This is a genomic window from Parasutterella secunda (assembly GCF_024733725.1).
Taxonomy (GTDB): Bacteria; Pseudomonadota; Gammaproteobacteria; order Burkholderiales; family Burkholderiaceae_F; genus Aphodousia; species Aphodousia faecalis.
The window spans coordinates 1-98588 of record NZ_JANRHP010000007.1; the positions used below are offsets into that span (position 1 = coordinate 1).

At 48.0% G+C, this 98588-nt stretch carries 85 protein-coding genes and 3 tRNA genes; 48 read left to right on the forward strand and 40 right to left on the reverse strand.

What is annotated here, in order from left to right; translation table 11 throughout:
- Positions 1-44: 44 nt before the first annotated feature.
- Positions 45-488, reverse strand: coding sequence for a GNAT family N-acetyltransferase (locus NW199_RS07210; protein WP_258334109.1), 444 nt, complete (start codon positions 486-488; stop codon positions 45-47).
- Between the two features lie 158 nt (positions 489-646).
- Between NW199_RS07210 and NW199_RS07215 the strand changes: the two genes are divergently transcribed.
- A complete protein-coding gene (locus NW199_RS07215) occupies positions 647-1960 on the forward strand; it encodes a replication-associated recombination protein A (RefSeq protein WP_258334175.1) in 1314 nt (437 codons plus the stop codon).
- Between the two features lie 98 nt (positions 1961-2058).
- Complete coding sequence (serS, locus tag NW199_RS07220; RefSeq protein WP_022472377.1) at positions 2059-3378, forward strand: serine--tRNA ligase; 1320 nt, start codon at positions 2059-2061, stop codon at positions 3376-3378.
- A gap of 104 nt (positions 3379-3482) precedes the next feature.
- On the opposite strand, the gene NW199_RS07225 is transcribed toward serS, so the two are convergent.
- Complete coding sequence (locus NW199_RS07225; protein ID WP_258334110.1) at positions 3483-4031, reverse strand: hypothetical protein; 549 nt, start codon at positions 4029-4031, stop codon at positions 3483-3485.
- Between the two features lie 283 nt (positions 4032-4314).
- On the opposite strand from NW199_RS07225, the gene NW199_RS07230 reads away from it, so the two are divergent.
- The 11 genes from NW199_RS07230 to msbA all read left to right on the forward strand — a co-directional run bounded on the left by NW199_RS07230 (position 4315) and on the right by msbA (position 16973).
- Positions 4315-4405 (forward strand) — tRNA-Ser (locus NW199_RS07230).
- Positions 4406-4744: 339 nt separating this feature from the next.
- The gene (gene rimP / locus NW199_RS07235) at positions 4745-5317 is read left to right on the forward strand and encodes a ribosome maturation factor RimP (protein WP_258334111.1); all 573 of its coding nucleotides are present in this window, start codon (positions 4745-4747) and stop codon (positions 5315-5317) included.
- Between the two features lie 2 nt (positions 5318-5319).
- Complete coding sequence (gene nusA / locus NW199_RS07240) at positions 5320-6807, forward strand: transcription termination factor NusA (protein ID WP_258334112.1); 1488 nt, start codon at positions 5320-5322, stop codon at positions 6805-6807.
- A gap of 36 nt (positions 6808-6843) precedes the next feature.
- Positions 6844-9759, forward strand: coding sequence for a translation initiation factor IF-2 (gene infB, locus NW199_RS07245; RefSeq protein ID WP_258334113.1), 2916 nt, complete (start codon positions 6844-6846; stop codon positions 9757-9759).
- Between the two features lie 71 nt (positions 9760-9830).
- Positions 9831-10193 (forward strand): 30S ribosome-binding factor RbfA, encoded by a 363-nt coding sequence (rbfA, locus tag NW199_RS07250; RefSeq protein ID WP_022473027.1) that lies wholly within the window; start codon positions 9831-9833, stop codon positions 10191-10193.
- Entirely contained in the window at positions 10190-11110 is a 921-nt protein-coding gene (gene truB / locus NW199_RS07255; RefSeq protein ID WP_258334114.1) for a tRNA pseudouridine(55) synthase TruB, read from the forward strand. Before rbfA ends, truB begins: the two co-directional genes overlap by 4 nt.
- Positions 11100-12956 (forward strand): translational GTPase TypA, encoded by a 1857-nt coding sequence (gene typA, locus NW199_RS07260; protein ID WP_258334115.1) that lies wholly within the window; start codon positions 11100-11102, stop codon positions 12954-12956. The genes truB and typA overlap by 11 nt, the downstream gene beginning before the upstream one ends.
- 9 nt (positions 12957-12965) lie before the next feature.
- A complete protein-coding gene (locus tag NW199_RS07265) occupies positions 12966-13361 on the forward strand; it encodes a YchJ family protein (RefSeq protein WP_258334116.1) in 396 nt (131 codons plus the stop codon).
- On the forward strand, positions 13348-14049 hold the full coding sequence (gene scpB / locus NW199_RS07270; protein ID WP_258334117.1) for an SMC-Scp complex subunit ScpB: 702 nt from the start codon (positions 13348-13350) through the stop codon (positions 14047-14049). Before NW199_RS07265 ends, scpB begins: the two co-directional genes overlap by 14 nt.
- Positions 14021-15154 (forward strand): 23S rRNA pseudouridine(2605) synthase RluB, encoded by a 1134-nt coding sequence (rluB, locus tag NW199_RS08820; RefSeq protein WP_373691816.1) that lies wholly within the window; start codon positions 14021-14023, stop codon positions 15152-15154. Before scpB ends, rluB begins: the two co-directional genes overlap by 29 nt.
- 31 nt (positions 15155-15185) lie before the next feature.
- Positions 15186-16973: a lipid A export permease/ATP-binding protein MsbA gene (gene msbA, locus NW199_RS07280; protein WP_258334118.1), complete on the forward strand. Its 1788-nt coding sequence runs from the start codon at positions 15186-15188 to the stop codon at positions 16971-16973.
- A 59-nt stretch (positions 16974-17032) separates the two neighbouring features.
- Here msbA and NW199_RS07285 read toward each other — a convergent pair whose 3' ends face one another.
- The 3 genes from NW199_RS07285 to NW199_RS07295 form a co-directional block, all read right to left on the reverse strand.
- The gene (locus NW199_RS07285) at positions 17033-17980 is read right to left on the reverse strand and encodes an AEC family transporter (RefSeq protein WP_258334119.1); all 948 of its coding nucleotides are present in this window, start codon (positions 17978-17980) and stop codon (positions 17033-17035) included.
- Between the two features lie 7 nt (positions 17981-17987).
- The gene (locus NW199_RS07290) at positions 17988-19502 is read right to left on the reverse strand and encodes an RluA family pseudouridine synthase (RefSeq protein ID WP_258334120.1); all 1515 of its coding nucleotides are present in this window, start codon (positions 19500-19502) and stop codon (positions 17988-17990) included.
- Between the two features lie 91 nt (positions 19503-19593).
- Positions 19594-21240 (reverse strand): formate--tetrahydrofolate ligase, encoded by a 1647-nt coding sequence (locus NW199_RS07295; RefSeq protein WP_258334122.1) that lies wholly within the window; start codon positions 21238-21240, stop codon positions 19594-19596.
- Positions 21241-21547: 307 nt separating this feature from the next.
- Between NW199_RS07295 and NW199_RS07300 the strand changes: the two genes are divergently transcribed.
- A complete protein-coding gene (locus NW199_RS07300; RefSeq protein WP_258334123.1) occupies positions 21548-22957 on the forward strand; it encodes a dihydroorotase in 1410 nt (469 codons plus the stop codon).
- A 65-nt stretch (positions 22958-23022) separates the two neighbouring features.
- Here NW199_RS07300 and NW199_RS07305 read toward each other — a convergent pair whose 3' ends face one another.
- The gene (locus NW199_RS07305) at positions 23023-23856 is read right to left on the reverse strand and encodes an SGNH/GDSL hydrolase family protein (protein ID WP_258334124.1); all 834 of its coding nucleotides are present in this window, start codon (positions 23854-23856) and stop codon (positions 23023-23025) included.
- Positions 23857-23893: 37 nt separating this feature from the next.
- A complete protein-coding gene (locus tag NW199_RS07310; protein WP_258334125.1) occupies positions 23894-24763 on the reverse strand; it encodes an alpha/beta hydrolase in 870 nt (289 codons plus the stop codon).
- A gap of 123 nt (positions 24764-24886) precedes the next feature.
- Between NW199_RS07310 and NW199_RS07315 the strand changes: the two genes are divergently transcribed.
- The 4 genes from NW199_RS07315 (at position 24887) to NW199_RS07330 (ending at position 27462) form a co-directional block, all read left to right on the forward strand.
- A complete protein-coding gene (locus NW199_RS07315; RefSeq protein ID WP_258334126.1) occupies positions 24887-25819 on the forward strand; it encodes a LysR family transcriptional regulator in 933 nt (310 codons plus the stop codon).
- Positions 25820-25990: 171 nt separating this feature from the next.
- Complete coding sequence (locus tag NW199_RS07320) at positions 25991-27238, forward strand: sodium/glutamate symporter (RefSeq protein WP_258334127.1); 1248 nt, start codon at positions 25991-25993, stop codon at positions 27236-27238.
- Positions 27239-27298: 60 nt separating this feature from the next.
- Positions 27299-27374: transfer RNA gene (locus NW199_RS07325), tRNA-Ala, on the forward strand.
- 12 nt (positions 27375-27386) lie between these two features.
- A tRNA-Glu gene (locus NW199_RS07330) sits at positions 27387-27462 on the forward strand.
- A gap of 40 nt (positions 27463-27502) precedes the next feature.
- Here NW199_RS07330 and NW199_RS07335 read toward each other — a convergent pair.
- Entirely contained in the window at positions 27503-28450 is a 948-nt protein-coding gene (locus tag NW199_RS07335) for a LysR family transcriptional regulator (protein ID WP_258334128.1), read from the reverse strand.
- A gap of 110 nt (positions 28451-28560) precedes the next feature.
- Here NW199_RS07335 and NW199_RS07340 point away from each other — a divergent pair, with 110 nt between their 5' ends.
- Both NW199_RS07340 and NW199_RS07345 read left to right on the forward strand, forming a co-directional pair.
- Entirely contained in the window at positions 28561-29835 is a 1275-nt protein-coding gene (locus NW199_RS07340) for a pyridoxal phosphate-dependent aminotransferase (protein WP_258334129.1), read from the forward strand.
- A 62-nt stretch (positions 29836-29897) separates the two neighbouring features.
- Positions 29898-31175, forward strand: a complete 1278-nt coding sequence (locus NW199_RS07345) for an amidohydrolase (RefSeq protein ID WP_258334130.1) — start codon at positions 29898-29900, stop codon at positions 31173-31175.
- Here the strand turns inward: NW199_RS07345 and NW199_RS07350 are convergent.
- Positions 31172-32062, reverse strand: a complete 891-nt coding sequence (locus NW199_RS07350; RefSeq protein ID WP_258334131.1) for a DMT family transporter — start codon at positions 32060-32062, stop codon at positions 31172-31174. The two genes, NW199_RS07345 and NW199_RS07350, sit on opposite strands and share 4 nt — an antisense overlap.
- A gap of 145 nt (positions 32063-32207) precedes the next feature.
- Here NW199_RS07350 and tamA point away from each other — a divergent pair, with 145 nt between their 5' ends.
- The 8 genes from tamA to NW199_RS07390 all read left to right on the forward strand — a co-directional run bounded on the left by tamA (position 32208) and on the right by NW199_RS07390 (position 42508).
- Positions 32208-33947, forward strand: coding sequence for an autotransporter assembly complex protein TamA (gene tamA / locus NW199_RS07355; RefSeq protein ID WP_258334132.1), 1740 nt, complete (start codon positions 32208-32210; stop codon positions 33945-33947).
- A complete protein-coding gene (tamB, locus tag NW199_RS07360; protein ID WP_258334133.1) occupies positions 33944-36820 on the forward strand; it encodes an autotransporter assembly complex protein TamB in 2877 nt (958 codons plus the stop codon). The genes tamA and tamB overlap by 4 nt, the downstream gene beginning before the upstream one ends.
- An 89-nt stretch (positions 36821-36909) precedes the next feature.
- A complete protein-coding gene (locus tag NW199_RS07365) occupies positions 36910-37503 on the forward strand; it encodes a flavin reductase family protein (RefSeq protein ID WP_258334134.1) in 594 nt (197 codons plus the stop codon).
- Positions 37503-37916 carry a YqaA family protein gene (locus tag NW199_RS07370; RefSeq protein WP_258334135.1) on the forward strand — a complete coding sequence of 138 codons (414 nt, stop codon included), beginning with the start codon at positions 37503-37505 and terminating at the stop codon, positions 37914-37916. The genes NW199_RS07365 and NW199_RS07370 overlap by 1 nt, the downstream gene beginning before the upstream one ends.
- A gap of 100 nt (positions 37917-38016) precedes the next feature.
- A complete protein-coding gene (gene surE / locus NW199_RS07375; RefSeq protein WP_249092515.1) occupies positions 38017-38772 on the forward strand; it encodes a 5'/3'-nucleotidase SurE in 756 nt (251 codons plus the stop codon).
- A 43-nt stretch (positions 38773-38815) separates the two neighbouring features.
- The gene (locus NW199_RS07380) at positions 38816-39625 is read left to right on the forward strand and encodes a peptidoglycan DD-metalloendopeptidase family protein (RefSeq protein WP_258334136.1); all 810 of its coding nucleotides are present in this window, start codon (positions 38816-38818) and stop codon (positions 39623-39625) included.
- Between the two features lie 109 nt (positions 39626-39734).
- The gene (rlmD, locus tag NW199_RS07385) at positions 39735-41156 is read left to right on the forward strand and encodes a 23S rRNA (uracil(1939)-C(5))-methyltransferase RlmD (RefSeq protein ID WP_258334137.1); all 1422 of its coding nucleotides are present in this window, start codon (positions 39735-39737) and stop codon (positions 41154-41156) included.
- Positions 41157-41254: 98 nt separating this feature from the next.
- Positions 41255-42508: a YihY family inner membrane protein gene (locus NW199_RS07390; protein ID WP_258334138.1), complete on the forward strand. Its 1254-nt coding sequence runs from the start codon at positions 41255-41257 to the stop codon at positions 42506-42508.
- 70 nt (positions 42509-42578) lie between these two features.
- On the opposite strand, the gene adk is transcribed toward NW199_RS07390, so the two are convergent.
- The 11 genes from adk to NW199_RS07445 all read right to left on the reverse strand — a co-directional run bounded on the left by adk (position 42579) and on the right by NW199_RS07445 (position 56743).
- Complete coding sequence (gene adk, locus NW199_RS07395; protein ID WP_249092519.1) at positions 42579-43232, reverse strand: adenylate kinase; 654 nt, start codon at positions 43230-43232, stop codon at positions 42579-42581.
- Positions 43233-43336: 104 nt separating this feature from the next.
- Positions 43337-44107 (reverse strand): 3-deoxy-manno-octulosonate cytidylyltransferase, encoded by a 771-nt coding sequence (gene kdsB, locus NW199_RS07400; protein WP_258334139.1) that lies wholly within the window; start codon positions 44105-44107, stop codon positions 43337-43339.
- Between the two features lies 1 nt (position 44108).
- Positions 44109-44330: a Trm112 family protein gene (locus NW199_RS07405; protein WP_249092521.1), complete on the reverse strand. Its 222-nt coding sequence runs from the start codon at positions 44328-44330 to the stop codon at positions 44109-44111.
- Between the two features lies 1 nt (position 44331).
- Complete coding sequence (gene lpxK, locus NW199_RS07410) at positions 44332-45342, reverse strand: tetraacyldisaccharide 4'-kinase (protein ID WP_258334140.1); 1011 nt, start codon at positions 45340-45342, stop codon at positions 44332-44334.
- Between the two features lie 325 nt (positions 45343-45667).
- Entirely contained in the window at positions 45668-46462 is a 795-nt protein-coding gene (locus NW199_RS07415) for a hypothetical protein (RefSeq protein WP_258334141.1), read from the reverse strand.
- Positions 46463-46994: 532 nt separating this feature from the next.
- Positions 46995-48035, reverse strand: coding sequence for an OmpA family protein (locus NW199_RS07420; protein ID WP_258334142.1), 1041 nt, complete (start codon positions 48033-48035; stop codon positions 46995-46997).
- 15 nt (positions 48036-48050) lie between these two features.
- Positions 48051-51125, reverse strand: coding sequence for an autotransporter outer membrane beta-barrel domain-containing protein (locus NW199_RS07425; RefSeq protein WP_258334143.1), 3075 nt, complete (start codon positions 51123-51125; stop codon positions 48051-48053).
- Entirely contained in the window at positions 51122-51553 is a 432-nt protein-coding gene (locus NW199_RS07430; protein ID WP_022472374.1) for a helix-turn-helix domain-containing protein, read from the reverse strand. Before NW199_RS07430 ends, NW199_RS07425 begins: the two co-directional genes overlap by 4 nt.
- Before the next feature lie 96 nt (positions 51554-51649).
- The gene (locus tag NW199_RS07435; protein ID WP_258334144.1) at positions 51650-54784 is read right to left on the reverse strand and encodes an autotransporter outer membrane beta-barrel domain-containing protein; all 3135 of its coding nucleotides are present in this window, start codon (positions 54782-54784) and stop codon (positions 51650-51652) included.
- 412 nt (positions 54785-55196) lie between these two features.
- A complete protein-coding gene (locus NW199_RS07440; protein ID WP_258334145.1) occupies positions 55197-55784 on the reverse strand; it encodes a thioredoxin domain-containing protein in 588 nt (195 codons plus the stop codon).
- A 62-nt stretch (positions 55785-55846) separates the two neighbouring features.
- Positions 55847-56743 (reverse strand): DUF2156 domain-containing protein, encoded by an 897-nt coding sequence (locus tag NW199_RS07445; RefSeq protein WP_258334146.1) that lies wholly within the window; start codon positions 56741-56743, stop codon positions 55847-55849.
- Between the two features lie 102 nt (positions 56744-56845).
- Between NW199_RS07445 and xseA the strand changes: the two genes are divergently transcribed.
- Complete coding sequence (gene xseA, locus NW199_RS07450; RefSeq protein WP_258334147.1) at positions 56846-58180, forward strand: exodeoxyribonuclease VII large subunit; 1335 nt, start codon at positions 56846-56848, stop codon at positions 58178-58180.
- A gap of 86 nt (positions 58181-58266) precedes the next feature.
- Positions 58267-58866, forward strand: a complete 600-nt coding sequence (locus NW199_RS07455) for a superoxide dismutase (RefSeq protein WP_022472369.1) — start codon at positions 58267-58269, stop codon at positions 58864-58866.
- 42 nt (positions 58867-58908) lie between these two features.
- Here the strand turns inward: NW199_RS07455 and NW199_RS07460 are convergent, their stop codons facing one another.
- Positions 58909-59364: a DUF192 domain-containing protein gene (locus tag NW199_RS07460; RefSeq protein ID WP_258334148.1), complete on the reverse strand. Its 456-nt coding sequence runs from the start codon at positions 59362-59364 to the stop codon at positions 58909-58911.
- 15 nt (positions 59365-59379) lie between these two features.
- Positions 59380-59610 carry a cold-shock protein gene (locus NW199_RS07465; RefSeq protein WP_258334149.1) on the reverse strand — a complete coding sequence of 77 codons (231 nt, stop codon included), beginning with the start codon at positions 59608-59610 and terminating at the stop codon, positions 59380-59382.
- 256 nt (positions 59611-59866) lie between these two features.
- Here NW199_RS07465 and NW199_RS07470 point away from each other — a divergent pair, with 256 nt between their 5' ends.
- Genes NW199_RS07470 through NW199_RS07485 form a run of 4 tightly spaced genes read left to right on the forward strand, consistent with a single transcriptional unit; the run spans position 59867 to position 62805 of the window.
- Entirely contained in the window at positions 59867-60550 is a 684-nt protein-coding gene (locus tag NW199_RS07470; RefSeq protein WP_258334150.1) for an ABC transporter permease, read from the forward strand.
- 8 nt (positions 60551-60558) lie between these two features.
- Positions 60559-61302 (forward strand): ABC transporter ATP-binding protein, encoded by a 744-nt coding sequence (locus tag NW199_RS07475; protein ID WP_258334151.1) that lies wholly within the window; start codon positions 60559-60561, stop codon positions 61300-61302.
- Positions 61299-62240 carry an ABC transporter substrate-binding protein gene (locus tag NW199_RS07480; protein ID WP_258334152.1) on the forward strand — a complete coding sequence of 314 codons (942 nt, stop codon included), beginning with the start codon at positions 61299-61301 and terminating at the stop codon, positions 62238-62240. Before NW199_RS07475 ends, NW199_RS07480 begins: the two co-directional genes overlap by 4 nt.
- A gap of 10 nt (positions 62241-62250) precedes the next feature.
- The gene (locus tag NW199_RS07485) at positions 62251-62805 is read left to right on the forward strand and encodes a hypothetical protein (RefSeq protein WP_258334153.1); all 555 of its coding nucleotides are present in this window, start codon (positions 62251-62253) and stop codon (positions 62803-62805) included.
- Positions 62806-62840: 35 nt separating this feature from the next.
- On the opposite strand, the gene dut is transcribed toward NW199_RS07485, so the two are convergent.
- The 9 genes from dut to bioB all read right to left on the reverse strand — a co-directional run bounded on the left by dut (position 62841) and on the right by bioB (position 72220).
- Positions 62841-63287, reverse strand: coding sequence for a dUTP diphosphatase (dut, locus tag NW199_RS07490; RefSeq protein ID WP_258334154.1), 447 nt, complete (start codon positions 63285-63287; stop codon positions 62841-62843).
- 4 nt (positions 63288-63291) lie between these two features.
- Entirely contained in the window at positions 63292-63756 is a 465-nt protein-coding gene (locus tag NW199_RS07495) for a hypothetical protein (protein ID WP_258334155.1), read from the reverse strand.
- Entirely contained in the window at positions 63756-64934 is a 1179-nt protein-coding gene (gene coaBC / locus NW199_RS07500) for a bifunctional phosphopantothenoylcysteine decarboxylase/phosphopantothenate--cysteine ligase CoaBC (RefSeq protein ID WP_258334156.1), read from the reverse strand. The genes NW199_RS07495 and coaBC overlap by 1 nt, the downstream gene beginning before the upstream one ends.
- Before the next feature lie 11 nt (positions 64935-64945).
- The gene (gene lspA, locus NW199_RS07505; RefSeq protein ID WP_258334157.1) at positions 64946-65437 is read right to left on the reverse strand and encodes a signal peptidase II; all 492 of its coding nucleotides are present in this window, start codon (positions 65435-65437) and stop codon (positions 64946-64948) included.
- 9 nt (positions 65438-65446) lie between these two features.
- On the reverse strand, positions 65447-68296 hold the full coding sequence (gene ileS / locus NW199_RS07510; RefSeq protein ID WP_258334158.1) for an isoleucine--tRNA ligase: 2850 nt from the start codon (positions 68294-68296) through the stop codon (positions 65447-65449).
- Between the two features lie 75 nt (positions 68297-68371).
- Positions 68372-69355, reverse strand: coding sequence for a bifunctional riboflavin kinase/FAD synthetase (locus NW199_RS07515; RefSeq protein WP_258334159.1), 984 nt, complete (start codon positions 69353-69355; stop codon positions 68372-68374).
- Positions 69356-69472: 117 nt separating this feature from the next.
- Positions 69473-70108 carry a formate dehydrogenase subunit gamma gene (locus tag NW199_RS07520; RefSeq protein WP_258334160.1) on the reverse strand — a complete coding sequence of 212 codons (636 nt, stop codon included), beginning with the start codon at positions 70106-70108 and terminating at the stop codon, positions 69473-69475.
- The gene (locus NW199_RS07525; RefSeq protein WP_353477858.1) at positions 70108-70800 is read right to left on the reverse strand and encodes a 4Fe-4S dicluster domain-containing protein; all 693 of its coding nucleotides are present in this window, start codon (positions 70798-70800) and stop codon (positions 70108-70110) included. The genes NW199_RS07520 and NW199_RS07525 overlap by 1 nt, the downstream gene beginning before the upstream one ends.
- A 436-nt stretch (positions 70801-71236) precedes the next feature.
- Entirely contained in the window at positions 71237-72220 is a 984-nt protein-coding gene (bioB, locus tag NW199_RS07530) for a biotin synthase BioB (RefSeq protein WP_258334161.1), read from the reverse strand.
- A gap of 148 nt (positions 72221-72368) precedes the next feature.
- Here bioB and purN point away from each other — a divergent pair, with 148 nt between their 5' ends.
- From purN to NW199_RS07545, 3 genes are all read left to right on the forward strand, one after another.
- Positions 72369-73022 (forward strand): phosphoribosylglycinamide formyltransferase, encoded by a 654-nt coding sequence (gene purN / locus NW199_RS07535; protein ID WP_249092537.1) that lies wholly within the window; start codon positions 72369-72371, stop codon positions 73020-73022.
- 3 nt (positions 73023-73025) lie between these two features.
- Positions 73026-74495 (forward strand): RsmB/NOP family class I SAM-dependent RNA methyltransferase, encoded by a 1470-nt coding sequence (locus NW199_RS07540; protein ID WP_258334162.1) that lies wholly within the window; start codon positions 73026-73028, stop codon positions 74493-74495.
- Positions 74496-74570: 75 nt separating this feature from the next.
- Positions 74571-75791: a multidrug effflux MFS transporter gene (locus NW199_RS07545; RefSeq protein ID WP_249092539.1), complete on the forward strand. Its 1221-nt coding sequence runs from the start codon at positions 74571-74573 to the stop codon at positions 75789-75791.
- Here the strand turns inward: NW199_RS07545 and NW199_RS07550 are convergent.
- The 8 genes from NW199_RS07550 to NW199_RS07585 form a co-directional block, all read right to left on the reverse strand.
- On the reverse strand, positions 75777-76673 hold the full coding sequence (locus NW199_RS07550) for an AEC family transporter (RefSeq protein ID WP_258334163.1): 897 nt from the start codon (positions 76671-76673) through the stop codon (positions 75777-75779). The two genes, NW199_RS07545 and NW199_RS07550, sit on opposite strands and share 15 nt — an antisense overlap.
- Before the next feature lie 53 nt (positions 76674-76726).
- Entirely contained in the window at positions 76727-78391 is a 1665-nt protein-coding gene (locus NW199_RS07555; protein WP_258334164.1) for an ABC transporter ATP-binding protein, read from the reverse strand.
- On the reverse strand, positions 78381-79247 hold the full coding sequence (locus NW199_RS07560; RefSeq protein WP_258334165.1) for an ABC transporter permease: 867 nt from the start codon (positions 79245-79247) through the stop codon (positions 78381-78383). The genes NW199_RS07555 and NW199_RS07560 overlap by 11 nt, the downstream gene beginning before the upstream one ends.
- Positions 79244-80185: a nickel/cobalt ABC transporter permease gene (gene opp1B, locus NW199_RS07565; RefSeq protein WP_258334166.1), complete on the reverse strand. Its 942-nt coding sequence runs from the start codon at positions 80183-80185 to the stop codon at positions 79244-79246. The genes NW199_RS07560 and opp1B overlap by 4 nt, the downstream gene beginning before the upstream one ends.
- A 30-nt stretch (positions 80186-80215) precedes the next feature.
- Entirely contained in the window at positions 80216-81829 is a 1614-nt protein-coding gene (nikA, locus tag NW199_RS07570) for a nickel ABC transporter substrate-binding protein (RefSeq protein WP_258334167.1), read from the reverse strand.
- Between the two features lie 169 nt (positions 81830-81998).
- Positions 81999-82166, reverse strand: coding sequence for a 50S ribosomal protein L33 (gene rpmG, locus NW199_RS07575; RefSeq protein ID WP_022472349.1), 168 nt, complete (start codon positions 82164-82166; stop codon positions 81999-82001).
- A gap of 12 nt (positions 82167-82178) precedes the next feature.
- The gene (rpmB, locus tag NW199_RS07580) at positions 82179-82412 is read right to left on the reverse strand and encodes a 50S ribosomal protein L28 (RefSeq protein ID WP_022472348.1); all 234 of its coding nucleotides are present in this window, start codon (positions 82410-82412) and stop codon (positions 82179-82181) included.
- A gap of 142 nt (positions 82413-82554) precedes the next feature.
- Positions 82555-83922, reverse strand: coding sequence for an MATE family efflux transporter (locus NW199_RS07585; RefSeq protein WP_258334168.1), 1368 nt, complete (start codon positions 83920-83922; stop codon positions 82555-82557).
- A gap of 188 nt (positions 83923-84110) precedes the next feature.
- Here NW199_RS07585 and ispH point away from each other — a divergent pair, with 188 nt between their 5' ends.
- The 3 genes from ispH to NW199_RS07600 all read left to right on the forward strand — a co-directional run bounded on the left by ispH (position 84111) and on the right by NW199_RS07600 (position 86848).
- The gene (ispH, locus tag NW199_RS07590; protein WP_022472346.1) at positions 84111-85028 is read left to right on the forward strand and encodes a 4-hydroxy-3-methylbut-2-enyl diphosphate reductase; all 918 of its coding nucleotides are present in this window, start codon (positions 84111-84113) and stop codon (positions 85026-85028) included.
- Positions 85029-85050: 22 nt separating this feature from the next.
- Entirely contained in the window at positions 85051-85542 is a 492-nt protein-coding gene (ybaK, locus tag NW199_RS07595) for a Cys-tRNA(Pro) deacylase (protein ID WP_022472345.1), read from the forward strand.
- 73 nt (positions 85543-85615) lie between these two features.
- The gene (locus tag NW199_RS07600; RefSeq protein ID WP_258334169.1) at positions 85616-86848 is read left to right on the forward strand and encodes a Zn-dependent hydrolase; all 1233 of its coding nucleotides are present in this window, start codon (positions 85616-85618) and stop codon (positions 86846-86848) included.
- On the opposite strand, the gene tsaD is transcribed toward NW199_RS07600, so the two are convergent.
- Complete coding sequence (gene tsaD / locus NW199_RS07605; protein ID WP_258334170.1) at positions 86845-87894, reverse strand: tRNA (adenosine(37)-N6)-threonylcarbamoyltransferase complex transferase subunit TsaD; 1050 nt, start codon at positions 87892-87894, stop codon at positions 86845-86847. The genes NW199_RS07600 and tsaD overlap by 4 nt on opposite strands.
- 205 nt (positions 87895-88099) lie before the next feature.
- Between tsaD and rpsU the strand changes: the two genes are divergently transcribed.
- The 8 genes from rpsU (at position 88100) to NW199_RS07645 (ending at position 98563) form a co-directional block, all read left to right on the forward strand.
- Positions 88100-88312 (forward strand): 30S ribosomal protein S21, encoded by a 213-nt coding sequence (gene rpsU, locus NW199_RS07610; protein ID WP_022472342.1) that lies wholly within the window; start codon positions 88100-88102, stop codon positions 88310-88312.
- A gap of 141 nt (positions 88313-88453) precedes the next feature.
- Positions 88454-88900, forward strand: a complete 447-nt coding sequence (locus NW199_RS07615) for a GatB/YqeY domain-containing protein (RefSeq protein WP_258334171.1) — start codon at positions 88454-88456, stop codon at positions 88898-88900.
- Positions 88901-88925: 25 nt separating this feature from the next.
- Positions 88926-90830, forward strand: a complete 1905-nt coding sequence (gene dnaG, locus NW199_RS07620) for a DNA primase (RefSeq protein WP_258334172.1) — start codon at positions 88926-88928, stop codon at positions 90828-90830.
- A 208-nt stretch (positions 90831-91038) separates the two neighbouring features.
- Positions 91039-93093, forward strand: coding sequence for an RNA polymerase sigma factor RpoD (gene rpoD, locus NW199_RS07625; protein ID WP_258334173.1), 2055 nt, complete (start codon positions 91039-91041; stop codon positions 93091-93093).
- A gap of 461 nt (positions 93094-93554) precedes the next feature.
- A complete protein-coding gene (gene rpoD / locus NW199_RS07630) occupies positions 93555-95711 on the forward strand; it encodes an RNA polymerase sigma factor RpoD (RefSeq protein WP_258334174.1) in 2157 nt (718 codons plus the stop codon).
- A 63-nt stretch (positions 95712-95774) separates the two neighbouring features.
- Positions 95775-96794 carry a tRNA dihydrouridine(20/20a) synthase DusA gene (dusA, locus tag NW199_RS07635; RefSeq protein WP_258334176.1) on the forward strand — a complete coding sequence of 340 codons (1020 nt, stop codon included), beginning with the start codon at positions 95775-95777 and terminating at the stop codon, positions 96792-96794.
- Between the two features lie 75 nt (positions 96795-96869).
- Positions 96870-97619 carry an electron transfer flavoprotein subunit beta/FixA family protein gene (locus tag NW199_RS07640; RefSeq protein ID WP_022472336.1) on the forward strand — a complete coding sequence of 250 codons (750 nt, stop codon included), beginning with the start codon at positions 96870-96872 and terminating at the stop codon, positions 97617-97619.
- Positions 97620-97633: 14 nt separating this feature from the next.
- A complete protein-coding gene (locus NW199_RS07645) occupies positions 97634-98563 on the forward strand; it encodes an electron transfer flavoprotein subunit alpha/FixB family protein (RefSeq protein ID WP_022472335.1) in 930 nt (309 codons plus the stop codon).
- The last annotated feature ends 25 nt before the right edge of the window (positions 98564-98588 follow it).

Below are 98588 nucleotides of genomic sequence, written 5' to 3' on the forward strand. Positions count from 1 at the left end.
CAGAAAAAGCCTCGAATCGTTTGATTCCGAGGCTTTTTGTTTATCTACTTTTGCATCACATAGTTTTTTAAATAGACTCCGTTACGTACAACTTTTTGTTCTTTAATTATTCTGTAGCCGCGTTTTTCAAAAAAGTTTTTTGCTGTAATAGAAGCATGAGTCAGAATAGGGCCATTAACTTGTTTTTCCAGCAGATTGCAAAGAGCAGTTCCCACACCTTTATTTTGAAAGTCTTTATGTACAAACAGTCTGTCAAGGTATCCTTCTAGTGTGATATCACCGAATCCAACGATGACTCCATTTTCTTCAGCGACAAAACTGTAATGTTCAGATAAAGACTGATCCCACTCAGAAAAGTCCGTCCTTGAGTACGTCCAGGCTTTAATCTCTTCGAGAGAATAATCTTTTGCGTTGACTGAGCGAACCGTTTCTTTAAAAAGAGTGATCAGTTCAGGGAGATCTTCATTTTTGTAGCGTCTTAAATACATTTTCAGATAAGCTTAACCGGTGGGACTATCTATAATGCCTCGTATCAATATACCGTATTTATTGCCTATTTATGAAAGAAGATTTATTTGCTGACCTTATCCCTGATGAGCCCCTTAAATCAGGCCGATCTCGTGATCGCCACTCAATTAATTTGCATATGCAGCCCTTAGCGGAGAGATTACGACCCAAGACACTGGATGAGGTTGTCGGTCAAGAACATCTATTGGGACCGGGTAAGCCTTTGCGAGTTGCTTTTGAGGAAGGACGCCCCCACTCTATGATCCTCTGGGGTCCCCCTGGTGTCGGCAAGACAACATTGGCCCGCTTGATGGCCAAAGCCTTTAATTTACCCTTTATTGCTATTTCGGCGGTTTTGAGCGGAGTAAAAGAGATTCGGGAAGCCGTTGATAAGGCTCAACATCATATGGATCAAACAGGTGAGCCGACATTAGTGTTTGTTGATGAAGTTCATCGTTTTTCTAAGTCTCAGCAAGATGCTTTTTTGCCTCATGTCGAAAGTGGGTTATTTGTTTTCATTGGAGCTACGACAGAAAATCCCAGTTTCGAAGTCAATAGTGCTCTACTGTCGCGTTCTGCAACCTATGTTCTGGAAAGTTTAAAAAAAGCAGATTTTGAAAAACTCTTACCCCGTGCGATAGCAGCAGAAGCGCCCGGATTAATTTTTTTAGACGAGGCAAAGGAAATCTTATTTAACTTAGCCGATGGTGATGCGAGACGTTTTCTTAATGCAGTTGAATTAGCTTGCCATCTTGCGACAGATAAAGGTATTCATAAAGTTGGTGCTGAATTATTAAGACAGAGCCTGCCTGCAACACTCAGGCGTTTTGATAAAGGGGGAGAAAATTTTTACGATCTGATATCTGCTTTGCATAAGTCAGTTCGCGGTAGTGATCCGGATGCCGCCTTATATTGGATGACACGAATGATTGTCGGCGGTTGTGATCCCCTTTATATTTGCCGCCGAGTTATCCGTATGGCAACGGAAGATATCGGATTGGCTGATCCTAGAGCTTTAGAAATTGCCTTAAATGCTGCCCAAGCTTATGAACGTTTAGGAAGCCCGGAAGGGGAATTGGCGATTGCCAACGCTGTGGTTTATTGTGCGATAGCTCCTAAGAGCAATTCAATTGAAGTGGCCTATAACGCAGTAAAGAGTTTTGTGAAAAAAGATGCCACTCGACCGGTTCCTCTTTATTTACGTAATGCGCCCACTAAATTAATGAGCGAATTGGGCTACTCTCACGGTTATCGTTATGCTCATGACGAGCCGGATGCGTTTGCTGCCGGGGAAATTTATTTGCCCGAAGGCTTGGAAAATATGAAGTGGTACTACCCGAGACCACGAGGACTGGAAATCAAAATTGCTGAAAAGTTGGAAAGATTAAAAGCTTTGAATCGTCAGGCTTGGGCAAAAGGAGAAGGACGAATCAGAACTAAAAAAGAAAAATAACAATCTAAGTCATATACCTCTTGCAATCGTAACCCAAACGGGTGAAAATTATTGGATGTGTTTTTTTCAGAGCTTGCTCTGTTCATTAGGAATTAATAATGCTTGATATCAATTTATTGCGTAAGCAACTCGACGATGTGGTTGCTCGCTTAGCAACCCGTCCGTTTGAATTCCCGGTCAAAGAATTCAATGCATTGGAAAATGACCGCAAAGCTGTCCAAAAGCAGACTGAAGAACTTCAGGCTTTGCGTAATAGCTTGTCCAAGCAGATCGGTGCAGCTCGCAAGGCCGGCGGCGATGCCGCTGATTTAATGGCTGAAGCTGCCGCTATTCCTGAAAAGCTTTCTCAATTGGAAGAACGTTTGTCTCAAATCAGAACGGATTTGAACGAACTTTTAATGAGTGTTCCGAATTTACCCCATGAATCCGTGCCCGTCGGCCGTGACGAACGCGACAATCCCGAAGTTCGCCGCTGGGGTACACCTCGCACGTTTGATTTCCCGATCAAGGATCATGTTGACGTTGGTGTTCCGCTTGGTATGGACTTTGAAACGGCTGCGAAAGAATCCGGTGCCCGTTTCTGTTTCATGCGCGGTCAGGTCGCACGCTTGCATCGTGCTTTAGCCCAATTCATGTTGGATACGCATACGCGTGAACACGGTTACGTTGAATGCTACACGCCTTATGTTGTGAGCGCAGAAACGATGCGTGGTACGGGTCAATTGCCGAAGTTTGAAGAAGACCTTTTTGCTGCTAAGAAGGGTGGTCAGGAAGGTGAAGGCGAACGCATGTACCTGATTCCGACGGCTGAAGTCTCTCTGACCAATATGGTCAGCGGCAAGTTGCTTCGCGCTGATCAATTGCCGATTAAGATCACAGCTCATACGCCTTGCTTCCGTTCTGAAGCCGGTTCTTATGGTCGTGATACACGCGGCATGATCCGTCAGCATCAATTTGACAAGGTTGAAATGGTGCGCATTGTCAACCCTGAAGATAGCTACAAGCACTTGGACGAAATGGTGCACAACGCTGAAACGATTCTTCAACGTTTGGGCTTACCCTACCGTGTGATTACGCTTTGCACGGGTGACATGGGCTTTGGTGCTGCCAAGACCTTTGACTTGGAAGTCTGGTTGCCGGCTCAAAATACCTATCGTGAAATTTCCTCTTGCTCCAACTGCGAAGCCTTCCAAGCTCGTCGCATGGGCGCTCGTGTTAAGGGTAAAGATGGCAAGATTCAATATGTGCATACCTTGAACGGCTCCGGTTTGGCTGTTGGCCGCACGTTAGTTGCAGTGTTGGAAAACTATCAAAATGCTGACGGCAGCGTAACGGTGCCGGAAGTGTTGCGTCCGTACATGGGCGGCGTTGAAGTGTTGCGTCCTGAAAATCAACCGCTCGGTGATTTCAAAGCGTAATTCACGTCACGATTGTAAATAAAAGAGCGGGAACTCAAAAATGGGTTCCCGCTTATGATTTGGGGAGGTTTGCAAACCTCCCCATTAGATTTTCCTAAGGGAAATTATTTCTTTGCAGCTTTCTTAGCCGTCGTCTTCTTAGCAGCCGGCTTAGCAGCTGTCTTCTTGGCGGCGGGTTTAGCGGCAGCCTTCTTGGCCGGAGCCTTCACTTCAGCCTTCTTAGCAGCCGGTTTGGCAGCAGCCTTTTTGGCGGAGGGCTTGGCAGCTTCTTTCTTAGCAGCAGCTTTCTTGGCAGGGGCCTTCACTTCAGCCTTCTTAGCGGCCGGTTTGGCGGCAGCCTTTTTAGCGGCGGGCTTAGCCGCAGCTTTCTTAGCCGGGGCCTTAGCAGCTACTTTCTTCGTGGCAGCCTTTTTGGCCGGAGCCTCCTTAGCCGGAGCTTCTTTGGCTTCGGGAGCTAATTCTTCATCCATATAGGAGTGCAACACATCAGACTCTTTCAACATTTCGAAAGAGGCATTCATCATTTCCATGACTTGGGAAGCACGAAGGCTGTTGTGGTGACCGTCAGCCAAGGTGTCGTGAAGTTCCTTGGTGATCATGCCGAGGCGATGATGTGCTTTTTTATTGCGTTCGAGAATTTCTTTAAGATCCATTTTGATATAACTCCTACAGAAATTAGTGTTCAGATAGGTTCAGGATAGCCCTTTACTCATAATGTTATTGCAAAAGTAAAAGAAAATTTGAGTAACCTCAAAAGAATTTCTCAACTTTTAGTATTAACCCTTGGAATAATGTGTTTTTGATCGCTAGATGTTGCGTTGTTACAACAAATGATTTAGTAGAGCAATCAATGTCATTTTTGACTTATCCACCGAAAAACGCAAAGTCAAAAAGCAAAATAGAGTTCATTCTGATAAAATCGCAAGCTCACTGTGCGGAGAGATGGCAGAGTGGTCGAATGCGCCGGACTCGAAATCCGGTATACGGCTCGTTCGTATCGAGGGTTCGAATCCCTCTCTCTCCGCCATTTTTTTTGCCTTAAAATATAACGTTAAGGATATTTTTGCATTCGATAATTCTTGATGATGATACCGTTTGGCGATGTTTTGAGAATTCTTTGAAAAAGATAAGCTAAGTGATTGATTTTTTATAATCAGTCTGTATAATCACTCGCGAAGATAAAAACAATAAAGGCACTTTTCAAAGTGCCTTTATTATTTATCGGTCGTCGTGTGCAAGTTGCGTTTATGAGAGTAATGCTTCTTTGCGCAAAACCTTGGTGTTGGTTTTCTCTGGCGCTAAGGGGATGGATGGGCCTTAGAGCCCATCTTTTTTTGAGAATTCTCCGCTAGGAGCCACAATAATAATGACAGAAACATCGACAGATTTGTTGACGTTGGTTGAGCAAACCGTTGAAGGGATGGGATTTGAGTTTGTTGATCTCGAGCATTTACCCCGCGGATTGCTTCGCGTCACGATGGATAGCCCCGAAGGAGTGGGGGTGGACGATTGCGAGCAGGTGAGCAACCAGTTGACGTATTTGTTCACGGTTGAAAATGTTGACTACGAACGCCTTGAAGTATCCTCTCCCGGTGTGGAACGGCCTTTAAAGCGTGTTCGGGATTGGGAACGTTACATCGGCAAATTGGTGCACGTGGAATTATTTGCCCCGCTGATGGCCGAAGGTTTTCCTGAAGCCGGTCGTCGTAAATTAGACGGTCGAATTCAGGCTGTTCGCACGCAAGACTCGCAAACGACGATTGATTTTTTGTTTACGGATGAAAAGCCGGCAAAGACTCCGGCGCAGGCCGCTCGGGAGCGGATTGCACAAAAGCGCGGTAAGAAGACCGTTGCCATTGAACCCGTTGCCGTTAGTTTTACGATCGATCAGGTCGATCGTGCCCATTTGATCGCAGAATTAAATTTCAAAGGAAAGTAAAAATGAACCGCGAAATGCTTGAAATGGTTGAAGTATTGGCACAGGAAAAAAGCGTGCCCCGTGAGGTCGTCTTCGGTGTGCTTGAAACGGCACTTGCCTCTGCTGTAAAAAAGGCAAATTTTGCCGGTGAAGATGCAGATATTGAAGTACATGTTGATCGTGACACGGGTGATTACCAAGCTTGGCGTCGTTGGCTCATTGTGGCTGACGATCAAGGCTTACAGGAACCGGATCGTCAGGAAATGTATTCCGACATTCATGACGAATATCCTGATCTTAACGTTGGTGACTATATCCGTCAGGAAGTGCGAAACATCAATAGTTCCGGTCGCCGTTTCGCTCAAGATGCAAAGCAAGTGATTTTGCAACGTTTGCGCGATGCCGAACGTGAACAAATGTTGGTGGAATTTTTGGCTCGCGATGAAAAAGTTGTTTCCGGTTTAGTCAAGCGCATGGACAAGGGCGATGCGATTGTCGAAATCGGCAAAGTTGAGGCCCGTTTGCCCCGTTCTGAAATGTTGCCCAAGGAATCGTTCCGTCCGGGTGACCGCGTGCGTGCTTATGTCGCTCGAATTGATCGTTCCTGCAAGGGACAACAAATTTTCTTGTCTCGCACTAGCCCAGATTTCATCAAAGAACTCTTTGCTTTGCAGGTGCCTGAAATTGAAGAAGGTCTTTTGGAAATCAAGAGTGCAGCCCGTGATCCCGGTAGCCGTGCGAAGATCGCTGTTCAAGCCAAAGACGCTCGCTTGGATCCGGTTGGCACCTGCATCGGTGTGCGCGGTACGCGCGTGAATGCCGTTTCCAACGAATTGGGCGGTGAACGTGTTGACATCGTTGTTTGGGATGATGAACCGGCTCAGTTTGTTGTGAGCGCTTTGGAACCGGCTAAGGTCTCCGGCGTGGTGATGCTCGAAGACACGCACACGATGGAAGTGGTGGTGGATGAAGAAAATCTTGCCATTGCTATCGGTCGTGCCGGCCAAAATGTCCGCTTGGCCTCTGAATTGACCGGCTGGAAGATTGACATCATGACCGATGAAGAAGCCAACGCCAAGCGTGACGAAGAAACAAGCAAGATTCGTGCTGAATTCGTTGAAAAGCTCGATGTGGGTGAAGATGTTGCTGATATCTTGATTGAAAACGGCTTCTCTTCTATCGAAGAAGTGGCCTATGTGCCTGAATCGGAATTGCTTGAAATTGAAGCGTTTGATGAAGACACGGTCAAGGTGTTGCGTGAACGCGCCCGCAATAAGTGCCTCATGCAAGATTTGGAACGTGAAGAAAACCTGCGTCAGGCTGAACCCGAAATGGTTTCACTTGAAGGTATGGATAATGATTTGGTTAACGTGCTGGTTGCCCACGGTGTGAAGACGCGTGATGAGCTGGCCGAATTAGCCGTAGACGAACTGGTGGAAATGAGCGGAATCGATCAAGAGCGTGCCTCGAAGTTGATTTTGGCTGCTCGCGCCCATTGGTTCAACAACTAAAGCGTGCTTTGAGTTAAAAGTACGAAAGGAGAGAATATGGCAAGTTCGACCGTTTTAGAGTTGGCCAAAGAAATGAAAGTGACTGCCGAAGAATTGCTTCGTCAGCTCAAAAGTGCCGGCATTGACAAGCACAGTGAAACGGACGCAGTGACCGCTGCCGATCAACGTCAGTTGGTGGACTTTTTGCGTCAGGATCGTCAGGCTAAAGCCCGCAAAATCACTTTAACCCGTAAAGAGACCACAACGGTTAAGCAGGCCGATGGTCAACATACGGTGAAGGTGGAAGTGCGCAGAAAACGCGTTCTCGTGAAAAACTCAGCGACAGCGACAAACGCTCGTGAGCAGGCTATGGCTGCGGAACGCGCCCGCGCTTTAGAAGAAGCCAAGGCAAAGATGCAGCAACAAAAGGCTGAAGAAGAAAAACGTCAAAAAGAGCTTGAAGCTCAGCGTCAGCAAGAAGAAAAATTGGCTCAGGAAAAAGCCGCTCAAGAACAAGCCCGCGCTAAGGCTCAGGCTGAAGCAGAGGCCGCAGCCGCTCGCGCAGCTCAACAGCCGAAGGCTGCTCCTGCTGCCGATAAGAAACCGTCTGCGCCTAAGGCGGAAGTGGTTGCAAAGCCTGAAGTTAAGAAAGAGGTTCAGCAGCCGCAAGTGCGTCATGAACAAAAACAGGCTAAACCCGCCGTCAAGCCCAATGATGCTCGCAAAAATGAAAAGGCTAAGTTCCAGCAGAATGCGAAAAAGCCGGTTCAACGTCCTGTAGAACAAAAGCCTCAGCCTGCCGCTTTATCTGAAGAAGAAATTAAGCGCCGTCAGGAAGCCAAGCGTAAGGCCGAAGAAGAAGCTCGTGCGATTCGAGAAATGATGAGTAAGCCCAAGCCCTCTGTCATGAAGGCCAAGAGCGATAAGCCTGCCGAAGGTAAAAAGAATCTGGATAAGAAAAAGGGCAAGAACAACGACCGTGATCGCGATGAAGACCAAGGCGGCAAGAAAAAGGGCGGCAAGCACGCCGGTGCCAACCATGGTGCAGCGAGCAAATGGGACGATAACATTAAACATCGTGGCGGCAACAAGGGCAATGCCCGTGTCATCGATGAGGATGATGACGGCAATGAACAATGGCGCGGTTCTCGTAAAAACCGCAATAACCGCCGTCATGAACAGCCCAAGCAACAGCAGGTTCAAAACACAGAACCCGTGGTGCGTGATGTGAGCGTGCCTGAAACGATCAGCGTGGCTGATCTTGCTCATAAGATGGCCGTTAAAGCCACCGAAGTGATTAAGACGCTCATGAAGATGGGGCAGATGGTGACGATTAACCAAATGCTCGATCAAGACACCGCGATGATCGTGGTTGAAGAAATGGGACATCATGCGATCGCTGCCAAGCCCGATGATCCGGAAGCGATTTTGGGTGACATGATGGAAGAAAATACGGCTGAGGCTCTTCCGCGTCCGCCGGTCGTGACCATCATGGGTCACGTTGACCACGGTAAGACAAGCTTGCTCGACTACATCCGTCGTGCCAAGGTGGCGGCCGGTGAAGCCGGTGGCATTACGCAGCATATCGGTGCCTACCACGTTAAGACGCCGCGTGGCATTGTGACGTTCTTGGATACCCCGGGGCACGAAGCTTTTACAGCTATGCGTGCGCGCGGTGCTCAGGCAACCGATATTGTGATTTTGGTGGTGGCAGCCGATGACGGCGTGATGCCTCAGACGAAGGAAGCTATTGCGCACTCCAAGGCCGCCGGCGTTCCGATGGTGGTGGCGATTAACAAGATCGATAAGCCGGAAGCCAATCCTGAACGCGTTAAACAAGAACTTGTTCAAAACGATGTGATGCCTGAGGACTGGGGCGGTGACGTACCGTTTATTCCGGTGTCTGCCAAAACCGGTCAGGGCGTAGATGAATTGCTGGAAAACGTGCTGCTTCAAGCCGAAATGCTTGATTTGAAAGCACCGAAGGAAGGCATGGCGAAGGGGCTTGTGATCGAATCCCGTTTGGATAAGGGTCGCGGTCCGGTGGCATCCATTCTTGTGCAGTCCGGTACCCTTCACCGCGGTGACATTGTTTTGGCCGGCGCTGAATTCGGTCGTGTCCGTGCCATGATTAATGAAACCGGTAAGGCCGTCAGTGAAGCCGGTCCTTCCATTCCGGTGGAGATTCAAGGTCTGTCGGGTGTGCCGCAGGCCGGCGACGAAATCATGGTTTTGCCCGATGAACGTAAAGCCCGTGAAATCGCTCTTTTCCGTCAAGGCAAGTACCGTGATGTGAAGTTGGCCAAGCAGCAAGCCGCCAAACTGGAAAACATTTTCTCGGATGCGGCCAATGGCGAAGTAAAGACCCTCGCCTTGATTGTGAAGGCAGACGTTCAGGGTTCTACCGAAGCTATTGTTCACGCCTTGACGAAGTTGTCCAACGATGAAGTGCGCGTTCAGGTGGTGCACTCTGCCGTGGGCGGCGTTTCGGAAACAGACGTCAACTTGGCCCTGGCTAGTAAAGCGGTCATCATCGGCTTTAACGTGCGTGCCGATGCGCCGGCTCGTAAACTCGCCGAGACCAACGGTGTGGATATCCGCTACTACAACATCATTTACGATGCCGTGGATGATGTGAAGGCTGCTATGAGCGGTATGCTCGCACCGGAAAAACGCGAAACCGTTTTGGGCTTTGTGGAAATTCGTCAATGTATCCGCGTGCCTAAGGTTGGCATGATTGCCGGCTGTAAGGTTTTGGAAGGTGTGGTTCGTCGTACGGCTTCGGCTCGACTGCTTCGCGACAATGTCGTGATTTGGACAGGAGAATTAAACTCCTTGCGCCACTTCAAGGACGATGTCAGAGAAGTGAAGGCCGGTTTGGAATGCGGTTTGTCGCTCAAAGGCTACGATGACATCAAAGAAGGCGATCAGCTGGAAATCTTTGAAGTCACGGAAGTGGCCCGTACGCTTTAATAGAAAACGGGCGGCTTGTTTGAAAGATAACTTTTACTGGCCGCCCTGAAGTATTAAGAAAGGATTGTGACATGAGAGCTGCGAAACCGGGACGCGCCCTGCGTGTGGCCGATCAGATTCAAAAGGATCTGGCTCGTTTGATTCCTCAGGAAGTGCGGGATCCGCGAGTGGGTCTGGTGACTTTGACGGGCTGTGAAATTACACCTGATTATGCTCATGCGAAGGTTTATTTCACGGTCATCGGAGCAGAGCCTGAACAGGCCAAGCAAGGCTTAAACGCGGCCGCCGGAATGCTTCGTAACCATCTTTTCAAACTGTTGTCGATTCATACGGTGCCGACGCTGCACTTTGAACATGACACCAGTGTGGCCAAGGGTTTTGAAATGGACCGCCTGATCGATGAGGCGATGAAGCAAACCAAGGGCGAGGAATGAAAAGAAAAGGCCGAGTTGTAGATGGGGTGCTTTTGCTTGATAAGCCCTATGAGATGACATCAAACGCGGCGCTGCAGACAGCCAGACGTTTGTTGAATGCGCAAAAAGCCGGTCATACGGGAACACTTGATCCGCTTGCAAGCGGCCTGTTGGCGCTCACCTTTGGTGAAGCGACTAAATTTTCTGCCGATCTTTTGCATGCCGATAAAACCTATATTGCCGGCATTAAGCTCGGTCAGAAGACGACAACGGGTGACTTGGAGGGAGACTTTTTGCAGACCCGCCCGGTCCGTGTCAATCGGGCTGACATTGAAAAGGCACTGGACGCTTTTAGAGGCGACATTTTGCAGGTGCCTCCGATGTTTTCAGCTTTAAAGCGTGACGGAAAAACGCTCTACGATTTGGCCCGTGAAGGTGTAAGCATTGAGCGTGAGGCCCGCTCGGTGCGGATTGAAAAATTAGAGATCCTTGAATTTGCCGATGAACTCTTAACGGTTGAAGTGACGTGTTCCAAGGGGACCTATATTCGAGTGCTCGCTGAAGATATTGGTGAGGCACTCGGGTGCGGTGCTCATTTGGCAAGTTTAAGAAGAACAAAGGTAGGAGCGCTTTCGCTTGAAGACGCTGTTACCTTACAGGCGCTTGAGACGATGTCGGTTGAGGAGCGTCTGGCAACTTTAAAACCGCTTGATGCGTTAATGCAGACGCTTCCTGCGGTGCATTTAAGCGAAAACGACCGCGTGCGCTTTTGCCATGGCCAGCGATTGGCCCTTGGTTTACCGAGCTGCTCGCGTGTCAGGGTCTACGGACCTGATGAACAAATGGTGGGAACGGCCCGCGTTAACGAACGCGGTGTGCTCGAACCTGAACGATTAATTGCCAACAAGAAAGATATTGAGGCAACAAATGACGACTAGTACTCGTGCTATTCGCAATATCGCGATTATTGCGCACGTCGACCACGGTAAGACAACCTTGGTGGATAAGCTTTTGCGCGCCGCCGGCACTTTCCGTGCCAATCAAGAAGTCCAAGAACGTGTAATGGACAGTGGTGATTTGGAACGTGAACGCGGTATTACGATTTTGGCTAAAAACTGCGCTGTGGAATATGAAGGCACCCACATCAACATCATTGATACCCCGGGGCACGCCGACTTCGGCGGTGAAGTCGAACGCGTGTTGTCCATGGTCGATGGTGTATTGCTTTTGGTCGACGCCGTGGAAGGTCCGATGCCGCAGACGCGCTTTGTGACCCGTAAAGCTTTGGCTTTGGGATTAAAGCCCATTGTTGTGATCAATAAGATTGACCGTCCGGGTGCCCGTCCGGATTGGGTTTTGAACCAAACGTTTGACTTATTTGATAAGTTGGGTGCCACTGAAGAACAGCTCGACTTCCCCGTGATTTACTGCTCGGCCTTGGAAGGCGTTGCCGGCTATAGCGACAACATTGAAGAGCTCAAGAAAGTGGGCAATATGCGTGCCATTTTTGACACCGTCATTGAAAAAGTGCCGGTTCGTGATGATGACCCGGATGGCCCGCTTCAGTTGCAGATTTGCTCGCTCGATTACTCGAGCTACGTCGGTAAGATCGGTATCGGTCGTGTGCACCGCGGTCGCATCCACGCCGGCGAAGACGTGTGCGTGATGAACGGACCGGACGATACACCCAAGAAGGTCAAAGTCAATCAGATCCTCATGTTTGAAGGTTTGGACCGCAAGCTTGTGGATTCGGCCGAGGCCGGTGACATTGTGCTTGTAAACGGCATTGAAGAATTGTCTATCGGTACGACCATTACGGATTTGGAACACCCCGAAGCGCTGCCGCTTTTGAAAGTGGACGAACCGACGCTTTCCATGAATTTCCAAGTAAACACGAGCCCCTTGGCAGGCCGTGAAGGCAAGTACGTGACAAGCCGTCAGCTTCGTGAACGTCTTGAACGTGAACTGAAGTCCAACGTGGCCATGCGTATGAAACTCACTGACGATGAAACCGTCTTTGAAGTCTGTGGCCGTGGTGAATTGCACCTGACGATTTTGATTGAAAATATGCGCCGCGAAGGCTACGAATTGGCCGTTTCGCGTCCCCGTGTGTTGCTCAAGGAAATTGACGGTCAAAAGATGGAACCGTATGAAGTGCTCACGGTTGATGTTGAAGAAGATCACCAAGGCGCTGTGATGGAGGAATTGGGACGCCGCAAGGGCGATTTGCAGGATATGCAGCCTGACGGCAAGGGCCGCGTGCGTTTGGAATACCGTATTCCGGCCCGCGGTTTGATCGGTTTCCAAAGTGAATTCATGACCATGTGTCGCGGTACCGGCATTATGAGTCACGTTTTTGATGACTACGGTCCGATCAAAGAAGGTGATGTCGGTGAACGCCGCAACGGTGTGTTGATTAGCCAGGATAACGGTGAAGCCGTTGCCTACGCTCTTTGGAAGCTGCAAGATCGCGGCCGTATGTTTGTCAAACCGGGCGATAAGCTCTACGAAGGCATGATTATCGGTATTCACTCTCGCGACAACGATATCGTTGTGAATCCGATTCGCGGCAAGCAGCTCACCAACATCCGTGCCTCGGGTACCGATGAAGCCATTCGTCTCGTGCCGCCTGTGCAGTTGACGCTTGAAAGCGCGGTTGAATTCATCAACGATGATGAATTGGTGGAAATCACCCCGCACACGATCCGTTTGAGAAAGCGTTATTTGACCGAAATTGATCGTCGCCGTCACGCCCGCGCCGAGCGTGAGCAAAACGCATCATAATTTTTCGGCATGAAGAAAAAGAAAGCGCCCGCATTGTGTCCTTGCGGTAGTCTTCTTGACTACAAGGACTGTTGCGGGCGTTTTCATGAAAGAGAGCCCGCACCAGACGCCTTAAGTCTGATGAAAAGCCGCTACAGTGCTTTTGTTAAAAAGGATGCGGATTATCTGCTAAGGACTTGGCATGAAAGCACACGACCGAGTGTTTTGGATTTAAGCGAACCGATTAAGTGGCTTGGTTTGGAAATTGTTTCCTATGAGTCTGAAGGCGATAGCGCAACGGTTTCTTTTATCGCACGTGGCAAGATTAATGGTCGGGCCTTTCGGCAGATTGAAAAAAGCCGTTTTGTCCGTGAAAACGGTCTGTGGTTTTATGTGGACGGAGATGTAGCCGATGAGCACGCTTAATGAAAATCCCAAATGGATTCTTGAAGGCGCGCTTTTAACAAGTGATGTGCCTTTGTCCGTATCGACGCTCAGGGAGTGTTTGGATAAGCGTTTTACAAAGGCGCAGGTCTTGCAGATGCTCGCCGAGCTTCAGGATGACTGGCAGGGGCGGGCGCTTGAATTGCGCGAAGTCGCCGAAGGTCTTTGGCGATTCCAGTCAGTTTCGGCGATGCGCGAGATACTGCGAAAGCTCCATCCGGAAGAAGCGCCGAAATACAGCCGTACTGTGATGGAAACATTGGCGGTGATTGCTTATCGTCAGCCCGTAACGCGCGGAGATATTGAAAAGATTCGCGGTGTGACGGTAAATCCTAATGCCATTAAAACTTTACTTGATCGCAATTGGATTGAAGTCATCGGCCGTCGGGAGACAATCGGTCACCCGGAATTATTTGCGACAACAAGACAATTTTTGGTGGATTTGGGATTGAATTCTTTACAGGATTTACCCAGTATCGGGCCCGATGAGGAACCCCAGGTTGAAGCCTTTGAATTGTTTGAGGGGCAATCCCAGAGTAAGCCGCCTTCCCGGTTAAGTGATCGGCAGGAGCTAAAGGCCATTGATGATGAACACGCAAGATTAGAAAGTCTGATCCAACCTTTGGATTTTGGAGATAGTGATGATGAAGAAAAAAATCAGTCCGAATAAAAAAGGGGTGGTTCAGAAAGCGCCGGCTAAACGAACACCCTTTCGAGCGCCTCAGGCTAAAAGGCTGCGAGCCGTAACGCCAAAAGTTGCGCCCGAGGAAAAGGTTGTGCCGACAGTCTCCCAAGAGGGGAATGTAACCGGAGAAAAACTTCAGAAAGTATTGGCTGATGCCGGTTTGGGTTCGCGCCGCGAAATGGAAGCACTTATTGCGACCGGTGTGGTGACGGTTAACGGCGATGTGGCTAAGGTGGGCGACCGCGTTCGTCTCAATGACATGATTCGGGTGCGAGGTCGCTTGGTCAAACGTGCGGCGGTCGTCAACGATGTGCCGAAAGTGTTGCTCTACCATAAGCCAGCCGGAGAAATTGTTTCAGCCGATGACCCCCAAGGCAGGCCCAGTGTGTTTGATCGTTTGCCGAAACTCAATGGTGAACGTTGGATTGCGGTTGGCCGCCTTGACTTTAACACCGAGGGGGTTTTGCTATTTACCACGAGTGGCGCCTTAGCCAATATGCTCATGCACCCGCGCTATCGAATTGAGCGCGAGTACGCGGTGCGTGTACAGGGTGAATTGAGCGAAGAAAACAAAGATAAGCTTTTGAAGGGTATTAAGCTCGACGATGGTCCGGCGTCTTTTTCACGTATCGAAGACATCGGCGGCGTTTCTTCCAATCATTGGTATCGGGTGACACTCGCAGAGGGGCGCAACCGTGAAGTGCGCCGTATTTTTGATGCGGTGGGATTGACGGTCTCGCGTTTGATTCGTGTTCGTTTCGGTGCCGTGTTGCTGCCCAAGGATCTGCCGCGCGGAGCAAAGATGCGCTTGAGCGATGAATGGGTCAAGGGTTGGATTGAAGACTTAAAAGCGGGCAGCACCCGAGCGGGGGTTGTTTCGGGAAGCACGAAGGATGGGGCTGGTAAGACTCGTGCGCGTTCAAAAGCCCAAGCCGGTGTCGGAGCCAATAAAGGGGGACGTAAGTTTGCCGCTAAAAAAGACGTCTATGACAAAGGCTATGAAGGAGTGGCAGAGTCCAAAAAGCGTCATGCCAAGCGTGTCATAAACGTTAACAAAACGAATAGGGCGGTTAAGCGCTCAAGTCGTTAAAATGACGACGACATATTTTTGATTGAAGCCAATGAATAAAAAAATTCTTGACCGGTTACCCATTTTCAACGATCCGTACGTCAGACGCCTTCTAGGATACTTGCCTGCGTACAAAAAGGAAATCGCTTTAGCTGTCGCTTGTATGATTTTGGGAGCAGCTAGCTCTTCCTTGATCGCGCTTTTATTGGGTAAGTTAACCGATTTAGGTTTTTACGAACACAATCCCTCCATTGTTTGGTGGACACCGGTCGGCTTGATCGGTATTTCGATTCTGCACGGCGGCACACAGTTTTTATCCAACTATCTGCTGCAGCGGGTGAGCCAACAGGTTCTTGTTCGTATTCGCCGCCTCATGTTTGGCCGACTCATTCAATGGTCTTCTCAAACTTACCAACACTATATGTCCGGTAAGGTCGTCTCCAAGTTCGTTAATGAAGCTTCAAGCGCTTTGGGGATGGCCGCTGAAATTTTGACGACATTGGTGCGTGACTCGCTTCAAATTATTTCTTTGGCCTGTATTTTGATCTACCACAATTGGCTTTTAACCGTGGTGACGCTCGTTGTGGCGCCGCTTTTGGCATTAGTGCTCAAGTGGGTGAGTAAGACGGTAAAGCGTTTGACGCTTGGTTCTCAAAACACCTTAGGTGAGATGAGCGTGGCCATTCAAGAAGCCTATGAAGGTCAGCGCGTTGTCAAAATTTACGATGGCTACGTCTACGAGAAAAAGCGTTTTGCAGCGATTAATGAACGCTTGAGATCTTATGCTGTTCGTATGCAAGCGGTGAAGTCTTTGGGAACGCCGCTTACTCAGCTTGTCACCATGATCGGTGTGTCGGTGGTGGTAGTTTTTGCTTTGACGCAAGCCCAAAACGGTCAGCTCTCAATGGGTGAATTCACGACGTACCTGTCGGCCATGCTTTTGATGATGCCGGCTATCCGTCACCTCTCCAGCCTTAATGGTTCCGTTGCGCGCATGTCAGCGGCGGCTGAAAGTGTGTTTAAGATGGTCGATGAACCCTCTGAAGAAGATAAAGGTTCCCGCACGATAGAAAGAGCATCCGGGGCGGTCAGTTTCCGTCACGTTACACATACGTATGAAGGCTCAAACACCCCTGCAGTGGAAGACTTTACGTTGGATGTGAAGCCCGGTGAAATGATTGCCTTGGTCGGGTCTTCCGGCTCGGGGAAAACAACGCTCATTAACCTGATTCCGCGTTTTTGGACAATGACCTCAGGTGATATCCTCTTTGACGGTATCAGCCAAAAAGATTTAACGCTTAAGAGCCTGCGCGCTCAAATATCGCTTGTGAGCCAAGATGTCGTGCTTTTTGACGATACGATTGCGGCCAATATTGCCTACGGTGTTCGTGATAAGGTGACGGACGAAGATATTCGTAAAGCGGCCGAAGCGGCGTATCTTTTGCCCTTTATTGAATCGCTGCCGGAAGGCTTCAATACGCGAGTGGGTGAAGGCGGCGCAAAACTCTCGGGCGGTCAGCGTCAACGCATTTCCATCGCTCGTGCGCTCTTAAAGAACGCGCCGATTCTCCTTTTGGATGAAGCAACGAGCGCGCTTGATACCGAAAGCGAAAAATACATTCAGGCTTCGCTTGATGAATTGATGGTGGGACGCACAAGCTTTGTTGTGGCTCACCGCCTCTCCACCATCGAGGGGGCTGATCGCATCGTTGTGATGAAGCACGGTCGGATTGTGGAAATCGGCACTCATAAGGAGTTGCTTGAGAAAAACGGCGTGTACGCCAACCTCTACAAAATTCAATTTTCCGACAGACCGGTGCATCCGCACGAAATGGTCTAATTTAAATAGTCCGATTAAAAACGGAGGCTTCAGATTTTTGAAGTCCTCCGTTTTTGCTTTTAAAGGCTCACGCCTAAGAGCGTAAGAGTGAGCGGAATTAAGAGAGCTGAAAGCATCGTGGAGACAAAAATAGCGTTGCTTGCAGAGCCCTCTTCACTCCTGAATTCGCTTGCCATCAGGTAGACGTTAATCGCAACCGGTAAGGAGGCCGTCAACACACAGGCGTTGGTTGTAATCTCATCGAGTCCGATTAATTTGGCTAGGCAAAACACGATGATGGGGTGGATGACGATTTTTAGTGTTGAGATGGTCAAACCACGGGGCAGAGCGGACGTAAAGCGGTGTTGAGCCAATCCCATGCCGACGACAATAAGGGCAATCGGCGTCGTAGCAGATGACACATACCCTAAGGTACGTTCAACAAAATCCGGCAACTGCCAGCCCGTCAACCCCCAGGCACTGCCCGCAATAATGGCTAATACCACAGGATTTTTAAATACTTTTAGCATCGGACGGCCGATTCTTTTCCAATCCAATTTTCCTTCGGCTTTCCCCAATTCAACACTGGCAATGGCGGTGGTCCATAAAAGAAGAACACTGAAAATAATGAGTAAGCTGATGGTCGGCATTGCTTCATCGCCAAGGCTGACCTTGAGAATCGGCACGCCCAATTGCACGTTGTTGCCGAAGATCGCTGCCATACCAAAAATGGTTTTACCGGTGTTGTCTAACCCGAAGAAGCGACCAGCGGTGCGTCCCAGGCAATAAATAATGACGCAGGACCCAAAGAAAGCGATCAGAACGCGCCAATCCACAGGTGGCATCTCCGAGAGCTTGCTCATTAGTGAAAATAAAAGGGCGGGCATTAAAAAACGGAACGTAAAGCCCGAGAGCACACGTGTGACGCTTTGATCAAAGAGTTTTCCAACGATGAGCCCCCAGCCCAAAATCACCAGAAGAAACAGGGGCAGGCAAAGTTGAAGGTGATAGAGAAAAAGTTCAAACATGATGACCCTAGAAGGGGCAAGGCGCCTCAATCGTTAAAAGTTGACCGGTTGACGGATGAATAAAACGAATGGCCTCAGCGTGCAGATAGAGCCTATCGGCCGGGTGTCCGTAAAGCTCATCGCCGATGATGGGGCTATTGAGCCCTTCAGCGTGAGCGGCATGTAGTCTGAGTTGATGAGTGCGGCCGGTTTGAGGGTAGAAAGCAACTCGCGTTGCTCCGTTTGGCATTTGGCCCAGGACTTTGTAAACAGTTAGAGCGGGTTTGCCGTAGGTGTACTCAACCATTTGTCGAGGACGCTCATAGGGATTGAGACACAAGGGCAGTTTGATCTCTCCGCTTGTGTTTGGGGGCATTTTTTCCAAAAGGGCAATGTAGCGCTTTCGCACCGAGCCTCTGGCAAAAGCGTTTTGGAGCGCTTGGTGTGTCTGCTTATTTTTGGCAAAAACCACGATGCCGGAGGTGGACATATCGAGTCTGTGTAAGAGCATCGGACCTGTGGCATCGGGGTAGCGTGATAGAGCAATAGAATACAAATCCGTCACGGGGAGTTTGCCGGGGACAGAAAGCATGCCGGACGGTTTATTAAAGGCTACGATGTCATTGTCTTCGTAAACAATGTCCGGTGTCCAATTTTTAAACTGATCAACAGCCAGTGTATTTTCTTCCAAGCGAAGTTCTTGCAGGAAGTAATTGAGCAGTTTTTCGTGGCGTTCTTTGGCAAAGGCAAAAAAGGTACCCTCAGCGCGAGCATCATAGGGGGCGACCGGCCCCCACCAGAATTGTCCCATGGCAATGGGGCTTGCGCCGAGCGCGAAGGCTTCGTTTAAAAGAGCCGGCAGAGCTGTTCTCAAAATGGCTCGAAGCAGATCTTCACGGTTCAGGTATGTTGATAAAAGTTCCAAAAGCGTTGTCTGATGCCCGGGTTTATTTTGTACATGAACGCTGCTTAAGCGACGTTTCCATTCATTTTCAACCGCCACATGAGTGCGGTGCTGGAAATCAGACCGTGCGGCTTCTTCAGCTTGCAAGGCCAAAATATATTTAAGTTTTAAACGCTCAAGTTCACCGGAATCAAACTGACTGGACGCAATCAGCGCTTCGCGGTTAAAGACGCCGCTGGCTCGTTGCTGTTGACGGTGTTCACGACGGGCTTGAGCAGCCTCTTTAAAGGAAATGTACTTTTCCTGCGCACGTACTTTTTCTTCGAAAGCCTTGTCAATGCGGTCAGTGTTGAGCGGTTTGATGGACTCGGGCGGCAATTGCTGCCAGAACGTTTTCTCGAAATAAGGATCTGCACAATCAAACTGATCACAGGCGGTTAAAAATCCCAACGATTGATCTGGAAGACGGCAGACTAAAATTGCGACAAGACGGCCCGCCTGACCGTGGGCACTCTCATCGAGGTGTTGACGGACGGCACGGGCAGCTTCCTTGACTAAAGGATGAACACAATAGTGATAAGGATAAGTCAGCGCACCACCCGTTACTGCTGGAGTGGCGGACGCTAAAGGTTTGAGCATTTTTCAATCAAAAAAAATCGTTGATTGAAAGTCTAGCAAAAAGCAAAGCGCCCGAAGGCGCTTTGCGAAAATTAAGGATTGAAATAATGGCTTAAGAGAGGCCGACGATCTTGCCGTTAACCACGTCAATATGCAAAGCAGCCGGTTGCTTGGGTAAACCGGGCATACGCATGATGGCTCCCGTTGTAGCGACGACAAAGCCGGCGCCAGCATTTAAAATCAGGCGTTGCACCGGCAAAGTAAAGCCCTTGGGAGCGCCCAGCCAAGTCGGTTCATGAGACAGCGAATAGGGAGTCTTGGCCACGCAAACCGGCAAGCGGTCAAAGCCCAGTTCCTGGATTTGCTTGAGATCTTTCTTGGCGGCAGCGGACAACTCGATATCTTTTGCTCCGTAAACATTAACAGCAAGCTTTTGCAGTTTTGTGACGACGTCATCATCGGCTTCGTACGTAAAGTGCAAGGGCTTGGTTTCACCGTTTGCAGCATCCATGACAGCTTTGGCCAACTCAATAGCGCCTTCTCCGCCCTTGATGAAGCCATCGCAGACAGCAAAACGAACGCCTTTTTCTGCGCAGCGGGCGCGAATGACTTCAATTTCTTCATCCGTATCCGTTGCGAAGTGATTGAGACTGACGACAATTTCAGGTCCGAAGTGTTTGAGATTGTCGATGTGGGCATCCAAATTGCACAAGCCTTTCTTTAAGGCTTCAACATTGGGTTTGCCAATTTCGGGAAGCGGGACCATTCCGTGCCACTTCAGTGCTTTAGTGGAAGTAACAAGCACGATTGCCGAAGGCGTGAGACCGGCGGCGCGGCATTTGATGTTCATGAATTTTTCAGCGCCCAAGTCACTGCCGAAACCGGCTTCCGTGACCGCCCAGTCGCCCAGTGTCATCGCGGCCTTAGTGGCTACGACAGAGTTGCATCCATGGGCGATATTGGCAAAGGGGCCGCCGTGAACAAAGGCGAGATTGCCTTCAAGCGTCTGTACGAGATTAGGCTTCATGGCTTCCAAAAGCAGAGCCATCAAAGCGCCGGTTGCACCCAAGTCTTTGCAGGTGTAGGCCGAACCGTCGCGCTTAATACCGACAACCAAACGGTCAATTCGGGCACGCAGATCATCAAGATCGTTGGCCAGACACAGCACAGCCATTAACTCACTGGCAACCGTGATATCAAAACCGGTCTCGGTCGGAATGCCGTTAGCCGGACCGCCTAAGCCTGTGACAATGTTACGCAGCATACGGTCATTGACATCCAATACGCGACGCCAAATTACGGTCTTAAGATCGACTTGACCTTGATGGCGGGCGTTGTCAATCATGGCAGCAAGCAGGTTGTTGGCGGCCGTGATCGCGTGGAAGTCACCGGTAAAGTGCAGGTTGATTGACTCCATCGGAAGCACTTGAGAGTAACCGCCGCCTGCGGCGCCTCCCTTCATGCCAAAGCAAGGTCCAAGGGACGGTTCACGCAGAGCTACCACGGCTTTTTCGCCCAGGCGTTTGAGACCTTGAGTGAGGGCGATGGACGTGGTGGTTTTGCCGGAGCCGGCAGGCATGCCGGAAGTCGCGGTCACGAGAATTAATTTGCCGTGAGGCTTGCGGTCTTTGTGAAAGGACACTTTGGCTTTGTCGCGGCCATAGGGTTCAAACTCATCGTCGCTTAAACCGGCACTGTGCGCCAATTCGTCAATACGGATCAATTTCGCCTCTTGGGCGATTTCGATATCAGACTTCATAACAAAACTCCAAAAAGAAAAAAGCAAAAACAAAACCTTCCGTTCGACTGAAATAAAGTTATTCAGCCGATGCATCGCCAACACCGATACGTGTTTCTGAAGTGGCGCAAGATGTTTGGTAATCAATGCGAAAAGTATGCCTGAAAAAAACAGTATGGCAACGAAAAAAGAGATATTTTTTCTCAATAAAAAGACAATTTTTTCTCATCCCTTGATTTTGCCCACAAAGAGAAGTCGAGAAAAAGAATAAACTTACTGAAACACGGCAGATATTTGCCGAAGAATCCATTTTGAAAGGAGAATTCTTATGTGGGATCTTTTACTAAAGGGCGCGACGGTCGTTGATCCGCTCAACCGTATTGAGGGTGTGCGGGATGTGGCCATTGAAAACGGCCAGATTGCTGAAGTCGGTGTCGACTTGCCCGGTGGCTGTGCCCGAGTGGTGGAAGACTATACGGGTATGGTGCTGCAGCCCGGTATTGTCGATAGCCACGTACACCTTGGCGAAATGTGGGGTTCTCCGTTTGGTTTCAAGATGCTCGCCATGGCCGGCGTGACTACTTGCTTGGATATGGCAGGTCCTTTGGATAACGTCTTAAAGAACATTCCGACCTACGGTGCCGGTATTAACTGCGCTATTTTACAGTTTGCTTCTCCTCCCTTTACCTTCAAGACCAATGAACCCAGCAAGGCTGAAATGGATGCGTTGATTGATGCTTCCATGAAGGAAGGGGCATTGGGTGTGAAGCTTTTGGGCGGACACTATCCGTTAAAGCCCGCAGTGTCTTCTTTGCTGATCAAGACAGCCTTGGAGCATGGTGCTTATATCGCCTGGCACGCCGGCACCAGTGAACATGGTTCCAACATCGAAGGTATGCGTGAAGCGGTTGAATTAAGTCAGGGCAACTTCTTGCACTTGGCTCACATCAATGCTTACTGCCGTGGTGCAATTCGCCCTGAATTGGAAGAAACCAAAGAAGCCATTGATTTGCTCTTAGCCAATGACCACATTCACTGTGAAAGCTACATTTCTCCCAGAAACGGTACGCGCCTGACTTGTTTTGAAAACGGTAAGGTGCAATCCAAAGTGACGGGTAACTGCCTGAAGCGCTTTGGCTTTAGTGATGACCGTGAAGGGATTGAAGCCGCCTTTAAGGCCAATAAAGTTTGGGCGGTCTACGATGCGGGCGGCTACTCGGATTTAGTAACCGGTGAAGAAGGTCTCAAGCTTTGGAAAGAACACAACACCGATGTGGGCGGTTCATTTAATGTGAACCCGCCGCTGCCTCGTGTGTGGCTTGCAGAAGCTAAACGTCCGGACGGCAGCTTTGTTGTTGACGGTATCTCTACGGACGGCGGCTGCATCCCGCGCAATGTGATTTTGGAACAAGGTTTGTCGTTGGTGAAGTTGGGTATCCTGACCTTGCCGGAATTTGCTGCCAAGACCTCTTTGAACCCCGCTCGCATGTTGCGTTTGGACAATAAGGGCCATTTGAGTGTCGGTGCAGATGCCGATATCACGATTTACAACTACGCCACACAAAAACCGGTAGCGACCTTTGTCAAAGGCAAGACCGTCTTTAAGAATGGCCATGTCTATGGCTCAAACGGTACCGTGATTTGCACACAATATGGCGAAAAGTACGTGAAGGATCTGGGGATTGATACGTTGGTGGTCGATCCCGGCAAACCGGTTGCTGACCGCTTTATTGTTTAATCACTGAAACTGAAAGCCGGATTTAGTCCGGCTTTCAGATGATGGGCGTTCTGAATCAGAGCGCACTATTTCCATTCATAAAATTCTTTAACTGTCTTCCAAGCAATCGTTTGCAGGAATTGAGCATCCTTTTTAGCTAAAGACTTTTCACAGCCTCCTAGGAATGGTGCGCCTTGCGGAGAAGTACGTGTTAAAGCTGCAAAAATGACTGCTCCTTCTAGGTAAGAGCCAGCTGCCGTTGGATGTCGATTGTCTTCAACTGTCAGCTTCAAGTCGGGGCGTTCCTTTAAAGCTTGAGCAAACGCAAGACCAACAGGAATAACCAGTGCTTTATTTTCGTTGGCAACACGGATGGTTGCATCAGCGAGTTGTTTGGTCATTTCCGGTTTGTCCGCATAAGCCCATGTCATCAAGAAAATAGGCTCAGCCCCGGTAGCGCGGATATCTTTACTATGGATGGCTCCATACTTTTCAAAGAATTTTTTAAGTTCCGGGTGAACGGGACCTTGGCTATTATCTTGAAGGATAACGGCTTCAAACACCTTTCCTCCGGGGTATTTGTGGAAAATCAGTTTATTGCTGCCGTCATCGGTTGTTGAATAACTGCGAAGACCATTGGGACGCAGGTAACTTTTAACATCATGCCAGTCAAGCCCGGCTCCACCGATTGTTGCCATCGTTAATGTGAGCTTCTTATTTTTATCTTTGGCTAAACCACTGATATAGCCTGTCACACCACAGTTGTAGTACATGAACGAATTCCCCACGAGGAGGACTCGTTCAGGGGATTTTTCCAATCCTTTAACAAGAGGGTTAACGGAATAGTTTTCAGCTGCGCAAACACTTGTAGCTAAGCAAGCGGATATAAGAGCAGACGTTAAAACTGCAATTTTTTTCATAGTGATGACCTCATTGAGTCATTATTGAGTGAGAGCATTATTTGATTGTCTTTAACCACATTTTGAGATCTTCTCTGAAGTGATCTCCATCAGGGAAAGATTCGCTTTTTTCAGCTCGCCATCCGTGGTTGCCGGTCGGATAGACATGTAAGGAAACTGGACGAGCATTCTCAACCATGGCGCGCGCATAAAGCATAGATCCGAGACTGCCGGCAAATTCGTCTTGCGCTGAAACGGCAAGGAAAGCCGGAGGAGTCGACAGACCGACATGCTTATAAGCAGAGTAAGTGGTGTCATATTGAACAGAACGATCCGGGCCGATCAGGTTATTTCGGCAGGAGCTCTTAGGTTGAGTTTCTTCCTGCATCATTGAAATATTGGGGTAGATGAGAACTGAAAAATCAGGGCAAGTATTGTCTTTGCAAGAAACACTGGACATGGCGGCCAAGTGACCACCGGCACTAGCTCCCATTACGCCGACAGTGTGAAGTTTGTATTTGTCAAAAAGACTGCGGACTGTAGCAACCGCTTTATTAGCGTCAGAAAGGGGAACTATAGGATTGCCTTTCGGAAGGCGGTATTTCAAAACAAACGTGGTAAAGCCTTCCGATTGAAAGAGGGGAACAAAACTTTCCTCAATGGTTGCCATTGACAAATTACTGTATCCGCCACCCGGCATCAAAATAACCGCTTTGCCATTCGGTTTTTGCGGTACGGAGACTTCTAGTCTGGCTTTCGTTACATTAAAAATATTTCCTTTAGCATCCGTTTTTTCTGCTTCCGTAATAGTACTTTTGTTAGGGGCTCCATTGGGCCACAATTCGATAATTTCTGCAGCCTGCGTAGAAACAGTTAATCCTGCACCCATGGCTAGAGTAAGAGCGAGAGCAAAAGTCTTAAGTTTCATTTTTATCTCCTATCGAGACATTGTTGGGATGAAGATTTTTTGATCAGTTTATTAGCAATTAAAATTACAATCTAATATTGAATTACTTCTATTTGATAAGTTTTTACTAATTAGAGGTTCGAGATGTCGGTTAATGTTTTAGAAATATTGTCTGCCATTGAAAACGAAGGAAATTTTCGAAAAGCCGCGGCTAGTCTTGGCGTTACTCAGCCATATTTATCTCAAGTTGTTCAGCGTCTTGAGAAAGAATGCAGAGGACTTATTGTCGATCGGCATCATAAGCCCTTCAGATTGACGGAATTGGGACAGTATTACTTGGACAGTCGTCGACGAATTCGAAACATTGAGCAGGAAACGGAGCAATTCTGTTCCGATCATGCCAATCTGAGGATCGGGAAGTTACGTATTGCAAGCAATGGCGAGCGAACAAATGCTATTCTTATTCCCGGAGTCAGTGCGTTTGCCAAGCAATACCCTGGTGTTTACATTGAGCTGACTCTTGAGCATCACCTTGAAGAAATTTCCAATCTCCTGCTATCAGGTATGGCAGAAGTCGGGGTACTTTTTCAATACTTGTTGAAAAAAGGATTAAATGCCTATCCGTTGTTTAAAGAACGTTATCTTTTTGCTGTACCCGATACACAATACTTCGCCGATGTCGGTGAACGATATAACTCTGAAGGATGTTATCCGCGTTTTCAGGACGCGAATTTTGACAAGCTATCAAAATTACCGCTTTTACAGACCGTTTTACACCATGAGAGAACCGCTCTTTTATCTAAAGTAGTTGGGCGAAATTTCCGCGAACTGAACATGGATGTCAGACAATTGGGAACTCGGTTGGAATTCGTAGCTTCTGGGATTTGCACGGCCGTTTGTCAAGAAACATTGGTTGGGCCCTATGAGGCAAGAAATAGATGCAGATTCTTGAGTATGGAAGGAGTTTTACCGATTCAAACAGTCGTCATTGCATGGAATGATCACGTCTACCAGAGTCATGCAAGTAAGATCTTTTGCAACATGGTCCGGGATAGCTTGAAGAATCAAAAAAGGTAATGGTCAGGGCGGTTTTGCTTAAGCAAAAGCTCTGAGGGTATCTAAAAATATTCAATTGGATTTCAAATAATCTAAGCATTTCCACGCAATACAGAGCTTCCCACGGCATTACAGGCGCGTTATTGTTATAAATCAAAAACCAACTTCCGCATTTACATTTGGGAGGTCAAGATGGACATTGCGTTTGAAAATGGTATATGGGTGCTAAACATCAACATGATTCAGAGTTTGGCTTTAGCAGTAGTGACCTATTACTTAGGTGTTTGGGTTAAAGCCAAGGTAGCGATTCTTGAGCGTTTGTCTATGCCCAGTCCGGTTGTGGGCGGCATGATTTTGGCCGTTATTCTTTCTGTTTTACAAGGCTGCGGCATTCTTCTAGTCCATTTTGATTCCACTTTGCAAACCCTATTGATGCTCGCTTTTTTCACAACAATTGGGATGATGGCCAGTGTCAAAGTGGTTAAACAAGGCGGAAAGCTTTTGGTGGGTTTCTTAATCGCCGTGTCTGTTTTGGCGGTTTTGCAAAACGTGCTGGGTATGTCACTTGCCAGCTTTATGGGGCTTGATAAACACTATGGGATTTTGACCGGTGCGGTTTCCATGATGGGTGGCTTGGGAACCTCGGCTGCTTTTGGCCCTTATTTTGAAGAAACGTACGGCATCACCGGTGGAACAGCCGTGGCTATCACATCGGCAACATTTGGTATGGCGGCCGCTTTGATTTTGGGCGGTCCCTTTGGTGAATGGCTGATCCGCAAATACAAAATCCACACGCCGCAACCTGTGGGTGAACCTGAACCGCCTTTACACCTGCCGTCCGATTTACAAGCTGATATTGTGGCTAAAGAAGCCGGTCAAAAACCGTCCTTTACCGATGAATTGATGAAAGCCGGCGGTATTGTGGCCATTTGCATGGCTCTGGGTGGAATCGTTTCAGACTTTTTAGGTCAGATTATTACGCTTCCCGCCTATATCGGTTCCATGATTGTGGCAGCGGTTGTTCGTAATGTGATCGATTGCACAAAGACGGTGCGAATTGACGGTGTTGGTCTTAATGCTGTCGCGGACATTAGTTTGGTGCTTTTTGTGACCATGGCAGTTAATAGCTTGAAATTAGCTGAATTGGTTAATTTGGCTATTCCGATGTTGGTGATTTTGCTCGCTCAAGCCGTCTTGGTGCTGGTTTTCTCATGGTTTTTCATCTTCTTACTTTTCGGCAAGAACTATGACACGGTGATGTTAAGTGTTGGCGGTGTCGGTTTTTCGATGGGTTCGACCGCAAACGGTTTGGCGGTTATGCAGGCCTTGTCTGAAAAATATGGTTCCAACGCCCGGGCTTGGCTCATAGTCAGTTTAGTCGGCGCGTTCTTGATTGACTTGATTAATGCGGTCATTATTACCTACATGGGAACACTCTAAAAAAATTTCGTAAGGGTCTTGATTTTTTGATAAGTGCTCTATACAATGCGTTTTCTCTTCGGGGGTATAGCTCAGTTGGTAGAGCACTTGCATGGCATGCAAGGGGTCAGCGGTTCGAATCCGCTTACCTCCACCACAGTTAGATAGCGTCTCCATCGTCTAGAGGCCTAGGACACGACCCTTTCACGGTCGGTACCGGGGTTCGAATCCCCGTGGGGACGCCACTTTTCCAATGAGCAACCTTCTGGGTTGCTTTTTTGTTGCCTAAAATTGCTTGGCAAACTGCCGCCACGGACTGGTGAGATCCGAGTTGCCGTTTTCAACAATCAATTTCAACACCTCTTGGTATAAAGGACTGTTTTTGTTTTCAGAGCGGCAGTACACATGGGCTCGTGCCACGGGGCGATGCCACTTTGGCATGACAGCAACAACCGATTGGTCTTGAAGTTGAGATCGCACCATGCCGAGGTTGAGATCAATGGCAATGCCAGCTCCCGCAAGGAGCATTTCTTTACAGGCCGTTGCATCACCGTAATTAATCTTTTGACAATGGCGTAATTTGAATTGTGTTTCCCCGTTTTCAATAAAGTCAGCGTAGTAGGGGCTGTAAGGGTAGCGCAGCAGAATAGGGCAATGAATTAAATCCTCTGGCGTCTCGGGCGAGCGATGTTTTTTCAAAAAAGAGCGGCTAGCCAATAAGAAGGTGTAAAAATCATCCACGAATGTCCCGTGCAATTCCGGTTGATCGGAAGAGTAAAAGCAAAAGGACAAATCGGTTTGTCGGTTTAAAAGAGCCTTTAGTCCGCGGTCAGCCAAAATTTCGAAATGAACCCCGGGATGCAACGATTCATAGTCAAGTAAGGCAGAAAGAATAGGCGTTCGGTCCATATTGACGGGCAGCGATATACGCAGCGTCCGACGAGCCTTGGGATCGTGATCTTTTCGTAGGTTTTGAGTTAAAGAAAGAAGCGCTTCATGGCTTTGTATTAATTGACTGACAGACGGCAGAATTTCTTTGGCTTCTTTTGTTAAAACAGCAGGGCGTGAGCGACGGTCAAGAAGAAAAATGCCGAGTTCGTCTTCCAGATTTGCCAACATTCGGGAAGCCAGAGGCGGATCAATCCAAAGCTTTTCTGCCGCCAGCTTAAGTGAGCCTAAATCAGCAATGCTGAGCAAAACCTTCCAGACTAAAAGGTTGTCAACTTTCATCATAATTTTCACATTAATTGTCTTTTTGACAATTATAATTTAAAGATCTGTCATTCTCTTTTGGCTTTCTTCTACCTACAATAATCGAAACGAAACTTACTAGGAGAAATGCGATGGAAGAATACGGCAGTGCAGATTTTCCGATGGTGCGATACGTACCGTATATGGGGGTGATTTGGACAGTTAACGAAGCCTCTAAATTAGGCTTTTATAATGGTCACCCTGACTGGTGCAACGTGGGGCAAGGTCAGCCGGAAGTGGGTACCATTGACGGTGCTCCTGATCGCATCGAAAGCTTAAAACTTCAGCCCAGCGATGCGGCCTATGGTCCTGTCGGTGGGACGCTTGAAGTCAGAGAAGCTATTGCCGATTGGGTTAACCGCACCTATCGCAAAGGCATGAGCCAATACACGGCTGAAAACGTGAGTTTTGCCTGCGGCGGCCGCCTGGCTTTAACGCGTCTTTACAGTATCTTCAAAGACGGCGCCCGAATTGCCTATAAAAATCCGGACTATACCGCTTATGAGGATTATCTTTATCCTCTTCGCCACAACTGTGAACTGATTGAGTTGCGTGCAGAAGAAAAAGATGGTTTTACCGTGCCGGTGGAGCGTTTTGAAAATTTTATGCATGACGTGCGTCCCAACGCTTTTGTTTTCTCCAATCCCTGCAACCCGACCGGGCAGGTGATTAAAGATGAAGCGATGGATCGCTATATCAACGCAGCCAGAAAAGAAAATTGTTTGTTGGGCGCAGACGAATTCTACGCGACCTTCTCTTATAACGAAGATGGGTCTCCCGCTGAAAAAGCTGTTTCTGCGTTACCCTATGTGAAGGACATTAATCGTGACCCGGTTATTGTTTTTGACGGTTTAACAAAAGGATTCCGTTATCCGGGTTGGCGCGCAGGCTGGGCAATTGGTCCGAAGTACTTGATCGAAATGATTAATCGCGCCGCTAGCGCTGTTGACGGTGGGCCGTCCACGATGGTTCAACGCGGGGTCATTGAAGAGTTGGCTGAGGGTCACGCTGAGGCAGAACTATTAGCCACGCGTAAGGAATTTGCAGTTAAGCGCAAGATGATGATGGAAGGCTTGGCGGAGTTGGGTATTCATACGCCTGCCAATCAGCCATTAGGCACTTTCTATCTGTGGGCAAGTATTGAAAATCTGCCGGGGAAATTATCTGACGCAGATTACTTCTTCCATGCTTGTTTGCAAAAGAAAGTCATCACAGTTCCGGGTCACTTCTTTGATGTAAGACCCTTCCGTGTACGTCCGACCAATGAACCCTATCGTCATTGGGTTCGCTTCTCCTACGGTCCTAATCGTCAGACGATTAAGACAGCGTTGGGAAGAATAGCGCAAGTCATTAAGGAACATCGATAAATAACAGGGCAGAGCGGGCAACAAGTTTGCCCGTTCTTTTTAAGTACGAAAATGGAGGCTCTATGGAACAGTCTTATCATGAACAACTCATTGAGCAAAGACGACATTTGCATCAGTATCCGGAAGTAGGATGGACGGAGTTTGAGACGACTTGGTTTATCACACAGCGGCTCCAAAAGTGGGGATATAAGGTTTATTTGGGACATCAAGTTATCGACAAAGACTCTATTCGAGGTCGAAATGAAAATTGGGTAAAGGAAGCTATAGACCGTGCGAAAGCCCATCAGGTGCCTGAAGATTTTTTATTGAAAACCGATGAACTGACCGGTTGTGTCGGTGTATTGGATACTGGGCGTGAGGGGCCGGTTATTGCCCTGAGGTTTGATATTGACGCTCTGCCTGTACAGGAAACGGACGCCCCCGAACATTTTCCCAATCAGATGGGTTTTAGATCAAAGCGAGACGGTTTTATGCATGCGTGTGGCCATGACTGCCACACTTCAATTGGATTGACTGTTGCCCGTTGGGTGGCGGATCATCAAGATCAATTGCGGGGCAAAATTAAGATTGTTTTCCAACCTGCAGAGGAAGGTTCTCGTGGAGCGAGAACCATTGCCGCTTCAGGTTTGGTTGATGATGCGGATTATTTTTTTGCCAGTCATATTGGCATGCAGGCCAAATATGGAGAAGTAATCTTGGATCCTTACGGCTTTCTTTGTGGGTCTAAGTTTGATGTGACATTCATAGGTCGGTCGGCCCATTTGGGAGCAGATCCGCATAAAGGACGCAATGCGTTAGCCGCAGCCTGTTCGGCTACGCTTCAGCTTTTAGGTATAGCTCGCCACGGAGAAGGAATGAGTCGCGTAAATGTGGGAACGATGCATGCTGGTCGGGCACGTAATGCAATTCCGGACTGCGCAAGTATAGAGATTGATGTGCGTGGCGAAACCATGGCAATTAACGATTACATGTGTGAGCAGGCTAGAAATATTTTTGAAGGGTGCGCGAAAAGCTATTCTGTTGGCTTGAAAGTGGTGGATCAGGGAACAGTTTGTGATCTGCAAAATGATCATGAATTGGTTGAGCTGTTGAAGCGTTGTGCTCAAAAAGTGCAGGCGATTAAAACGATCCGTACAAGGTCAGACTTTGGAGGTTCGGAAGACGCGGCGATTTTAGCCAGACACGTTCAGTCTAAAGGCGGAAAGTCAGCGTTTTTTGTGGTGGGGGCCAATCACCTGGCCGGGCATCACCAGCCGGAGTTTGACGTGAACGAAGAAGCGTTGGATGTCGGATTTGAAATGTATACGAATATTCTCAAGGAGATCTGTTTAATGTCCTAATTGGACTTTGACCGTGCAAGCAAAAAGACGGTCATCAAAATACAGCCAGCGCCTATTGCTTCGATAGGACCGAAGGTTGCTTCTAAGAGCAACACAGAGAGAATGACCGCGGAAAGCGGTTCAAAGCAGGTCAGCATCGAAGCAATGGGCGGAGCGATGAATTCCATGCTTTTGAGAAAACAACAAAAGGAAACAATGGTTCCGCACAGCACTATGTGCAGGTAACAAATAATGCCCATGGTGTTCCACAGTACATTGGTTTCAAGAGGATTGTTGTACAAACAAGCCGCCGCGCCACTAAAAGTCATGGCCCAGCCGATAACGGGGAAAACGGTGAGTTTTCTGACCACGCGTCCCGGTTGAATAGTTCCCACAGCTCCCAGCATGGCCGAGGCTAAGCCCCAGCCGACGCCGGCGATTGAAAAGTCCATTGTGTCCCAGTTGCCTTTGGTGATGATAAGAAGCACACCAATCAGCGCTAACAGCAGGCTAACCATTTCCAACACCTTAATTCGTCTGTGATGAACAATGGCCAAATAAGCGATGATAAATAGTGGAGAGGTGAGCACCATAATGGTGGCTGTTGCCGCATTGGAGCTGAAAATAGATAAGAAAAAAGTCGATTGTGAGCAAAGAAGCGCAAAACCATAGATAACAATGTCTTTGAGATTTTCCTTCTCAAAAACAGCTTTGATATGCTTGGTTCGATTCCAAAAGATATCAAGCAGCACCAAAAGAATGCCGGCACCCAACAAGCGAATGGATGTCAGATCCAAAACCGTAAAACGACATTCAGCCATCAGATACTGGGCCGCCACTCCCATGGAGCCCCAACAGATACCGGCCGTGGAGGCAAGGGCAATGCCTTTGATAGTTTTGATTTCCATTTAATAAGCTCAACAAACGATTTGTTCATTGTAAGCCTGTTGAAGCCATTGGCGAAAAATAGATTTCAGCCGCTTAGTCAGAAAGTTTCAAAGAAAGATAAGATCAATTAAAATCAAACCTGTTGTTTTAAAAGCGCTTTTTGTGATGAATTTTCGACAATTAGCGACAGTAGTGGCCCTTTTAGGCGCTCTGTCACAAAGTGCCCAAGCTTTTGATGTAAAGGTTGAGGGGATCTCGGGAGAGGTGCGCTCCAATGTTGACGCATTGCTGCAGCCGGTTAAAGAAAATAGCTTTACAGAAGTCAGACAAACATACCGCGCGCAGGTTGATCGAGCGATAAAGAGAGCATTGCAGGCGCTTGGCTTTTATCAAAGCATCATTCACTACACCTGGCAAGAGCCAAAAGGAAAGAAGCCCGCTGTATTGGTTGCGAAAATCCATTTAGGAAAGCCAGCCCGTATTGCTGCGACATCTTTGACAATCAGGGGAGAGGCCAAGGATGACGAAGTTTTCGAAGCCTTGAAAGAAAATCTCCCTAAAAAGGGGCGGCAACTGAATCACAGGGAATATGAAAGTTTTAAATCGTCAATTGAGCGCGCGGCGATTCGCCACGGCTACTTTGATGGGGAGTTTGTGAAAAGCGAACTGGGTGTGGATGCTATTGAGAATAAAGCGTACTGGACGTTTGATTACGATGCAAAGACTCGTTACCGTTTCGGTGATATTCGCTTTACCGGCAGTCAAATCAGAGAACCCATCTTGGTTAACTTGCTACCTTTTAAAAAAGGTGATCCATACACTTCAGACGATATTTCAGAGTTAAACAGACGCTTATCGGCAACAGGATGGTTTAATTCCGTCGTTGTTTCCCCCGATATTTTTTCGGGACGCGGCAGCCCCGACAAGTCTTTACCTGTTTATGCCAACGTGACACCGAAAAAAGAAAACGCCGTTGAAACCGGTTTGGGCTTTTCAACGGATGTGGGGCCCAGAGGATCGGTAACTTGGCGAAAGCCCTGGTTAAATGATTCTGGGCACAGTCTTGAAGCGTCAACTGAGCTTTCTTCTAAAGAGCAGTTGGCCGATGTGAGCTACAAGATTCCGCTTGAAAAAAGTGCGCTTGAGCACTATTGGGTGATACAGGGCGGTATCAAAAAAGAAGACTTAAACGACACGAAATCCGATTCAGCTTCAGCCATGATTTCCCGTCATTGGGCGCCCTATGAGGGATGGCAGCGGGATGTGCATTTGCGTTGGTCGATTGATGACTTCGATCAGGGTGAAATCAGTGACAAAACTATGTTGATTTACCCTGGTGTGACTTTTTCAAAAACAACAACACTTGGCGGTTTGATGCCGACTTGGGGACTGTCGCAGCGCTACACCATTGATTGGTCCAATACTACGTGGGGTTCTGATATTGATTTTGTGGTGTTAGAAGCGCAGCACGCTTTAATCAAAACGTTTGCTGATCGTCATCGCTTTGTTTTGCGCTCTCACCTCGGTTGGATTCAAACGGATGATTTCGAGCAGGTGCCGCCGGATTTACGGTTCTTTGCGGGCGGCGACAGAAGTGTTCGCGGTTATAAATATGAATCAATTTCGCCCGAGGACGAAAACGGCGACTTGACCGGTGCCGAGAAATTGGTGACGGCCAGCTTTGAATACCAATACCGAGTGACCGGCAATTGGTGGGGTGCGGTTTTCTTCGATATTGGTCAGGCGGTTAATAATTTCAATAATCAGGATTGGAAAAAAGGCGTGGGCGTTGGCGTGCGTTGGCAGTCTCCCTTGGGACCGATCAAGCTGGATATCGCAACCCCCGTGGGTGATCCTGATAAGCACGATGTGCAGTTTTATATCGGATTGGGGCCTGAACTATGAGAGCGGTTAAGATTATTGCATTGGTCCTATTGTGTGTGTTTGCCGTTCTTTGTGCAGCCATGGGATTTCTATTGGCGACGGCTCCCGGTCTTCACTTTTTGGTCAATCAGGCAAAAGATCATTTACCGCAACTGACTCAAGGGACCTTTAGCGGCAGCCTGTTAAGTTTGGATGCAAAAGAGGTTGTTTGGGAGCAACCCGGATTGCGCTTTAAGGGTGACTTCGGCTGGCATATAGACTTCAATAAACTGCTTTCCGGTGAAGCGGTTTTCCATGACTTCTACGTCCAAAATGTCCAAAGCACAGTGCAAAGCGCTCAGTTTTCATCAGCGGAAGAAAAAGTTTCAGAATCTGAAAAAAATAGAACAACGACACTTCAAACGGACCTTCAGACTCCGTTGCCCGTGCATATTCAAAGTATTGCATTTAAAGACATTGCGCTCGATATAGACGGACGGGCACTAAATTTGAAAGCCCTTCAATCTGCCTTTCACTGGACGGGCGACGGCATTGATGTCCCCACTATTGATCTGACAGGAACTTGGCAGAATTATCCCCTTACCGTTAAGGGGGCTGTCAGCACGCGACAAGGCGGAAAACTTTTGCATTTGTCAGATGTTGCCATGCACTTGGGTGATAACAAAGTCGATGTGAAAGGGGATATACGTTTTCATGCCGCTGTGCCCAACCTTGATTTAGCCCTGCATATTGATGCGGCGAATTTCTCTGAAATGGTTAAGGATGTCAAAGGACGCGCCAAGGGCAGACTGCAGGTCAGAGGCCCCGTTTTAATGCCTTTGATTAATGCCGATATGACGGTTCGGGATTTGTCAGCCCAGGGAGTCTCCGTCAATACGCTTCGTTTAACCGGCGCCATGAGCGCGGAAGAAAATGTTTCGGGCGGCGCTCGTTTGGCTGTAAACGGCATCGCTTTGCCGGGGCTTTTAGTAGACAGTTTTAATGCCAATCTCGCCGGCACCCAAAACGCTCACGAATTAAAAATCGACACGAAGTCTCGGCTTTTCCAATTAAAGGCTACTTTCTCCGGCGCATTAAACGATTCCATGGATGCTTGGAAAGGGGCGCTTAATGCTCTTACAGTGCAAACCGGTTACGGCCCTGTGTCTCTTCAGGCTCCAATGCCCGTGGCGTTTAACACCAACGGGCTGCTTCTTGATGTTGGTCAGTTCTGCTTGATTCACCCGCACGCTCTTGTTTGTTTGCGAAACGATTTGGCCCTGGATTTACTCAATAAGAACGCTTTTAATCTTAACGTAGCACTTGAGAAATTCAATTTAGGCTTTTTCAAGCGCTATATGCCCGGACAATTTGAGGCGTCAGGCATTGTGAAGGCGGATGCTGCACTGACGGTTCCTCAAGGATTTGAAGGTTTGCCGAGCGGAACGGTAACGGTAAGCGGTCAAACGCTTTCGACACGCTATATGCTCGAGCAAAGTGACTTTGTGATGGGTTTTGATTCCATTCGTTTGGGTTTGACCAGCAATGGTGAAAAAATTAACTCGAAGTGGATGGTGAAAATAACCCAAAACGGATCGCTTTCAGGTAACGTCGATATCATTGATCCGGTGAAGCGCCGGCACTTGGCCGGTGAAGTCAAAATCGAAAATCTCTCAGCTTCACTTTTTAATTCGCTGCTTTCTCCCGGTGAAACGGCTGAAGGAACGATTTACGGTGAGTTGAAATTAGCCGGCAGCCTTGCTGAACCACAGTTATTTGGTAAGACCGGCATCCGTCAATTGCGTGTTGACAGTACAAAGTTACCCTTTGAAATGCTTCCGAGTTCTTTTGAATTGGCTTTTGACGGCAATAAGAGCACGCTTTCGGGAGAGCTGAAAACGCCTAAAGGCGGTTTGACGCTGGAGGGTGATGCCGATTGGAAGACGTTGGCTCAAGGCCGCACGAGAATTGCCGCCAAGGGTGTGAAAATGCGTGTGACGATGCCCCCAGCGGTTGAATTTGACTTGACAACGGATGTGCAGTGTGAGGCAAGCGCTAAGAAAATTACTTTAAATGGTTTGATCGATTTGCCTTGGGCTCGTGTGAAGGTTTTTGAACTGCCGCCGTCGGCCACGGACGTGAGCGCCGATACCGTGCGCTTAGATCGTCCCAGACCAAAGTCGTCGGACAATGCTGAAGCCATTCCCATTGAAAGCAACCTATTTGTCAATATTGGCGATGATGTACGCGTTGAGGCCATGGGGCTGAAAGCCAAAATGACAGGCAGACTTCATGTTGTCCAAAATAATGGCAAGTTGGGTTTAACGGGTCAAATCAATGTTCCTCACGGACAATTTAAAGCCTATGGGCAAGATTTAATCGTCAGGCGCGGAGAATTCATGTTCGCGGGCTCTGCCGATAATCCATTGATTAATTTGGAAGCTATTCGTAATCCGGATAAGACGGCCGATGATGTGATCGCGGGAATCCGTGTGAGCGGACAAGCGGAGATGCCGGAAGTGACGATCTTTACCGAACCCGAAAAAAGTCAGACAGAATCCCTCAGCTACTTGATGCGTGGAGAAGGGCTGGATCCCGCAGGCGAAGATGATAACTCCATGATCACGTCGGCTCTGATTAATCTCGGTTTAAGCCAAGGCAGCCGCGCCATTGAAAGTTTGGGTGACGCGGTCGGCATCAGTGGTTTGGGTGTTGATACCGAAGGGGTTGGAGACAGCTCCAAAGTGGCGGTGAGCGGCTACATTTTGCCCGGTCTTAAAGTGAAGTACGCGGTGGGGCTTTTTGATTCATTGGCGACTTTGACGCTTCGCTATCGTGTGATCCCGAGACTTTATGTGGAGGCGGCCTCCGGCGTCGATCAAGCGTTGGATGTTTTGTACTCTTTTGAGTTCTAATTCGGGCAAAAATTCGGCAAAGATTGGCAGGACGGGCTGATCGTTCGTTGCTAAGCTTTTAGCAAAGCGATTTGTTTGAGGAGAGAAAGATGTGTCCCTTTATGGCTGAAGTTGATATTGATAAGGCTTATCGGTTGCTAAATGTCGGCGGCACAACGCTTGTGTCGGCAAGCTTTGACGGAGTCTCGGACATTATGCCTGCCACATGGGCTTGCGCATTGGATTTGGCGCCTACCAAAGCAACGGTGGTTATTGACAGCTCACACTTTACGCGTCCCTTGATGGAAAAAAGCGGCTATTTCTCACTTCAGTTGCCGACAGCGGCTATTGTGAAAGAAACAATGCGCCTGGGCGCGGTCAGTAAATTTGATATGCCGGATAAAGTTGAAAAAAGTGGAGCCAAGCTTTTTACGATGCCCGGATACGACATGCCGCTTGTTGAAGGGTGCGCCGCTTGGATGATCTTTAAGATTTTGTCCGAGCCTCACAATCAAAACCAATACGATCTTTTTATCGGTGAGTGTGTGGCGGCTTGGTCTGATACGCGAGTGTTTTCAAACGGCCACTGGCACTTTGAAACTGCTCCGGCTGAACTTAGGACACTTCACTACGTGGCTGGCGGTCACTTCTATACAATCGGCGAGCCGCTTGTGATTGAAGGCATCTTGCCCGAAGAGGATTAATGCCGGAGCTCACTTTATATGAGGCCTTGGCGGGGCTTTTTACCTCCGCCTTTGTCTCCGCAACATTATTTCCGGGCGCAAGCGAAGCTGTTTTGCTTGCGCTCGTTCACGCCTGGCCGGATGAAATCACGGTCGCTGTTGCCGTCGCAACGATTGGCAACACGTTGGGGTCCATGACAAGTTACATCATCGGTCGACTATTTCCTAGAAAAGTCTCTGGTAAAGCTATTGATTGGCTGACTCGTTGGGGCGTTTGGGCTCTTCTTTTCGCATGGCTTCCTCTAGTGGGGGATGCCTTGCCATTGGCGGCTGGTTGGCTTCGTATTTCCTGGTTGAAAAGCCTTTTATTTATTTTTATCGGCAAGGCTTCTCGTTACGCCGCCTTAGCCTTTGGATTTGCTCAACTTTTCTAACAAAATGGCATCGCAATAGACGCCCTGATGCGATATGATTCAGAAAGTTATTGTGGTCAGTAAAAATGAATAAAAACGGACCGCATGGATAAGGATTTACATGAGAATTTTGATTTCCAACGATGACGGTTATTCCGCTCCGGGTATCCGAGCTTTGGCAAAAGCCATGAGACGTTTCGGGTACGTGACGGTGGTGGCGCCGGAATTTAATCAAAGCGGTACGAGCAATGCGTTAACGCTGACGAGGCCTTTGCAGGTGCAGGAAGTGGAGCCGGGTGTTTTTGCTGTAAACGGTACGCCCAGTGATAGCGTGCACCTGGCACTTACTGGGCTTTTGGATGAATTGCCCGATTTGGTGCTCTCCGGCATTAATTGCGGTCAGAATATGGGTGAAGACACCATGTATTCCGGGACCGTGGCCGCGGCCATTGAAGGCTACCTTTTCGGAATTGATTCCATTGCTTTTTCTCAAATTGAGCGCGGTTGGGCGCACTTGGAGGATGCGGCGACAATGGCTCAAGGCATCGTTGAGCGTTTCCTGGAACGCAAAAAGGACGGCGAGCCGCAGCTTTTGAATGTCAACATTCCGAATTTGCCCTTGTCTCAATTGCAGGGAGTGGTGGCAACGCGTTTGGGAAGAAGACATCATGCTGAAAGCGTGATCAAAGAGGTCAGCCCCCGCGGTTTTCCGATTTATTGGGTTGGTGCGGCCGGCAAGCCAAAGGATCGAGCGGAAGGAACGGACTTTTGGGCTGTTGAGCACAATGCCGTTTCGGTGACCCCGTTGCAGGTGGATTTAACCAATTATTCCGCCGTTCGTTCAGTCGGTCAGTGGCTGACTGCTCGTGAAGAATGATTTAATTGGCGCTTCAATGCGCAAGTAGTTGAGGTTAGTGAATATGAAATTTCGTGCTTTGGTCGTAGCTATGATGGCAGGGGGCCTGTTGGCCGGTTGTGCTCTTCAGGATGTGGGCGCGCCGATTTATAGCCGCACAGGTTCAACAGGTATCGGAACAACGGGCGCTGTCAGCGTGACGGGCGACACCTATACGGTTCAACCCGGCGATACGCTCTATAGCATCGCCACTCGCAACGGTTGCAATCCGACCGAATTGGCCCAAGCCAATGGCATTATGGATCCTACGTTGTTGGCTCCCGGAACGGTGTTGCGCCTGACCTCAGCGCGCACGCAGCCTGTGACCGATCTGGCGGTTGAAGCTTCGATGCCGTCCACCTCTGAAGTGACGATCGGCGGTCAAACCACGACGGCTCAGCCCGTTGGCGACAGTGTGACCTTGACGGGCACGGCACCCACGGCCACGGGTTCTCAAAAGCTTTTGGGCAATACGCGTTTGTCGTGGCCTGTGGCTCGTGGACAAATTTTGCGTCAATTCAGTGACGAAAACAGCAAAGGTATTGAAATTGCCGGCAACATGGGAGACGATGTCCGCGCCGCTGCAGCCGGTCGAGTTCTCTACATCGGTGAGAACGTGAGCGGTTACGGTAAGTTGATTATCATCACGCACGGTCCCGGTGCTGTCACCGTGTACGGTCACAACAGTGAATTGCTCGTTAAGCGTGGTGATAACGTGACGAACGGTCAAGTCATCGCCAAGATGGGCAATAGCGACAGCGATAGCGTGAATCTGCTCTTTGAAGTGCGTCACAATGATCGCCCGGTCAATCCGGTCGAATACCTGCCGCAATAAATTATTTTCACAGGCAGCTTAATGCAAGCTGCCTTCTTTAACGTTAGCGCCTGCTTACATTTTTCCGATAGGGTATGAACCAGGCGCTTCTTTTTGAGGGATATTTCCAATGGCAAGAACCCCTAAAGTACTTGAAAAGTTTACGGTAAATATTGAATCGCTTGATCAGGATGGACGAGGCGTTGCGCACCGTGATGGCAAAGTGGTCTTTGTAGAAGGCGCTCTTCCCGGTGAAACGGTCACCTATGAGCGTTTTCGCAATAAAAATAGCTATGAGTGTGGACGCGCTGTTTCCATCGAAAAAGAATCGGCTTTGCGCGTAAAACCCGCCTGCAAGCACTTCGGACTTGAGCCCGGTTGTTGCGGCGGCTGCGCCATGCAGCATTTGGATCCCAGTGCTCAGGTTGCTATTAAACAGCGGGTTTTACTTGATGCGTTGTGGCATATCGGAAAGGTGAAGCCGGAGACGATTTTGCCTCCGATCTATGGACCGTTTTGGGGCTATCGCCACCGCGCGCGTTTGACTGTCCGCGACGTGGAGAAAAAAGGTGGCGTATTGGTGGGCTTTCATGAACGTTCATCAAGTTACGTGGCCGATATGACCGAGTGCAAGATTTTGCCGCCCGCGGTGAGCGACCTTTTAATTCCTCTTCGCCGTTTGGTTGAAAAACTATCCATTCGTCAGCGTCTGCCGCAAATTGAAGTGGCCATGGGCGGCAATGGGGCGATTGCGCTTGTTTTCAGAGTGTTGGAAGAGCCAACCTCTGTCGATATGGCCGCTTTTGAAGCCTTCTCGCTTGAGTATGGAGTAAGTGTTTGGTTGCAGCCCAAGGGGCCGGATTCATGTTATCCGATGCACGCAAGTGATTTGACGGCCTTAAAGCTTGAGTTGCCAGAATTCGGTGTGCACATTTCGTTTAAACCCACGGACTTTACTCAGGTTAACCATCGCCTCAATGAAACGATGGTCTCTCGTGCCATTAATCTCTTGGATGTCAAGCCTGAACACCATGTCGCGGACTTTTTCTGCGGTTTGGGTAACTTCACGCTTCCCTTAGCCGTGCGTGCCAAGACGGTGGTGGGGATTGAAGGCAGTGAGCAGTTGGTTGAGCGCGCCAGAGCCGGAGCAGCCGACAATGGCTTGGCTGAAAAAACGCAATTTGTTGCCCGCAACTTGTTTACGTGGTCCACAGCCGATTGGGATGCTCTTTGGACTCAATTGGGCGGTATTGACCGCGTGTTGATTGATCCGCCCAGAGAAGGCGCTCTGGAATTGGCTCGTACGTTGGCTGCCACGGATAAACGTCCGCCTCGGGTAGTGTACGTTTCTTGTAATCCGGCCACATTGGCTCGAGATTGTGCGATTTTGCAGCATGAGGGCGGCTGGCACATTCGTGCTGCAGGCGTCATGAATATGTTCCCGCATACGGCGCACGTTGAGAGTATGGCGGTATTGGAACCCGGTCCCAAACCCGAAAAGAAAGAAGTAGAGACTGAGAGCACGGCTGAGGTTGCCCAAGAAGTGGCTTAAGCGTGCAGTTGATGCGGTCGTTAAAAGATCCGAGACGATCTTGTATCGACCGCTTTTTTGTTATGATGGTGTATATCTGTTTGAAAAATTTATAAATTATGGATTGGGATCTGAACCTCAGTCACTACAAGCAGCGGCCATTTAGAGAAGTGGTGAAAGAGCTTGCGGAGTTTGTATGGATTCGCATTCAAGAGACGCAGCTCAATCAAGTGGCCTCATCATTGACGCTTACCTCTGTTTTGTCATTGGTGCCTTTGGTAGCCGTGATTTTGGTGAGCTTTGCTGTTTTTCCGGCTTTTGCGGAACGACGCGCCGAGATGGAGCAGCTTTTGTTTTCCAGCCTTCTGCCCGAGGTATATAGCCAGCAGATCATCGGTTATGTAAAGTCTTTTGCTGAACATGCGCAGGGGCTGACGATTTTCGGTTTGGCGGGTTTGACCATCACGTCACTTATGTTGATTAACACAGTGGATGCAACACTAAACCGTATTTTCCACGTCAGACAAATGCGCCCGGCGATGCAGCGCGTTTTGATCTATTGGGCACTTTTGACATTGGGACCGATTGCTATCGGCTTTAGTTTGGTGCTCACCAACGTGCTCACACAAATTGAATTCGGTGTGGAAAGCCTGTTGCCCGGCTGGGTTTTCATGGTGATTCAGCTTTTGGTGCAGTCTCTGATGTACGCAGCCCTTTACGTCTATGTGCCCAATTGCAAAGTCAAATGGATGGATGCGTTTGTTGGCGGGTTATTGGTGACGGTCGTGGGGGTGGCGATTAAGTGGTGCTTCAGTTACTACTTAAGCACGGGACCTCTCACAACAATTTACGGTTCCTTTGTTTTGATCCCCGTGGTTTTGCTTTGGATTTACCTCTCTTGGCTTTTAGTGCTTTCAGGAGCAGCTATCGCCGCGACTATTCCGATGCTCACAAGCGGTCGATACAGCGATATGAATAAAACCGGCAATGATTTTATTACCGGTGTGGCTCTGTTGCATGAGCTGATGCTCGCTCAAGAAAAAGGAGAACCTTCGGTTTCCATTCACGTGCTTTGCAAGTCGGTGGACTCCTATCCGGAAGCCGCTGGCGCCATTTTGGAACGTTTGGCAGACGTGGGTTACGTCGGGAAACTTCAGGATGATCGTAAGTACGATGAACATTGGAGTTTGCTTGTTTCGCCGCAAACAACAACATTGGGCGCAGCGTTTGACGCGTTGGTGGTTGATCCGAGCAATAGCCTCATAGCTAAGGAAAATTCACCGCTCTACGACTGGTACTGTTTGGTAACGGATGCGGAGTGGAAGAAGCGCCCAATGGTTGAAACCCTACGCTTTATTCACCCGATTAACTGATAGGAAAAAAGGGCGCAAGTAAGGTTAACAGTGAACCGAGTCTGCGCCCTTTTGATGTGGTGAGCCAAAATTACTTCAAAGCTTCAAACACACGGTTTTTGATTTCTTCAATGGAACCTAAGCCACTGATGCTGCGATACTTCGGAGCGCTGGCATCGCCCGAGGCAGCCAAATCACCGTAGAACTTCACCAAGGCTTCAGTTTGGGCGTGGTACACGCTCAAACGTTTCAGAACGACTTCTTCCTTATCATCGTCACGTTGGATCAACGGATCGCCCGTGATGTCATCCTTACCTTCCACTTTGGGAGGATTGTATTTGATGTGGTAGGTGCGGCCGGAGACCGGGTCCACACGACGGCCACTCATACGGGTGACGATTTCTTCATCAGGAACAGCGATTTCCAAAACAAAATCAATCGGGATGCCGGCAGCCTGAAGCGCTTCAGCTTGAGGAATCGTGCGCGGAAAACCGTCGAACAAGAAACCGTTGGCGCAATCGGGTTGCGTCAAACGTTCCTTCACCAAACCAATGATGATGTCATCGGAAACCAATTGGCCCTTATCCATGACTTCCTTGGCGGCCAAACCAAGAGGGGTACCAGCCTTAACAGCCGCACGCAACATATCACCCGTCGAAATTTGGGGAATGCCGAACTTTTCCTTAATGAAAGCGGCTTGCGTGCCCTTGCCGGCACCCGGGGGTCCAATCAAAATCAAACGCATAATAACTCCTCGTTTACTTCCGATGACTCAAGGGATTCGAGTCACACTATCCATTTCATTGTAGACATCTTATCGGCCCTTGTGTTTAGCCGAAAAGATAAATTTTAGGCTTCGCCTCGTGCAAAAACCTTGCGGACGCGATCCAAGTCTTCCTGGGTGTCAACGCCTGCGGGTAAGGCACCGGGCAAAATTGCCACGGCGATTTTCACTCCGTAGTAAAGCGCACGGAGCTGCTCCAGACTTTCCCACTTTTCAATGGGAGCCTGCTCCCACTGGGGATAACGTTTTAAGAATTTGACCCGATAGGCGTATAGGCCAATGTGGCGAAGGGGAAAAAGTCCTTCGGGCAATTGGGTCTTATTCTCACGGAATGCGTCACGCGGCCAAGGAATTGGGGCCCGGCTAAATGTGATGGCGTTGCCTTGAGCATCGCGTACCACTTTAACCACATTGGGGTTTAAGAATTCTTCAATATTGTCGATGGGGTGACCGGCGGTAGCCATTTCACATTCGGGATGCGCAGCTAAAAGCTCAGCCACTTCGCGTACAACATCGGTCGGGATGAGCGGTTCATCGCCTTGCACATTAACAACGATGGCTTCATCGGGAAGTCCCAACTTTGTCACGGTTTCTGCCAACCGATCGGTGCCGGTCGGATGGTCGGGCGAGGTTAAAACAACCTTGACACCGTTAGCTTCACAGGCTTTAACAATATCTTCGTGGTCCGTTGCAACCACGACATCGGCTGCGCCGGAAGCCTTGGCGCGCTCAGCCACCCGCACGACCATGGGGCGGCCAGCGATATCTTTAAGGGGCTTTTCAGGCAACCGAGTCGACTTCATACGAGACGGAATAATGGCATAAAAGACAGTCATCTTATGCTCCGCGAACAATGGAGAGGCGCTTAGCGTACTCTTCGGCTTCTTCATCGGAGAGTTTTTTAGCCTCATCAGGAATCATATTGGGAATGTTGTCTTTGACTTCAAAGGCCAGTTTGCAACGGGGACAGACCAACAGAGATTTTTCCGCATCCCAAACAATGGCCCCCTTGCAGACAGGGCAAACTAATGTAGCGGTTAATCGAGGATCAAGAGCCATTTTATTTTTGAGCCTTTTCTTTGAGTTTGTGTTCAATGAGATCGACCAGATAGGGATCAATATCGACCAGATATTCGACAGTGTAGATTCTCGGGTCTTGAGCGATATCCGGGTGTTGACGGCACTTTACCGCGTCCTTGCCCGTAATCAGAATGAATTCTTCTTTACAGTCCTTAAAGGGATTGTCGTCAAAGGCGTAGTGATCGCCCAATTCCATTTCCGGGCCTTCAATGTCGTGAGCACGAAGCATGGCAAAGAAACGTCCCGGAGCGGCAATGCCGGCAGCGGCAAGCACAGGCTTTTTCATCTGAGCAATGTCATCAAGGCTAAAACTGCGTGAACCATCCAATGATTTTGCGCGCCCCAGCGTTGCCGTTGCGGCAAAGCGCGGCGTGCGGCTGTCAAATGAATCTTCCGTTGCATTTAAAACAATGGCGTCAACCTCATCCAAACGGGACGGGGGTTCACGCAAGGGACCGGCGGGCAATACCCAGCCATTTCCCAAACCTCTGGCGCCAACCACCGCAAGTTCGACGTCACGCGCCAATGCGTAGTGCTGCAAACCGTCATCGGAAATGATGAGATCACACTCGGGGTGTTTATCCAAAAGCAGTAACGCCGCAGCTACTCTGTCTCGTGCGACAGCGACAGGAACCTGCGTTTGTCTGGCAATTAAGAGAGGTTCATCGCCCACATTAACCGCGGGGCTATCGGGTAGGACCATTTGCGGCGCATCTTCTTTACGGCCGAAACCGCGAGAAACGACTCCAGGATGGTAGCCACGCTTGACCAGTTCTTTGACGAGGGCGATGGTGACTGGTGTTTTACCGGTACCGCCCACATAGATATTGCCAACGACAACAACCGGGACCGGTAAACGGTGCGGTTTTGTTTTCATCCGTCTGTTGCGGGCCATACAAAGGAATACAACGGAAAGAGGAGATAAGGCCCAAGCCAAAAGACCGCGTTTAGTCCATTGGCGATGCAGCCACGACTCAAATGTGGCGCGCATGGGATTCTCCGATTACTTGAAAAAATGACTCTCGGTCCGTCGGACCGGAACTGTCAGAAAACATATGTTTTTTCTCTACCTGCTTCAAAAAAGCTAACCCACTAATGTTAGCAAATATGCAGAAAACTGCTTGGTTTTTATTCTATTTCGGTGCCGTTCAAATAGAGAATGCTCATAGTTAAATTTCGAGAAGGTCTTTTCAATTAATACAAGTTTTCCCAGAGCAGCTTCTAAAAATAAATCCTTTCGCTTATTTTGGGATTTCGTACAGTTTGAAAAAACAAAAAAAGATTTTGTTTTTTGATTCTTAGTTACCTTCAGAAAGTTAAGAAAAGACACCTAAAAAGAATATGTTAATAGCAGATCCAAGTGTTGGGTCTTCTATACAAAACACTTCGAGAGGAACAGTTTGATTTTTGCGTAAATGGACAAGATGATGACGAATAGAGTCTTTTTCTCGTACGGAGATGTTTTTACCGCTAACAAAAGCAAATAAAGCATCGGCTTTGTGTGGGCACTGACTTATTTTGACAGCCTCTCGCATAGCATTTTTTGCGCGATTTTCGCCAATGGCCTGCGCCATACCCAGAAAGCACGCTTTTTTATTTATTAGGCAATCTCGAACACGTTCAAACGAGAAACTAGAAGACTCACAGCAACTTAAAAAATTTATCAGCTCACGGCATAGAAGCAAACAACGGTCAAATTGTTTTTCTTCTATTTCTTTACATGTATTTTTATTATCATCAAAATCGGTTTGTGCAATGAGAACAGATGACCGAATGTTTGAATTCACTTCTAATTTTTTAATAAATTCATTGTTTTTGTAGATAAATGCAATGTAAGGTAAGTTTTTACGCCTAGCTACATCAGCGATATCGTCCCAATAGTAACTATCAACGGTAATCACGTAATCGTAAGATCCGAGAAGTCGTTCTAAATTCTTTTTCCTATTACGTCTTTGAATAAATACGTTACCAATATAAACGTCCATTAAAGGATTCAGGGTACTGCAAGTTATATTGCTACGTTCTTTGAAATTTGCTTTGCAGAATTTTGTGAATTCTTCTTCTTTGAGGAAGCTACCTAATAACAAAATGCTGGGTTGACTGAAATTCATGACATCGTTCCTGTTAGTTTATTCGAAAAGAGTAGTCGTAGGAACTTCAATTTATGAAGATTTGGATTAGATAAAAATGATGAGAATATGTCTAAATTGTTTTTGCTTGAAAGGTCTTAACAAAGACAAAACACAAATTTGTGCTTAATTTTTGAATTGCGTAATACACGTTACGTAACGGCGTGTTACGTAACATGTGTTACGTAAGCAGAGAAACATGAAATTTTATGGTTAAAAAAACAGAACTCTCAATTATTTAAGAAGGATTGAAATTAATGGAGATACAGAACTACTTACATGATCAATTAGTTATTGAGGTTAAACCGTTGTCCAACCAATTTTTACACGGTGTACCTGTGGTCAACTGTCAACGCTTTTAGTATAAAAAGCTTTTTACTTACCCGATCGTTCACCCAATTGTTCACCCTAGCTACTAAATTTGTTCTTGTTAAAGTTTGAAAGTCTGTGTCTCAGAAAACAAAAATAGCCCACCGGAGAAAAGTACTCTGATGGGCTGTTGATGTCATCTAGACTATTTAGTGTTTTCTTTCACAAAAATAATTTCAGCGCGACGGTTGGCATAGCGGCCTTCCGGCGTGTGGTTGTTGTACTTGAAGGACTTGCCTTCTCCGCTTGTTGTGATACGGTCACTAGCGATGCCGTGTTTAACCAAGTAGCTCTTAACCGCTTGCGCACGACGTTGCGAAAGTCTTAAGTTGTAGGCATCCGATCCCGTCCAGTCAGTCCATCCTTCCACAACCATCTTGTCTGTGACAGGATGTGCCTGAACCACTTTTAGCGCTTGGGCCAAAATGTTCAGACTCTTTTGATCAAGGTTGTATTTATCAAAGGCAAAGTTAATTCCCTTTAGTTCGATTCTTTCATCACACTTGTTGTAAATGGCTACAGATACAAAGTCCTTGAAGGCTTTTTCATCCGTAATCAATGTTTCCAGTTGAGTGACCGGGATAAATGTTTGACTGTTTAAAGCCTCAATTTGTTTTTTGCCTTCTTCTGAATAAGCTGCGCTGACAATATATAAGCGCATATCAGGATTTGCTTCACGATAAGCTTGAAGAGCTTTGACTGGATCGTTTAATTCTTTAGTGAATTGGCCGTCAGTGATGAAAATTACCGTGTTTTTACCGGATACCACCTGATGGAAGTACTGATTTGCTCTTTCACCAACCCAAGTCGGACGACCAAAAACCTCCATATCGGCGTTAAATTTTTCATCAACCAGTCTCTTGTAATTTAAACCGGTCTTTTCAGACAAAGAAATGAGTTCAGCAAAGGGTGCCACGGTGTAAAGGCTCGAAACCATTTTGTCTTCGCCGATCACTTCGCTCACTTTTTCAACAAGCGTTTTCGTGGCTTCTGAGATCTTTAAATCGTTAATAGGGGAGTCATCTTCAATATTGGCCTTGTCTTTGGCCTCTTCAAAGGTTTGCATCATGGAGCCCGATGCATCAATGACAAAGGCAAACGAGTCGGTTTGGGGACCACAGATTTCTGCGGCCTGAGACGAAGAGAAGGCTAAGATCATAAGGCTTACCAAGAGTGTCTTTTTCATTTGTTTGTTTCCTAATTAGAAGCTGTATTTCAGTCCGATGCTGACGTCGTAGTCTTTGGTGTATCCGTCACCTTCTTCGCGGGACACTTCACCGAAAAGACGCAAGTCCTGAGCAAGCTGCCAGTCCATATTGACGCCGTAATAGATGCGAGTTCCTGCAATATCATCGGCTTTGGCGGAAAGCTTGACGTTATCAACACCCGTGTAGTGGATGGTTTGATCTCCGCCTAAGAATTCATGTTTGACGCCGCCAATTAATGCGGCTTGGATGTAGCGTTTATCCAAATCATCGGCCGTGCCGTAGTTAAATTTCTTCCCAATGACTAAGCCTGCGCGACCGGTTAAAAAGTCTGCATCGTCCTGTTCAACTTTCATGCCAGTTGAGGTACGGTAGTCTGCGCCTTGAGCTCGGAAGTAAGACAGTTCAAATTGCGGTTCAATAAACCAATGGTTAAACCAGGGACGATCATCTTCAGCGTTGGCAATCGTGAACATATGACCGACTTCAATTGAAGCGCCATAACCCCATGTGTCATAGTCGGCATGAGTACTGCCGATACCGGTGTTATCCAGTCCTTTGAGTTCTTGATCGTAGCGGCCGGCTTGAAGGACAAAGTCCGCGTAACTGCCTGATTCATGCATCCAGGTGGCGTAGGCTTTAACGGAGTATTCGTCTAATTCACCGGTGGCAGAACCTGCAACCCCTAATCCTTCTTGATCAGCAGTGCCATAACGGAAAGCTGCGCCGATTAACCAAGAGCTTGTTTCATCTGTACCGACTAACTTATCAAAACCGATATTGATGCCGTAAGCTTCTTGTTCAAAGCCTCGGCTGTGATGTCCATTGACGCTATCTTGTTTAGCGAAAGCTTTTGCCCAAAGACCATCTTGAGCGCCGTAGCGGACTTCGCCGATACGTTTGCGGAGGTCTTCAAGATCAGCCATGTAGGCCAGTGCTTGACCAGTGGATGTACCGATCGTGATGTTTTGATCAATTTCAGGAGGAGTTTCGTTTTGCTTGCGAATTAAGTACCAATGGCCAGTCCCAACACCATGATTAGTTAGTTCTAAACGTCCCTGTTCAGTTTCAAGTTTGGCTTCATCACCTTGTGCTACAAAAGCGTATGCCCAAGTTGACACGCCTCCGTTAACCCAAACGGCGTTTTGCCCGTTCACTCCGGTTAAAGTGAGGTCGCTATCTTCTCCTTGGCCGACAAACCAGTTAAGACTGTGCATTTTTTCAGGATCAAGTCCATCTAATCCCCCAACAAAGTGAAGATCTACCTGGTATGTTCCAGTAGCAGAACCGTCAATTGAAATTCGGTCCATAGCTAACTTGGAGTAATTCACATACTGTTCATCCTGTGCCCATACATCCTCACCCTCAGATACCAAATTCATATCGAGTATCAATCGACCAGACTGTTCACCAGAGCCAATGAGTGACTTCATTAATATTTGCTGATAATTGGATCGTTGTAGTCCTTCGATAGGCATTGAATGCATATCTAGAACACCGTTTTGCATTTTGAGAGAATTGAGTGCGCTAATCCCGTCGCAGAAATAATTTCCAAGGGTATTGGAGCCTTGATAATCCAAATTCAACCAAGTTGCCCCGTTCTTTAATGTAAGATCAATCTGACCGGCAAAGTTTGAAACATAGCCCCAATTTCCACTTAATGTTGAATCTCTCTGATCAACATGCCCTTTAAGGAAGGATTCCCCACCATCAAGTGTTAAATCGACTTTTCCGCCGTAACTAGCTATGACGTTTCCGTTAATCTGTGATGTGGCGCCCGTCGAGTCAACAATGACAGTTGGTAAAGGCTCTTTGCTGTAGTTTGTGCTGCCATTAGCTGCAATAGCGGTGTAAGTGTTTTTCGATATTTTTGCATCTTCTGGAAGAATGGTATTAAAGCTTCCGGTTAAATGAATAGAACCGCCTTCTGTATTTTGAGGTTTAGGATTTGGATTTTCATCTGGAGAGTAACGTCCTGCAATTAAGCCGTAAAATGTTGTTGCGTTACCGGCGTTAATCGTCAAATTGGTATCTAGAGTGATGTTTGAACCACCATAACTAGCGACCCCTTGTGCATAAGATGCATTAGTGAAGGTAATATTCGTTGTTTTTTGCAATACCTCAATACTGGAGCGTTCTTCTCCAGTTTTTCCATAAGCTGCATCATAAAGACCAGCTACAATTCCAAAAATTTTTCGACTAACCTGAGTACTTTCTGCATAAATATCAAGACTTCCATCCTCATCAATAAAATGCATTTTACTTTTCTGTGCAGCTTGTATACCGTAAATTGCCTGATCAATATCTCCCCGGTCATTTGTTCTGTCACTTGAAACTTTAATATTTGTACTGCCATACAGCGTTAGCTCTGATTTACCATCTCCAGTGGCGTAGCCAAGAATACCAACGACCTTATCCTCCCCAGCATATTCATAAGGATCATCCGAAGATGAAGGAGTAATTTTATTGCCCGCATGTACGGAGATGATATTTTGACTTCCCTTTGAACCTAGAATCATTGTGGAGGAGTCGTTTTTGGATGCACTATTGCCAAACCAGCTTCCTGCCAGGATTCCTCCAGCTCTAGTTCCTCCTGTCGCTGTAATAGATATTGGACCTGCGATTCGAACCTTCCCACCATTTGGTTTCCCATCTGGCCCCAATCCAAAACCATAGGCTGTTGTTTGTATGATGCCAAAAGCATAACTTTGTTTGCTTGAAGCATTTATCGTCAAGCCATTATGACCGACAAGCGAGGCAGCACCTTGTGCTCCATCATATATTTCAATACCGATACTTTGCCTGGCTTTAACGTCAACATTGATAATTTCTTTAGACTCAATTACTTTTTCGTTCGTATCGGAGCTTGAACCATACAATGAGATACCGTGTTGATCATTCTCAGAAGTAATATCAATATCGATGCTTTCGTATTGACCAGGTTCACTGAGTGTTTGATCAAATGCTTGATAAGTAGAGATCCCGTTTTGATTAGTCAAATTTTCAGCATATGCATTTGTTTGAAGTATAAAAAGAGAGGATATAGAAATAGCAAGAATTGTTTTATTCATTTTGTTTCTCTCAACCAACGATTTAGTGTTCCAACCGAAATACCTTCCTTGAAACAGAATTGTTTTTTAGATTCGGTGCTTACCGCATAGCGATCCAAGATGGCTCTTTTCCAGTCATCTGGATATTTCTTGGGGTTGTGTCGGCCTTGATTGAAGAACTCCTCTTGACCGTGTCTGTAAATCAAGAGCCAGTACTTCACTCGGCTTTGAGGGACTTTTAATTCAGTGGCCACTCGTTTGTAGCCGTAGCCCTTTTGAAATAAAGCCAATGCGGTTTGCCTCAGAACGAGGTTTCGGTCATCTTCAGCTGCCCAGTGTCGATCACCTTTCAGATAACGTTGGTGCCAGTCCTGAACAGTGAAAAAGGGAATATTGAGTTTTTCGGAAATAGCACGCAGAGCGAGTCCTGCCCGAAAACAAGCGAGCACAATCTGCTTTTCCGTTTTGGAAAATAGTCGCCGTGTTGTCATGATGCGTTATGAGAAGGGGATCGGCACAAAAAGCACCGATCCCTAATCGAGTGATTAGAACTCGTAACGCATGCCGGCGTTGACGATCCAGGATTTATCTAAGTCGTTGCCGAAGCGGTATTCCACATCAGCATAGGCGTAGGCATCTCGACCCAATTGACTTTGAAAGCCGCCGCCTACATCAAACCAGAATCCCTTGTTTCGAACCGTGATCGTATCGCCTTTGACTCGGGTGGTTACGTCCTTGACATGGATTTTTTGTTCACCCATGAATTCACGGAACATATCCGCCTTGGCGTAGATGTTGTGATTTTGTTCTTCACCGAATGCACGGCCAATACGCACACCCATACGGCCGATAACAGAGTCAATTCTGTCTTGATCGACACGTGTGCCTTGATTGGTGGAGTATTGAGCATCAGTGACCATCGTGTATTGCAATTGAGCATTGGGCTCAATGAACATACCGGTCTTCGGATTGCTTAACTTACGACCGACTTCTGCGGAGATCGCCCACATATTGTTGTCGTAGTCAGCTTTCACTCGACCACCGGAACCGTTGATAATGTCAAAGTCATTATCAAGTCGTCCCCACTTACCGACGACATCAACGTAGAAGCCATTGTCTGCTAACCAAGTGGTGTAGGCCGTGATGCCGTAGCGATCTGTGTTACCTTCGCCAGAGATACCCTTGTAGTCCAAGTCGGTATCCATGTAGTCAAAAGCGATACCCACGAGTTGACGGCCACCGTCACGTTGGAAGGCGTGATCGTAACCCACTTGATAGACGGTGTTGTCGCTCTTGAAGTCGCCTTCACCGGTATCGGTGCCTAAACGGCTTTGACGCAAACGGATCCAAAGACCGTCTTCACCGTTGTTGGCGTAACGGGCGTCCCCCATACGGTTGGTTAAGCGGTCGATTTCAACGGATGTCCAGTAGGTGCCACGGGCTGTGGCCAATAAGGCGTTACCGGCGTCAGACAATGAGGTGGACGGGCCGGAAGGTTTGTCAGAACCAGTTCCTTCAGTTGAAGCAATGACCCAGTTGGTTGACCCCTCTTTGACGCCGTAGATTTCATTGACCGCATCTTCGCCTGGTTTGTACGTGCCGGATCCATCTCCTTTGCCGTTAATCGCAGTGTTATCTTCATCCTCTGTACTGAATGCTTCCTTTGTTACCTTGAAGGTCACATCATTGACGCCTTGGTCAGCCAAGACGGCAGTGAAGTTATCACCCCAGCTTTGATAGTGACCGTTCGTGGTAGCAATACGGACATCTTTCAATTCATAGACGCTACGCGTGGTGTTATTCAGCACAACATTGACCTGATACTTGGCATTGGCATCCAGGTTTTGGATGTACAACATATCGCTCTTTGTAGGGTCGTTGTCCAAGCGCATCGTGAATTCGCCGGAACCGGTTAAGTTATTGATGGAAACCGATGAATTTTCATTCTTGGATAGATCCACCAAGCCTCCTTCCGTTCCAAAAGCTAGGGTATCCACAAAGCTTTGTCCGCGTGCGATCCATTGGCCGCCGTTTAAAGTAAGTGTTGCCTTACCAGCTTGATTGACTTCTCCAGTTGTAAAGGCAGAATTCTTAAAAACAGTATCTTTTTGAACGGTATTTAGTTCGTGATAGTCATCAATTTGGCCTTCTAATGTCGATCCGGCATTTAAACTGATGCTAACTGATCCGCCATTTCCAGCATACACATCACCAAAAATATTGACTTGTTTACCATCGATATTAATAGTACCGCCGGAGATAGAAGTATCATCAGAACCACGTCCCGCCAAAATAGTGCCAACGATTGAATACGTTCCATTTTTGTCATTAAGATTGACTTCGGCTCCAGAAAGACTTCGGATAGCCATATCTCGAACCGTGTTAGTGCTTTCAGTGGCTGAATCACCATATTGGCCCTGGTAATTAAAAGCACTACCTTTGGTATTTGGTGTCAAGGTTGCGCCACTAAATGTTAAGTTAGCTGAGTTTTGCGCATCAATCAAAATTGCTTGACCATCATCAGCTGTCGTTTGGACATTGCTAATGGAAAGGCTTTGGCCATTCATGCTGCCACCGCTCATAGACAAGCCAAGGGCTAATTGCACAGCTTGGATCGAATCTATTGTGAATGCGCCATTGACTACTGTGTCTGTTTCCATAGTTTGGAAACCGTCAGCTTCGCCCTGAGTTGCGGTAACACGTTCAATGGTAATTTGATTGGATTCTAAATAAGAGCCCTCAACCCCAATATAACCACCGGCGTTAATACCTTGAATGTCAGCTAACTCTAAGTTGTCGGTTTTCAGTGTTATTTTGACATCGTGATCTTCATCTGTTTGCCCTTGGTTGTAAATACCAAATGCTTGACTTTCAGTGGAAGTGATGTTAGAAATTTTAACTGTACCAATGTTGGCAAAAGTGGGATCATATTTACTTTGGTGGTCATTGGCCAACATCATGCCATAACTTTCACCGTTAGTACCTGAACCCTGAATATTGTTGATGGTTAATTCATTTAGTCTGACATCAGCTTCTGTGCTGATGGTCGTTCCAATAATAGGAGCGTTATAACCCTCCACCATTGAAAAATCATCAATTGTTAAAGAATTAATATCGGTTAGGCCACCTTCCAAATAGGCAGCCATAGCCATACCAAAATTACCGCCCGGAGTTGCCTTATTATGTCTGATCGTGATGTCACCGAGACCACTTTCACCTTCTTTTCCCTTAATGAAGGAATAGTTCATCATCATGACCGCACCGTATTGACTGCTTAAATCGAAAGAACTATTCTCTATTAAGATAGACGGGGTATAAATATTAACGTGCCATTGAGTAATAGCTCCTGAAGCCGTTATATCGTGAATATGAATGCCGTCACTAACCTTTAAGTTCTGGGTACCACCGATATCTTCGGGTTTATAAGATCCGCCAGAATTGGTATAAAACGGCATTTCTGAGAAATTACCAGTGAATTCCAATGCGCCGTTTACAATAACGCTTTGATTATTTCCTGTAAATAATTTAAAACCCGAAGTTCCACCATTGAATACTACTTTATCAGCATTAAAGGTTATGGACGTATTACTATCAGGATTTAAAAATCCTGCGTTTTCAAAATAAACCTTGTTAGCAGAAATGGTGATATTGTTGTTTTTACCTATTTGGCCTCTAGGCATTTCTCCATCAATGTGTAGGTCTCCATTATTGACGGTGATGTTCAATGGATCGTCGTTATCACCTAAATTAATTACCGGTGTTCCACTTAAATAGGTATCACCTTCATAGGTGTAGTCACCACCGGTAAAAGTCTCTGTGATATTAGCTGCAGAAGCAGATAAGGCAGGAAATAAGAAAGCCGAAAAAATGGCCGTAGAAATTAAAGTTCGCTTTAATGTCTGATTAGTTAGACATTGGGGGGGGGTAAAGTTGTTTTAGACATGGCTACCTCAAAATAGAGAGCTTTAGGCTAAAAAGTTAAGAAATGCTTCGAAGATTTTATACAGAACAAAACAACTAATTAAGGAATCACGGGTAAACCACTAAGATATATTAACTAGTTGCAATTGCTGGTTGATCACCGACTGTTTATCACAGTTCAAAAAGTTCTTTAAGTTCTTCAACGGTTAATCGCTCATCAAAGGGCACATATTCACCTTTTGAATTCTTAAAGACTCCATAGGGAACAGCCCTGCAGCCGGCTCGACGATGGAGTTTGGTATTGGTCCATACTTTATCGCGAACTTCCACGGGTAACTTTTCCACGGAACCGTAACGGATCCCCCGAAATTCAATATCGTTGAAATGAGCGAAATGCTCTTCCAATTTAGCTAAAGGATCCTTATCAATCAGAATGGTTGTGGCCTGCGGTTCAGAGTGAATATTCATAAAGGAAATCGGGCAGAACACAAATTCGATTTTGTCTAAAAAAGGTTCCAGTTTTCGGTGCAGCTGCCAACAATCCCGGCATTGCGTATCAAAAGCGACATAAGCCTTCGGTCGTCCGGCGGGGCCTTTAGAGGAAATACCGGTTCCTTCTTTTTCAAAAGATTCAAACATTTTCTTGCCATCCCAAATGACGGGGACGGAAGCGGGGGCCGCGTGGGCTGACGTCATTCCAATAGTGATTAAGGAGGAAAAACCAGCTATAAGTGCATTGCGTCGAGATATTGTTTTCATAGAAAAAAGCCTCCTTAATGTTCCAAATTATTTTACGCACAAAAACCACGGTTGCTTAGTGATTATTGGACCTCTATCACACCTTTTTTCAATTGCGTGATCGGATGCCAATCTTGTTTGGCTTTTCTGAGTCCGGGAATCCCCAGGTCTTCCTCGCGGTTGAGGTACTCAATACAAAGGGGCAAACTTTTGGCAAACGCTTGAGAGAGGGCAGGATACGCGCCGGGTACGTCACGGGTGGCTTTTTCAATATGCACAGCCAAAATATCAGAAGCGCTCCTTGCTCCATAAGTTAACCCTAAGATTCGACCATGCTCGTGCAAAATGCCGCCGTAGACCGGCAATTCGTCCCAATGCGCAAGAACTTTTTCAATAGCGGCTTTTTCCTCTAAAAGGCCTTCATTCATTTCACGCCCACTATACCAATCGTTCAAAAACGCCATGCAGTCGCCTAGACGATCCTTTGTGTACACTTCAAATTGAGCATCGGGACACGCCTTATAAAAGCGTTTGACGAAGTTACGCTTACTGTGAAAATGTGACCCTGGGAGCTCCACAAAGTCAGAACACGCATACACATAATCCCATCGATCGGGATTATCTTCAATAATCAATCTACGATGGGCGAAAGCCTTCGAGAGAATCGGCGCGATTGAATCGGTTCGTCCGTAAAAACGAAGTGGGCGATGGTTTTGGCGAGCGTCATTATCCAAGACTTCGAAAAGAGTAAAGGGAATTTCCTCTTTCCCAATAGGCATGACGAGAACCGGAGAGGGATCCTTTCCTACTAGACGCTCCAACACAAGGTGAGTGCCTTCAAACTCGAAATAACGAAAATGATTGTGAATGCCCCGACTGAAAAGCGAAACGAGACTTAAATCACAATCGCCGTCTCCATACTGTGGAAGATACTTTTTTAAAAGGTCTAAATCGCTTTCTTTTAACGCTTGAAATAACATAATGGAATCTTTCTCATCGAACCGCTAAACATTAAGACAGATGAGAACAATTTGCAAAACAATTTAGTTAGAATTTTCTGATTCTCTTTAAGATTTCAGCCCATGTTTTTTGAGCAAAATACCTCTTTATCTTCATCATCGGTTTGGACTGTGTCACAGCTCAACGACGAAGTCTCGCGTTCTTTGCAGATGAATTTTCCTCCGCTTTGGGTGGGCGGTGAAGTGCGTGGTTTTACACGTGCGGCGTCGGGCCACTGGTATTTCACGCTCAAAGATGCCACCGGCGAATTGTCGTGCGCCATGTTTGCGGGCAATAACCGCCGTGTGGGCTTTATTCCCAAAACAGGCGATCATTTGGAAGTTCATGGGCAAGTGAGTATTTACCGTGCTCGCGGTTCATACCAAATGGTTGTGGATGCCGTCAGACAAGCGGGGCTCGGTACGCTTTATGAACGTTTTTTGCAGCTTAAGGAAAAGCTTCAAAAAGAAGGTCTTTTTGATCTTTCCCGAAAAAAGACTATTGCTCGGATTAATACCAAAATTGCTGTGGTGACAAGCCTTCAAGCCGCCGCCTTGCGCGATGTGTTGACAACCTTAAGGCGCCGAGCGCCCTACGCTCGGCTAATCGTTTTTGAAACAGCCGTGCAAGGCGATGAGGCTCCGAAAGAAATTATTTCTGCCCTAAAACGAGCCGATCAAAGTGATGTTGATGTGATTTTGTTAGTCAGAGGCGGGGGCTCTCTTCAGGATCTTTGGTCTTTTAATGACGAAGCGGTTGCTCGCAGCGTTGCTGCTTTATCCAAGCCTGTTATCGTCGGTGTCGGTCACGAAAGTGATGTAACGATTGTGGACTGGGTGGCGGATTTGCGGGCAGCGACGCCGACAGCTGCGGCAGAGCATGCGACCGAAAGTGTTGACGTCTTGTTAAAAGAGCTCGCTCAGACTCATGAGACCATGCGCTACGTCTGGAGTCGCTATTGGACGGAAAACACGCAAAAAGTGGATTCCTTGATGCGAGAGATCCCCGATCCGGCCAAAAGTCTTCGCCAAGCCAACGAGCGCCTGACACTTTTGAGTCAATCGCTTTCTAGTTTGATGCGCTCTCAGTGGTTTGTGAAATCAGAAACTGTTCGTCATTTAAGCGCATCACTTATTAGTCCTTCTTCGCTTTTTCTCAGAGAAAAGGAAAGACATAACCGAATTAGTGAAGAACTTATTGCGCTCATGCATGACAAACTCAATCAAAATGAACGAGACCGTCAGGCCTTAATAGATTTGATCACGGAAATCAGTCCGCAGGCTATTTTGAAAAAAGGCTACAGCTATGTCACGGCTTCTGATGGAACATTTGTTAAAAGTGCCGAGAGCGCGGTTAAAAGCGATAACTTGCAGATTCACTGGCATGACGGACAGCTAGAGGTTCATGTAAAGAAATAGTCCACAGTGTTGCAATTCTTAACCAGAAAAGTACACCATCCGTACTTTTTCTCCGTACAATCAAAACGTTTTTTAGGAGAGAAGAAATGGCTTTTCAATTACCTACTTTGGCGTTTCCGATGAATGCATTGGCTCCCGCCATGTCTGAAGAAACCATGCAATATCACTACGGCAAGCACCACCAAACCTATCTCACCAATTTGAATACCGCTATCAAGGGCACGCCCTTTGAAACCATGTCTTTGGAAGAGATCGTTTTGGCAAGTGACGGCATCAATCAAGGTATCTTTAACAATGCCGCACAAGCTTGGAACCATGCCTTTTTCTGGATGTGTCTTTCTCCCAAGGGCGGTCAAAAGCCCCAAGGCGAATTGATGACAAAGATTGAGGAACGTTGGGGTTCTTTTGAATCTTTCCGTGAACAGTTCTGCGCCAGCGCCGCGGGCAATTTCGGCTCGGGTTGGACTTGGCTTGTGCTCACCCCTCAAAAGACGCTTGAAATCGTTAATACGTCCAATGCCGGCACGCAACTGGCTAGCGACAATACGCCGCTTCTGGTCGTGGACGTGTGGGAACACGCCTACTACATCGACTACCGCAATTCCCGCCCCAACTACTTAAATGCTCTCTTTGATCATTTGATTGATTGGGAATTTGTGGCAAGAAACTACTACAACGCTAAGTAATTCAAGACGGGCCTTGGGATCACTCCCAAGGCCGCATTTTCTCTAATTCAGACGAAGCTTGGCGCCTTCCGCTAAGTGCTTTTCCTGGAACCATCCTGCGTTCATTTCCAGCGCCCAAGCAATGGGACGGGGCGAGCAGTGTGTATTTTCTGTTTGCGCTTTCATGTGTCGTACGGCAATTAATTGTCCCTTGTCGTTAAAAAATCCAACATCTAAATCAATCGGGACATCTTTCATCCACATGCAAACTTGACGGGCCGGGTGAAAAACAAAAAGCATGCCCTTATTTTTCTCTAAGTGTTTGACACCTTGCAGTCCGCGTTGCTGTTCAGCTTCACTTTTTGCAACCTGAACGTTCACAGGCTGATCGTCCACGTAAATGGTTTCGCTCATAGCCGTGGCAGGCAAAAGAATGGTTAAAAATCCAATACAAAAACTGCGCGAGTAATGTTTAAATACTATTCGCGCAGTTTTGAGCAGAGACAATACAGAGCTCATCGACACAACAATCCTCTAGCTTGCGGCGTCTTCGGTTTTTATAGGCAGGGGTACCACACGAGTGGCGTGCAATCCGCGTTCGGATTGTTCGAATTCAAACTCTACCCGCTGATTGGTTTGCAGGGTCTTGCGACCGGGCATCTCAATGGAGCGGAAATGAACAAACACTTCACGATCCTGACCGTCGGGGATAATGAACCCGTAACCTTTGGCATCCGAGAACCATTTAACAGTACCGGAATTCATACAACATCCTTTCAAAGAAAGCATAGGCAAACAGAGAGAGTTCTATTTTGTCTGCTTTCATTTTTCATCATAGGCTTATTGCAACGGCTTAGGTAAGTTTTTTTTGAAGCTGGTCTTCGATTTTTCGCCTTTTCAACGAAAATCAATATAATCCGGATAATGATTATAAGAATCATTCTCATTAAATATGCTAAAGATTCGAATGTTTCAGTTATCCGCGCTCCCATTATTGATTTTTTTCTTATGGAGTCTGAGCGTGAAGTACGGGGCGATTTCTCCCATTTTGTTGCCAAGTCCCGAGTCTGTCGTGATGACTTGTAAAGAACTTTGTTATTCCGGAGAGTTGGCCGAACACATTATCTCGAGCGGCAAACGGACTCTATCGGGTTTCGCTCTCTCGGGTTTGACAGGCATCTCGCTGGCATTGATTTTCTCTCAAAGTCCTGTTGCGAAAAATCTAGGATATTTCGTTGTTGAAGCCGCGCGGGTGACGCCGCCCCTCGCATTGATCCCATTGTTGATTTTGTGGCTGGGTATTGAGGAAGCTCCCAAAATCGCCATTGTTTTTTTATCGAGTTTTTTCCCTATCTACCTTAACTCTTTGACTGCCATTGAGTCTGTGGAGCTTAAGCTCAAAGAGGTGGCCAAGACCTTGCATTTCTCCTCCTGGGAGACATTTCGGCTGTTGACGATTCCGGCGGCCTTGCCTGGCATATTGACTGGACTGAGGGTGGGGTTTGGTTACAGTTGGCGGGCATTAGTTGGAGCGGAGTTAATCGCGGCCTCAAGTGGTCTAGGTTTTATGATCAGCGAAGCTAGCGAGTTTTCTAAGACCAGCGTGGTTTTTGTTGGTATTTTTTCCATCATTGTGATTGGTGTTTGTATGGATCGATTGCTTTCTTGGGCGATTAACCGCTACGCGAAATTCTTTTCTGTGTGAGTTCAAGAATGTTTTCAATTGAATGCCAAAACCTCGTTAAAGAGTTTAAAAGTGTGACAGCCACCGTTCGACCGGTGGATGGTTTGTCACTAAGACTCAATGCTGGCGAAATTCATGCGGTGATAGGGGAGAGCGGCTGTGGGAAAACAACCTTGCTTCGTTTAATTGCCGGACTTGAGAGAGCGGAGACGGGGACGATCAGTTTTTTCCCAAAAGATAAGACGCCAACGATTTCCATGGTTTTTCAAGAACCTCGGCTTTTCCCGTGGTTTACTGTTGAGAAAAATGTGGCACTCGCAGTCAGACATCTCAGTCGTGAAGTACAACAAGAAAAAGTTCGACACGTGCTTGAATTAGTGGGATTGTCTTCGTATCGAGAGTTTTTCCCCTCACAACTGTCCGGCGGCATGGCGCAGCGCGTTGGTTTGGCTCGAGCTTTGTGTCCGAAGCCAGACATCTTACTTTTAGATGAGGCCTTCAGCGCGCTGGATGCATTGACACGATCAAAAATCTACCCTGAATTTATTCGAATCCACAAATCTGAACCGGTAACCACAGTGCTGGTCACTCACGACGTTACAGAAGCAGTTCTTTTATCACGCAATGTATTTCGATTGGGCGGCGGGAAATTGATCAAGCACTACGATGTGGACTTACCTTATCCAAGATCATTGGCTACGGACGGCGTGGGGGAACTGATCGAGGATATTCTCAACGATTTTTTAACAAAACCGAAAGGGAAATGTCTATGAAACTTAAATTGTGTTTGGCAGCGGCGCTGTCCTGTGTGGTCGGTTTGGCTTGCGCTCAAAGCATGCCCAAAGAAATCAATATCGCCTATGTGAAAGCGCCTTTTAACCTTCAGAACATGGTGATGAAGGATCAAAAACTATTGGAAAAGGCGTTTGAAAAACATGGTACGACAGTGAAGTGGCACACGATTACCTCCGGCGCAAAACAGGCGCAGGCTATGGCTGCCGGATCTTTGGATTTTTCCGCAGTGATGAACACGGCCTCTCTGCTCTCTACCAATGGTGCGGGTAATCCGGTTTTAATTGCTAATGGCGTTGCTCACCCCGCTGACACCTTCGCCATCGTTGGTAAACCCGGCGCAAACTTCTCCGTGAAAGATCTTAAAGGTAAGAAAGTCGCAGGACCGCGAGGAACCGTCTTGCATCAGCTTTTAATTGCGGCTCTGATTAAGGAAGGGATGTCCGTTGATGATGTGGAATTTCTTTCTATGGATCAACCCGCGGCACTTTCTGCAATGCTCAGCGGCAATGTCGATGCGTCTTTGCAGGCGGCAAGCGGAGTGATCAAAGCGCAGGAAGCCGGTTGTAAGGTTATTTCCACCGCAAAAGGTCTGGTGAATGTGAACCTTGTGATGACGGTGCGAGAAGCGTTTGCGACGAAGTACCCTCAAGCGGTTGAAGAGGTAGTGAAAGTTCAGCGTGAAACGCTCAAATGGATAAACGAACATCGCCGTGAAGCGATTGCTCTGGGGGCCAAAGAGCATGGAATCACCTTCAAGGATGCGCAACAGCTTGCCGATTGGTCCAATTATTACGATGTACTCAGCGCAGAGGATATTCAGGGACTGAGAGAAGACCAAGAGTTTCTCATTGAGAACAAACTGATGCAAAAAAACGTCGATGTTGAAAAATTAGTTTTGCCTATTGCGAAACACTAAAGGAGCTGCAATGTTTTTTGAAACTCCTCAAACCATTTGTGTTCGAGATGAAGAGGGTGTTATCTCTTTTAATCGGGAAGATCTGATTCGTTATTCTGGTCAGGGCCATTTAATTGCGAGTGCATTGATCATGCGTCTGTTCTCAGATGCCTTTGCTCGACTCTCGCCGAGTGCACCCCCGCTTCGAAGGGATATTCGGGTCTTATCGGCTTTTCCGGGATTAGGCGTTCGAGATCACGTTGAACTGGTAACACGAGCCGTGACCGATAAGCGGTATTTCCTGGATAAACAAGCCGGCCCCGACACGGCACCTACCTCAGCAATTGGAGGACGCATGTATTTCGTTGTTGCTGTGGGTGACAAAGCCGTAAGTTACGTCATGAATCCGGAAATTTTTGATGATCGCTGGCGCCGGGAGGTGGCGGCTTATCAGAAAGGTGGCAAAACTGTTAAGGAACATGCCCGTTATGTTGCCTACAAGTATGACGTGGTCGGTCAGTTGATGACCCGAGAAGATATCTTCCTCGAAATCAAGGAAGTCAGCACAGATATTTTCAATCAATAACAAAGAAACGGCCCGGAAACCGGGCCATCGCCTACTTAAGCTTTCCCTGTCGAGCCGAAGCCACCCGCACCGCGATCCGATGCTTCAAAATCATCCACAATGTTCATTTGCATTTGAACAACGGGCACAATGACAAGCTGCGCAATGCGTTCCATCGGTTCAATGGTGAAGGCTTCTTGTCCGCGGTTCCAGGTGGAAACCATCAATTCGCCTTGATAGTCCGAGTCAATCAATCCCACTAAATTTCCCAAAACGATACCGTGTTTGTGGCCCAAACCCGAACGGGGAAGAATCAAGGCGGCGTAACCCGGATCGGCCAGATGAATGGCAAGACCGGTTTTAATCAAGCGAGTTTCACCGGGATTGAGCGTCAGCGGCTCATCCAACATGGCTCTTAAATCAAGACCCGCGGAGCCCGTTGTGGCATAGGCCGGCATTTTTTCTTTAACACGGGAATCAAGGATTTTGACGTCGACTTTCATGGGATTATCTCCGGCGGTTTCGTTTCTGACGGATAACATTTGAAAAAATAGAGAATAAAACTAAAAAGACGGCCGTGGCGATCAGTTCTTCATCGCCAGTCATGCCGCCATAGAAAAAGAGGGCAAAACCCGCAAAGATTAGAAGAAAAGTCGAGGCAGAGCCTGCACGACTGAGCTTGTTGCGAGAAGCGGATGACGGGTTTTGGGCGACAGACGGATCCACTCTAAAAGCATCTTCCGGTTGATTGATGACCGTGTCACGATGAATCGGAGTGGGATCGATGTCAGGAGAAGTCCAAACACCGGAAGCCGCACCGTTTAACTCATCGTTAATCTGTTCGCGCATCTGCTCATCGTTGACTTGCAAAGCTTTTAATTCTTGAACGCTTTTTTGATTGAGCTTTTCAACAAAGCTAGCAAAGTCCCCATCTTTAGGTTCCAAGTAGGAAGGATCGAAACGCTTTCGCATCAGTTCACCTCCTGGGCAATTTTGGCGATAAGCGCCTGGGCAATGTGCTCTTTGGTTGCTTTAGCCAAAGGTGTGGCCGCATCGCGCTCGACAAAGACGACGGCATTGGTATCTTGATTCATCGCGTCGCTTACCAAATTAGCCACGATTAAAGGCACGTTTTTACGGTACAGCTTAGCCCGTGCGTTATCAATGAGATTATCCGTTTCTGCAGCAAAACCCACGCAATAGGGAGCATTTTCAAGCGCTGCCACACTGGCAAGAATGTCCGGATTTTCTTCAAACTGAAGATCCGGGGCGCCTGCAAATTCTTTTTTGATTTTGTGATCGCTTGCATTGGCAACTCGCCAATCGGCAACGGCGGCCACACTGATGAAAATTTCATGCTGAGCGACTTCCTGCATGACCGCGTCATACATCTCGCGCGCGGTGGTCACATCAATTCGCTTGACACCGGCGGGAGTTTTTAAATCACATTTCCCGGCAATTAAAGTCACCTCAGCGCCAGCTAAAGCAGCCGCTTTGGCAATGGCAAAACCTTGTTTGCCCGATGATAGGTTGGTGATGCCGCGAACCGGATCAATCGGCTCGTAAGTCGGTCCCGCCGTAATGAGTACACGACAGCGATCGAGCAGGCGCGGTGAGAATGCCCCTTGTAGCAGCTCAATGATGTCTTCAGGCTCAAGCATGCGGCCGCTTCCGATATCACCGCAGGCTTGCTCGCCCGAGTCCGGGCCTAGGAATATAGCTCCATCTTGAGTCAGTTGTGTGACATTGCGCTGAGTGGCCTGATTGTGCCACATAAAGGTATTCATGGCAGGCGCGTAGGCAACCGGACAGCGCGCAGCAAGGATTGCCGCGCTTAAGAGATCGTCGGCGAGCCCTTGAGCAGCTTTTGCCAAAATATTGGCCGTCGCAGGAGCCACAAGAAGAAGCGAAGCATCCTTTGTGGCTTCAATATGCGGAATGGGAGAAGCGGAGTCTCCCCAATCGCCCGTATAGACCTTTTTCGCTCCCAGCGCCTGGAAACTGAGCGGTGTAACAAAACGCTGCGCGGCCTCAGTCATAATGACAGACACTTCAGCGCCTCGTTTAATGAGCAATCTCAATAATTCACAGCTTTTGTAAGCAGCAATGGAACCGGTTACCGCCAATACAATCTTTTGCCCAGAGAGCATCGCACTGTCCTTTAATCCGAGGAGTTATGGGTTAGGCTATCAATGATCAAAAGCCCCGCGCCGCCCACAATGGCCATATCAGCCACATTAAAGGCGGGCCAGTGCCAATAGCCGTAATAAAAATCTAGGAAATCAATCACATATCCGTAAATTATACGGTCAAAGAGATTACCTAACGCACCGCCCATGATCAAAGACAGAGCAAGACAAAAAAGCCCTTCTTGCGAGTGTTTGATGATGAGTTTGGCGCAGACAAAAACTGCGACTAAAGCAATCGCTGCGAAAAGATACATCTGCCAGCCGTCATGGCCTGCGAGAAATGAAAAAGCAGCTCCGGTGTTATGGGCCAACACGAGGTTGAAAAAAGACGTGACCGCTCTGGATTCACCAAGATAAAAATGACTTTCAAAGTACCATTTGGTCACGAAGTCAATGATAAACACCAGAGCTGAAACGCCCGCCCAGGGCAATAATGCTCGGGCGGGACGAGAGTTTGTGCTCATACAAAAACCTTAAGCAAAGCGGCGGGTTTCACCAGCACCGAAAAGGTTTTCAGCGCAGCGGGCGCAAAGCGTCGGGTGGTCGGCCACCGTGCCCACTGTTGCCGTGTAGTGCCAGCAGCGAGCGCACTTGGGAGCGGCGGATTGATGCACGCTCACCGAGGCCGGCCCCTGATGAAGATCAGCGCGGCTCGTGATCATGACAAAGCGCAATTCGTCGCCCAAGCTTGCCAAGGCTTCATAGTCATCGCCATCAACAGTGATGTCCACTTCAGCTTGAAGGCTTGAACCCACCTTGCCTTCAGCGCGCAAGTTTTCGATTTCTTTTTGCACATCGGTGCGAACCTTGCGGATACGTTCCCACTTGGCGATCAATTCTTCAGCACCTGCGATTTCAGGCAAATTGAAGAATTCTTCAGTAAAGATCGAAACCGACTTGCCCGGTTCAAAGATGGCAAAGGCTTCTTCGGCCGTAAAGGAGAGAATCGGAGCCATCAAGCGCAGGTAAGCCGCGGTGATGTACCAAAGGGCGGTTTGCGCAGAGCGGCGAGCCAACCCTGTTGTGGCGGTCGTGTAGAGACGATCTTTGAGAATATCCAGGTAGAAGCTTCCCAAGTCATCGCTTGCGAACGATTGCAGCTTCGCCACGATCGGGTGGAAGTCGTTGTCGTTATAAAGTTCAATGACTTCCTTTTGCAATTGAGCAACACGGGCGATGGCCCAGCGGTCAAGCTCAATCATGTCTTCAAACTTCACAGCATCCTTGGTGATGTCGAAGTCACTGGTGTTGGCTAAGAGGAAGCGCAACGTGTTGCGGATGCGGCGGTAAGAGTCCGTCACGTGTTTAACGATCGTCTTACCGAAACTCAATTCACCGGAGTAATCGGTGGAGGCCACCCACAAGCGCAGAATTTCAGCGCCATAGGTCTTCGTGGCATCCATGAGCTGCACCGTGTTGCCCAAGCTCTTACTCATCTTGCGGCCTTGTTCGTCCACCGTAAAGCCGTGCGTTAAGAGGGCGTTGTACGGAGCGCGGCCATCGAGCATCACGCCGATCAACAAAGAAGAATGGAACCAACCGCGGTGTTGGTCGCTGCCTTCCAAATAAAGATCGATCGGGAAGTCGAGTTTATCCTTGTGAGAACCTCGCACCACTGTGGCGTGTGTGGAGCCCGAGTCAAACCACACGTCCAAAATGTCGGTGGTCTTGTCATACTGTTGGGCTTCTTCAGCACTCATGAAATCTTCCGCTTTAGCCTGAGTCCAGGTTTCGATGCCGCCTTGTTCGACGCGTTTGGCGACTTCTTCCATGATTTCAAGCGTGCGCGGATGCAGCTTGCCCGTTACCTTGTGGGTGAAGAAGGGAAGCGGCACACCCCAGTTGCGTTGACGCGAGATACACCAGTCAGGACGGTTGGCGATCATGGCGTGCAGACGGTTGTAACCCCAGCTCGGGTAGAACTTCGTGGCATCCACCGCTTCAAGCGCAGCCTCGCGAAGGCTCTTGGGCTGTTCGGTACCGATTGCAGGACGTGTGTCATCGTTACTCTTATCCATACGGATAAACCACTGGCTCGTTGCACGGTAGATCAAGGGCGTCTTGTGGCGCCAGCAGTGCATATAGCTGTGAACCTGCGTGCCGTAGTGCAAAAGGTTACCGGATTCTTTCAGTTTTTCAACGATAACCGGTTGCGCTTTCCAAATGTGCAAGCCACCGAAGAGGGGAAGGTCGTCGGCGTAAACACCGTTGCCTTGCACCGGATTGAGGATGTCATCGTTGTGCATGCCGTACTTCTTGCAGGTGTAGAAGTCGTCCACACCGTAGGCAGGCGCCGAGTGAACAATACCGGTACCGGCCGTTGAATCAACATAGTCGGCTAATTCAACGGGACTAAAGCGCTTGTAGCCCGCATCCATTTGAGAAAGCGGGTGCATGAAGCGAACCAATTCAAAAGCCTGGCCCTTCGCTGTTGCGACCGTCTTACCTTGCATTTCATAGCGCTTGAGGCAATCTTCAACCAGCTTTTCGCACAAGATGAGGTAACGATCGCCGCAATCGACTAACGCATAGTCAAGCTCGGGGTGCATGTTCAAGGCTTGGTTGGCGGGAATCGTCCAAGGCGTCGTTGTCCAAATCACCGTGTAGGCGGGTTTATCGAGCGTATGACCATAGATTGCTTCAACCTTGGCCTTATCTTCTTCGGCCAAGGGGAAAGCCACGTCAATGATGGGGCCTTTAATGTCTTTGTATTCGACTTCGGCTTCAGCCAAAGCGGATTGGCAGTCAAAGCACCAGTTCACAGGCTTAAGACCACGGTAGACGTAACCCTTTTCCATGAGCTTGGCAAGCACTCGGATTTGAGCGGCTTCCGTGTCGTAGCGAAGCGTGAGGTACGGATCGTTCCAATCGCCCAAAACGCCTAAACGTTGGAAACCGGTCATTTGGCGAGCGACTTGCTCGTGAGCATATTGACGAGCCTTGGCTTGCAGTTCAACGATCGGCAAGTTTTTGCCGTAAAGCTTTTCAATCTGAATTTCAATGGGCATGCCGTGGCAGTCCCAACCCGGCACGTAGGGAGTGTCGTATCCCATCAACGTGCGGGACTTCAAAATGATGTCTTTTAAAACCTTGTTGACACCATGACCCAAGTGCAAGTCGCCGTTAGCGTACGGAGGACCATCGTGCAAAATAAAATGCTTGCGGCCTTTTTTCGCATTGCGGATGGCACCGTAAATATCTTTTTCAAGCCATTCTTTGATCCAATTCGGTTCACGGGCTGGCAGGTTGCCGCGCATCGGGAAGGGCGTATCCGGCAGATTAAGCGGATACTTTTGGGCTTGATCGTCAGTAGTTTTAGCCATGATATCTCCTTGGTCCCCTCGGACTCTTCAAGGTTGTTAAAAACAAAAGCGTGCGAATTTTTAATAGGCTTCGCACTAACCGTACATTTCGGTGAGTTCCGTATCGGAACGCGCCAAACCGACCAGTCCGCGAGCTTTCTGAGCATCGGCGTTAATGGCGGCTTTCAATTCATCCAAATTGGCGAACTTTTTGTCGTCGCGCAATTTATCCAAAAATTCCACTCGAACGATTTTGCCGTAACAGTCGGAGTGGTAATCAAAAATATGCGTTTCAAGCAAGTATTTCTTCGGCTGACCCGCTGTCACCGTCGGCCGGCAGGTGATCGTAGCTACACCACCCAACGGATAGGGAGCAAGTCCATGCACAAACACGGCGTACACGCCTTTGACGGCCGGCTCTCCGTTTTTATCAACCGGGATGCAATCAAGATTGATGGTCGGAAAACCCAGTGTGCGGCCTAATTCCTGACCATGCACAACACGGCCCGTGATGTGATAGTGATGGCCCAGCAATTGGGTGACTTCAAAAAGGTCATTATCTTGGAGGGCTTTTCTCAAGCGTGTGCTGGAGATACGGCTTTTCCCATGAAAAAGGGTAGGAGAAACCCAGACTTCAAAACCGAGTTCCTTGCCAAGTGCTTTCAAATCTTGCACATTGCCCTGACCTTTATAGCCGAAATGAAAATCCTCTCCCACGGTAACCCAACGGGCGTGCAGTCCATCGACTAAAATCTCTTCAGCAAATTGCCTTGGACTCATACGGGCTAAGCGCTCATTGAAGTTAAGGAAAATGACGCGTTGAATGCCGCAGGCCCCGATATCGAGCACCTTATCCCGAATGTTGTTGACTCGGGCTAGAACTTCGTGACCGTGAGGGTAGACTTCTTTGGGATGGGGTTCGAATGTGACCGCGCAAGGCAAAAGACCGCGAAGGTCTGCGGCCTGCACCACTTCCTCTAAAAGCGCCTGATGGCCGCGATGCACACCGTCAAAATTGCCGATGGCCACCGCACAGTCCATTTTTCTTAGATCCTGAGGAATCCCTCGAAATACTTTCATAGTACGAAAAATCAGAAATAAACGCCCAATTTTATCAAATATGTATTAAGGTGATTTGAGAGGTTTAGAGTAGTCCGACGAGAAATAATCTTTGTTGGAAATCAACGATACAAAGGATTATTTCTCGTATTCCTTCCATAGACTGTGCCGGTGTTTGGCATAGTCAGCGTCAACATAACCGCTAAACATCGCCGGCAGTAAAAAGCGATTGGCTTTAAATATGAACGCCGCCATGTGACCAATAAAAAGCAAAATAGCAAGCACCATGCCCAAATTGTGCAGTTGGGCAAGCCAAAAGAGCACCGGATCGGGAAAGTCAATTCCAGAGAGATTTTTGAGCGTCTTTAAGAGTCCCGTGATGATCAGTAATGCAAAAACAGCTGCAAAAGTCGCCCAAGCCAGTCTTTGTTCAGGCAGATACTTGCCCGAAGGCGGTTCCTGCCCGCCGGTTAAAAGCGCTTTAATGATGGCAACGCTTTTAGAGAGGTCGCCTTTTTGAGGGACGATGTCAAAATCGCCTTCTAATGCATGAACCACCAAATGAAACACACAAAGAAACGTGAAAAGGATGGCAAAGGCGTAGTGCCATGGTAAGGTAGTGAAAAAGTCAGCCGTGGAGGGAAAAACTTGAGTTAATCCATAGCGTTTAGCAACAGGCATTTGCAAAATGCCGGTCACAATCAGGCCGAAGCAGGAAAAGGCGATCCCCCAATGAACGAAGCGGTTACGGACACTTTGACGATAGACTCGCATCACTTGTCCTCCTTTTTCTGAGACTTTTTGCGTCGGGCGATGAGGTAAGCGGTGGCCGCGGCCGCTAGCGGAGCGGCCAATGTCGCAATAGCCCACGAAGACGATTCTTTAAGTTGAGGTGCGACAGCTTGAAATGCTGGTCGACCGGCGTTTTCGGTGTTTTTTTGGTTTTCAACAATAGCCTTATTGAGTTCTTCAAAAGGAACGGAGGAAATGTACCAGGTCGCCGTACCACCGTTTTCGTTGACACCGTACAGATAACGATTGGCTGCCATTTGACGAACCGTTATTAATGCTTGTTCCAGCGGCAAAAAGGAAATGGCTTTTTGAGGACAACTTTGAGCACAGGCGGGCGTTTGTCCATCCCTCAGTCTGTCAGCGCAAAAATCGCACTTGTACATGACGCCACCGCCGGCAAAAGTCGGAGCCACATCAAGATAAAGACCAACACCGGCTTGTCGTTGCGGAATGCCCCACGGACAGACATCTCGGCATTTCGCTCCGCCGAAACACACTTTAGGATCAATCTTTATGGCACCTTGCACAGTACGGTCAATGGCGCCAAAGGGACAGATTTTTCGGCAGGGGGCGTCAAAGCAGTGCATGCAACGTCTGGGAGCAAAGATTTCTCGTCCGTCATTTAAAACAATTTTTTCCACATAAAGCCAGTTATAAGGAGTCAGGCGATCCACTCTTTCTCGTTGAGACGAGAAATCTTCAAATGTTTTTTGTGGCCAATAGGGTTTCAGAGGCTTTTGTGGTTCGGGAAATCGTTTTTGATTTTTTTGTCGACAGGCTGATACACAGGCAGGTACTGCAAGTCCTGGACATCCGTTGCAACGATCTAAGTCTATAAGACTAATCCATTGTTTGGGAGCCGGGGTTCCCGTCGAAGTTTTCGCCTGGCTTTCGGCGCTAACTAATAAAGTGCCGACTAGGGCGGATTTCAAAAATGTTCTGCGATCAGACATAGGGCACACTTTTTTTGAGGAAAGAGCGAGGTCTTTCTTCTTAGAAATATGAAGTCAGTCTATTGGAAAAATACACGGGATGCTCAATTGAAACAGGCAAAGCTATGGAACCAATAGATTAGACATCTTCTAATTCAAATTATTCGTGTGATCTATGCTAAGCAATCGTTTCGAATTGGTACCCGCAACTTTCGACTAGTTTTTTGTCTTTTTCAATTCCTGTGCCTTTTGTTGTGAGCAGATCGCCAGCGATCGCGCTATTAATACCGGCTCTAAGTGCCAATCGTGTTGCGGTATCAGATAACCGTCTCCTTCCGCCGGCAAATCGCAAATAAGCTTTTGGGTTGGCAAGGCGAAAAAGAGCGATTGTGCGGATGATTTCTTCTTCAGAAATTGGTTCGATAAGCTCAAGTGGTGTGCCCTTGATTGGTTCAAGAATATTAATTGGAATAGAACAAATTTTTAATTTTCTTAACGTTAGAGCCAATTCAATTCTGTTTTGTCGACTCTCACCCATACCGATAATGCCGCCAGAACAAATATCAAGACCAGCTGAATGTGCTGCTTCAATGGTTTTGAGTTTGTCGGTGAAGGTGTGTGATGAACAAACATGTGGGAAAAAGTTTTCGCAAGTTTCTAAATTGCAATGACAGCGGCACACACCTGCTTGAGCAAGAAGCTGAAATTCTTCTGCTGTTAGAAGACCGGCCGATAAACATATTTCAAGCGACGTTTCTTTTTTCAGTTCTCGGACGATTTCTGCCGCTTCTCTAACTTCTCGTCGTGAAAGTTTTCTTCCGCTTGTGACAAGTGAGAAACGTGTAGCTCCTGATCGTTGTGCAATAAGAGCGGCCTCAATGATTTTCTTTGCCTCAAGCAGTGGATAAATTTCACACTGTCCTTCAAAATGACGGGACTGAGCACACCAGTGACAATTTTCTGAACAACGTCCGCTTTTAGCATTGACGATGGCGCAAAAGTTAAACACCTGACTGGCCTTATGAATAGTGACTTCGTGGGCGGCTTCGACCAAATGAGAAATCGGCGCATTAGCTATCTGTTGAAGATCTTCAGCTGTTGGAATTTCCTCTTGCATGGCGCGTTGTTTCACTTGATCTAAAAGCGTTAAAACGTTATCCATAGTGTCGGATTGAATGTAGAGTGAAATTTCCTAAGTTTAGAGGCGAGTTAAATTCACTTCAAATGTCGAAGCGGTCATGAGTTTTATGCGATTTTTCTGTTCTCACAATCGGTACAATTCTCTGGTAAACCAATCCTAGGACTTTCTGATGAAAAAAATAGTCGTTTTAATATCCGGACGCGGCAGTAATTTTGTTGCGATTCAGGAAAGTGCTTTGCGTGAAGACTGGGAGCATTCCATCGGAGCGAAAATCGTTGCGGTTATTTCCAATCGCCCGGATGCAAAAGGACTGGAGCTTGCCAAAAATTATGGCATTGATGCGCTTTGCGTGGACCATAAAGCGTTTGAAACACGAGAAGCGTTTGAAGAAAAGCTCTATGAAGTTGTGTCTCAGTACGAACCGGATCTCATTGTTTTGGCTGGTTTTATGAGAATTCTCACGGCGGGTTTTGTGGATCGCTTTGAAGGCAAGATTCTCAATATTCATCCGGCTCTTTTGCCCTCATTTAAGGGGCTTGATACCCATCAACGCGCCATAGACGCTGGTGTCCGCATGGCAGGAACGACAGTTCATTTTGTGACGGCCGCCTTGGATGGCGGAGCCATTATCGCGCAGGCCGCCGTGCCGGTGTTGCCCAGTGATGACGCTCATCGGCTAGCCGATCGAGTGCTTGTCTATGAACATCAAATCTATGCCCGGGCAGTTAAAGCTTGTGTGACCGGAAAAGTGCGCTATGAAAATGAGCGGGCAGTGATGGATGATCAAACCGCGCTTGAACTTACTTTGTTTGGACAAATCTAAATCATGCAGGAAAAGAAAAGAAACCCACGTCGTTCTCAGAGCGGCGGTGAGCGCCGTTTGACAGAAAGACAGCGCGCCGCACGCAGTCGCCAGATCCGTGAAAGCCGTTCGATGACCAAAGATGAACGTCGTCAGAGAGCGGGAGCTCATCATGATATTGATCAGCGTCAGACTCGAACGGGCGGCCCTCGCGTTACCGGACTAATTGTTGACGAATTGGGTAAAGCCCTGTCGACTGTGCTCAAACTTGATGGTCCGGCAGACGTCCTGATGAGTCGTTTTTTCAGACTCAATCATAAGTTGGGTTCACGCGACAGAAGCATCATTGCCGAGGCGATCTTTTACACATTGCGACACCTCTCAACCATTGCCTGGCAAATGAAGCCGATTGTGCCGGCTCGGGCGCCACGACTCACAGCCATGGTGACTCTTTCCCGTATTTATGGGCGCGAAGCACTTGACGAACGGACGGTGGGCAATGACGCGGGACCTTTGGACAATATCCTTCGCAGTAAACCGGGAAATGCGACGGCGTTTGTTCAGTCCGAGTTGCCGTACTGGCTTTATGAACGCTTAAATAAGCAATTTGGCGATGAAGCGCCTGCTCTTTTTGAGTCGATGAAAGAGGGGGCCCCGCTTGACTTGCGTGTCAATCTTTTGAAAGCCAAGCGTGAAGAGGTGATGCAGGAGTTGGCCGAGCACGGTGTGCAGGCTGTGGAGACGCCGATGTCGCCTGACGGCGTGCGCCTGATGACTAAACCGGGATTGACCAGTTGGCCCATCTACCGTGAAGGCAAGATTGATGTGCAGGATGAAGGCAGTCAATTGATTGCCCGGTTGGTGCAGCCAAAGCGCGGTGAAATGGTTTGCGACTTTTGCGCGGGCGCCGGCGGTAAAACCTTGGCCTTGGGCGCGCTGATGCGCTCAACGGGCAGACTGTACGCTTTTGATGTCAATGAAAAGCGTCTCTCGGGTTTAACCCCACGTATGCGTAGGGCGGGTTTGAGCAACGTTCACCCGATTGCGATCAAGACCGAACGCGATGTACGCGTTAAGCGTTTAGCCGGAAAATTTGACCGCGTGCTTGTCGATGCGCCCTGCTCTGGGACGGGTACTTTGCGCCGCAATCCTGATTTGCGTTGGCGAATGAGCGAAGAAGAGCTTGCCCGCATCAACGCGATTCAAGCCAATGTGCTGGAGTCCGCCAGCCGTTTGGTGAAATCCGGCGGTCGTTTGGTTTACGCGACGTGCTCTTTGTTGCGCGAGGAAAACCAAGGAGTGGTGGAGGCTTTTTTGGCTAAGCATCCGGAGTATGAAATCATGGATGCCACCGATGTTTTAGCTAAACAAGGCGTCAATTTACCCGATTGCGCCAAGGCCCATGCGCCATTTTTTGTCATGGCTCCGCATCAGAGCGGCACCGATGGCTTTTTCGGTGCAGTCCTCATCAAAAAAGAAGCGCGTGACGCCTAAGATAGGATAACGAAGGTATACAATCGGAGACGCTCGCTTAAATTAGGCGGGCGTTCTTCATTAGGTGGCTTAATAATGCTTTTTAGCGTTCCGAAATCGTTGGCGTTTTTGTTGGCGACGTGTTCCATGGTGGGACCGTTGTCAGCCAACACGTATATGCCCGGCTTAGGGATGATCGCCGAAGAGTTCGGAGTCGGAGAGGTCGCCGCGTATCAAACACTTTCAAGCTATCTGATCTGCTTTGCCACATCCTCTCTTTTTGTAGGCGCTGTCTCCGATAGCTTGGGCCGAAGGGCCGTGATGATCGGCGGCTTATTGTGTTACGCGTTCTCCTGCGCTATTTGCGCTTTTAGCCCCGGTTATGAAACATTTTTAATCGGTCGTATTTTAATGGGGCTTTTTGCCAGTACCGGAACCGTATTGGCCATGGCTGTGACCCGCGATTTGTTTAGCGGCAGACAGGCTCAGGAGTTGACGAGTCTGATTGCCGTGATTTTCGCCCTGGCGCCGGCACTTGCCCCCATTATCGGCGGTTGGTTGGTTTCGCTTTTCGGTTGGCGAAGTGTTTTCTATTTCCTCTCAACCTTCGCCTGCACCATGGCGCTTATTTGTTTCTTTCTTCTGAAAGAAACGCATCCAAAAGAGCTGCGAACTTCGTTTCATTTTGTGCCGCTTGTTAAGCAATACGCCCTTTCCATGAAAAACATCGCCTTTACCGCCGGCGTTATCTGCAGTGGCTTTGTTTTCATGGGCTCCATTCTTTTTTCTGCTGGTGCTCCTGATTACGTTGAAAACATTATGGGAATGGGGGTGACCGACTTTGGTTATCTGATGATTCCCTTGATTGGTTTTTCGGTGACGGGATCGATTTTTTGCACCAAAATCACTGAAAGATTTGGCGAAGAGCGGACAATGAAAATGCAGATTGCGGTGATGTACGCGGCCGGTATTTTAGGCGTGGCGCTCAACTACTTCTGGCACGTTCCGTATCCCTTCTGCCTTTTCGCTGTCATCGTTTACAGTACGGCCATGAGCGTGGTGCGCCCAATTCTGACGGTCTATAACTTGGATTATTTTCCTCAAAACCGGGGAATGGCCGCCAGTATTCAGCAGTTTTTCCAAACATCTTCTTTTGCCATCTGCGCTGCCCTTTGGGTCCCGGTTGTGATGGGCAGCGCCTGGAAGTACGACTTAGTGTTGCTATTTTGCGGCGTAATGGTCAGCGTTACTTGGCTGATTGTTTTAAAAACCCGTCCGCGCTGTTTGCCTAAAGATTTCTCATCACAGAATCGTTAAAAGCGTCGAAACAATGACCACGCTGCAGGCAACCGACAGTGAATTGAGGTTGGCTGCCATTGATGGTTTGCATTTGGCTTTTATGCAGAAAATAAGACCCACGACTGGTACCGGTGCCCAGGCGATGAGGGCCAGAATTTTTCGGATTTCGTACGGGAAAGGCAACAGATAGTACATGGCTAGCGACATCACAAGGGAGCCGGCCAATCGAATGACAAGCAGTCGTAATAACTCCTTGAGTTGCTCACGGGGCATGACAAAACGGATGCTTTGCCCGAGCAATATCATCGCTAAAAAAGCATTGGCGTTGGCGCCGATCTTTGCCCAATCTACAACCGTGGCCGGAAAGGTGTAGCCGACAAAGGCCAAAATCAGCATGACAAAGTAAGAACAAATCGGACCGGAACTGAACATGCGCTTCAAAATGGTTTTCACCAACGTTAATCCCGTTCCGGTACCTGAGGCGATCGCATAGGTCGTCCCTGTGCACATGATGGAATTGCCGATGTCAAACAGGCAGATGGATAAAAAGCCCGTCGGCGTGACAAATGTCTGAAGAAACGGCATCACGAAAGTGCCCACGTTAAAACCCGACAGATTGAGCATGTCAAAAAGACGATTTTCCGGGTGTTTGCGCGTGATGAGACAGGCGATGCCAATCATGAAAAAGTTTGTGGCCAAACCCAACCCAATCAACCAAAAGTAGCTTGCTTCAATATGCAATCCGTTCAAACAGACGAGGATCAGACAGGGCAACGTGACGTAGAGTAAAAGCCCTGAGAGCGCATGAACGGTATCCTCTTTGAGAATGTGTGTGCGTTTAAGAAAATAACCCACAAAAATAAAGAAAACGAAACCTAAAACCTTCAGTAAGCCTTCCACTTTGGGCAATCCTTGCGAGCAAAAAAATCAGTTGCAGTTGCCGATTGTACGCCTTAGAGCCATTGGGCGGCTTCAATCATTTGACGAACGATGGGGTGTTTGGCTTTAAACAAGTCTTGTTTTGCGATGGATTCAACAATTTGACCGTCATGCAAGAATAAGATCCGGTCGCATAAAGCTGTGAGCGCTTTTAAGTCGTGTGAAATAAAAAGCCAGGCGCTATCGCGCTTAGGGAGTTTTTTCAGTAATTTTACAATTTCTCCCTGAATTGAGGCGTCAAGCGAGCTTAGAGCCTCGTCAAAGATGACTAGTTTAGGTTCGGCAATGAGAGCCCGCGCGATGCACACTCGCTGAAGTTCACCGCCCGAGAGCTCATGAGGGAATCGATTGAGTTTGTCTTTATCAAGTCCAACGGATTGCAAAGCGTCTCTGAGGGATTTTTCTTTCAGTTTTTCTTCAAAATACTTTCTCTCGTCTCCACTTAAATTCTGACATTTGAGTTCAACGGGTTCTGAGAGAATCTCACGTACTGTCCAGGAAGGATCCACAGATTGGGTGTAATTTTGAAAAATAACACTCATGCTGGCACGGTGCTTTTTCCTCCAGGAAAAAAGATTCTCTCCTTCAATTGAAATAGAGCCTTTTTCCGCCTTTTCCAATCCCAAAAGAAGCCGTGCCAAGGTTGTTTTGCCCACACCTGAAGCGCCAGCCAAACCAACAATTTCCGCGCGGTTAATCTGAAGATCAACACCATTTAAAACTGAATGAAATTTTGTCTGTGAGGAAAAAAGTCGTCTGTGAGCGGGATAGGCTTTGCAGAGTCGATGCACTTCAATGAGGCGATTATTGGAAACGTTTTGGAAATTATTTTCGCCTGATTCTCCGATTAGCCCTGTTGAAAGCTGCAACTTTTTAAAAGTGGAACTTAATTCCTCCCGCATCTCAACTAAATGCCGGAAATAAGGTGTTTGGGGTTGGTTAGCAATATTTGCCAAACCGCTCTCCACAATTTGACCGTCTTTCATCACAATGATCCGATCTGCGAGTGCTTGAGCCACTGACAAATGATGAGTGATCACAATCAAGGTGGCGGCGGTCTCTTTTCGGATACGGTTGAGTCCCTGCAAGACTTCTTGAACGGAGAGTGCGTCAAGGGCGCTCGTTGGTTCATCGGCAACCACTATTTCGGGTTTGAGAATCAATGCGCAGGCAATCATGGCACGTTGCAGCATACCGCCTGAGAGCTCATGGGGGTAGTGTGTGAGAACGAAATTCGGGTCAGCTATTCGCAGAGAGCTTAAGGTTTCACAAATGGTTTTCCTTGCCGCTTCTTTTGTGAGCGACGGAAAGTGGGTGATGATTGTCTCGATGAGCTGTGGTCCGACTTTCGTTAGCGGATCGAAGGCGGTGGTCGGTTGCTGGCTTAAATAAAGAATACTTTTGCCGCGATCGCTGCGACTGTAACCCAGAGGCAGAACTTCAGAGCCATGTACTTTAACGGAACCGAAAGCGGCCAGACAAGGCGGAAGCAGTCCGCAGACGGCCTGAAGGGCTAAGGACTTGCCTGCGCCGGACTCACCCAATAATGCCAGGGATTCGCCGGCTTTGACTTCAAAATCGACGCCTTTGAGAATGGCGTATCGTGGATTGGCGCGGGGCACAATCTTGAGATTTCTGACCTCGATGAGATTTTTCAGAGGAAGGTTTTTATCGCTCATAAAAACCTCCGTGTGAAGATGCTCTTTGTTTGGGTTCAAAAACTTGGGCGAGCGCATCGCCCAAAAAGTGCAAAGCAACAACCGTGCATAAAATCATTAAGCCCGCGGGCAGCATTTGCCAGGGGTAGAGAGTCATGACGTTTTTGGCTTCGGCCAACATCATGCCCCACTCCGCCGTTGGCGCAGAAACTCCTAATCCTAAGAAGGATAAGGAGGAAATCATCAAAATAACGCTTCCCGTGTCCAAGGTTGCTAACACAAAGAAATCGGCAAGGACATTCGGAAAGAGGTGTCGTGTCAGAATCCAGCGCCGATCGGCATTATTGACGAGACTAAACCGAATAAAAGCACTGTTTTGGATTCGTTTCGCAAGTGATCGGATCATGCGTGCGTACCATGGCCATTTGGCCACCAAGCAACCGATGATGATGTTTTCTATTCCCGGCCCTAAAAGCCCCACCATGGCTAAGATCATCACTTCACTCGGAAAGGACATCCAGAGGTCGCAAAAGCGCATCATCAGTTCATCGGTTTGGCGGTTGGCCGCCGCACTCACCAGTCCCCAGAGTGTGCCGAAAAGCGCGGTTAAAAGGGTGGCAACAAGAGCCGTGTAGACACTGGATCGGATACCCCAGATCAGTCTTGAAAAAATATCTCGTCCCAAAGCATCGGTTCCTAGCCAATGGGCACTGCAAGGAGATAAAAATTTATTGCCAAGATCAATAGCGGTGGGATCCGCCAGGGGTAAGACTGGTGCAAATAGTCCCAGGGTCAAGACGCAAAACAGAAAACCCGCAGCCAACCGGGCAGTCGGTTTATTCCATAGTGACGAAAGGACAAAAAATAGGCGCTTCATAACGGTCCTTTGCTATTGTCTCTTTGCCTTGGGTCTAGGAACAGGCCAAGCAGATCGCTCACTAGGTTAAAGAAAACAAAAAGAGTGGCCATCAGCAGCACGTAGGCCTGAATAATTGGCAGATCTCGGTTAAATACCGCTTCCACACAAAGGCGTCCGATTCCCGGCCAAGCAAAAATACTCTCGATAATAAAAGCGCCTGCGATTAGCTTCGGGATAGACATTCCTAGGGCCGTGAGCGATGCATGCAAAGAGTTTTTAATCATGTGCCACGTGATGCTTTTTTCCGATAAGCCACGGCCGCGAGCAAAAAGTACCCAGTCTTCGTGGGCAGTTTTGATCATCTCTGAGCGAATCAAACGCATGTAGGTGCCGATGTAGGCAAGTGACAGGGTCACGGCGGGCAATACAACCGATGAGGCTGAGCGCATTCCGTTTGTAGGAAAGACGTTGAGCTGGACCGAAAAAATCCAAATCAGAATTAAAGCTGCCCAGAATCCGGGCATCGACGACGTAAAGAAAATAAAACCGCGAATAAACCAATCGGTTTTTGAATTTTCCGCTCGGGCTGAAAGGGTACCCGCCGCCAGGCTTACCGAGATGATGATCAAAAGAGCGGTAAGCGCCAGAAAAAGCGTAGCGGGAAGGGCTTCGAGGATACTGTTTGTAACCGGAAGTCGGGTGACGTAACTTAGTCCCAAATCACCATGAAGAGCGCCGCTCAACCAATCGGCGTAGCGAGTCAAAAAAGGTTTATCGAGTCCGAATTCCTGGCGGGTGGCTTCAATGAGTTCTGCCGTCGGGAGCATGCCGTTTACGCGAATGGAGGCTTCGGCCGGATCAGTCGATGAAAATTCCGCAATGGCAAACGTAATGATTGTGATACCGATTAATATCGGCACCATGAAAAGCAAACGTTTGAGGAAAAAGCGGAGCATTTGTTCTATTGCAGAAAATCAACACAGCAATTATGGCTGATTACCTGATTCAAAGTACATGGATTCAAACGGAATTTCGTACTGTGAAACTTTGAAATCCACTCCTTTTAATGACGGCGTGTGAACCGCTTTGGTTCTGGAGTACGAAATCGGCACGTACACATCAGCATTGTGAATAGCTTCAAGAATCGTTGAGACCAGAGCCTGTCGTTTATCTTCATTCATCTCGATCATGAAGTCTCCGATCAAGCGGTCAATTTTTTCTTTATTGGGCAGTCCCAGCTGAGCTTGGTAGTCTCCGTGCGCAGGAATGCGCCAGGATGAAAGATAACTTTGTGGGTCATACGGAGCTCCCCACGAAAGCGCGTACTGCAGATCAAAATCGCCGCTTCTTTGGCGATCGAGGAAAATCTGTTTTTCCTCACCGAAAAGATTCACTTTAATGCCGACTTGAGCCAAATCGGCTTGAATGACTTCGGCAATGGTTCTTTCCTGTGCGTTTTGCGCATTAAAGTAGAAGGCAACTTCAGCTTTTATCCCGTTTTTCTCCCGAATGCCGTCTTGAGACGCAACCCACCCCGCTTGATCAAGAAGATCTCGAGCTTTCTGTGGACTGTATTCACGGATTTTTAAATCAACGTCGCAGTAGGGGACATTGCGGGCAAAAAGGGTTGGCGCAGGCTCTTCAAGGTTGTTCAAAACTCCTTTCGCAATTGCTTGTCTGTCAATGGCGTGAGCGATAGCAAGACGCAGTGTCGAGTCTGCGGTAACAGCTCTCTTGGTGTTTAATAAAATGGCTCGGCTTGCAATGGGTTCACTTAAAGAAACCGATAGAGAATGGCTCTTTTGCAGCATGCTTAACGCATCGCTTGTCAATTGGTCACCGTCGGCGCCGAATATCAGGTCAATCTCTCCTTTTTGAAGTGCCATCAACATGGTTTGTGCGTCAGGCAGCACGTTCCATCGGATCGATTTTAATTTTGGTTTTTCACCCCAGTATGTCTCGTTTGTGCTAAAGACCGCGTACTGGTTTCGCTTGTGTTCGGAAAGTTTCCATGGTCCGGTTCCTGCCAGGCACTTCACACCGTTATTCGTGTGACCGTTATCCATGCAGGCGGGAGATATGAAGCGAAAAGGTCTGGAAACACCGAGCTCAATCAATGTAGGGAAATAGGGATGTTTTAAGTGCAGTTCCCACGTTAATTCATCAAGCGCACGGTAAGACTCGATTTCATTGACTAAATTGAGCCATGCATGACGAATTTTATTTTCCAGGATTGCATCAACATTGGCTTTCACGCTTTGCGCGGTAAAGGGGTGACCGTCGGTATAACGAACACCCTCACGCAGATGAAAAGTGTATGTTTTGCCGTCAGCGGAAATATCCCAACTTTTGGCAAGCCACGGTTCAACGCCTTTTGCGGTATTGATGACCAGAGGTTCAAAAACCATGGCCTGAGCCGCCATTTCCCCTAAGTAGAGGTGAGGATTGATATCTCGGATATCTTTCATGCTGGCGTATTCCAGATGGAAACGATCTTGAGTATTTTTATCGGTATCAGACGGCGAACAAGCTGTCAGCCAAATAGAAACAGATACAGCAAAGATTGCTCGTAGAAATGGAGTGTGATAAACGGTTTGCACGTGAAAAACTCCGCCGGATATCCGAATACTGGTTAAAGCGTGATTCAATGATAGGGGAAAGAGTGTGATCTCTCAATGGAAAAAAGGATTAATGAGAGAATTGAAGAAAAAACGAGCAGAAATAGAAAAAGCCCGAAAAATCGGGCTTTTTGGTCGGTACGATACTCAATTACTTGAGCTTCGTTTCCTTATAAACCACATGCTTGCGAGCAACCGGGTCATACTTGGAAATTTCCATCTTGCCCGTGCTCGTACGCTTGTTCTTGGTCGTCGTATAGAAGTGACCCGTACCGGCGGTCGACTCTAACTTGATCTTTTCACGGTTACCCTTTGCCATGGTGAACTCCTATTAGATTTCGCCGCGGGCGCGGAGGTCCGCTAAGACCGCATCAATACCGAGCTTGTCGACCGTACGAAGACCTGCCGCCGTCAGACGCAAACGAACCCAACGGTTTTCGCTTTCAACCCAAAAACGACGATATTGAAGATTGGGCATGAAACGACGCTTGGTTTTGTTGTTTGCGTGAGAGACGCGGTGGCCGACCATCGGCGCTTTGCCGGTGACTTGACACACTCGTGCCATCGCTAACTCCAGTCAAAAAATTAAAACAAAAACAACCCGCCCGAAGTAATGCATCTCACCTCGGTGGGGTCAACGGTATCGAGCATTATACTCATCGCCCCCTGCATACGCAAATTTTTATAAGTTTTATGAGGTGATAGCCCTAGTCTCTATTAATGACAAGGGCGGGCTGTCCATCGTAGCCATAGCGTCGTTTATTGCGGATGATGAGTGTAACGCTCAAAATGAAAGTCAGTGTTTCAGCTAGCGGCACAGAAAGCCAAAGACCAATCTCGCCGATTAAAAGCGGCAGACACTCGATAGCCAGAACGGTAAATAGAAACGTTCTGCAAAAAGAGACAATGGCTGCGCGTTTGCCATCTCCCATGGCTGTGAAGAGGTAGGCGGCAAACATATTGGGACACAGAAGTAACAAGGAAAGTGCAAAGTAGCCGAAATTGGCTAAAACGAGTTCAAAGACCGCCGAGTCCCTCGGAGTGAAGAAAGCCAAGACGGGGGCGGCGAAAATAACCGACATACCATAGGCTGCAAGCGAGAATATCGTCATGATGACGAGACTGTTTTTAAAGACACAGGCCAATTCTGTCCAGTTCTGTTCGCCGTATTTATAGCCTAGAATCGGACCGGTGGCTTCACAAAAACCATAAAAGATGGAATTAAAAACATACGTTGAATAGGATGCAATGGTTAAAGCGGCCACACCGTCAACACCCAACCAATACATAAAAGCTGCATTAAATAAGTAAAGCGTAACGGAAGAGGAAAGACTGCCCACCATTTCAGAAAATCCGCTTGTACATGCGCCTTTAAGAGCTGCCCAGTCGGGACGAGTCAAAATGATTTTGATAGGGGCTTTCGTTCGGCAAAAGAAAATGCCTCCGGCCACCGCCGCGACAATCCAGGAGATAACCGTCGCCAGTGCTCCGCCATACATACCCCAACCTAAAGGCCCCATAAAAACAATATCCAAAACAACATTGGTAAGACCCGAGGCGATTGAAACGGCCAGGCCCAGTTTGGGGAATCCCGCTACAGTGAAAAAAGTCTGAGACAACACGCTCAATAAAAAGCAGGGCATGAAGGCAAGCCAAACAATTTGGTACTCATAGGCATAGGCGTATTGCTCTTCGTTGACATTAAGAAAGTCCAACAGAGGATCTAATAACAAAATACCCAAGAATCCCACGATGACTCCAAAGGCAAATTCCGCGTAAACCAGTGTGCTTAGGGCTCGGTCGGCGCCAGCTGAGTCGCCGGCCCCCATGCGTCGTGAGACAACGGAGCCGCCACCGGCAGAAAGCATGATGCCGACTGCACCCAAAAAGATGGCAAGCGGGAAGATCATATTTAGAGAGGCTAGCGCCACGGTGCCCATGTAGCGACTGATTAAAACACCATCGGCCACCATATAGCTCATGATGAAAAGCGACATCAGCATGCGAGGGAATGTGAAGCGCAACTGTCCTGCGATGCTGAAGTGTTGTCCGAGGATGGTGTTGGTGGGGCGCATAAAAGTAGCTGAAGCTTTGTTTTTTAATACTGCTGTTTTGTTGATTGAAAGCCAAGGTCAATACTAATTCAAATTTTCTGCGACTGTTTGCACAAAATACGCTAAAAAATTTAACGATTAAGCTCAAATGATGAAAACGAGATGATTAAAAAACGGTAGACTTTTGAAATATTTTGAGGGGAACATCCATGCAGGTTTTATTAGCTCAGCCGCGAGGGTTTTGCGCCGGTGTCAATCGGGCCATTGCGATTGTGGAAAAGGCCTTGGCTGTCTACGGCAGTCCGATTTATGTCCGTCATGAAATTGTTCATAACAAGACGGTGGTCAATGAACTGAAAGAAAAAGGCGCGATCTTTGTTGATCATCTAAGCGAAGTGCCCGATGGAGCAACGGCTATTTTGTCGGCCCACGGTGTTCCCAAAAGTGTTAAAGCGTACGCTTCAGGACGAAAGATTCGTCTTTTTGATGCCGCCTGCCCTTTGGTAATGAAAGTGCACCGAGAGGTCGTCAAAATGCATGAAGAGGGATTGACGGTTATTGTGATCGGTCACAAAGGACATGCGGAAGTGGAAGGGACCATGGGACAGGTCGACAACAACATCTACCGTGTCTACACTGATGAAGAAGTTGACGCTCTTAACGTGCCCGATCCCAATAAAGTCGGTTATGTGACGCAGACCACTTTGTCGACGGATGAAACGAAAGAAGTCATTGCTCGGTTGAAGGCCCGTTTCCCATCCATTCGCTCATTGTCGGCAGCGGATATTTGCTACGCCACGCAAAGTCGTCAGGAAGCTGTAAAGAAATTAGCGGCCATGGTTGACTTGGTGTTGGTGATTGGATCCAGTACCAGTTCGAATTCCCGCAGACTCCGTGATAAGGCCCAGCGTGAAGGTGTTCGCGCATTTTTAATTGACAGCGTTGCAGATATTGAACCCTCTTGGTTTGATGGCGTGGAAAAGGTGGGGCTGACAGCCGGCGCTTCAGCGCCTGAGCATTTGGTTCAAGGCGTAGTGGAATACTTAAAGGCAAACGGGGCCACCTCTGTAGAGACCATGCCGGGCGTGCCCGACAGGATTGCTTTCCCGTTGCCAGCGGGTCTTTGATAAAAAAGTGAAAGGAACGATTATGTCTAAAGAAAAACATCAAAGTGCGACACCGGCCACCGATTGGCTCAAACAACATAAGGTCGCCTTTGAACCCTTTTCTTACGAGTATGTTGAGCACGGCGGTACAGCCTCCGTTGCCGCCGCTTTCGGTTTAGATCACCACACGGTTGTTAAAACACTCATTATGGAAGACGAGCACGCGAAGCCCTTGGTGATTCTTATGCATGGTGACTGTGAAGTCAGTACCAAAAATCTTGCCCGTCAAGTGGGAGCAAAACATATCGCACCTTGTAAGCCCGAGCAAGCTCAACGCAATAGCGGCTATCAAGTTGGCGGTACTTCGCCCTTTGGAACTCGAAAACGTATGCCGGTATACGTGCAAAAGACGATTTTGGAATTGCCGGAAATTTACATCAACGGGGGGCGCCGCGGTTTTATTGTGAAAATCAACCCTTCTGTTTTGGTCGATGAATTGGGAGCAAAGCCGGTTGATTGCGCCAATGCGGATTAACCACCAATTGGTGGAAATCGTATGGGAGACCGTACGGCAGAAAACGGTGAGACCCGGTTAGGAGTAGCAAAAAATGCAAACGGAAAAAGATTTTGCTCAGAAAATTTTCACTGATGTTCGTGAGATGTCGAAATCCGACCTGGGCGTTACTCGTTTGGGTTATTCGGAAAAAGAAACTCAGGTATTGAGGTATCTTGAAAAAGTCGCCCTTGGTTTAAGCATGAACTGCTCGTATGACGAGGCGGGCAATCTTTGGATGACTCTTGAAGGAAAACATCCGGAGAGGCCGTTTTTAATGGTGGCCAGTCACGCCGATAGCGTTCCTGAAGGCGGAAATTTTGATGGATTGGCCGGTATCGTGTCAGGACTTTGTGCAGCCAAAGCCATTAAAGAGTCAGGCATTCAATTGGATTGTAACTTAAACGTTGTGGCTTTCCGTTGTGAAGAACAAGGCCTAATCGGTTCTCGTGCGATCTTAGGAACATTGACGCCCGAAGACTTGAATCGTCGTTATCGGCCCGAATGTAAGCTTTTGGGGGAATCGATGCAAGACTGCGGGATTAATCCGCAGGCGTTAGTTCAAGGCAAGGCCTACTTAAATCCGAAGGATGTGGCGGCTTATTTTGAATTACACATTGAACAAGGGCCGAAGTTGGAACAATCTTCTCAAGCAAAGGTTGGCCTGGTAACTGGTATTCGAGGCAATGTCTTTCACCGTGCTATTCGGTGCTTGGGGGAAACCGCTCATTCTGGTGCCATTGATTTTGAGTTTAGACACGATGCTGTGGCTGCTGTCGCTCAGCTTTTTGCCGTCATGCGCGCGCACTGGATTGAAAGGCTCAAAGCGGGCGATGATTTGGTCTACACCAACGGTGTTGTTAATACGCCGCCTTCACAGAGCTTTAACATCATTTCCGGCGAAGTAACCTTTAGCCTTGATATCCGCACACTTTCAGTACAAACGAGAGAATATTTCTATGAGCTCTTTAAGAAAGAAGCTCGAAGGATAGAAGCTGACTTTGGTGTTCGCTTCGAATTTGATCAGGCGTTCTACATTGAGCCAGCCTTAAGTGACGGGTACTTAATTAATAAATTGGAATCTTCGGCTGCTCAAGAAAATATTCCGGTTATTCGTATGCCTTCGGGCGCCGGCCATGATGCCGGTGATATTGCTCAGGAAGGCATTCCGATGGCGATGATTTTTATCGCTAATCAAAACGGTTCACACAATCATCGCGAAGCCATGCGAATGGAAGACTTTTTGTCCGGCGTGCAAATTTTGACTCGTACGCTCAAAGATCTTTAGCCAATGATATCCGCGGCGGCTTCTTTGAGCCGCCAACGAGGCTTAACACCAAATTTCATATTCTTAAAATGACGATTAATGTCATCGGCGCTCATGTGTTTCATTCGCTCTAAACCGGCAGTGGCGATCATCGCCCCATTATCTGTACACAGTTTGATGGGCGGAAAGAATACTTTCATGCCGCGTTTGCGCATTTCATAAACCAAGCGGTTGCGAAGCTGCTTGTTGGCGCTCACGCCTCCTGCGACCACAAGCGTTTTCATTTTTGATTGCTTCATTGCCTTGACAGTTTTTGCCGCCAAAACATCCACGACAGCATCCACAAAAGCTCGGGCTAAATTGGCGCGAAAGGTTTCATCCGTTGCATCGGGTGCATTTTTAACGGCGGTCAATACCGCGGTTTTTAAACCCGAAAAACTCATGTCAAGATTGGGTGAATGAATCATGGGACGGGGCAGTTCAATGGCGCCGGACGTGCCCTTCTCGGCTAAAGCGCTCACGGCGGGACCGCCCGGGTAGCACATGCCCAAGAGCTGTGCCGTTTTATCAAAGGCTTCACCCACCGCATCATCGAGCGTGTCGCCCAACAGTTCATAGTCTCCGAAGCGGTTGACTTTCATGATTTGGGTGTGGCCGCCTGATACTAAAAGCGCGATAAACGGAAATTCGGGAGCGGGATCGGCCAATAAATTAGCCAGCAGGTGCCCTTCCATGTGGTGAATACCAATAACTGGAATATCCAACGCAAAAGCGAGCGCATGAGCAACGCTTACGCCCACTAAAAGAGCGCCGGCCAAGCCCGGTCCTTGCGTAACCGCGATGGCATCAAGGTCAGTCTTGGTTTTGCCAGCCTCTTCGAGCACTTGTTCAATGAGCGGAATAACGCGACGGATATGGTCTCGGCTGGCCAATTCAGGAACCACGCCGCCATAAAGTCGGTGCATGTCAATTTGGGTGTGCACGGCATGAGCCAATAAGCCTTTTTCGCTGTCAATGAGAGCAACGCCCGTTTCGTCACAAGAGGACTCTAAACCAAGAATGAGCATAAATATCAAAAGAATCAATAAGTTATATTGATTCTGCAAGAAAAAAGACAAAAAAATGAAAGGACTATTTCCTTTTATCCGTATTTTATGCGAAAATATGCAACTTTCGGAGGTCGTGCGATACATTCCGAGATGGATTTGTGCGCACTGATCAGATCGGTAAATCAATACCGCAACATTTTTTTATTGACAGGTAAGGTGCCTGATGCCCACTATTCGTGTTAAAGAAAACGAACCGTTTGAAACCGCTCTTCGCCGTTTCAAGCGCACCATTGAAAAGAGCGGTCTTTTGACCGAATTGCGTGCTCGTGAGTTCTATGAAAAGCCCACGGCTGAACGTAAGCGTAAGAAGGCTGCTGCCATCAAGCGTCACTACAAGCGCTTGCGCAGCCAAATGTTGCCGAAGAAGCTCTACTAATTTTCGGACCGCATACAGTTGACGGTCCGATCTAGCGCAGGGACCGTCAGGGCTTGAGCTTTGTGCTTTAAGCCAAAATCACGCGTGCAAAGCTCTGACTGAAGAGAGAGGTTGCACGCGTTTTTTTTCAAAGGAATGGAAATGACGATTAAAGAACAGATCATGGCCGATATGAAGGCCGCGATGAAAGCTCACGATGCAGCTCGTTTGGGAGCTATTCGTCTCTTGATGGCTGCTATCAAGCAAAAAGAAGTGGACGAACGTGTTCAGTGCGCAGATCCCGAGATCATCTCGATCATCGCTAAACTCGTCAAGCAACGCCACGATTCCATCGAACAATACACGGCAGCCAATCGTCAAGACTTGGCCGATAAAGAACAGGCTGAAATTGATGTCTTATCGACCTATTTGCCTAAGCCTCTGACCGAAGAAGAAATTCTTGCCATCATCGATGAAGCCATCGCCGCCATCGGTGCTAACGGCATGGCCGCTATGGGTAAAGTGATGGGCGCGGTCAAGCCCAAGCTTACCGGTCGCGCTGACATGGGTAAGGTTTCTGCGCTGATTAAGCAAAAGTTGACCGCTTAAAACCACAGACCGGACACTTCGCTTAATGATTCCCGAGAGTTTTATCGAAGAGGTTCTTTCCCGCACGGATATCGTGCAGGTGATCGGACGCTATGTGAAGTTGCAGCACAAAGGCAGCAACTGGATGGCCTGTTGTCCGTTTCATAAGGAAAAAACGCCCTCGTTTGCCGTTAACCCCAGCAAGCAATTTTTTAAATGCTTCGGTTGCGGCGAACACGGCACGGCGATTACCTTTTTGATGAAGTTCAAGGGACTGTCCTTTCCTGAAGCTATTAAAGAGCTTGCTGACGATTTAGGGATGGAAGTTCCCGAAGATCGTCAAGCCAAGATCCGTCAGGCTCGAGCTAAAACACTTACTGATTACCTGGCCCAAGCGGCGGATTTTTATCATCAAACACTTTTCCATGATCGCCACGCTATTGAGTATCTCAAGGGACGCGGCATTACGGAAGAGACCGTCAATAAATTTCAATTGGGTTTGTCGCCTGATGCTTGGCAAGGTCTTGAGGCGATTTTTAAAGATAAAGCCTATGACGACCCCAAATTGGAAGAGTCCGGTTTGGTGATCGCTAAAGACGGGCATCGCTATGATCGCTTCAGAAGCAGGGTGATGTACCCGATTCGGAATCCTCGCGGGCAAGTGATTGGTTTCGGGGCGAGAACAATGGTTCCCGGAGAGGAACCTAAATACCTGAATTCACCAGAAACACCCGTATACCACAAGAGTCAGGAGTTATACGGCCTCTACGAGGCCCGGGATGCCATTCATAAAAAGGGCCGCGCCATTGTGTGCGAAGGTTATATGGATGTTATCCAGATGTCCCAAGGCGGCTTCTTGGAAACCGTTGCTGCTCTCGGCACCTCCATTACACCTGAGCACGTAAAAAAACTGTTTCAGCTCTCCGATCATGTTTATTTCTCATTTGACGGAGATGCGGCTGGTTTTAAGGCTGCTCGAAGGGCGATGGAGTCGACTTTGTCCATCATCACTGATACCCAAACTGCTCATTTTGTGCTTTTGCCGCAAGATGAAGATCCGGACAGTCTGATCAAAAGTCAGGGGCCGGAAGCTTTTGAAGCACAGTTGCGCTCCGCTTTTCCGTTGTCCAAATTTTTTGTCATGGACATTGTTCGGGAAGTCAGTCAAGGACAGGGACTGCGTACAGCCGAGGAACGGGCTCAGGCTGTCGCGATTGCAAAACCCTTGTTACAGCGAATGACCGCTCATGCGCTCAGGCAACTGTTGGTGCAGGAGTTTGCGGCGGCCGTTCGCATGGAACCGGCCGAAGTTGCTTCGCTTTGCGGGGTGACGCTTTTGGATGTTCCGCAGACTAAACCGGCCAAAGCGCTTTCCGGTTATGGACGAGATACCAAACAGGGTGAACGCTCCAAGCGTCCCGTACGACCTGTGACAACGGGGCCGGTGTTTACCAACATCAAGCGCCGATTATTGCAGTGCTTCGTGACGCACCCGTCTTGGTTAATCAAGTATTCCGATCAGATTGAATACGAGATGCTCGATACCGTTGATGAGTGGGAAGAGGCGATTGTCAGACTCTGGCATTTAGCTCAAGATCATTCCAAAGGTGAGGGTTTTGAAGAGTCAAAACTGACAACGGGCTATTTACTGTCCTTTATGCAGGGCGATCCCCTCTACAATCGTTTGGCGGATTTGGCTTCCGAGGAAGAGGTGCTGCAAACGCCCGAAGCGGTGGCAGAATTTGAAATCAAGTGTGCTTTTTTGAAATTAGAAAAAGCGCAGCTCGATGCACAAATAGCCGAGCTTTTAAGCATGGAAGAGCGAGGCGAGCCGGTCGAGTCTCAGTATTTGGAACGTCTTTTTAAGCGCAGACAGGATATTCATCGATCGCTCATCGATGAAAGCTCTCAGGCTGTCGATCTTGTTTTAGACAGCCGTCTAAGTGGCTGATACAAGCGAAAGTCCCTATTTTTTGCTTGCCCAATCGCCCGTTAAAGCTCGTATAATCGCAAAACCGTCCGCAACAATAAAAGATTGTTTCATCAATAGACGATTGCGGAGATGATTTGCGAGCCCTTTGATTCGCAAACGACCCGAACTCTCCCTTAGCTGTTTTTCCGTCCGCCCCGGTGTTGTGACGAAGGCATAGAGTGTGTGTATGGCTACTCGAAAGAAAAAGTCGTCCAAAAGCGAACCGCTGACTGTTCAATCCGCCTGCTCTGCGGAAACCACCATCAATATTCTTTTTGATCAACCGCTTCGGATCCAGACGCCTGATCCGAGTATCTTGCCGCAGGCGAGTAACACCAAACGCAAAAGAATGCGTTTGAAAAAATCGCTCGAAAAGGTCTATCAAAACGGAGCAAGTGAGCTGCGTTTGCAAAAACTTCGCGCTTTGATCGTCTCGGCTAAACGAAATGGCTTTGTTACTTACGAGCAGCTAACAGAGGTATTGCCTGAGCAGGTTGAAGACGAGGATGAAGCCATCGCTAAACTTGAGCACGCTTTCAGCTTCTTAGGTATTCAAGTTCTTGAGCAGCCGCCGGCTGAAGACGAAATCTTGCTCAATGATTCGCCCTTATCACTGGTACAGGAGGACGACGATGAGGACGATGACGAGGATGTGCTCTCGCTTGTTGAAAGCGATGTGTCAAGAACGTCGGACCCCATGACAATGTACACGCGTGAAATGGGGGCAGTTCCTCTTTTAACGCGTGAAGAAGAAATTTCGATTGCCCGTCGTATTGAAAACGGCTTTCAGGCAATGATGGAAGCAATCGCCGACAGTCCCTCGGCATTGAAAACGCTTGTGGACATGGCCGATATGCTTCGCGCCGATGAAGTGAGCGTCGAGGCCATAGTCGACGGGGTGACTGACGAGGATATTGATTCAGTTTCAATGGCTGAAGAGAATATGCCGGAGTACGACGAAGAAGCTGATGACGACGTGCAGGAAGTCTCAATCGGTGCTTCTGCGATGAGTTCAGAGCAACTTAAAGTTCTCAAAGAAACGACGCTTGACATCCTTGATACCTGCAAGGGATATTTTGATTGCATGAGCCAATTGCCCGTGGGCAGTGATCAGTATCGTCAGCTTGAAGTGGCGGTTAAAGAGCAATTAATGCGTGTGCGCTTTACGGCTTCGACGGTTCGTACATTGTCAGACTTATTACATGACAAGGCCGAAGCGTTTAAGCGTATTGAGCAGGATGCCCAAAGACTTTTGGTTGATGTTGTCGGAATGCCCAAAGCTGAGTTTGGGCGGCTCTTTCGAGATGAAGGTTTCTCGGAGGTTGCTTTACGCGCCTGTTTGAAATCGGATAAGCCTTACGTTTTGGCGCTCGAGAAGAATTTTGAGTCCATTTTGCGCGTGCAGTCTGAATACAGTTCGTTGGTGACTGAAGCAAGATTGCCTGCCCAGCGCATGCGTGAACTTTATGCTCAAATGTGCAAAGCTGAGCAAAGTGTGCGCGATGCTAAACAAGAAATGATCAATGCCAATCTGCGCCTGGTGATTTCTATTGCAAAGCACTATCTCAACCGCGGACTTCAATTCTTGGATTTAATTCAGGAAGGTAACCTTGGTCTCATGAAGGCGGTTGATAAATTTGAATACAGACGCGGCTACAAGTTTTCAACGTATGCGACTTGGTGGATACGTCAGGCGATCACTCGTGCGCTGGCTGATCAAGGGCGAACCATCCGCATTCCGGTACACATGGTTGAAACGCTCAACAAAATCACGCGAATTTCAAAACAATATCAGCAAGAATACGGCCATGAGCCTTCTTACGCCTACTTAGCTCAAGAGGTTGGACTCACAGAGCGACGTGTCCGAACTATTATGCGGGCTCGCCGTGAGCCCGTCTCAATTGATTCTCCGGTAGGCGATGAAGAGGATTCACATCTGGTTGATTTCATCGAGGACAAAACTTCTTTAGGACCGCTTGAGCGAGCTGAAAATGATAATCTCAAAGAGGTGGTCCACGAAGTGCTTGCCTCATTATCGCCTCGAGAGGCTAAAGTGCTTATGCTTCGGTACGGTATCGATACCAGTACGGAACACACACTTGAAGAACTAGGGCGCCAATTTGTTGTGACCCGTGAGCGCATTCGCCAAATCGAAGCGAAAGCGCTTAGAAAGCTTCGTCATCCCAGTAGAGCGAATAAGCTTAGGGGATTCTTAGATAGTGATAACATTAAAATAATTTGATCTATATCAAATAAATAAAAAAGCCTGTGAATTTTGTTGCACAGGCTTTTCTTTTCTAGTGTATCTTAATAAGTTCGCAGTAGCGGTTTGGTGGCCCTTCGTCATAGGACGAATCTAGTCTGTATCTGTATATCTTAGCCCCGAAACCTCTGCTTATTGTAAATTCGGGTTTTACCTGAAGGTGTTTGTCTTTCTTCTGAAAGAATAAAGCTCTCAGGTGAAATAATCAACGGGAATCGGGTTGGCAGCAATGCTGATCGGACCGGTTGGAGAAAACTCTCTTGCGTGGGTCAAAGGCTAAGAACGCGAAATTCTGTTTATTGCAATGATGTCGGCACGAGTAAAGAATAGGTGCCGTGGGAACTTTTGTTCCATAGGAATTTGCGCGTTGTAAGTTTTGCCTTCGTTGTTCGCAAGTTGGGTATTTTCCTTCCGATGAAGTTACTGAATATTTGTACGAAATGATGAAAAAAGCGACTGTCAAAAAAGCAACCTCTAAAAAGACGGACCGCAGCGCCGATAAGGCAGAGGTTTTGGTCAATGAGGCTTCTATGGGTGAAGATCTCAATGAGTGGTTGCACTCACATGAGCAGTTGGATTTTGATCTCAAGGGCAGTTTAAAGCTCGATGATGACGAGTATGCCCAAGAGGAGCTCGATGAAGAAGAGCTCGAAGAAGAGATTGAAGAAGCTGAGGAGCTGTCTGAAGAAGGTTTCGAAGACGGTTTTGAGGAGCTTCCCAAGGTAGAAAAGCGAAAGGGCGGACGCAAAAAGAGTGACCCGATCGCTGACTTGATGCCTGTGCAGCCTGAGCATGAAGAAGGCGCCGAAAACGGCTATCGCCAATTGGTTCGTTTCGGCCGTTCGCGTGGTTGGGTGACCATCGCTGAAATCAATGACTTGTTGCCCGAAAGCGCCTTACGCTCTGAAGATGCCTTGACGGAAATCACATTGGGTTTGGGCCGCTTCGGTGTGCAGGTGTTTGACCACACGCCTGACGAAGACACGGTGGCGATGTTGGCCGAGCAACAGGCAACGGTCGATGATGATATCGATGAAGAAGATGCCGCAACGATTTTGACACCTGAAGAAAGCGCTGGTCTTTCCAAAGATCCGCTTCGCGCCTATTTGCGTGGTGTCGGCAGCCATAAACTCTTAACCCGTGAAGGCGAAATTGAAGTCGCCAAGAGTATCGAACAGCACCGCGCCCGTTTGGTACAGGTGGTGCTGATGTCGCCGCTCTCCATTCAAGAGTTGTTGGTCTTGGCTCAAAAGATTCGTGAAGGATCCGAAACGATCGACAACGTGATCGACGGTTTCACCGACGTGGCCGGAGAAGAAATTCAAGACGACAGTGGTGATTTGAACACCGATATCGGTGCTGCCGCTATGACGGTTGAGCAGCTTGAGGAAATGAAAGAGCGTGCTCTGGAGATGTTTGATCGTTTGAAGGGATACCTTGAGACGATGCGGGAAAGTTTCGGTGATCCTGCTAAGAAGAAGGATTTCGAGCGTGCTCGCCAAAATATCTCCGATGAACTGTCCATCGTGCGTTTCTCTGTGAAGACGGTGACGCATTTGGCCGACATTCTTGCTGAACATATGTCCAAGGTGACCGATACCATGTACGCCATGCGCGACGTGATGGTCAACAAGGCTCATATGCCTCAAGAACGTTTTGTCAAAGGATTTAATGAACGCTGCTGCGATCGTCAATGGCTCAATGATGAAGTGGCAAGTGGTGAACCCTGGTCTGCGGCATTGGAACAGCATCGTGGTGTTTTCGAAGAATTGCAGGCTCGACTGATCGGATTGCAAGACGATGCAAGCTTACCCATCGCTGAACAGCGTGACCTGCACCGCAGTATGACCGTTGCTCAAGCAAGTTTGTCGAAGGCCAAGGCTAAGATGATCGAAGCTAACCTACGCTTGGTCATCTCGATTGCCAAGGGTTACGTCAATCGCGGCTTGGCCATGCCGGACCTCATTCAGGAAGGCAATTTGGGTTTGATGAAGGCTGTGGACAAGTTTGAATACCGCCGTGGATACAAGTTCTCAACCTATGCCACGTGGTGGGTGCGTCAGGCTGTAACGCGTGCGGTCGCCGACTACGGTAATACGATTCGTATTCCGGTGCATATGACAGAGTCTTACAACAAGATTCGTCGCATTAAGCAAAAATACCTGCAAGAGCACGGCAAACAGCCCTCTGACAATGAATTGGCTCAATTGTCCGGAGTGCCGTTACCCAAGGTACAGTTGTTGATCCAAGCCATGCGTGGTGTTGAATCCATCGACGCACCGATTGGTGACGATGAAGACGCAACAAAGCTTGACTTTGTCCGCGGTGATGAAGAACAGGATCCGCAACGCCGCTTCATGGTGACAGCGATGGAAGAAGAGATTAAAAAATCACTTGATCGTTTGACCGATCGTGAAGCTACGGTTCTGCGTTTGCGCTACGGAATCGGAACCAGTCATGACCATACGCTCGAGGAAGTGGGTCGCTCAATGGGTTTGACGCGTGAACGTGTTCGTCAGATCGAAAGCGCGGCCATTCGTAAATTGCGCAGCCCGGATTTTGCTGAAAGACTGCGTGATTACGTGCAGACTCGTTAACGATTAATTTTTTAACTGTCAGGCCACTCTTATCGCAAGGTACGAGTGGCCTTTTTCGAAAATATGACCCAATACAATCCCTGGCGCTTTTGTGTGGCGCCGATGCTTGACTGGACCGATCTTCACTGCCGCTATTTTCATCGGCAACTGTCTCGACATGCGAGACTGTACACAGAGATGGTGACAACGGGCGCCATTATTTACGGTGATAAAGCCAGACATCTGAACTTCAATAAAGAAGAGCACCCGGTGGCCCTGCAGTTAGGCGGCAGCGATCCGAAGGACTTGGCTTTATGTGCCAAGATTGCCCAAGATTGGGGCTATGATGAAATTAATCTCAATTGCGGTTGCCCCAGTGAACGTGTGCAACGCGGTTCATTCGGAGCCTGTTTGATGGCCGAGCCTCAATTGGTAGCCGATTGTTGCAAGGCGATGCAGGATGCTGTTGATATTGATGTAACAGTTAAACACCGTATCGGTATTGACAAGGTTGAAGATTATGGTTTTGTTCGTGACTTTGTCGGGACGCTCTACGAAGCAGGTGTTAGAACCTTTATCGTACATACACGCAATGCTTGGTTAAAAGGATTAAGTCCGAAAGAAAACCGAGAGGTACCGCCATTAAGACGAGAAGTCGCTTTTGATTTGAAACGGGATTTTCCGACAGCCACCATTGTCATTAATGGACAAGTTGATACGTTAGAGTTGGCTGAAGAGTTGCTGCAAAAGGTTGACGGAGTAATGATGGGCCGAGCAGCTTATAAGACGCCGTGGGTTTTAAGTGATGTAGATGCCAGACTTTTTGCTGATATGCATCCGGTTGCAAGCCGCGAAGAATTAATTGAGATAATGACTCAATATATTCGCCGCGAAACACCGACTGACAGTCATGTACCGCGTGCAACGGCTAAAGCGATGATAGGTCTTTTACAAGGACTAGCCGGTGCTCGCTTTTATCGCCGCACTCTGTCCGATCCGGCCGCATTTGCTGAAACCGGTACAGAGGTGCTTAAGGCTGCATTCGCTAGCGCTGGTTGGGGAGAGCGCCTGACAGATGATCGTCGTGATGATGATGAATTCTGATGGTGGCTCTATATAATGGGCAGAATCTGAAAAACTATGATGTGTTGCTCGTGAAAGCGGGTAAAAAGAGGTTTTATGAAAATATTGGTAGCCGTGAAACGGGTTGTTGACTACAACGTGAAAGTCCGCCTCAATGAGGCGGGTGAGCCTGATACAGCCACAGTCAAAATGTCTATTAATCCCTTCGATGAAATTGCCACTGAGTGCGCCGTTCAATTGAAGGAAAAGGGAATCGCCTCTGAGGTGGTGGCCGTAACGATTGGAGCTCAGAAAAGTCTCGATACGTTACGCGTAGCCATGGCGATGGGGGCTGACCGTGGGATTCACGTCCTGAGTGAAGAGTTGATTCAACCGTTGCAAGTGGCCAAGATCCTTCAAAAAATCGTCGAAAAAGAAAATCCCGACATGATCATTGTGGGCAAACAGGCCATTGACAATGATGCCAATCAGGTTGGTCAAATGCTTGCCACGTATTGCAATATCCCGCAAGCCAGTTTTGCCTCCAAGTTGGAAATCGCCAATAGTGCTGAAGCATTGGTCACACGTGAGGTCGACGGGGGTGTGCAGACAGTGGCTGTTAAGCTTCCGGCTGTTATTACGGCGGACTTGCGTTTGGCTGAACCGCGTTATGTAACGTTGCCCAACATGATGAAAGCCAAGAAAAAGCCGGTGGAAACAATTGAAGTGGGTACACTCGGCGTTGACATCGCTCATCGTCTCAAACCGGTGAGCTACAGCATGCCGAAAAAAGAAAAGAACGGTCAGATGTTAAGTTCTGTGTCTGAACTCATCAACAAGCTTCAGACCGAAGCAAAAGTACTGTAGGAAGGAGAATGTTTATGCGAGCTTTAGTGATTGGTGAAGTCAACGCCGCAGGCATTAAGCCTACAGCCGCGAGTTTGGTGACGGCGGCCGTTAAAGCTGCCGGTGTAACGGATATGCTTCTTTTGGGGCAGGGACAATCTGCGCAAGATGTGGCAAAGACTTTTAGTGGTGTTGAGACTGTTTTCGTTAATCCCGCTGACGGTGAAAATATCTTAACCGAGTCGCTCTCCAAAGCGGTTGTTGCTTTGGTCAAAGAACATGGATATAGCCATGTGTTTTTTGAAGCGAGTTCGATGGGTAAAAGTGTCATGCCCCGTGTGGCAGCGCTATTGGATGTTGCTCCGCTTTCTGATGTCACGGCGGTTATTGATGCGCAAACGTATGTTCGTCCGATTTTCGCCGGAAGCATTGAAGTGACGCTTAAAGATGAAGAACCGGTGATTGTCGCGAGTATTCGTGCAACGGCTTTTGATGCTTGTGAAAAGAACGGTCAAGCGCAAATAGTCATGAATGCACCGTTTCCTGAAACGATGAGAACCCGCAAAGTAAGTTTTGAAGCCGTCAAAACGGATAGACCGGCACTGCAAGGCGCACGAATTGTGGTGGCTGGTGGCCGTGGTCTCGAAGATGAGGAAGGCTTTAAAAAGTTGGCTCAATTGGCTGATCGTTTGGGAGCGGCCATTGGTGCAACACGTGCCGTTGTGGATTTGGGTTTATGTCCTAACGATTGGCAAGTTGGTCAAACGGGTAAGATTATTGCTCCCGATTTATACATTGCCATCGGTATTTCAGGGGCCATGCAGCATATTGCAGGGATTAAAGACGCCAAGGTTGTAGTAGCGATCAATAATGATCCTGAAGCACCGATCTTTGAAGTGGCCGATTACGGTTTGGTCATGGATGCAAAGGCAGGCATTGATGAGCTGCTTAAAGAGTTGAATTGATAGCGGTCTTTGCTTAAAGAAAATT

Bases quoted from the DNA above. Each gene is read 5' to 3' on its own strand.
- NW199_RS07210 (WP_258334109.1), bottom strand. From the start codon at position 488: ATGTATTTAAGACGCTACAAAAATGAAGATCTCCCTGAACTGATCACT.
- NW199_RS07215 (WP_258334175.1), top strand. From the start codon at position 647: ATGCAGCCCTTAGCGGAGAGATTACGACCCAAGACACTGGATGAGGTT.
- serS (WP_022472377.1), top strand. From the start codon at position 2,059: ATGCTTGATATCAATTTATTGCGTAAGCAACTCGACGATGTGGTTGCT.
- NW199_RS07225 (WP_258334110.1), bottom strand. From the start codon at position 4,031: ATGGATCTTAAAGAAATTCTCGAACGCAATAAAAAAGCACATCATCGC.
- rimP (WP_258334111.1), top strand. From the start codon at position 4,745: ATGACAGAAACATCGACAGATTTGTTGACGTTGGTTGAGCAAACCGTT.
- nusA (WP_258334112.1), top strand. From the start codon at position 5,320: ATGAACCGCGAAATGCTTGAAATGGTTGAAGTATTGGCACAGGAAAAA.
- infB (WP_258334113.1), top strand. From the start codon at position 6,844: ATGGCAAGTTCGACCGTTTTAGAGTTGGCCAAAGAAATGAAAGTGACT.
- rbfA (WP_022473027.1), top strand. From the start codon at position 9,831: ATGAGAGCTGCGAAACCGGGACGCGCCCTGCGTGTGGCCGATCAGATT.
- truB (WP_258334114.1), top strand. From the start codon at position 10,190: ATGAAAAGAAAAGGCCGAGTTGTAGATGGGGTGCTTTTGCTTGATAAG.
- typA (WP_258334115.1), top strand. From the start codon at position 11,100: ATGACGACTAGTACTCGTGCTATTCGCAATATCGCGATTATTGCGCAC.
- NW199_RS07265 (WP_258334116.1), top strand. From the start codon at position 12,966: ATGAAGAAAAAGAAAGCGCCCGCATTGTGTCCTTGCGGTAGTCTTCTT.
- scpB (WP_258334117.1), top strand. From the start codon at position 13,348: ATGAGCACGCTTAATGAAAATCCCAAATGGATTCTTGAAGGCGCGCTT.
- rluB (WP_373691816.1), top strand. From the start codon at position 14,021: ATGATGAAGAAAAAAATCAGTCCGAATAAAAAAGGGGTGGTTCAGAAA.
- msbA (WP_258334118.1), top strand. From the start codon at position 15,186: ATGAATAAAAAAATTCTTGACCGGTTACCCATTTTCAACGATCCGTAC.
- NW199_RS07285 (WP_258334119.1), bottom strand. From the start codon at position 17,980: ATGTTTGAACTTTTTCTCTATCACCTTCAACTTTGCCTGCCCCTGTTT.
- NW199_RS07290 (WP_258334120.1), bottom strand. From the start codon at position 19,502: ATGCTCAAACCTTTAGCGTCCGCCACTCCAGCAGTAACGGGTGGTGCG.
- NW199_RS07295 (WP_258334122.1), bottom strand. From the start codon at position 21,240: ATGAAGTCTGATATCGAAATCGCCCAAGAGGCGAAATTGATCCGTATT.
- NW199_RS07300 (WP_258334123.1), top strand. From the start codon at position 21,548: ATGTGGGATCTTTTACTAAAGGGCGCGACGGTCGTTGATCCGCTCAAC.
- NW199_RS07305 (WP_258334124.1), bottom strand. From the start codon at position 23,856: ATGAAAAAAATTGCAGTTTTAACGTCTGCTCTTATATCCGCTTGCTTA.
- NW199_RS07310 (WP_258334125.1), bottom strand. From the start codon at position 24,763: ATGAAACTTAAGACTTTTGCTCTCGCTCTTACTCTAGCCATGGGTGCA.
- NW199_RS07315 (WP_258334126.1), top strand. From the start codon at position 24,887: ATGTCGGTTAATGTTTTAGAAATATTGTCTGCCATTGAAAACGAAGGA.
- NW199_RS07320 (WP_258334127.1), top strand. From the start codon at position 25,991: ATGGACATTGCGTTTGAAAATGGTATATGGGTGCTAAACATCAACATG.
- NW199_RS07335 (WP_258334128.1), bottom strand. From the start codon at position 28,450: ATGATGAAAGTTGACAACCTTTTAGTCTGGAAGGTTTTGCTCAGCATT.
- NW199_RS07340 (WP_258334129.1), top strand. From the start codon at position 28,561: ATGGAAGAATACGGCAGTGCAGATTTTCCGATGGTGCGATACGTACCG.
- NW199_RS07345 (WP_258334130.1), top strand. From the start codon at position 29,898: ATGGAACAGTCTTATCATGAACAACTCATTGAGCAAAGACGACATTTG.
- NW199_RS07350 (WP_258334131.1), bottom strand. From the start codon at position 32,062: ATGGAAATCAAAACTATCAAAGGCATTGCCCTTGCCTCCACGGCCGGT.
- tamA (WP_258334132.1), top strand. From the start codon at position 32,208: ATGAATTTTCGACAATTAGCGACAGTAGTGGCCCTTTTAGGCGCTCTG.
- tamB (WP_258334133.1), top strand. From the start codon at position 33,944: ATGAGAGCGGTTAAGATTATTGCATTGGTCCTATTGTGTGTGTTTGCC.
- NW199_RS07365 (WP_258334134.1), top strand. From the start codon at position 36,910: ATGTGTCCCTTTATGGCTGAAGTTGATATTGATAAGGCTTATCGGTTG.
- NW199_RS07370 (WP_258334135.1), top strand. From the start codon at position 37,503: ATGCCGGAGCTCACTTTATATGAGGCCTTGGCGGGGCTTTTTACCTCC.
- surE (WP_249092515.1), top strand. From the start codon at position 38,017: ATGAGAATTTTGATTTCCAACGATGACGGTTATTCCGCTCCGGGTATC.
- NW199_RS07380 (WP_258334136.1), top strand. From the start codon at position 38,816: ATGAAATTTCGTGCTTTGGTCGTAGCTATGATGGCAGGGGGCCTGTTG.
- rlmD (WP_258334137.1), top strand. From the start codon at position 39,735: ATGGCAAGAACCCCTAAAGTACTTGAAAAGTTTACGGTAAATATTGAA.
- NW199_RS07390 (WP_258334138.1), top strand. From the start codon at position 41,255: ATGGATTGGGATCTGAACCTCAGTCACTACAAGCAGCGGCCATTTAGA.
- adk (WP_249092519.1), bottom strand. From the start codon at position 43,232: ATGCGTTTGATTTTGATTGGACCCCCGGGTGCCGGCAAGGGCACGCAA.
- kdsB (WP_258334139.1), bottom strand. From the start codon at position 44,107: ATGACTGTCTTTTATGCCATTATTCCGTCTCGTATGAAGTCGACTCGG.
- NW199_RS07405 (WP_249092521.1), bottom strand. From the start codon at position 44,330: ATGGCTCTTGATCCTCGATTAACCGCTACATTAGTTTGCCCTGTCTGC.
- lpxK (WP_258334140.1), bottom strand. From the start codon at position 45,342: ATGCGCGCCACATTTGAGTCGTGGCTGCATCGCCAATGGACTAAACGC.
- NW199_RS07415 (WP_258334141.1), bottom strand. From the start codon at position 46,462: ATGAATTTCAGTCAACCCAGCATTTTGTTATTAGGTAGCTTCCTCAAA.
- NW199_RS07420 (WP_258334142.1), bottom strand. From the start codon at position 48,035: ATGAAAAAGACACTCTTGGTAAGCCTTATGATCTTAGCCTTCTCTTCG.
- NW199_RS07425 (WP_258334143.1), bottom strand. From the start codon at position 51,125: ATGAATAAAACAATTCTTGCTATTTCTATATCCTCTCTTTTTATACTT.
- NW199_RS07435 (WP_258334144.1), bottom strand. From the start codon at position 54,784: ATGCCTAGAGGCCAAATAGGTAAAAACAACAATATCACCATTTCTGCT.
- NW199_RS07440 (WP_258334145.1), bottom strand. From the start codon at position 55,784: ATGAAAACAATATCTCGACGCAATGCACTTATAGCTGGTTTTTCCTCC.
- NW199_RS07445 (WP_258334146.1), bottom strand. From the start codon at position 56,743: ATGTTATTTCAAGCGTTAAAAGAAAGCGATTTAGACCTTTTAAAAAAG.
- xseA (WP_258334147.1), top strand. From the start codon at position 56,846: ATGTTTTTTGAGCAAAATACCTCTTTATCTTCATCATCGGTTTGGACT.
- NW199_RS07455 (WP_022472369.1), top strand. From the start codon at position 58,267: ATGGCTTTTCAATTACCTACTTTGGCGTTTCCGATGAATGCATTGGCT.
- NW199_RS07460 (WP_258334148.1), bottom strand. From the start codon at position 59,364: ATGAGCTCTGTATTGTCTCTGCTCAAAACTGCGCGAATAGTATTTAAA.
- NW199_RS07465 (WP_258334149.1), bottom strand. From the start codon at position 59,610: ATGAATTCCGGTACTGTTAAATGGTTCTCGGATGCCAAAGGTTACGGG.
- NW199_RS07475 (WP_258334151.1), top strand. From the start codon at position 60,559: ATGTTTTCAATTGAATGCCAAAACCTCGTTAAAGAGTTTAAAAGTGTG.
- NW199_RS07480 (WP_258334152.1), top strand. From the start codon at position 61,299: ATGAAACTTAAATTGTGTTTGGCAGCGGCGCTGTCCTGTGTGGTCGGT.
- NW199_RS07485 (WP_258334153.1), top strand. From the start codon at position 62,251: ATGTTTTTTGAAACTCCTCAAACCATTTGTGTTCGAGATGAAGAGGGT.
- dut (WP_258334154.1), bottom strand. From the start codon at position 63,287: ATGAAAGTCGACGTCAAAATCCTTGATTCCCGTGTTAAAGAAAAAATG.
- NW199_RS07495 (WP_258334155.1), bottom strand. From the start codon at position 63,756: ATGCGAAAGCGTTTCGATCCTTCCTACTTGGAACCTAAAGATGGGGAC.
- coaBC (WP_258334156.1), bottom strand. From the start codon at position 64,934: ATGCTCTCTGGGCAAAAGATTGTATTGGCGGTAACCGGTTCCATTGCT.
- lspA (WP_258334157.1), bottom strand. From the start codon at position 65,437: ATGAGCACAAACTCTCGTCCCGCCCGAGCATTATTGCCCTGGGCGGGC.
- ileS (WP_258334158.1), bottom strand. From the start codon at position 68,296: ATGGCTAAAACTACTGACGATCAAGCCCAAAAGTATCCGCTTAATCTG.
- NW199_RS07515 (WP_258334159.1), bottom strand. From the start codon at position 69,355: ATGAAAGTATTTCGAGGGATTCCTCAGGATCTAAGAAAAATGGACTGT.
- NW199_RS07520 (WP_258334160.1), bottom strand. From the start codon at position 70,108: ATGCGAGTCTATCGTCAAAGTGTCCGTAACCGCTTCGTTCATTGGGGG.
- bioB (WP_258334161.1), bottom strand. From the start codon at position 72,220: ATGGATAACGTTTTAACGCTTTTAGATCAAGTGAAACAACGCGCCATG.
- purN (WP_249092537.1), top strand. From the start codon at position 72,369: ATGAAAAAAATAGTCGTTTTAATATCCGGACGCGGCAGTAATTTTGTT.
- NW199_RS07540 (WP_258334162.1), top strand. From the start codon at position 73,026: ATGCAGGAAAAGAAAAGAAACCCACGTCGTTCTCAGAGCGGCGGTGAG.
- NW199_RS07545 (WP_249092539.1), top strand. From the start codon at position 74,571: ATGCTTTTTAGCGTTCCGAAATCGTTGGCGTTTTTGTTGGCGACGTGT.
- NW199_RS07555 (WP_258334164.1), bottom strand. From the start codon at position 78,391: ATGAGCGATAAAAACCTTCCTCTGAAAAATCTCATCGAGGTCAGAAAT.
- NW199_RS07560 (WP_258334165.1), bottom strand. From the start codon at position 79,247: ATGAAGCGCCTATTTTTTGTCCTTTCGTCACTATGGAATAAACCGACT.
- opp1B (WP_258334166.1), bottom strand. From the start codon at position 80,185: ATGCTCCGCTTTTTCCTCAAACGTTTGCTTTTCATGGTGCCGATATTA.
- rpmG (WP_022472349.1), bottom strand. From the start codon at position 82,166: ATGGCAAAGGGTAACCGTGAAAAGATCAAGTTAGAGTCGACCGCCGGT.
- rpmB (WP_022472348.1), bottom strand. From the start codon at position 82,412: ATGGCACGAGTGTGTCAAGTCACCGGCAAAGCGCCGATGGTCGGCCAC.
- NW199_RS07585 (WP_258334168.1), bottom strand. From the start codon at position 83,922: ATGCGCCCCACCAACACCATCCTCGGACAACACTTCAGCATCGCAGGA.
- ispH (WP_022472346.1), top strand. From the start codon at position 84,111: ATGCAGGTTTTATTAGCTCAGCCGCGAGGGTTTTGCGCCGGTGTCAAT.
- ybaK (WP_022472345.1), top strand. From the start codon at position 85,051: ATGTCTAAAGAAAAACATCAAAGTGCGACACCGGCCACCGATTGGCTC.
- NW199_RS07600 (WP_258334169.1), top strand. From the start codon at position 85,616: ATGCAAACGGAAAAAGATTTTGCTCAGAAAATTTTCACTGATGTTCGT.
- tsaD (WP_258334170.1), bottom strand. From the start codon at position 87,894: ATGCTCATTCTTGGTTTAGAGTCCTCTTGTGACGAAACGGGCGTTGCT.
- rpsU (WP_022472342.1), top strand. From the start codon at position 88,100: ATGCCCACTATTCGTGTTAAAGAAAACGAACCGTTTGAAACCGCTCTT.
- NW199_RS07615 (WP_258334171.1), top strand. From the start codon at position 88,454: ATGACGATTAAAGAACAGATCATGGCCGATATGAAGGCCGCGATGAAA.
- dnaG (WP_258334172.1), top strand. From the start codon at position 88,926: ATGATTCCCGAGAGTTTTATCGAAGAGGTTCTTTCCCGCACGGATATC.
- rpoD (WP_258334173.1), top strand. From the start codon at position 91,039: ATGGCTACTCGAAAGAAAAAGTCGTCCAAAAGCGAACCGCTGACTGTT.
- rpoD (WP_258334174.1), top strand. From the start codon at position 93,555: ATGATGAAAAAAGCGACTGTCAAAAAAGCAACCTCTAAAAAGACGGAC.
- dusA (WP_258334176.1), top strand. From the start codon at position 95,775: ATGACCCAATACAATCCCTGGCGCTTTTGTGTGGCGCCGATGCTTGAC.
- NW199_RS07640 (WP_022472336.1), top strand. From the start codon at position 96,870: ATGAAAATATTGGTAGCCGTGAAACGGGTTGTTGACTACAACGTGAAA.
- NW199_RS07645 (WP_022472335.1), top strand. From the start codon at position 97,634: ATGCGAGCTTTAGTGATTGGTGAAGTCAACGCCGCAGGCATTAAGCCT.